This is a genomic window from Mycobacterium sp. UM_CSW, from assembly GCF_000455205.1.
Classification (GTDB): Bacteria; Actinomycetota; Actinomycetes; order Mycobacteriales; family Mycobacteriaceae; genus Mycobacterium.
Genome location: NZ_AUWQ01000002.1, coordinates 1 through 115,343, shown reverse-complemented (window position 1 = coordinate 115,343; position 115,343 = coordinate 1). Strand labels below are relative to the sequence as shown.

At 65.3% G+C, this 115,343-nt stretch carries 103 protein-coding genes, 1 tRNA gene and 5 pseudogenes; 57 read left to right on the top strand and 52 right to left on the bottom strand.

Features of this window, described 5'->3' with window-relative positions:
* The first annotated feature begins 89 nt into the window (after positions 1 to 89).
* Positions 90 to 593 (top strand): hypothetical protein, encoded by a 504-nt coding sequence (locus N415_RS01695; protein ID WP_068176492.1) that lies wholly within the window; start codon positions 90 to 92, stop codon positions 591 to 593.
* On the opposite strand, the gene N415_RS01690 is transcribed toward N415_RS01695, so the two are convergent.
* From N415_RS01690 to N415_RS01680, 3 genes are all read right to left on the bottom strand, one after another.
* Positions 587 to 1,468, bottom strand: a complete 882-nt coding sequence (locus N415_RS01690) for a sigma-70 family RNA polymerase sigma factor (protein WP_068176490.1) — start codon at positions 1,466 to 1,468, stop codon at positions 587 to 589. The two genes, N415_RS01695 and N415_RS01690, sit on opposite strands and share 7 nt — an antisense overlap.
* Positions 1,465 to 2,061 carry a carboxymuconolactone decarboxylase family protein gene (locus N415_RS01685; protein ID WP_068176484.1) on the bottom strand — a complete coding sequence of 199 codons (597 nt, stop codon included), beginning with the start codon at positions 2,059 to 2,061 and terminating at the stop codon, positions 1,465 to 1,467. Before N415_RS01685 ends, N415_RS01690 begins: the two co-directional genes overlap by 4 nt.
* Positions 2,062 to 2,124: 63 nt before the next feature.
* Positions 2,125 to 2,439: a type II toxin-antitoxin system VapB family antitoxin gene (locus tag N415_RS01680; RefSeq protein ID WP_068110252.1), complete on the bottom strand. Its 315-nt coding sequence runs from the start codon at positions 2,437 to 2,439 to the stop codon at positions 2,125 to 2,127.
* Positions 2,440 to 2,603: 164 nt separating this feature from the next.
* On the opposite strand from N415_RS01680, the gene hrcA reads away from it, so the two are divergent.
* The 9 genes from hrcA (at position 2,604) to N415_RS01635 (ending at position 12,923) form a co-directional block, all read left to right on the top strand.
* The gene (hrcA, locus tag N415_RS01675) at positions 2,604 to 3,647 is read left to right on the top strand and encodes a heat-inducible transcriptional repressor HrcA (RefSeq protein ID WP_068176481.1); all 1,044 of its coding nucleotides are present in this window, start codon (positions 2,604 to 2,606) and stop codon (positions 3,645 to 3,647) included.
* Between the two features lie 70 nt (positions 3,648 to 3,717).
* Positions 3,718 to 4,863, top strand: coding sequence for a molecular chaperone DnaJ (dnaJ, locus tag N415_RS01670; protein ID WP_068176478.1), 1,146 nt, complete (start codon positions 3,718 to 3,720; stop codon positions 4,861 to 4,863).
* Between the two features lie 103 nt (positions 4,864 to 4,966).
* On the top strand, positions 4,967 to 5,773 hold the full coding sequence (locus N415_RS01665) for a 16S rRNA (uracil(1498)-N(3))-methyltransferase (protein ID WP_068176474.1): 807 nt from the start codon (positions 4,967 to 4,969) through the stop codon (positions 5,771 to 5,773).
* A 57-nt stretch (positions 5,774 to 5,830) separates the two neighbouring features.
* Positions 5,831 to 6,877: a PhoH family protein gene (locus tag N415_RS01660; RefSeq protein ID WP_068176471.1), complete on the top strand. Its 1,047-nt coding sequence runs from the start codon at positions 5,831 to 5,833 to the stop codon at positions 6,875 to 6,877.
* Complete coding sequence (gene ybeY / locus N415_RS01655) at positions 6,874 to 7,407, top strand: rRNA maturation RNase YbeY (RefSeq protein ID WP_068176467.1); 534 nt, start codon at positions 6,874 to 6,876, stop codon at positions 7,405 to 7,407. Before N415_RS01660 ends, ybeY begins: the two co-directional genes overlap by 4 nt.
* 198 nt (positions 7,408 to 7,605) lie before the next feature.
* A complete protein-coding gene (locus N415_RS33170) occupies positions 7,606 to 10,356 on the top strand; it encodes a PE domain-containing protein (protein ID WP_068176465.1) in 2,751 nt (916 codons plus the stop codon).
* 119 nt (positions 10,357 to 10,475) lie between these two features.
* The gene (locus N415_RS01645) at positions 10,476 to 11,360 is read left to right on the top strand and encodes a cutinase family protein (RefSeq protein WP_239645421.1); all 885 of its coding nucleotides are present in this window, start codon (positions 10,476 to 10,478) and stop codon (positions 11,358 to 11,360) included.
* A gap of 61 nt (positions 11,361 to 11,421) precedes the next feature.
* Complete coding sequence (locus N415_RS01640) at positions 11,422 to 11,979, top strand: M15 family metallopeptidase (protein WP_081665018.1); 558 nt, start codon at positions 11,422 to 11,424, stop codon at positions 11,977 to 11,979.
* A gap of 137 nt (positions 11,980 to 12,116) precedes the next feature.
* Positions 12,117 to 12,923, top strand: coding sequence for an adenylate/guanylate cyclase domain-containing protein (locus N415_RS01635; protein WP_068176459.1), 807 nt, complete (start codon positions 12,117 to 12,119; stop codon positions 12,921 to 12,923).
* Between the two features lie 116 nt (positions 12,924 to 13,039).
* Here the strand turns inward: N415_RS01635 and N415_RS31275 are convergent, their stop codons facing one another.
* Both N415_RS31275 and N415_RS01625 read right to left on the bottom strand, forming a co-directional pair.
* A complete protein-coding gene (locus N415_RS31275) occupies positions 13,040 to 13,453 on the bottom strand; it encodes a hypothetical protein (RefSeq protein WP_152531204.1) in 414 nt (137 codons plus the stop codon).
* Positions 13,454 to 13,833: 380 nt separating this feature from the next.
* Positions 13,834 to 15,630 carry an amidohydrolase family protein gene (locus N415_RS01625; RefSeq protein ID WP_068176454.1) on the bottom strand — a complete coding sequence of 599 codons (1,797 nt, stop codon included), beginning with the start codon at positions 15,628 to 15,630 and terminating at the stop codon, positions 13,834 to 13,836.
* 101 nt (positions 15,631 to 15,731) lie between these two features.
* Between N415_RS01625 and N415_RS01620 the strand changes: the two genes are divergently transcribed.
* From N415_RS01620 to N415_RS01610, 3 genes are all read left to right on the top strand, one after another.
* The gene (locus N415_RS01620; RefSeq protein WP_068176451.1) at positions 15,732 to 16,787 is read left to right on the top strand and encodes an AraC family transcriptional regulator; all 1,056 of its coding nucleotides are present in this window, start codon (positions 15,732 to 15,734) and stop codon (positions 16,785 to 16,787) included.
* A 63-nt stretch (positions 16,788 to 16,850) separates the two neighbouring features.
* Entirely contained in the window at positions 16,851 to 17,903 is a 1,053-nt protein-coding gene (locus N415_RS01615; RefSeq protein WP_068176616.1) for a hypothetical protein, read from the top strand.
* A gap of 578 nt (positions 17,904 to 18,481) precedes the next feature.
* Positions 18,482 to 20,005 (top strand): PE family protein, encoded by a 1,524-nt coding sequence (locus N415_RS01610; RefSeq protein WP_081665017.1) that lies wholly within the window; start codon positions 18,482 to 18,484, stop codon positions 20,003 to 20,005.
* Positions 20,006 to 20,077: 72 nt separating this feature from the next.
* On the opposite strand, the gene N415_RS01605 is transcribed toward N415_RS01610, so the two are convergent.
* The 3 genes and pseudogenes from N415_RS01605 to N415_RS01595 form a co-directional block, all read right to left on the bottom strand.
* Positions 20,078 to 22,624, bottom strand: coding sequence for an excinuclease ABC subunit UvrA (locus N415_RS01605; RefSeq protein WP_068176447.1), 2,547 nt, complete (start codon positions 22,622 to 22,624; stop codon positions 20,078 to 20,080).
* Between the two features lie 305 nt (positions 22,625 to 22,929).
* Positions 22,930 to 23,475, bottom strand: a pseudogene (locus N415_RS01600) (type 1 glutamine amidotransferase domain-containing protein); the annotation flags it as partial.
* Between the two features lie 110 nt (positions 23,476 to 23,585).
* On the bottom strand, positions 23,586 to 24,743 hold the full coding sequence (locus tag N415_RS01595; protein WP_068176441.1) for a low temperature requirement protein A: 1,158 nt from the start codon (positions 24,741 to 24,743) through the stop codon (positions 23,586 to 23,588).
* A 638-nt stretch (positions 24,744 to 25,381) separates the two neighbouring features.
* Here N415_RS01595 and N415_RS01590 point away from each other — a divergent pair.
* The 9 genes from N415_RS01590 (at position 25,382) to N415_RS01555 (ending at position 36,054) form a co-directional block, all read left to right on the top strand.
* Positions 25,382 to 26,815 carry an NAD-dependent succinate-semialdehyde dehydrogenase gene (locus N415_RS01590; RefSeq protein ID WP_081665025.1) on the top strand — a complete coding sequence of 478 codons (1,434 nt, stop codon included), beginning with the start codon at positions 25,382 to 25,384 and terminating at the stop codon, positions 26,813 to 26,815.
* A 488-nt stretch (positions 26,816 to 27,303) separates the two neighbouring features.
* On the top strand, positions 27,304 to 29,187 hold the full coding sequence (gene dnaK / locus N415_RS01585) for a molecular chaperone DnaK (RefSeq protein ID WP_068176439.1): 1,884 nt from the start codon (positions 27,304 to 27,306) through the stop codon (positions 29,185 to 29,187).
* Between the two features lie 6 nt (positions 29,188 to 29,193).
* A complete protein-coding gene (locus tag N415_RS01580; RefSeq protein ID WP_068176436.1) occupies positions 29,194 to 29,718 on the top strand; it encodes a nucleotide exchange factor GrpE in 525 nt (174 codons plus the stop codon).
* Positions 29,719 to 29,724: 6 nt separating this feature from the next.
* Positions 29,725 to 30,639, top strand: coding sequence for a DnaJ C-terminal domain-containing protein (locus N415_RS01575; protein ID WP_068176432.1), 915 nt, complete (start codon positions 29,725 to 29,727; stop codon positions 30,637 to 30,639).
* On the top strand, positions 30,636 to 30,953 hold the full coding sequence (locus N415_RS01570; protein ID WP_068176429.1) for a chaperone modulator CbpM: 318 nt from the start codon (positions 30,636 to 30,638) through the stop codon (positions 30,951 to 30,953). Before N415_RS01575 ends, N415_RS01570 begins: the two co-directional genes overlap by 4 nt.
* Positions 30,935 to 33,559 (top strand): ATP-dependent chaperone ClpB, encoded by a 2,625-nt coding sequence (clpB, locus tag N415_RS01565; RefSeq protein WP_068176425.1) that lies wholly within the window; start codon positions 30,935 to 30,937, stop codon positions 33,557 to 33,559. Before N415_RS01570 ends, clpB begins: the two co-directional genes overlap by 19 nt.
* Before the next feature lie 13 nt (positions 33,560 to 33,572).
* Complete coding sequence (gene trxA, locus N415_RS01560) at positions 33,573 to 34,022, top strand: thioredoxin (protein WP_068176421.1); 450 nt, start codon at positions 33,573 to 33,575, stop codon at positions 34,020 to 34,022.
* Positions 34,019 to 34,285: a UBP-type zinc finger domain-containing protein gene (locus N415_RS30410; RefSeq protein ID WP_081665015.1), complete on the top strand. Its 267-nt coding sequence runs from the start codon at positions 34,019 to 34,021 to the stop codon at positions 34,283 to 34,285. The genes trxA and N415_RS30410 overlap by 4 nt, the downstream gene beginning before the upstream one ends.
* An 8-nt stretch (positions 34,286 to 34,293) precedes the next feature.
* Positions 34,294 to 36,054, top strand: coding sequence for an FAD-dependent oxidoreductase (locus N415_RS01555; protein WP_081665014.1), 1,761 nt, complete (start codon positions 34,294 to 34,296; stop codon positions 36,052 to 36,054).
* Positions 36,055 to 36,320: 266 nt separating this feature from the next.
* On the opposite strand, the gene N415_RS01550 is transcribed toward N415_RS01555, so the two are convergent.
* The 3 genes from N415_RS01550 to N415_RS01540 form a co-directional block, all read right to left on the bottom strand.
* On the bottom strand, positions 36,321 to 37,163 hold the full coding sequence (locus N415_RS01550) for an aldo/keto reductase (protein WP_068176417.1): 843 nt from the start codon (positions 37,161 to 37,163) through the stop codon (positions 36,321 to 36,323).
* Positions 37,164 to 37,677: 514 nt separating this feature from the next.
* A complete protein-coding gene (locus N415_RS01545) occupies positions 37,678 to 38,130 on the bottom strand; it encodes a DUF1931 family protein (protein ID WP_081665013.1) in 453 nt (150 codons plus the stop codon).
* 127 nt (positions 38,131 to 38,257) lie between these two features.
* Entirely contained in the window at positions 38,258 to 38,830 is a 573-nt protein-coding gene (locus N415_RS01540; protein WP_068176610.1) for an HdeD family acid-resistance protein, read from the bottom strand.
* Positions 38,831 to 39,391: 561 nt separating this feature from the next.
* Between N415_RS01540 and N415_RS01535 the strand changes: the two genes are divergently transcribed.
* The gene (locus N415_RS01535; RefSeq protein ID WP_068176608.1) at positions 39,392 to 40,771 is read left to right on the top strand and encodes a glutamate decarboxylase; all 1,380 of its coding nucleotides are present in this window, start codon (positions 39,392 to 39,394) and stop codon (positions 40,769 to 40,771) included.
* An 86-nt stretch (positions 40,772 to 40,857) separates the two neighbouring features.
* Here the strand turns inward: N415_RS01535 and N415_RS01530 are convergent, their stop codons facing one another.
* From N415_RS01530 to N415_RS01510, 6 genes and pseudogenes are all read right to left on the bottom strand, one after another.
* Positions 40,858 to 41,154: an antibiotic biosynthesis monooxygenase gene (locus tag N415_RS01530; protein WP_068176411.1), complete on the bottom strand. Its 297-nt coding sequence runs from the start codon at positions 41,152 to 41,154 to the stop codon at positions 40,858 to 40,860.
* A gap of 163 nt (positions 41,155 to 41,317) precedes the next feature.
* Entirely contained in the window at positions 41,318 to 41,875 is a 558-nt protein-coding gene (locus N415_RS01525) for a type 1 glutamine amidotransferase domain-containing protein (protein WP_068176408.1), read from the bottom strand.
* A gap of 23 nt (positions 41,876 to 41,898) precedes the next feature.
* Positions 41,899 to 42,156: a hypothetical protein gene (locus N415_RS01520; RefSeq protein WP_068176405.1), complete on the bottom strand. Its 258-nt coding sequence runs from the start codon at positions 42,154 to 42,156 to the stop codon at positions 41,899 to 41,901.
* Positions 42,157 to 42,483: 327 nt separating this feature from the next.
* Entirely contained in the window at positions 42,484 to 43,044 is a 561-nt protein-coding gene (locus N415_RS01515) for a type 1 glutamine amidotransferase domain-containing protein (protein ID WP_068176402.1), read from the bottom strand.
* Positions 43,045 to 43,106: 62 nt separating this feature from the next.
* Positions 43,107 to 43,239 (bottom strand): annotated as a pseudogene (locus N415_RS32475) (Hsp70 family protein); the annotation flags it as partial.
* 165 nt (positions 43,240 to 43,404) lie between these two features.
* Complete coding sequence (locus tag N415_RS01510) at positions 43,405 to 43,584, bottom strand: hypothetical protein (RefSeq protein ID WP_068176604.1); 180 nt, start codon at positions 43,582 to 43,584, stop codon at positions 43,405 to 43,407.
* A 286-nt stretch (positions 43,585 to 43,870) separates the two neighbouring features.
* On the opposite strand from N415_RS01510, the gene N415_RS01505 reads away from it, so the two are divergent.
* From N415_RS01505 to N415_RS01475, 7 genes are all read left to right on the top strand, one after another.
* Positions 43,871 to 44,884: an AraC family transcriptional regulator gene (locus N415_RS01505; protein WP_068176398.1), complete on the top strand. Its 1,014-nt coding sequence runs from the start codon at positions 43,871 to 43,873 to the stop codon at positions 44,882 to 44,884.
* Between the two features lie 372 nt (positions 44,885 to 45,256).
* Complete coding sequence (locus tag N415_RS01500) at positions 45,257 to 47,011, top strand: helix-turn-helix domain-containing protein (RefSeq protein ID WP_081665010.1); 1,755 nt, start codon at positions 45,257 to 45,259, stop codon at positions 47,009 to 47,011.
* Between the two features lie 231 nt (positions 47,012 to 47,242).
* On the top strand, positions 47,243 to 47,569 hold the full coding sequence (locus N415_RS01495) for an STAS domain-containing protein (RefSeq protein WP_068176392.1): 327 nt from the start codon (positions 47,243 to 47,245) through the stop codon (positions 47,567 to 47,569).
* A 393-nt stretch (positions 47,570 to 47,962) separates the two neighbouring features.
* Positions 47,963 to 48,589: a GAF and ANTAR domain-containing protein gene (locus N415_RS01490; RefSeq protein WP_068176389.1), complete on the top strand. Its 627-nt coding sequence runs from the start codon at positions 47,963 to 47,965 to the stop codon at positions 48,587 to 48,589.
* Between the two features lie 4 nt (positions 48,590 to 48,593).
* Positions 48,594 to 49,763: an AI-2E family transporter gene (locus N415_RS01485; protein WP_081665009.1), complete on the top strand. Its 1,170-nt coding sequence runs from the start codon at positions 48,594 to 48,596 to the stop codon at positions 49,761 to 49,763.
* 666 nt (positions 49,764 to 50,429) lie between these two features.
* Positions 50,430 to 50,939 carry a DUF2267 domain-containing protein gene (locus N415_RS01480; RefSeq protein WP_343203446.1) on the top strand — a complete coding sequence of 170 codons (510 nt, stop codon included), beginning with the start codon at positions 50,430 to 50,432 and terminating at the stop codon, positions 50,937 to 50,939.
* Positions 50,936 to 51,229, top strand: a complete 294-nt coding sequence (locus N415_RS01475) for a hemophore-related protein (RefSeq protein ID WP_068176385.1) — start codon at positions 50,936 to 50,938, stop codon at positions 51,227 to 51,229. Before N415_RS01480 ends, N415_RS01475 begins: the two co-directional genes overlap by 4 nt.
* Positions 51,230 to 51,286: 57 nt before the next feature.
* Here the strand turns inward: N415_RS01475 and N415_RS01470 are convergent, their stop codons facing one another.
* The 4 genes and pseudogenes from N415_RS01470 to N415_RS33360 form a co-directional block, all read right to left on the bottom strand.
* Entirely contained in the window at positions 51,287 to 51,898 is a 612-nt protein-coding gene (locus N415_RS01470) for a hypothetical protein (RefSeq protein WP_068176382.1), read from the bottom strand.
* Between the two features lie 18 nt (positions 51,899 to 51,916).
* Positions 51,917 to 53,065 (bottom strand): zinc-dependent alcohol dehydrogenase, encoded by a 1,149-nt coding sequence (locus N415_RS01465; RefSeq protein ID WP_068176379.1) that lies wholly within the window; start codon positions 53,063 to 53,065, stop codon positions 51,917 to 51,919.
* A gap of 172 nt (positions 53,066 to 53,237) precedes the next feature.
* Complete coding sequence (locus tag N415_RS01460) at positions 53,238 to 54,893, bottom strand: helix-turn-helix domain-containing protein (RefSeq protein ID WP_068176376.1); 1,656 nt, start codon at positions 54,891 to 54,893, stop codon at positions 53,238 to 53,240.
* A gap of 284 nt (positions 54,894 to 55,177) precedes the next feature.
* Positions 55,178 to 55,550 (bottom strand): annotated as a pseudogene (locus N415_RS33360) (MFS transporter); the annotation flags it as partial.
* A 248-nt stretch (positions 55,551 to 55,798) separates the two neighbouring features.
* On the opposite strand from N415_RS33360, the gene N415_RS01450 reads away from it, so the two are divergent.
* The 3 genes from N415_RS01450 (at position 55,799) to N415_RS01440 (ending at position 57,672) form a co-directional block, all read left to right on the top strand.
* On the top strand, positions 55,799 to 56,188 hold the full coding sequence (locus N415_RS01450; RefSeq protein ID WP_152531202.1) for a hypothetical protein: 390 nt from the start codon (positions 55,799 to 55,801) through the stop codon (positions 56,186 to 56,188).
* Between the two features lie 147 nt (positions 56,189 to 56,335).
* The gene (locus N415_RS01445; RefSeq protein WP_081665024.1) at positions 56,336 to 56,971 is read left to right on the top strand and encodes a DJ-1/PfpI family protein; all 636 of its coding nucleotides are present in this window, start codon (positions 56,336 to 56,338) and stop codon (positions 56,969 to 56,971) included.
* A 434-nt stretch (positions 56,972 to 57,405) separates the two neighbouring features.
* Positions 57,406 to 57,672: a UBP-type zinc finger domain-containing protein gene (locus N415_RS01440; RefSeq protein WP_068176363.1), complete on the top strand. Its 267-nt coding sequence runs from the start codon at positions 57,406 to 57,408 to the stop codon at positions 57,670 to 57,672.
* Between the two features lie 32 nt (positions 57,673 to 57,704).
* On the opposite strand, the gene N415_RS33165 is transcribed toward N415_RS01440, so the two are convergent.
* The 3 genes from N415_RS33165 to N415_RS01425 all read right to left on the bottom strand — a co-directional run bounded on the left by N415_RS33165 (position 57,705) and on the right by N415_RS01425 (position 61,993).
* Positions 57,705 to 58,619: a PE family protein gene (locus N415_RS33165; protein WP_068176360.1), complete on the bottom strand. Its 915-nt coding sequence runs from the start codon at positions 58,617 to 58,619 to the stop codon at positions 57,705 to 57,707.
* A 427-nt stretch (positions 58,620 to 59,046) separates the two neighbouring features.
* Positions 59,047 to 60,360, bottom strand: a complete 1,314-nt coding sequence (locus N415_RS01430; RefSeq protein ID WP_068176355.1) for an NtaA/DmoA family FMN-dependent monooxygenase — start codon at positions 60,358 to 60,360, stop codon at positions 59,047 to 59,049.
* A gap of 337 nt (positions 60,361 to 60,697) precedes the next feature.
* On the bottom strand, positions 60,698 to 61,993 hold the full coding sequence (locus N415_RS01425; protein ID WP_081665007.1) for a cytochrome P450: 1,296 nt from the start codon (positions 61,991 to 61,993) through the stop codon (positions 60,698 to 60,700).
* 256 nt (positions 61,994 to 62,249) lie between these two features.
* Between N415_RS01425 and N415_RS01420 the strand changes: the two genes are divergently transcribed.
* The 6 genes from N415_RS01420 to N415_RS31815 all read left to right on the top strand — a co-directional run bounded on the left by N415_RS01420 (position 62,250) and on the right by N415_RS31815 (position 67,278).
* Positions 62,250 to 63,530, top strand: coding sequence for an AarF/ABC1/UbiB kinase family protein (locus N415_RS01420; protein WP_068176351.1), 1,281 nt, complete (start codon positions 62,250 to 62,252; stop codon positions 63,528 to 63,530).
* A gap of 512 nt (positions 63,531 to 64,042) precedes the next feature.
* Positions 64,043 to 64,279 (top strand): hypothetical protein, encoded by a 237-nt coding sequence (locus tag N415_RS32150; protein ID WP_081665005.1) that lies wholly within the window; start codon positions 64,043 to 64,045, stop codon positions 64,277 to 64,279.
* Between the two features lie 73 nt (positions 64,280 to 64,352).
* Positions 64,353 to 65,153 carry a hypothetical protein gene (locus N415_RS01415; RefSeq protein WP_068176348.1) on the top strand — a complete coding sequence of 267 codons (801 nt, stop codon included), beginning with the start codon at positions 64,353 to 64,355 and terminating at the stop codon, positions 65,151 to 65,153.
* 54 nt (positions 65,154 to 65,207) lie between these two features.
* A complete protein-coding gene (locus tag N415_RS31260) occupies positions 65,208 to 65,657 on the top strand; it encodes a hypothetical protein (RefSeq protein WP_152531201.1) in 450 nt (149 codons plus the stop codon).
* Positions 65,654 to 66,583 (top strand): hypothetical protein, encoded by a 930-nt coding sequence (locus N415_RS01405; protein WP_152531200.1) that lies wholly within the window; start codon positions 65,654 to 65,656, stop codon positions 66,581 to 66,583. The genes N415_RS31260 and N415_RS01405 overlap by 4 nt, the downstream gene beginning before the upstream one ends.
* Before the next feature lie 2 nt (positions 66,584 to 66,585).
* Entirely contained in the window at positions 66,586 to 67,278 is a 693-nt protein-coding gene (locus N415_RS31815; protein WP_161630264.1) for a hypothetical protein, read from the top strand.
* On the opposite strand, the pseudogene N415_RS32455 reads toward N415_RS31815, so the two are convergent.
* From N415_RS32455 to N415_RS01395, 3 genes and pseudogenes are all read right to left on the bottom strand, one after another.
* Positions 67,193 to 67,516: pseudogene (locus N415_RS32455) on the bottom strand (tyrosine-type recombinase/integrase); the annotation flags it as partial. The gene N415_RS31815 and the pseudogene N415_RS32455 overlap by 86 nt on opposite strands.
* Before the next feature lie 526 nt (positions 67,517 to 68,042).
* Positions 68,043 to 68,597, bottom strand: coding sequence for a hypothetical protein (locus N415_RS31255; RefSeq protein WP_152531199.1), 555 nt, complete (start codon positions 68,595 to 68,597; stop codon positions 68,043 to 68,045).
* A gap of 205 nt (positions 68,598 to 68,802) precedes the next feature.
* Positions 68,803 to 68,876 (bottom strand) — tRNA-Ile (locus N415_RS01395).
* 830 nt (positions 68,877 to 69,706) lie between these two features.
* On the opposite strand from N415_RS01395, the gene N415_RS31250 reads away from it, so the two are divergent.
* On the top strand, positions 69,707 to 69,913 hold the full coding sequence (locus N415_RS31250; RefSeq protein WP_152531198.1) for a hypothetical protein: 207 nt from the start codon (positions 69,707 to 69,709) through the stop codon (positions 69,911 to 69,913).
* A 60-nt stretch (positions 69,914 to 69,973) separates the two neighbouring features.
* Here N415_RS31250 and N415_RS01390 read toward each other — a convergent pair whose 3' ends face one another.
* The 14 genes and pseudogenes from N415_RS01390 to N415_RS01325 all read right to left on the bottom strand — a co-directional run bounded on the left by N415_RS01390 (position 69,974) and on the right by N415_RS01325 (position 84,664).
* Complete coding sequence (locus N415_RS01390; protein WP_068176336.1) at positions 69,974 to 70,801, bottom strand: carboxymuconolactone decarboxylase family protein; 828 nt, start codon at positions 70,799 to 70,801, stop codon at positions 69,974 to 69,976.
* A gap of 10 nt (positions 70,802 to 70,811) precedes the next feature.
* Entirely contained in the window at positions 70,812 to 72,185 is a 1,374-nt protein-coding gene (locus N415_RS01385; RefSeq protein WP_068176333.1) for a TldD/PmbA family protein, read from the bottom strand.
* On the bottom strand, positions 72,182 to 73,699 hold the full coding sequence (locus tag N415_RS01380) for a TldD/PmbA family protein (protein WP_068176330.1): 1,518 nt from the start codon (positions 73,697 to 73,699) through the stop codon (positions 72,182 to 72,184). The genes N415_RS01385 and N415_RS01380 overlap by 4 nt, the downstream gene beginning before the upstream one ends.
* A gap of 160 nt (positions 73,700 to 73,859) precedes the next feature.
* The gene (locus N415_RS01375; RefSeq protein ID WP_068176328.1) at positions 73,860 to 74,366 is read right to left on the bottom strand and encodes a hypothetical protein; all 507 of its coding nucleotides are present in this window, start codon (positions 74,364 to 74,366) and stop codon (positions 73,860 to 73,862) included.
* A gap of 12 nt (positions 74,367 to 74,378) precedes the next feature.
* Entirely contained in the window at positions 74,379 to 75,191 is an 813-nt protein-coding gene (locus N415_RS01370) for a TIGR02206 family membrane protein (protein WP_068176325.1), read from the bottom strand.
* Between the two features lie 297 nt (positions 75,192 to 75,488).
* A complete protein-coding gene (locus tag N415_RS01365; RefSeq protein WP_068176323.1) occupies positions 75,489 to 76,238 on the bottom strand; it encodes a hypothetical protein in 750 nt (249 codons plus the stop codon).
* Between the two features lie 16 nt (positions 76,239 to 76,254).
* A complete protein-coding gene (locus N415_RS01360; RefSeq protein WP_068176319.1) occupies positions 76,255 to 77,142 on the bottom strand; it encodes a 3-hydroxyacyl-CoA dehydrogenase family protein in 888 nt (295 codons plus the stop codon).
* Positions 77,143 to 77,220: 78 nt separating this feature from the next.
* Positions 77,221 to 78,552: pseudogene (locus tag N415_RS01355) on the bottom strand (NAD(P)/FAD-dependent oxidoreductase); the annotation flags it as partial.
* Positions 78,549 to 79,448 (bottom strand): 3-hydroxyacyl-CoA dehydrogenase, encoded by a 900-nt coding sequence (locus N415_RS01350; RefSeq protein WP_068176313.1) that lies wholly within the window; start codon positions 79,446 to 79,448, stop codon positions 78,549 to 78,551. The gene N415_RS01350 and the pseudogene N415_RS01355, both read right to left, overlap by 4 nt.
* A gap of 189 nt (positions 79,449 to 79,637) precedes the next feature.
* Complete coding sequence (locus N415_RS01345; RefSeq protein ID WP_068176591.1) at positions 79,638 to 80,597, bottom strand: 3-hydroxyacyl-CoA dehydrogenase NAD-binding domain-containing protein; 960 nt, start codon at positions 80,595 to 80,597, stop codon at positions 79,638 to 79,640.
* A gap of 31 nt (positions 80,598 to 80,628) precedes the next feature.
* On the bottom strand, positions 80,629 to 81,411 hold the full coding sequence (locus N415_RS01340) for a crotonase/enoyl-CoA hydratase family protein (protein WP_068176309.1): 783 nt from the start codon (positions 81,409 to 81,411) through the stop codon (positions 80,629 to 80,631).
* Complete coding sequence (locus tag N415_RS01335) at positions 81,408 to 82,649, bottom strand: CaiB/BaiF CoA-transferase family protein (RefSeq protein WP_068176306.1); 1,242 nt, start codon at positions 82,647 to 82,649, stop codon at positions 81,408 to 81,410. The genes N415_RS01340 and N415_RS01335 overlap by 4 nt, the downstream gene beginning before the upstream one ends.
* Positions 82,650 to 82,662: 13 nt before the next feature.
* Positions 82,663 to 83,883 (bottom strand): acyl-CoA dehydrogenase family protein, encoded by a 1,221-nt coding sequence (locus N415_RS01330; protein WP_204366804.1) that lies wholly within the window; start codon positions 83,881 to 83,883, stop codon positions 82,663 to 82,665.
* A gap of 256 nt (positions 83,884 to 84,139) precedes the next feature.
* Positions 84,140 to 84,664: a QsdR family transcriptional regulator gene (locus tag N415_RS01325; protein ID WP_239645418.1), complete on the bottom strand. Its 525-nt coding sequence runs from the start codon at positions 84,662 to 84,664 to the stop codon at positions 84,140 to 84,142.
* Between the two features lie 362 nt (positions 84,665 to 85,026).
* Between N415_RS01325 and N415_RS01320 the strand changes: the two genes are divergently transcribed.
* The 12 genes from N415_RS01320 (at position 85,027) to N415_RS01265 (ending at position 96,660) form a co-directional block, all read left to right on the top strand.
* Complete coding sequence (locus N415_RS01320) at positions 85,027 to 85,791, top strand: glucose 1-dehydrogenase (protein WP_068176300.1); 765 nt, start codon at positions 85,027 to 85,029, stop codon at positions 85,789 to 85,791.
* 10 nt (positions 85,792 to 85,801) lie between these two features.
* On the top strand, positions 85,802 to 87,328 hold the full coding sequence (locus N415_RS01315; RefSeq protein WP_068176297.1) for a wax ester/triacylglycerol synthase family O-acyltransferase: 1,527 nt from the start codon (positions 85,802 to 85,804) through the stop codon (positions 87,326 to 87,328).
* A gap of 82 nt (positions 87,329 to 87,410) precedes the next feature.
* Positions 87,411 to 88,244, top strand: coding sequence for a helix-turn-helix transcriptional regulator (locus N415_RS01310; protein WP_068176294.1), 834 nt, complete (start codon positions 87,411 to 87,413; stop codon positions 88,242 to 88,244).
* Between the two features lie 15 nt (positions 88,245 to 88,259).
* Complete coding sequence (locus N415_RS01305; RefSeq protein WP_239645422.1) at positions 88,260 to 89,084, top strand: helix-turn-helix transcriptional regulator; 825 nt, start codon at positions 88,260 to 88,262, stop codon at positions 89,082 to 89,084.
* 158 nt (positions 89,085 to 89,242) lie between these two features.
* A complete protein-coding gene (locus N415_RS01300; RefSeq protein ID WP_152531197.1) occupies positions 89,243 to 89,575 on the top strand; it encodes a hypothetical protein in 333 nt (110 codons plus the stop codon).
* Positions 89,576 to 89,577: 2 nt separating this feature from the next.
* Positions 89,578 to 90,627, top strand: coding sequence for an ABC transporter permease (locus N415_RS01295; protein WP_068176286.1), 1,050 nt, complete (start codon positions 89,578 to 89,580; stop codon positions 90,625 to 90,627).
* A gap of 2 nt (positions 90,628 to 90,629) precedes the next feature.
* Positions 90,630 to 91,622, top strand: coding sequence for an ATP-binding cassette domain-containing protein (locus N415_RS01290; RefSeq protein WP_068176283.1), 993 nt, complete (start codon positions 90,630 to 90,632; stop codon positions 91,620 to 91,622).
* A 44-nt stretch (positions 91,623 to 91,666) separates the two neighbouring features.
* Positions 91,667 to 92,401 carry a hypothetical protein gene (locus N415_RS01285; protein WP_068176281.1) on the top strand — a complete coding sequence of 245 codons (735 nt, stop codon included), beginning with the start codon at positions 91,667 to 91,669 and terminating at the stop codon, positions 92,399 to 92,401.
* Positions 92,402 to 92,598: 197 nt separating this feature from the next.
* Entirely contained in the window at positions 92,599 to 93,468 is an 870-nt protein-coding gene (locus N415_RS01280) for a sugar ABC transporter permease (protein ID WP_152531206.1), read from the top strand.
* Positions 93,455 to 94,279 carry a carbohydrate ABC transporter permease gene (locus N415_RS01275; protein ID WP_068176276.1) on the top strand — a complete coding sequence of 275 codons (825 nt, stop codon included), beginning with the start codon at positions 93,455 to 93,457 and terminating at the stop codon, positions 94,277 to 94,279. The genes N415_RS01280 and N415_RS01275 overlap by 14 nt, the downstream gene beginning before the upstream one ends.
* Complete coding sequence (locus N415_RS01270) at positions 94,276 to 95,616, top strand: sugar ABC transporter substrate-binding protein (protein WP_068176273.1); 1,341 nt, start codon at positions 94,276 to 94,278, stop codon at positions 95,614 to 95,616. Before N415_RS01275 ends, N415_RS01270 begins: the two co-directional genes overlap by 4 nt.
* Positions 95,617 to 95,694: 78 nt before the next feature.
* A complete protein-coding gene (locus N415_RS01265) occupies positions 95,695 to 96,660 on the top strand; it encodes an SPFH domain-containing protein (RefSeq protein ID WP_068176270.1) in 966 nt (321 codons plus the stop codon).
* A gap of 84 nt (positions 96,661 to 96,744) precedes the next feature.
* On the opposite strand, the gene N415_RS01260 is transcribed toward N415_RS01265, so the two are convergent.
* From N415_RS01260 to ddaH, 4 genes are read right to left on the bottom strand one after another with little or no spacing between them, the layout of a single operon-like run.
* Complete coding sequence (locus tag N415_RS01260) at positions 96,745 to 97,623, bottom strand: universal stress protein (protein WP_068176267.1); 879 nt, start codon at positions 97,621 to 97,623, stop codon at positions 96,745 to 96,747.
* Positions 97,620 to 99,050: an amino acid permease gene (locus N415_RS01255; protein WP_068176265.1), complete on the bottom strand. Its 1,431-nt coding sequence runs from the start codon at positions 99,048 to 99,050 to the stop codon at positions 97,620 to 97,622. Before N415_RS01255 ends, N415_RS01260 begins: the two co-directional genes overlap by 4 nt.
* 29 nt (positions 99,051 to 99,079) lie before the next feature.
* A complete protein-coding gene (rocD, locus tag N415_RS01250) occupies positions 99,080 to 100,315 on the bottom strand; it encodes an ornithine--oxo-acid transaminase (protein WP_068176262.1) in 1,236 nt (411 codons plus the stop codon).
* A complete protein-coding gene (ddaH, locus tag N415_RS01245; protein WP_068176260.1) occupies positions 100,312 to 101,154 on the bottom strand; it encodes a dimethylargininase in 843 nt (280 codons plus the stop codon). The genes rocD and ddaH overlap by 4 nt, the downstream gene beginning before the upstream one ends.
* Before the next feature lie 111 nt (positions 101,155 to 101,265).
* On the opposite strand from ddaH, the gene N415_RS01240 reads away from it, so the two are divergent.
* Positions 101,266 to 101,712 (top strand): Lrp/AsnC family transcriptional regulator, encoded by a 447-nt coding sequence (locus tag N415_RS01240; RefSeq protein WP_067156435.1) that lies wholly within the window; start codon positions 101,266 to 101,268, stop codon positions 101,710 to 101,712.
* On the opposite strand, the gene N415_RS01235 is transcribed toward N415_RS01240, so the two are convergent.
* A complete protein-coding gene (locus N415_RS01235; RefSeq protein ID WP_068176257.1) occupies positions 101,690 to 102,637 on the bottom strand; it encodes an alpha/beta hydrolase in 948 nt (315 codons plus the stop codon). The two genes, N415_RS01240 and N415_RS01235, sit on opposite strands and share 23 nt — an antisense overlap.
* Positions 102,634 to 103,698: a saccharopine dehydrogenase NADP-binding domain-containing protein gene (locus tag N415_RS01230; RefSeq protein ID WP_068176249.1), complete on the bottom strand. Its 1,065-nt coding sequence runs from the start codon at positions 103,696 to 103,698 to the stop codon at positions 102,634 to 102,636. Before N415_RS01230 ends, N415_RS01235 begins: the two co-directional genes overlap by 4 nt.
* Positions 103,699 to 103,756: 58 nt before the next feature.
* On the opposite strand from N415_RS01230, the gene N415_RS01225 reads away from it, so the two are divergent.
* Positions 103,757 to 104,353, top strand: coding sequence for a TetR/AcrR family transcriptional regulator (locus N415_RS01225; protein ID WP_239645417.1), 597 nt, complete (start codon positions 103,757 to 103,759; stop codon positions 104,351 to 104,353).
* Positions 104,354 to 104,391: 38 nt separating this feature from the next.
* Here N415_RS01225 and N415_RS01220 read toward each other — a convergent pair whose 3' ends face one another.
* The 4 genes from N415_RS01220 to N415_RS01205 are packed head-to-tail and all read right to left on the bottom strand — an operon-like array spanning position 104,392 to position 109,595.
* Positions 104,392 to 106,212: a sulfatase-like hydrolase/transferase gene (locus tag N415_RS01220; protein ID WP_068176246.1), complete on the bottom strand. Its 1,821-nt coding sequence runs from the start codon at positions 106,210 to 106,212 to the stop codon at positions 104,392 to 104,394.
* Positions 106,205 to 106,657, bottom strand: coding sequence for an SRPBCC family protein (locus N415_RS01215; protein ID WP_068176244.1), 453 nt, complete (start codon positions 106,655 to 106,657; stop codon positions 106,205 to 106,207). Before N415_RS01215 ends, N415_RS01220 begins: the two co-directional genes overlap by 8 nt.
* Before the next feature lie 2 nt (positions 106,658 to 106,659).
* The gene (locus N415_RS01210; RefSeq protein WP_068176241.1) at positions 106,660 to 107,511 is read right to left on the bottom strand and encodes an energy-coupling factor transporter transmembrane protein EcfT; all 852 of its coding nucleotides are present in this window, start codon (positions 107,509 to 107,511) and stop codon (positions 106,660 to 106,662) included.
* The gene (locus tag N415_RS01205) at positions 107,508 to 109,595 is read right to left on the bottom strand and encodes an ATP-binding cassette domain-containing protein (RefSeq protein ID WP_068176582.1); all 2,088 of its coding nucleotides are present in this window, start codon (positions 109,593 to 109,595) and stop codon (positions 107,508 to 107,510) included. Before N415_RS01205 ends, N415_RS01210 begins: the two co-directional genes overlap by 4 nt.
* 88 nt (positions 109,596 to 109,683) lie before the next feature.
* Between N415_RS01205 and N415_RS01200 the strand changes: the two genes are divergently transcribed.
* Both N415_RS01200 and N415_RS01195 read left to right on the top strand, forming a co-directional pair.
* Entirely contained in the window at positions 109,684 to 110,181 is a 498-nt protein-coding gene (locus N415_RS01200) for a MarR family transcriptional regulator (RefSeq protein WP_068176237.1), read from the top strand.
* Between the two features lie 81 nt (positions 110,182 to 110,262).
* Positions 110,263 to 112,635, top strand: a complete 2,373-nt coding sequence (locus N415_RS01195; protein WP_068176580.1) for an ATP-binding cassette domain-containing protein — start codon at positions 110,263 to 110,265, stop codon at positions 112,633 to 112,635.
* On the opposite strand, the gene N415_RS01190 is transcribed toward N415_RS01195, so the two are convergent.
* The gene (locus tag N415_RS01190; protein ID WP_068176234.1) at positions 112,619 to 113,185 is read right to left on the bottom strand and encodes an isoprenylcysteine carboxylmethyltransferase family protein; all 567 of its coding nucleotides are present in this window, start codon (positions 113,183 to 113,185) and stop codon (positions 112,619 to 112,621) included. The genes N415_RS01195 and N415_RS01190 overlap by 17 nt on opposite strands.
* A 141-nt stretch (positions 113,186 to 113,326) precedes the next feature.
* Between N415_RS01190 and N415_RS01185 the strand changes: the two genes are divergently transcribed.
* Complete coding sequence (locus N415_RS01185; protein ID WP_068176231.1) at positions 113,327 to 115,267, top strand: acyl-CoA dehydrogenase; 1,941 nt, start codon at positions 113,327 to 113,329, stop codon at positions 115,265 to 115,267.
* Positions 115,268 to 115,343: the final 76 nt, after the last annotated feature.

Sequence of the window (115,343 nt, the reverse complement as noted above, 5' to 3'; positions counted from 1 at the left end):
GTAACGTCTCGGTGCGCAAACACGAAACAACAATCGAAAAGACGCACATTGGCACGGTCCGTCGACACGTGCCCGCCCAAGGGGGGACCATGAAAACCGTTAAATTCTTCGCCGGCGGTGCGGCAGCGCTGGCCGTCATCGGGGGAGCGGCCGCCGGCATCACGTCCGTTGCGGCGCCGGGTGAGCAGGCCTCGGTGCGGCTGATCGCGGTTGGCGCGCCGTTGCCGATGGACCCGCCCCAGGCGGTAAACGTGCCCACGGCCAATCAGTTGACCGGTCTGCTGAACAGCCTTGCCGATCCCAGCGTTTCGTTCTCCAACAAGAGCAACCTGGTCGAAGGCGGCATCAGCGGGATCGAAGCGCACGTCGCCGACAAGAAGCTGCAGAAGGCGGCCAAGAACGGCGACCTGCCGCTGACGTTCGGCGTCTCCAACATCCAACCGACCGCGGCGGGGTCCGCGACGGCCGACGTGGCGGTCTCGGGTCCCAAGCTGACGTCGCCGGTGACCCAGAACGTCACGTTCGTCAACCAGGGCGGCTGGGTGCTGTCGCGCTCCTCGGCGATGGAGTTGCTGCAGGCCGCCGGTCAGTGATCGGCGCGCACGGCGCGCAGGTCTAGTTTGGCGATCCGGTCCGGGTCGGCCAGCACATCGATGCTGGCCACCAGCCCGTCGCGCACCACGAATCCCATGATGGCCGTGGGCCGCCCGGCAACGAATATGACCGCGCCGGCGGCGCCGTTGACAATCGCCGGGCGCACCTCGCGCTCCGGTCCCGCGTAGCCGCGGGCGAGTTTGGCCACGGCTGCCGCGCCCTCGGCGCGGAATACGTTGGCGCCCTTGCCGAAATCGCCCCGCAAAACGATGCCGGGATCGAGCACCGACACCAGGCGGTCGAAATCGCCGGCGCGGCCCGCGGCGAAGAACGCGTCGACGGCCTCTCGTTGTGCGGCGACGCCGCTGTCGGGGGCCGGATCGGCCTCCTGGATGCGCCGGCGTGCCCGGCTGGCCAGCTTGCGCGTCGCCTCCGGCGTCCGCTCCACGATGGGTGCGATCTCGTCGAACGGGACGGCGAACACGTCGTGCAGCACGAAGGCCAGCCGCTCGGCCGGCGGCAGGGTGTCCAGCACGACAAACAACGCCAGCCCCACCGCGTCGGCCAGCATCGCCCGGTGCTCGGGATCGAATTCGCCCTCGGCATCGACGATCGGATCCGGCAGCTGCCCAACCGGCTCCTCCCGGCCGCGCCCGTGCCGGTCGCGCAACGTGTTCAGGCAAATGCGGGCCACCACGGTGGTGAGCCAGGCGTCCAGGTTCGCGATGTCCCCAGCGTTGGTGAGCCGCAGCCACGCCTCCTGCACGGCATCCTGGGCGTCGTCGACCGAGCCCAGCATGCGGTAGGCGAGGGCGCCCAGCCTCGGCCGCGCGGCCTCGAAGCGCGCGGACAGCGAAGCGTCCGCCGCGGTCACGCGCGACCGGTCTCGGGCAGGGCGCAGACCCGGTTACCGGAAAAGCCGGAGGACCCGATGTCGAGCGCGATGTTGAACCGGGCGCGCAGGTTCCCCAGCGTGATGACGTGAGTCAGCCCGACGAGTTGCGGCGTGTCGAAGTGGGCGCGCAGCGCCTCGAAGAGCTCGTCGCTCACCTCGACCGGGGTGCGGCTGATCGCGGTGGCGTACTCCAGGATCAGCTTGTCGAGCTCGGAGAAGCACGACGCGTTGCGGTAGTCGGCCATCCCGAGTAGCTCCTCGTCGGTGATTCCCCACTGGCGGGCGATCTGTGAGCCCAGGTCGATGCAGTACTCGCAGCCCACGGTGGTCGCCGACTTCAACTCGGCCAGCGCGCGCTGGCGAGGGCTGAGGATATCCAGCTTCGACTCGGCCTGCTCCAGCTTGCCGTAGGCGTTGAGCAAGCGCGGGATATGCGCGTACATGCGCAGCGGTTCCAGCATCCCAGCCGTCCCCAGGCCGGCCATTTGCGACAGCTTGCGCTTGGTGAAGAAGAAGGCGATCTTGGCGCCCAGCGTGGCGTCGCGGTCCGAGACTCCTTGCAGCCGAGGCATGGCGGTCCTCCTTGAATGTCGTCCTACTAGGTCGACACCGGGCGACGCCCTAACGTGACGCGGCTAGGCCTGCTGGCTCAGCGGCATATCCATGTCGAACACCCGGGCATGCAGCACCGTGCGGTTTCGCAGCGCGGCGCGCACCGCACGGTGCAGGCCGTCCTCCAGGTAAGTGATGCCACGCCAGCGCACGGCGTGGGGGAAGAGGTCGCCGTAAAAGGTGGAATCCTCCGACAGTAGGCGGTCCAGGGCCAGCACGGTCGTCGTCGTGACCAACTCGTCGAGCCGGATCTGCTGGGGCGGTATTTGGGACCAGTCCTTATACGACAGCCCGTGATCCGGGTATGGCTTTCCCTCGCGCACACCCTTGAAGATCATCGGCGGGCCTTCATCGACGTCCGCGAAGCGTCGCCTGGGCCCGACCGGTACATGCAGGACAGGCTAGCGGGGAACTCGCCGGAGTTCGCCGCCAGCCGACCGCTAATGGCGGTTGGCACCCTTTGCGACCCGTAAAATGGACGCAATCAAGGAGGTGGGAGCCGATGGGAAGCGCAGACGAGCGTCGCTTTGAGGTGCTGCGCGCCATCGTCGCCGACTTCGTCGCCACCAAGGAACCGATTGGTTCGAAGTCATTGGTGGAGCGGCACAACCTGGGCGTCTCGCCCGCCACGGTCCGCAACGACATGGCGGTGCTGGAGGCCGAGGGGTACATCACCCAGCCGCACACCAGCTCCGGGCGGGTGCCCACGGAAAAGGGCTACCGCGAATTCGTGGACCGGCTCGACGACGTCAAGCCGCTGTCGTCGGCCGAGCGGAGCGCGATCCAAAGTTTCCTGGAATCCGGCGTCGACCTCGACGACGTGCTGCGCCGCGCGGTGCGCCTGCTGGCGCAACTGACCCGCCAGGTGGCGGTGGTCCAGTACCCGACATTGTCGACGTCGACCGTGCGCCATCTGGAGGTGGTCGGGCTGACACCGGCGCGGCTGCTGATGGTGGTCATCACCGATTCCGGCCGGGTGGACCAGCGCATCGTCGAACTCGGCGACGTCATCGACGACCACCAGCTTTCCCAGCTGCGTGAGATGCTCGGCCAGGCCCTGGTGGGCAAGCGGCTTTCCGCCGCGTCGACCGCGGTCGCCGACTTGGCCGGGGAGCTGCACGGGCGCAGCGGGCTGGCCAACAACCTCAGCGACGCCGTCGGCCGTTCGGCGACGGTGCTGCTGGAGTCGCTGGTGGAGCACACCGAGGAACGCCTGCTGATGGGCGGCACCGCCAACCTGACCCGCAACGCCGCGGACTTCGGCGGCTCGTTGCGGTCCATCCTGGAGGCCCTCGAGGAGCAGGTGGTGGTGCTGCGGTTGCTGGCCGCCCAGCAGGAAGCCGGCAAGGTGACGGTGCGCATCGGCCACGAGACGGCCGCCGAGCAGATCGTCGGGGCCTCGATGGTGTCCACCGCGTACGGTCACTCCGATACCGTGTACGGCGGCATGGGTGTGCTGGGTCCCACCCGGATGGACTATCCGGGAACTATCGCCAGCGTTGCTGCGGTTGCGATGTATATCGGCGAAGTGCTGGGTGCCCGATGACCGTGCCCCCGCACCGGAGTTTGTGGACGGCCGCGTAGCCGCGGCTTAAGACGTTTCAGGAGAGTCAGGCGTGGCACGCGACTATTACGGGCTGCTCGGCGTGAGCAGGAACGCCAGCGATGCGGAGATCAAACGCGCGTACCGCAAGTTGGCGCGCGAGCTGCATCCGGACGTCAACCCCGACGAGGCCGCGCAGGCGAAGTTCAAGGAGATCAGCGTCGCCTACGAGGTGCTGAGCGACCCGGAGAAGCGACGGATCGTCGACTTGGGCGGCGATCCGCTGGAGAATGCCGCCGCGGCCGGCGGCGGTTTCGGCGGCTTCGGGAACCTGGGCGACGTGTTCGAGGCCTTCTTCGGCGGCGGCTTCAGCGCGGGCTCGGCCTCGCGCGGGCCCATCGGGCGGGTCCGGCCCGGCTCGGACTCGCTGCTGCGGATGCGGCTGGACCTTGAAGAATGCGCGACCGGGGTGACCAAGCAGGTCACCGTCGACACCGCGGTCCTGTGCGATCGGTGCCAGGGCAAGGGCACCAACGGCGACTCGGTGCCCGTCCCCTGCGACACCTGCGGTGGCCGCGGCGAGGTGCAAACCGTGCAGCGTTCGCTGCTGGGCCAGATGGTGACGTCACGGCCGTGTCCCACCTGCCGCGGTGTCGGGGTGGTGATTCCCGACCCGTGCCACCAGTGCATGGGCGACGGCCGGGTGCGGGCCCGCCGGGAGATCAGCGTCAAGATCCCGGCCGGCGTCGGCGAGGGCATGCGCGTCCGGCTCGCCGCGCAGGGCGAGGTTGGGCCCGGGGGAGGGCCGGCCGGTGACCTCTATGTCGAGGTCCATGAGCAGGCCCACGACATCTTCGTCCGCGACGGCGACGACCTGCACTGCACGGTCTCGGTGCCGATGGTCGACGCGGCACTGGGCGTCACCATCACCATCGACGCGATCCTGGACGGCACCAGCGAGATCACCATCCCGCCGGGGACGCAGCCCGGCACGGTCATCACGCTGCGCGGGCACGGGATGCCGCACCTGCGCTCGGGCGCCCGGGGCAACCTGAACGTCCACGTCGAAGTGGTGGTGCCGGCCCGCCTGGACCACCGCGACACCGAACTATTGCGGGAGTTCAAGGACCGCCGCAGCCGCGATGTGGCCGAGGTCCGCTCGACGCACGCCGGCGGCGGGCTGTTCAGCCGGCTCCGCGAGACGTTTACCGGGCGCTAGTTCGCCTTCGTCTCATTTCGTCGAACGTGGGGTCTATGTACGAATTCAGGCCAGATTTCGTACCTAGCGCCCACGCTCGGTGGCGGCTGGCGTAGGAGAACCCATGGTGGCAACGCTGTTTTACGTTGACGCACTGCCCGACGCCGGCGAGTTGGCCGCCGTCGAGGGCGACGAGGGCTTCCACGCCGCCACCGTGCGGCGAATTCGTCCCGGCGAAGAACTGGTGCTCGGCGACGGCGCCGGAACCCTCGGCCGGTGCGTGGTGGAGCAATCGGGCCGCGATGGGCTGCGGGCCCGGGTCCTGGAGCGCTGGACCGTGGAGCCGCCGCGTCCCGCGGTGACGGTGGTGCAGGCGTTGCCCAAGTCCGACCGTTCCGAGCTGGCGATCGAGTTGGCCACCGAAGCCGGCGCCGACGCGTTCCTGGCCTGGCAGGCGGCCCGCTGCGTGGCGAGCTGGGAGGGCGCCCGGGTCGACAAGGGCCTGCGCCGGTGGCGCGCCGTCGCCCGTTCGGCGGCCCGGCAGTCCCGTCGGGCGCACATCCCGCCCGTCGACGGCCTGATGTCCACCGCGGCGCTGACGCAGCGGGTTCGCGACGAGGTGGCGGCCGGGTCCGCGGTGCTGGCCCTGCACGAGTCGGCGGTTGATCGGCTTGCGGATAACACTGTGGCCCAAGCGGATTCGATTTTTCTGCTGGTCGGGCCCGAAGGAGGCATCGCGCCCGACGAGATCGCCGCGCTGACCGACGCGGGCGCGGCGGCGGTCCGGCTCGGCCCGCAGGTGCTGCGGACGTCGAGCGCGGCCGCGGTGGCACTCGGGGCGCTGGGCGTGCTCACCCCGCGATGGGATCAACATGCGGATACACAATCGCCGGCGAACGAACCGTTGGGACACAGTCCTGACCGGCGGTAGACTGCAAGCCAGGATTTCACCACGTCAGGACCCCAGAAGGCAGGCATCGGAAACCACGTGACGCCCCGCGAGACCAGCGCTGCTGACGCAGCATCGACCTCCCAGGTTCGCAGCAGCATCAACGTTCCGCCCGATCTCGTCGTGGGCCTGCTCGGTTCGGCAGACGAAAACCTGCGCGCCCTGGAACGCATCCTCAGCGCCGATCTGCACGTGCGGGGCAATGCCGTCACCATCTCCGGCGAGCCGGCCGACGTCGCGCTGGCCGAGCGGGCGGTCTCCGAGCTGGTGGCCATCGTGGCCAGCGGCCAGCCGATGACCCCGGAGGTGGTGCGCCACAGCGTGGCGATGCTCGTCGGCACCGGCAACGAATCACCCGCCGAGGTGCTCACCCTGGACATCCTGTCGCGCCGCGGCAACACGATCCGGCCCAAGACGCTCAACCAGAAGCGCTACGTCGACGCCATCGACGTCAACACGATCGTGTTCGGAGTCGGCCCCGCCGGCACCGGCAAGACGTATCTGGCGATGGCCAAGGCCGTGCACGCGCTGCAGACCAAGCAGGTCAGCCGGATCATCCTGACCCGCCCGGCGGTGGAAGCCGGTGAGCGCCTTGGCTTTTTGCCCGGGACGCTGAGCGAAAAGATCGACCCCTATCTGCGCCCGCTTTACGACGCCCTGTACGACATGATGGACGCCGAGCTGATCCCAAAGCTGATGTCCGCCGGGGTAATTGAGGTCGCACCGCTGGCGTACATGCGTGGCCGCACGTTGAATGATGCCTTCATCGTGCTCGACGAGGCGCAGAACACCACCGCCGAACAGATGAAGATGTTCCTCACCCGACTCGGTTTCGGGTCGAAGGTCGTCGTCACCGGGGACATGACCCAGATCGACCTACCCGGTGGCGCGCGGTCGGGCCTGCGGTCGGCGGTCGAGATCCTCGAGAGCGTCGACGACATCTACATCGCGGAGCTGACGAGCGTGGATGTGGTGCGCCACCGGCTGGTTTCGGAGATCGTCGACGCCTACGCCCGATACGAGGAGCCCGGTTCGGGGATGAACCGGGCGGCCCGGCGCGCCTCGGGTAGTCGCAGCCGCCGATGAGCATCGAAGTCTCCAACGAGTCGGGCATCGACGTCTCCGAAGCGGAATTGGTAAGCGTCGCGAAGTTCGTCATCGCCCGGATGGACGTCAACCCGAGCGCCGAGCTGTCCATGGTGCTGCTGGACACCGCCGCGATGGCCGACCTGCACATGCGCTGGATGGACCTGCCCGGGCCGACCGATGTGATGAGCTTCCCGATGGACGAACTCGAACCGGGCGGCCGGCCCGACGCGCCCGAGCCCGGGCCGTCGATGCTGGGCGACATTGTGCTGTGCCCGGAATTCGCCGCCGAACAGGCGGCCGCGGCGGGCCACAGCCTGGGACATGAGTTGGCGCTGTTGACAATTCACGGCGTGCTGCATCTGCTCGGCTACGACCATGGCGAGCCGGACGAGGAAAAAGAGATGTTCGCCTTACAAGACCGGTTGCTCGAAGAATGGGTCGCCGAACAGGTCGAGGCCTACCAGCAGGATCGCCAACAAGAACGCGACCGCCGGTTGCTCGACAAATCAAGGTATTTCGACAATTGAGCCCGCCATCCACGAAAATGGAATACGCCGGGTTCTGACGCACCTCCAAGATCCCTTGCGGTGCAAGTGATCTAGCATCGTGGGCGAATTGCTTAGCGTAAACACTGGAATATCCGGACGAAATGGGCGTACGCTCTCGACACAATTTCATGTGCGTCCGCTTCACCGATATGTCGACGATCTGGCGGAAGGAATACGATGTCGTATTTGGTGGCGGCCCCGGAGTTTCTGGCTTCGGCGGCAACGGATCTGTCCGACATCGGCTCGGCGCTGACCGCCGCGAATGCCGCGGCGTCGCCAACCACGGGGGTGGCGGCAGCCGCCGCCGACGAGGTTTCGGCGGCGATCGCGTCGCTGTTTTCCGGGCATGGACAAGCCTTTCAGGCGCTTAGCGCTCAGGCGGCGGCATTTCATTCCGAGTTCGTGCGGGCATTGGACGCCGCCGGGGCCGCCTATGCCGGCGCCGAGGCGGCGAGCGCCGTGCCGTTGCAGAGCGTGCAGCAAGACCTGCTCGGTGCCATCAACGCGCCCTTCCTGTTGCTGTCCGGCCGACCGCTGATCGGCAACGGCGCACCCGGCGCGGTTGGAACCGGTCAACCCGGCGGGAACGGCGGCTGGCTGATCGGTAACGGCGGCGCCGGCGGGTCCGGAATCAACTCGGCGGCCGGCGCCGGCGGCACCGGCGGCGCGGGCGGCGCGGGTGGGCTGTTCGGCGCCGGCGGCGGCGACGGCGGGGTCGGCGGATCGTCCATCAACTCGGCCGGCGGGTCCGGCGGGCCCGGCGGCAGCGGCGGCTCGTTGTTCGGTCCCGGCGGGGGCGGCGGCGACGGCGGCTCCAGCTCGTTCAACGCCGGCGGTCCCGGCGGGTCCGGCGGGGCGGGCGGCGCGGTCTCGGGCACCGGCGGGTCTGGTGGGGCCGGCGGATCCAGCGTTAACGGTGCCGGTGGCGGCGGCGGAGTCGGCGCCACTGCGGGCTGGGTGGGCTCCGGCGGTGCCGGTGGCGCCGGCGGCACGTCGGGAGCAACCGCCGGAACCCATTCCGGCGGCCAGGGCGGGGCCGGTGGCGGCGTCGGATTCGTGGGCTCCGGCGGGGCCGGTGGGCCCGGCGGATTCGCCGCGGCGGGTCCCGGCGGAGACGGCGGCCACGGCGGGAATGGCGGATCGCTGGTGGGCAACGGCGGTCCCGGCGCGGCCGGCGCGGACGTCGCCCCGACTTCGACTTTCAGCGGCGGAAGCGGCGGGGGCGGCGGCAGTTCCTTCCTGGTCGGCGTCGGCGGCAACGGTGGCAATGGCGGCAACGCCGGCGCCGGGCTGTTGGGCGGACCCGGCACCGTGGGGGCGGGCGGGACATTGCTTGGCCGCAACGGGATCCCGGGGCTACCGATGAGCCCGAACCTGTTGGTCAACCCCGGCTTCGAAACGGCCGACCCGTCCGGGTCGGGCTACAGCGGCGTGACCATTCCGGGCTGGACGGTGAGCGGCACGCCGACGATCATCGCCTACGGCACCCCGCGCGGTTACCCGGGACCGTTCTCCATCCCCGATCTCCCCGGTTTCCTGGGCTTCCCCGGCGCCGCGCCTCCGGGCGGCGGCAGCAATTTCGCCGGCGGCGGACCCGTGGCCACGTCGACTATGAGCCAAATCGTCGACCTGAGCGCCGCAGCCGGCAAGATCAACACCGGCACAACGCCGTACACGTTGAGTGGAATGCTCGGCGGCTACCTAGGGGACGCGTCCTCGACCTCACTGAAGGTCACCTTCCTCAACAACAGCGGGGCCGTTCTGGGCACGGGCACGACCACGTCGGTCACGTCGCTGGATCGGTTGGGAATCACCGGCTTCCAGTCACGGGACGTCTCCGGGACGATCCCGGTGGGCACCACCAAGGCCGTGGTGACCGCGACCTTCGCCGACCACAACCCCGTCCTGGGCAACTACAACAACGCCTTCGCCGACAACCTGTCGTTCACCGTCGGGGATCCGAACCTCACCCAGCCGACGCTCACCGTGCCGACGTCCCACGTCGGCCACCTGGATCACGTGTTCTTGATCTACATGGAGAACCACGGCGTCGGCGACATCCTCGGCAGCCCTAACGCGCCGTACATCAACGCCCTGATCAACAGCTACGGATACGCGAACAACTACTACGCGCTGGGGCACCCCAGCGACCCCAACTACTTCCGGATCCTGGGCGGAACGGACTACGGCATTGACGTCAACCCGCCGCCGAACGTCATCTACGGAAACAACAACCTCATGGCGAAAATGGATGCTTCGGGCGTCAGCTGGGCGGGTTACGCACAGAGCATGCCCGCCCCCGGCACCATCGTCGACTCGGGTGACTACGCCGTCGACCAATTGCCGTTCGCGATGTTCAACTACGTCTACGCCAACCCCAACCCGAACTACCTGACGACGCACCTGCTCCCGCTGACGAATTTGAACCACGATCTGCAAAACCCAAGCACCGCACCGAAATTCACGTGGATAGCCGCCAACGAGTCGAACAACATGGAAGGCCCAGTCAGTACTCCGACCGGCGCGCTGAACTTCCTGGGCAGCCAGCTCACGACGCATCAATACAACATCGCCGCCGGCGACCAGTTCGTCCAGCAACAGGTGTCTACCATCATGGGTTCGAACACGTGGACCGACCCGACCCAGCACGACGCGATCATCATCACGTTCGACGAGGACTACAACAACCTGTCGCTTGGCATCGGCAACCAGGGCAACAACGTCCCGATGATCGTCATCCCGAACGCGGGCGCCGTGAACGCCGCGACCGGGGCGATGCAATCCGGCCACTTCATCGCCACCAGCCACTACGACCAGTACAGCCTGATGGCCACCATCGAAGACGCCTTGAGCCCTTCGCCAGGAGCTCTGGGACCGTTGACCTTCAACGACATGTACGCCCAACCCATGAACGAATTCTGGAAGTAACGGCCTATACCGACCGACCGAGAAGTTCTGGCCTCCTGCAGGAGTGTCAGACTGCCGAAGACTGGGCACTCCACCTCTGAGCGCTGGTCCGCATCTCAGAAACACGTGGAAGGTGCATGATGCCGCACATAGTGATGACCGTATCGGGAACCGGTGTCGACATGTGGAACACCACGCCACCGCAACCCGCCGGAGTAGCTTCCGCCCTGGCGGCTGCATTTCCGGACCTGTTCTACTGGCAGCCCGTCGGTAACTATCCGGCCAGCGTGTTCCCCATGGGTCCGAGCGTGGACGCCGGCGTCGCCGAGCTGAATAGGCTTTGCACACAAATCAATCCGCCACCCGGAGCGCCGTCCTATCCCGACAGCTCCATCATCCTGCTTGGGTACTCACAGGGCGCAATCGTCGTCTGCCAATTCCTGCACACGATCGCGTGGCTTAATCCGCAGATCGCGAACCGCATTGTCGCGGTGGGTGTTTGGGGGAACCCTCTCAGGTTGCCGGGATTCGCCTCAGGCAACCAGTTCGCTGGGTGGCCGATGCCAGCGGACGTCGATGGTGTTGTCACTGGCGGCGTTGCGGGTCCGGCCTGCATGATGCCGGCGGACGTCGCACCACACCTGCTCACGCCGGTCAGGCATTTCTGGGGCGACTTCGTCAACACCATCGGTATCGGTAACGATATTTACGCGGACGCACCCGTCGGCCCCAACCCATGGACGGCTGAGGCCGGTCCGGGAGTCATCGAGACGCAAATCTACAACATCGTCCAAAACGCAAACAGTCCAAACATTTTCGCGATCCTGCGCGACGCGTTAAAACTGGTGAACCCGACCACATCGGTCGAAGAAATCATCTCCATAACCGAAGCGATCTACAACGGCGGAATGTTCTTGGCAGCCGGTCCGAATGCGTCCCACTACACCTACGACACCACACCGATCTATAACTTCATAGCCTTGGCAGGCCAAGAGACGCAGCCGTTTTCCACCAGCCAGGTTTGACGAGGTGCTCCCCCGAACTTCGCTTCGGTAGAGTTTGGGGAAACCAGCCACGAGAGGGAGCATGCGATCAGTTGCGTTGGCCGCCGCCATTGCCGGGCTGTTCGGCTTCTTCGCGCCGTCTGATCCACCGGCACCGCCCACAAGGCTTGCCGATCACACCATCCCATTGGCTCCTCCCGCCGACCCCGGCGATGGTTCCCTGCCAAACGGGGGCCAACTGACGCCGTTCGACGTCCAATATTCGGCAATCGCGCGCCTCGACCCAGCGTTGTTGAAAGCAATCCAGGGCGCCGCCACCGCGGCCGCTGCGGACGGCGTGACCATGACCATCACCTCGGGCTGGCGGTCCCCGGAGTTTCAGCAGCGACTGCTGGACAACGCCGTGCAGACCTATGGCAGCCTCGCCGCGGCGCGCCAATACGTGCAGACCCCGGAGATGTCCAAGCACGTCACCGGCGAGGCCGTCGACGTCGGCGGTGCCGGGGCCGATCAATGGCTCATCGCCAACGGGTCCCGCTTCGGGCTGTGCCGGATTTATGCGAACGAGCTGTGGCACTTCGAACTGGCGACGGACGCGGCGGGTAACTGCCCGGCGCTGCTTCCCAACGCGGCCGGCTAGTTCGGATCTAGCAGCGATGCTGTGGGCCTATATGACCTCCCACAGGTCGCGGGATCGGCGATATTGCCTCGTACTGTTCGCCACCCGGCTCCCTTCGAAAATCGGCAGCAGGACCGCGGGCGGTGCGAAAATGAGGGATGCCGCACGAGCGCACGCCACCTCGCCCCGAAGATGCGCAGACCGACGCGGAGGAATGGGCGCGCTTCTTCGAGTATTTCGGGCACGCCAGGGTGCGTCGAGGCATACGAATGCTCTCCAGGCTCCCCTCTGCCCCGCGGTGTGAGGCCTGCGGCAGCCCGTATACGGGATTCGGCGGCTGGCTGATGCGACGCGCGGGCAAGAGCCCGTCGCGCAAGAACCCGCGCTGGTGCCAGGCCTGTTTCGAGAAGTCGCCAACAGGTGGCGTCACGCTGACGATCGGAGTTCTCTTCGCCGACGTCCGCAACTCGACCGCGCTGACCGAGGCCTTGCCACCCGGTGAAGTGGTCGCGGCCCTCAATCGCTTCTACTCAAAGCTGACGCAGGTGATCGTTCGGCACGGCATCGTCGACAAACTCATCGGCGATGCCGTGATGGGCCTCTACTTCGCGCCACTTTCGTCCGACGGGCGCTACGTCGATTCAATGGTCAGCGACGCTCGCGCGATACTGCGCGCACAGGGGTACGGCACGCCGGGCGGTCCGCAGCTGGAGGTGGGCATCGGTCTTGATGTCGGCCCGGCGTATGTCGGGATCGTCGGCGAAGGCGAGATCCGCGACTTCACCGCGATTGGCGACGTCGTGAACACCGCGTCACGGCTGCAAAGCGTTGCAGCGGGCGGAGAGATCGTCATGTCCGACGCTGTAGCGCGCATCGCGTCCGTCGAAGGGGGCGAGGTCGTCACACTCGACCTGAAGGGCAAGGCTGAACCCGTGACAGCCCGCCGAATCACCGTCGCGGGCTAAACGGACACCTCCTCGGTCGCCACCGTGATGCCACGGCGAAATCCGGCGCGGCGGGGTACGCGCTGTGCGCCAGGGGATTTCGAAGTCGCGTCGGCCTCGCTATCGCGAGCCGGTGACTACGCCGCCTTGGCGATTTTCCAGCCGGTGCCGTTGTTCACCAGTGTGTAGTTGGTCGCGACGTTGGTCTGGAAGTCGCCGCATACCGCGGTCGCTTCGGTCGCATTTCCTTTGATGTCATCGACCCTGATGTCGTTGCGACCGTATTGCTTAGGAACGAAGACGCTCTTGTAGTAATCGCACTGCTTAACGGGATCACCCTCGAAAAAATGCAGGACCTGTTCACTGAGAAACTCGCGAGTCATAAGGTCACATCGCGGTTCCAACATCCAGCTTTTGATGGTGTCAGCAATGGCGGATTGGTCGGCTGCACTCAGTTCAGTCGGGTCCGCCATCGTTGCCGGGGCCGCACTCAGGGCGGTTCCCGAGATCGCTACTACGGTGGCTGCGCTAGTGAGTACTGGTCGAAGCATGATGTGAAACCTCTATCCACGCAAAGCGCCGTTGATTGCTAGGAAGCTAAGGCGCGAACTCTGACAGCCTCCAGTGCCAAAAGTCCCTGGTCAACAACGAATGGTTCCGCTCGGGCACGTCGCTGTCAACAAAAGGCGCGACCAACGGATATGAGTCCTTTTCGGCACGTGCCGCGACCAGCAGGAATGATTGGTTAAATCGGCCCGAATCGCCTGCGCGGCAGTGCTTTTCCTCGGTGCCGGTACGGTTTGCTAGAAGCGCCCCAGCAGCCGGGGTGGGGATCCGCATGGGGCCTTTGCCAGCGACGTCTACGAGGCGGCGGGCAGATATGGCGCCGCCGGCCTGCCACAGCCACGGGTGGTCTCCTGCAACCCGGCAGTTAGACGGCAGAGGAAACCGGCTCGGCGGCAGCCCAGGTGGTGGCGGGTGTGGCGGTGTTGGCGCGCAGGAAGCTGCCGGTGCGCCGCTCGCCGAGCACCTCGGTGGGCTGCCCGTTGAGGAACACCGCACGGCCGGAGACGAGCACGGCGCTGACGGTGTCGTCGTTGCGGTTGACCATCCGCGACAGCCCGCCATACTGCTCGACCTTCTCCTCGGCGTAACCGTCCAGTGAGTCGTCGAGGTGTGCGGGGTCGACGATCACCAGGTCGGCACGGTCGCCCATCCGCAGATGGCCGGCGTCGATCTGATACCAGTCGGCCAGTTCGCCGGTGAGCCGGTGTACGGCCTGCTCGATGGTCATGAAGGGCGTGCCCCCCTTGTCGGCGTCGTGGACGTGGCGCAATAGCCGCAGCCCGAAGTTGTAGAACGCCATGTTGCGCAGGTGTGCACCCGCGTCGGAGAAGCCCATCTGGACGCCCGGGTCGCGGGCCAGCTTCTTGAGCACCTCGGGGCGGTGGTTGGAGATCGTGGTGCGCCACCGCAGTGCGGTGCCGTGCTCGACGACCAGGTCGAGGAAGGCGTCGACGGGATGTAGCCCGCCGCGGTCAATCCCGACCTGTCCGAACGACTTTCCGATCACGGCCGGATCGGGGCACTCGGTGATCTCGGCGTCGAAGAAGTCGCGGTGCCAGACGCGCAGCCCGTACTTGCTGTCGTAGTCCTTGCGGAACCAGCGACGGTAGTCCTCGTCGCGCAGCAGGTTGTCGCGGTCGGCCACCTGTTCCTTCAGGTGCATCGCCTCAGCGCCCGAACCGAACTCCTCGAAGATCACGAGGTCGATGCCGTCGGCGTAAACCTCGAACGGCACCGGCAGGTGCTGCCAGCGGAAGTTGCCGCCCAGCTTGCTGACGAGGCGTGCCGCCGGACCCATGACCGGGATCAGCCACGGGTTGGCCTTGATGTCTGCGGCGGACAACAGACTGGTTTTTAGCGGCTTGCGGACGATGCCGACTGACTGCGCCGCCTGCGAGACGATATTGAGCGGATTCTGAATGTCCGGACCGGCCTGCAAGATTCGTCCGCTGCGTCGCAGCATCGACTTCAGCCGGCGCAGTTCCCGCGGCTTCGCATACGTCGAGGGCAGGGTGCGCGAGCGGCAGGCGTCGCCGTCGAGCTTGTCGAAAAGCAGTTGCTGCGAAGACATCCCGACGAATCCTGCCTTGAGCGCCTCGGCGAGCATCTGCTCCATCCGGGCCTGCTCGGCCTCGGTCGGGCGTACCTCTTTGCGGGTGGCGCGGTCCAGGCCCATGGTCGCGGCCCGCATGTCCGAATGCCCGATGAACGCCGCCACATTCGGCCCCAACGGCCGCGCCTCTAGCGCGGCGATGTACTCCTCGCAGTTGCTCCACGTCTTGTGCTGGTCGACAGCGCCGATGACGTGCTCGCGCGGGATGGCCTCCACCCGGGCGAACAGGTCTCCGGCGTCTTGGCCGTCGACGTGGATGGTTGACAGCGAGCAGGAGCCCACCATCACCGTCGTCACGCCGTGGCGCAGCGACTCCGACAAGGACGGGGCGCCCAGCACCTCCACGTCGTAGTGGGTGTGAATGTCGACCATTCCGGGCAGCACCCACTTGCCCTCGGCTTCGATCACCTGCGGGCAGTCCGTGTCGTCGAGCGGCTGCGCGCTGATGGCCACCACATGACCGTCACGGATGCCGATGTTGCGGATCGCCGACGGCGCGCCGGTGCCGTCGAACCAGCGGCCGTTGCGGATCACGGTGTCGAAGCTCATGGGTGGTCCTTTCCTGGGGTGTGCCTCGTTGGCTCCCAGGATGCGTCCGCGACACCGTCGGAGTCTTGACAATTGTTGACAGTTATTTGACATTTGTTGACATGTCGGTGGTCCGCGGAACGTCACTGTCGGGCTATCCGCGCCTGGTCGCCGAACTGGGCGGAGATCCGGCCGAGCTATTGCGCGCCGCCGGCATCCGACCTCAAGATGTCGGCGAACATGAAGTCTTTCTGCCTTACCGCAGTCTCATCGTGGCCGTCGAGACCGCGGCAGCAGCCACCTCGACCCCGGATTTCGGGCGGCGGCTCGCGCTGCGTCAGGGCATCGAAATCCTGGGCCCGCTGGGCGTGGCCGCGCGCACCGCGGCGACCGTCGGCGACGCCTTCGCGATTGTCGAAACCTTCCTGGCGGCCTACAGCCCCGCCATCTCCGCGCGCATCACCCCGAGCGCCAGCGCCGGAAAGTCGTTCTACGCCTTCGAGGTTCTGATCGAGCGCCCGCCGCCACACCCCCAGACCACCGAACTGTCGCTCGGAGTCTCACTGGGGGTGTTGCGATTTCTGCTCGGTGCACAGTACGCCCCCTTGTCGGTGCATCTGCCGCACGAGCCGCTCACCGCGACCGCCGAGTACCTGACGTACTTCGGCTGCCGGCCGCGCTTCACGCAACCAACGGCCGGCTTCACCTTCCGCACAGCCGATCTCGCGCGCCCGCTGAACCAGGACGCGCTCGCCCACCAGGCCGTCGTGCAGTACCTATCTGGTATCACCACACACCAACCCGGCATGACCCAGTCGGTACGCGCCATGGTCCGCCAACTCCTGCCCACCGGCACCGCCAGCCTCAATTTGGTTGCCGCGCAGTTCGATCTGCATCCCAGGGCGCTGCACCGTCGGCTGTCCGCGGAGAAAACCACCTTCGGTGAACTCATCGACGGCGTGCGCCGCGAAACCGCCGAACACTACCTGCGCGACACCGACATCAGCCTGTCGCACCTGACCCGCGAACTCGGCTATGCCGAGCAGAGCGTGCTCAGCCGGTCGTGCCGCCGGTGGTTCGGCTGCGGTCCCAGCAGCTACCGCAACGCGAGCCGCTATGCCGCAGCCACCCAACCTCAACCCCGTCGAGGTGATCGAAGAGGTGACGGCGCAGGCTGACGACGTGGCCGGGAGTTGCTTGCTGCAGCGTTTCGCGGCCTGGGATGCGGGTAGGTGGTCCAGATGGCAGGCGCACGATCGTCAATCTTGCTTATCGCCGATCCGGGAGCACCCGCCGCGATCGCGGAACGTCTGTCTAGTTCCCTACCAGCCGCACTCACTAACTTCGCTTCGGCAAGCGACAAGTGGGAGGTGTGCGTGCGGCGTCATGCCTACCCAATCGACGAACACGCCGAGGTCTCCGACGTCGTTGACACGATCGACCCGGGCGGCGAACAAGAAGACATTGTCATTTACCTGACGGACTTGCCGAGACGTCATGGGACGACGCCGGTAATAGCCGACATCAGCGTGCCTGGCCGACTCGGAGTCATTTCCATTCCCGGCGTCGGTGGTGTGTTTGTCGATCGCCGGGTGACGAACTTGGCGCGGACCATCGTGGCCGAGGTGACGGAGCAGTCGGACGAGCACAATCCGTCGGTGAAGAGGCTGACGCGGATGCAGGGAGACGATGTTGTCCGCTACTTCGCGCCGACGGCTCTGTCGCGTCTGCGGCTGCTGGCGGGGATGGTTCACGCGAATCGTCCGTGGCGACTGGTCACTGGCATGTCCAAGGTGATGATGGCGGCGTTCGCCACGGGGGCGGTAAGCCTTGCATATCCGACGATCTGGCAGCTGTCCGCGACTATGGGCCCCTGGCGATTAACCACCGCAACGATCTTGGCGACGGCAGCGATGATCTCCTGGCTCATCATCGAACACGAACTGTGGGAACGCCCTCATTCAGCCGACGGACGCGAACGCGCGGTGTTGTACAACGCTTCAACTGTCGTCACTCTGCTATTCGGCGTCATGATTTTCCACGCTGGGTTGTTTCTCCTGTTGCTTGTGACCGCATGGTGGACGCTTCCTCCGGACATGGTGGCTAAAAGCATCGGCCATCCCGTCAGCCTCTCGGCCCTACTCTTGATGGCCTGGCTGGTAGCGGCGGTCGCCACGTTGGGCGGTGCCCTGGGCTCGGGGATGGAGGACGACGACACCGTAAAGGCGGCGGCATATGGGGTCCGACAACGCCAGCGATTCGACCAACAGGACTCACGCACACAGGACGACTGAGTCGTCGTCTTGCTCAGCGCCATTGGCCCGGCCCGGCGTCCCGGAAGACACGGTTGACCGAGTCGCCAACAGGAGGTCGCCGCGAAGACGGTGACCAGACCTCGGGTAAGTGCCCGCCTCAACCCGCCGCGTTCGCCGCGGCCTTCAACTCGATGTCACACCTGCTTGGCTGCCGCGCCATGCAGCCTGCATACTGCACCGCCACGGCGGCGAGGGGCCGCGGCCGACGCAACACCCACAAGGCGGCTCCCCCGCGACCGGCATTTGATCCGGACATGACGCCGACCGGCAACACGGTCGCCATGTTCCACATCAGAACGCCAGCCCGTTGGGCGCGGCACCGGTCGCATCGTCGAGGACGCGCCGCCAGGCACTCAGACTAGCATACTCGATAGTCGGCTATTACTGCTTCTAGCATCCCCAAAGGATCAACACACGCCTAATAGGTAGAGATATAGTTATGAAAATCATGCTTTTCACTACTATATGGCCGTATCGGGTTTACAGTTCGCGTATGTAAGTAACCACCGAACGGGCCAGGGGAAGGGTCCGCAGGGGATGAGCCTCGGGAGGTAACGGTGTCGTTTCTGATCGCAGCGCCGCAGATAATCAAAGATGCCGCAACGGATTTGGCGAATATTCGTTTGGCGATCGGTTCAGCCAACAACGCGGCCGCGGCTGCGACAATGGGTGTACTGCCTGCGGCCGCCGACGAGATATCCGATCGGATCGCAGCTCTGTTCTCCCAATATGCGGCAGGGTTTCAGCAGCTCAGCTCGCAGGCCGAGGCATTTCACGAGCAGTTTGTGCAGGCTTTGACCGCGGGCGCTAACACGTATGCGGCGGCCGAGGCCAACGTCGTCCCGACCCTGGCGACTGCGCTGAACACGCCCGCGCAGGCATTGTCGGCGGGGAATGGTGAAGCGCTGGCTGCAAGTTTGGGCGCCGGACTGCCCGCGCTGGAGGCCGGCCTTAGCGGCGGGCTTTCCGGGCTGAGCGCCCAGGTGAATACGGCGTTGTCGGGCAGCTTCGGTGGTGGCCTATCCGCGCTTCCTGGGCTGGTGCTAAATGGAATACCTGCGCCTACCCAGGCATCGTTGGTGGCTGCCACACATACGCCAGTCAACGTGTTGGAGCAATTCGCGCAGGCCCAGATCGGCTTTAACACAACATTAGTCAACGGTGAGTTCGGCTTAAACACCTCCCTGGTCGCCAACGAGATGGGCATAGAGCAGGCTGTCTTCGGCACCAATAACGCGTTGAACGGCGCGGTCAACAACGTTTTCAACTTCTGCAACATGATGGTGGGCACCGGTGAGCAGACCGTCAACAGTCTGCTGGGTGCGCAGGTACCTGCGAACATCAACCTGACTTCCAGCCTGTTGGCTGGTGGCCCAACCCTGGCTGGTGGTAGCGGCGAGGTCGGTGGCCTGTTGGGTGCCCTCGATCAGGGAATGATGTTCGAGCTCAATATGGGCGGCTTGGTCACCGGCGCCATGACTGGCAATGGGGCGATGCAGGCGGCGTTCAGTACGGTGATCAACGGGACGCCGTTGCAGGCGATGGTGAGCGGGCTTCCGGTGTCGGCGGCGGCGTGGTCGGCGACCTCGCCGGTCGGTATGTTCCAGCAATTTGTGCAGGCCCAGATCGGCTTCACCAACAACCTGGTCCACAGCGAGTTGGCATTCAACCAGTCCCTGGTCACCAGCGAGATGGGCTTGGAGCAGGCCGTCTTTGGCACCAACCATGCGCTCAACGGCGTGGTCAACGACGTCTACAACTTCTGGAATCTGATGCTGGGTACCGGTGAGCAGACTGCCAACAGTCTCGTGGGTGCGCAGGTCCCGGCGGACTTCACCGCCAGCCTTTTGGTCGGTGACTCCTACCAAGTCATCGGGGGCGGTCAGGTCGGCGGTCTGCTGGGCGCGCTGGATCAGAAGGTGTTGTTCGACCTCAACGTGCTGGGCTTGCCAGGTCTCACACCGCCGCCGCCACCACCGCCGCCGCACCACTGCCCGCCTCCGTGTCCGCCTCCGCCTCCGTGTCCACCTCCGCCTCCATGTCCGCCCCCGCCTCCGTGTCCGGCCCCGCCCTGTGATTGAGGCGGGCCGCACGGACTCAATGGGATGGCGGCTTTCCCGCCTCGGGTAGTTCCACAACAATGACTTGGCTTTTCAGCGAAGAGCAAACGGCGCCAACCGTTTCGCCAGATACGGCGCCGTGCGGCTGTTTTTCGCACGTGCCACCTTCGTAGGCGGCCCCGCCGCAACGACTCGACCGCCGTCGCTGCCGGCTCCCGGTCCCAGATCGATCACCCAGTCCGCGTCCGCGACCATCCGCATGTCATGTTCGGCCACCACCACCGTATTGCCCGCGTCGACCAGGCGGTGCAGTTGGCGATCGAGCAGATCCACATCGGCGGGATGAAGCCCGGTGGTCGGCTCGTCGAGGACATAGAGGGTATGCCCTCGGCGCGGCCTTTGGAGTTCGGAGGCGAGCTTGATCCGCTGGGCCTCGCCGCCTGACAGTTCAGTCGCCGGCTGTCCGAGACGGAGATACCCCAGCCCGACCTCCCGCAACGTGGTCAGGCTTCGGGCCGCCTTCGTAACGTCGGCGAGAAAGTCTGAGGCCTCATCGACGGTCATCGCGAGCACGTCGGCGATCGTGCGATCGCGGTAGCGCACCTCGAGTGTCTCGTCGGAGTAACGCGCTCCTTCACACGCCGGGCAGGTGGCGTATGTGCCTGGCAGAAATAGCAATTCGACCGAGACAAAGCCCTCTCCCTGACAGGTGGGGCAGCGCCCTTCGGGCACATTGAACGAGAACCGGCCCGCTGCCCAACCGCGGCGACGCGCCTTCGAAGTGGCGGCGAATTCGTGGCGCACGGCGTCGAACAAGCCGGTGTACGTCGCCAGCGTCGAGCGCGGCGTGCGTCCGATCGGGCGCTGGTCAACGGATACCAGCCGATTGATCTTCTCGACACCTTCCGCCGTCACGCCGAGGCTGGCGTCGTGATCGAGATCGACGATCTCGGTGTCACTTTCGTCGCCGTCGGCGTCGGCCGGCTCGACGGCACGTCCGGTGCCGAGATGGCTGTTCACGACGTCGCCGAGAACCTTGACGACCAGCGTTGACTTGCCCGAGCCGGACACTCCGGTGACCGCGGTATACACACCGAGTGGCAGGTCCACGTCGAGGTCTCGCAAGTTGTGGAAGCAGATTCCGCGCAGCCGCAGCCGTCCGGACGGTGAGCGGGATTGACGAGTCGGCGGCCTGGCCCCGTCGAAAAGGTACTTGCGAGTGACCGATTCCTCGGTGTCGGCGAGACCCGGCACCGGCCCGCTATAGAGCACATTCCCGCCCAGCTCTCCCGCGCCCGGTCCGACGTCGACGATCCAGTCGGCGCGACGTACCACGTCCATGTCGTGCTCGACCACGAATAGCGAATTGCCCGCGCGCCGCAGGCGATCGAGCACGTCGAGTAGCGGTTCGGCGTCCGCGGGGTGCAGTCCGGCCGACGGCTCGTCGAGCACATAGAGCACCCCGAACAAGCCGGCACGCAGCTGGGTGGCCAGCCGCAACCGCTGCAATTCGCCGGGTGACACCGTAGGAGTGCGACGACTCAGCGTGAGGTAGCCGAGGCCGAGATCGATGAGTACCTGCAGGCGCGCGACAAGGTCGGCGGCGATCATCGTGGCCACTTCCGTCAACTCACCGGATTCCGTTGACTCGTACGCCGGTGCGGCGTCGGTCCGGGAGGCCGTGGGGCGCAACGCGTCAGCAAGGTCGGCCAACGGCATTCCCGCGTAGTCGGCGATGGTACGCCTGGCGAATGTCACCTTCAGCGCTTCGGGTCGCAGCCCGGAACCCTCGCATACCGGGCATTCGACGGTGTCGACGAATTGCAGCACGCGGCGGCGCATCATCGCGCTGTGTGAGTTGGCCAGCGTATGGCGGACGTGGCGTTCGGCGCTGGAGAACGTGCCGTTGTAGTAGTAATCGGCCTGGACAGGGTGCTGGCTCGGATCGATTTCGACTGTGGGCTGCTCATCGGTGAACAGGATCCAATCGCGTTGGCGCTTAGGAAGTTTGCGCCACGGCTTGTCGATGTCGTACCCCAGAGTGACCAGGATGTCCCGCAGGTTTTGGCCCTGCCACGCGCCCGGCCATGCGGCGACGGCGCCTTCGCGGATGGTCAGCGACGGGTCTGGTACCAGTGTCTCTTCGGTCACCCGATGGATTCGTCCCAACCCGTGACACTCGGGACACGCCCCAACGGCGGTGTTCGGGGAGAAAGCGTCGGAGTCCAGTCGTTCGCTGGCCCCCGGCGGGTAAGTTCCGGCGCGGGAGAACAGCATCCTCAGCAGGTTCGACAGGGTGGTGACGGTGCCGACGGTCGACCGCGACGTCGCCGAACCCCGTCGCTGCTGCAATGCGACGGCGGGAGGTAGCCCCGTGATGTCATCTACCTTCGGCGCGCCCGCTGGCAGTAGCAGGCGACGCGCGTACGGGGCGACCGACTCGAAGTAGCGGCGCTGAGCCTCGGCATAGATGGTCCCGAAAGCCAACGACGATTTGCCGGACCCGGAGATCCCGGTGAACGCGACCAGGGCGTCACGCGGCGCTACGACGTCGACACCCCGTAGATTGTGGACCCGCGTCCCGTAAACGCGCACGCACGAGTCGATTTCGTCCGCGCGTCGATCGGCCATTCCTGTCATCGTGCTGAGACGAATACCCGCGCTGCAGCCGCGCAAGCATGAAAGTTTGCTGCCTCGATTTCGCAGCGCGATCTACGGGCACCGACGGAATGGAACCTCATCCGCCGGCCAAGACTAGGGTGCTTCTAGTTCTTGATGGAGATCCGTCTACGTAGGGGTGACGCCAGTGCCGCCGCGGCCGCGCTGGTCAGTGCCGCCGCCGAGGGCTTCGGTGACCAGCGCAAGGCGGACACGGCCCAGCCGATCGGCTTGTCGAGCTGTGGATCCGAGCCGTTAAGGTTCGTGACCGTCTGCGATTGATCGGTCGACTCGGCGAAGATGTCGAGGGTCGCCGGGAGGAACGCCCTCATGTCCTGGGGTCCCCGACTGGTAAGGAGGTTGCGGTCACGCACGACCTCGCGGTCAAGCCAGGTGGCGCCGGCGTTCACCAAGTCGTCGCGGATGCCCGGCCACGAGGTCAGGGTGCGCCCAGTGAGCAATCCTGCCGACGCAAGCACCCACGGGCCGTGACACAACGTGGCAATTGGCTTGCCAGCGTGGTCGAACGCACGGACAAAATCCCGGGCAGCCGCCGACTGCCGCAGCAGATCGGGGTTGATGAAGCCGCCCGGAAGCAGCAGTCCGTCGTAGGCGCCAGGGTCGGCGTCCGTGACGACCTTGTCCACGCCAACCCGGCTGGCCGGCATATGCAAATTCACTCCGCGGATGCGGCCGCGGCGCAGCGACACGATATCCACCTTGGCGCCGGCCAATTGCAATGCACGCAAAGGAATTACCAGCTCCACCTTCTCGAAGCCGTCGGCTGCCAACGCTGCGATTTTTCGCCCCGAAAGGCGTCGTGCCTGTGACATCTTGCTCTCCTGTCGGTTATGGCGCTCGAAGCGCCGGTTTACCTTGCTCGTGTCGGCTGGCTGCTCAACCGACGCGTGGACGCGCCCGCTCGCGTGAGCGGCGCAATCCCTCAACGCGCCTGTCCTGCAACGGCCGGACCGACTCGCGGGCGCCGCCACAATTCCCAGACCAACCGGCACACGCCGATGCCGGCGAGCAGGCCGAGCGCCGCGAGGGCGGGCATGTGCAACAACGCAGGCAGGGTCGCCGCCGCGGCTACTCCGGTGACGGTGCGGTCGACCGGGGCCTGCCGGTGGTCACGCCATCGGTAGGCGACATCAGCGAAGTAGAACAGTCCCATGCCGCCGGCCAGTGCAATCGCCGACAGCAACGGCAGGGGGACGGTGGCGTGCTCGATAGCGGCGTGCGCTCCGACGGCGAACAGCATGATGCCGGCGACCAGGGGTAGATGCAGGTAGCTGTAGGCATCACGGGCAAGATGAGCCCGTTCTATACCGGTGGCCTGCTCCAGCCGCTGCCGCGCTCCGGACGTCAAACCGAAGTAGGTCCACCAAAACGTGGCCATGACGGCCACACCCAGCACCAGAGCAGCGATGACCTCCCATCGGCCGAGATCCCTTGCGGCTCCACCTAATCCGACTACCACCTCACCGAGCGCGATGATGATGATCGAGCCGTGGCGCGATACGAAGTAGGACGGTGAGACGCGGAATCCGCCGAGGCCGAGCGCGGCCGGTGCGCCGTAGTCGATCACCGCCGCGGCTACCCACAGCAGTTCGCGGCCCGGTGAGTCCACGAAGGCGGCGGCCACGATGCAGGCGGGCGCCGCGACGAACGCCGGCGCTATTCGACGGGTGCCCTCCCGCAACGCGGGATCCTCGTGCGAAGAAAGGGCGACGAACTTCACCACGTGGATCGACCGAACCACCAGCAGGCCGATCGCGAAGACCAGCGCACCCGACCCGAACGCCGCCGGAAGCGCCGCTGCGGCGACGAGCATCGCGGCCATCGCAGCGATGACCACCGCTTGGTGCCACACGTTGGTCGTGTCGAACGTGTTGATGAGCCACGTGTAACCCGCCCAGGCCCACCACACCGCAAGCAGCGCCAGGGCGGCCCGGCCGAAACCCGTCGGTGAGAGGTCGTGCAGGACAAGCAGCGTGACCTGCGACATGGCGAAAGTAAATACGAGATCAAAGAACAGCTCGAGGTTGCCCTCGGAGCGTGGGCCCCCGTTCTGGATCGAGTTCTCGTCGTCGTCAGCCATGGCGTCACTCCCCCTCCCTGAACAACGCGCCACGCGCAAGCATCGAAATCGCTGGGCGTACGCCCAGACTGCGAGCCGCCCCGTACACACGGCTCAGCGCTGTCACAGTGAGTAACCCGAGAAATCCGGGTCAATCCTCTACTCAACGACTTCGGACCCTGCTCCGCCCGTCGGATGAGTGCGCATATGAGGACGCACTCGCGGGGGAGCTTGAGGTGGGCGGCGTGATTGCGTCCCGAAGCAGCCCAGTTCTGCTCGAACCGCTGGTGCCAGCAGATTGACGGCCTGGACATAGCCCGCAGCCCATGTCACCCGACTGCGGCGCGCGGGGTGACCGACCAGGTGAAAGGTCGCGTGCCTGGCGCGCTCGGCCGTGGTACTGACGGGGTGAATGCGCACTGCGAAATAGGTATGCCCGGGTTGAAGATTCGCGCACCCCGGATTGCCACACTTCGAAGATGTCGGCTGCCATGGGGCGTGGGGCGTCTGCGCACGCACCGACGGGCCCTGGCGTTCAGTACATATGAGCACGGCTTATTCGGTGTCGAACGCACCTTTAAGTCCACGCGTAGGGAACGCGGCGTCAGTTGCACGACCTGACGAGCCGCCTGCAAGTGACGCAAGCGATGGAGGAGACCATGGACTCACATTCGGTCACAACCGAACACCGTTCGCCCATTGCGACTGTGAACCCGGCCAACGGGGAGGTGCTACGCGAGTTCAACCCGATGAGCGACGAACAGGTCGATCACGCGGTCTACGACGCCCACCAGGCCTTCCTGTCCTGGCGCGAGCGTCCCGTCAGCGAGCGGGTGGCCGCGCTCGCCCGCGCCGCCGACCTGATGCTGGAACGCATCGATGAGCTGAGCGGCCTGGTGACCTTAGAAATGGGCAAGCTCCGTCACGAAGCGCGCGGCGAGGTGAATCTGAGCGCCGAGATCTTTCGCTACTACGCAGAAAACGCCGCGAAACTACTTGCACCCGAACCACTCAACGCGGACGCGGGGAGCGCGGAGATACGCTACGAGCCACTGGGCGTACTGCTCGGCGTCATGCCGTGGAATTTTCCGATATACCAGGCTGCCCGCTTCGCGGCGCCCAACATCGCCGCCGGCAACACCATCGTGCTGAAACACGCGAGCCAGTGCCCGCAATGCTCGATCGCGATCGAGAAACTGCTGACCGACGCGGGCCTGCCGCGCGGCGTTTACGTGAACCTGCTGGTGCCCGGCCGCACGGTGCAAAGGATCATTCCGAATCCCTTGGTGCGCGGAGTCTCGCTCACCGGGAGCGACGCCGCCGGCCAATCGGTCGCCGAGAGTGCGGGACACGAGGTGAAGAAGACCGTGCTCGAACTCGGCGGCAGCGATCCGTTCATCGTGCTCGACGATGACGACTTCGAGCGCACGCTGGACTTCGCGGTGACCGCCCGCGTCACAAACTGCGGCCAGAGCTGCGTCGCCGCAAAGCGATTCATCGTCCTGGGCGACCTCTACGACCGCTTCCTGCAGGCTATGCGGGAACGGATGGTCGCGCTGAAGCCGGGAGACCCGACCGACGAGGCCACCACCCTTGCCCCGCTCAGCTCCGAGCAGGCCGCACAACGCCTGATCGATCAGATACAACAGGCCGTCGCGGGCGGCGCCACCCTGATGCTCGGCGGCGGCCGCATCGACCGCCCCGGCGCCTACGTCCAGCCGACCATCCTGACCGACATCACACCAGCCAATCCGGTGTTCGATGCGGAGTTGTTCGGTCCGGCGGCGCAGGTGTACCGAGTCGAAACCGACTCTGAGGCAATCGACCTCGCCAACGCTACACAGTTCGCACTCGGTGGTTCGGTGTGGAGCGGGGACGAGCAGCGGGCTCGGAACGTGGCCGCGCGGTTGGAGACCGGCATGGTCTGGATCAACTACCCCACCAGCTCAGAACCGCAGTTGCCCTTCGGAGGTGTCAAACGCTCCGGTTATGGACGTGAGCTCGGTCCACTGGGCATCAAAGAATTCCTCAACCCGAAGCTGGTGCGGGTGGTCGACCGCGGCGCCCAACCGACAGCCGGATTCTTCGGCTAGGGGCGTCCAGGCGCCGTCCGTCGGAACGCGCGTTACCAGGTTGCCGCCGACGTCGACCGCGACAGTCGACAGGGAAGAATTCTGGTCGGCGTTGGCCTGCCCGCAGCAACCACTCGCTGTGGGTCGTCAAGAGGAACCGATGCCTCAGTGAGCGTCACTGCGCACCCGATTCGCGGTTCCGGAAGTGTTCGCCTCACGACCGGTTACCGGCAGCGTGTTCCCCTTGTGGTGCTGCCAGGACGAATCGCGACCGGAATTTTGGGCTGTCCAGGCCCCCGCGACATCAGCTGCGGATTGCCAGACTCCTGGAGTGGGAGTGAATTACGACGCGCGTTTCGGCGCATGCGATACGACTAGCCGTTGCCGGCGCCCCTGAAAATCTTTCGACCAGGGAGAAGCACGGCTTTGATGTGTGTCGCCGCCGACGTTGAAGGTAGCCCGACTGCGCGCTGCAGAACCTCACTAGCGACAACCGAAGGGGACTGACGATGGCAACAGCGGTAGGCATCGATCTCGGGACCACCAACTCGGTGATCGCCGCCTGGCAGGGCGGCGAACCGGTTGTGATCCCCAACGCCGAAGGGGCGCGCACCACACCCTCGGTGGTGGCGTTCACGGAAAGCGGCGAGCGCTTGGTCGGGCAACTGGCCAGGCGTCAGTCGATCATGAACCCAAAGGGCACGATCTATTCGGCGAAGCGATTCATCGGCCGCCGCTTCGATGAGATATCGGAGGAAGCCAAGGCCGTCAGCTTCGACGTCGTCGAGGGTGAGGGTGGCGCCGCTCGTTTCGAAGTGCGCGGCAAGCAGTATGCGCCGGAGGAGATCAGCGCACAGGTGCTGCGCAAACTCGTCGACGATGCCAGCAAGTTCCTCGGTGAGCGGGTCAAGGAGGCGGTGATCACCGTCCCGGCGTATTTCAACGACGCTCAGCGCAACGCCACCAAGGATGCCGGCCGGATCGCCGGCCTCGACGTGCTGCGCATCATCAACGAGCCCACGGCCGCGGCACTGGCCTATGGGCTGGACAAGAAGGGGCACGAGACGGTGCTCGTTTTCGACTTGGGCGGCGGCACCTTCGACGTCAGCCTCCTCGACGTGGGCGATGGGGTGGTAGAGGTCCGCGCCACCGCCGGTGATTCGCACTTGGGCGGCGATGACTTCGACCGTCGGCTCGTCGACTACCTCGCCGAAGAGTTCCAGCGTGAGAACAACATCGATCTGCGGAAAGACCCGCAGGCGCTGCAGCGGCTGTTCGAGGCGGCCGAGAAGGCTAAGGTCGAACTCTCGTCGGTGGCGCAGACCCAGGTGAATCTGCCCTTCATCACCGCCGACGCCAGCGGACCGAAGCATTTGACCACCACGATCATGCGATCGAAGTTCGAGGACCTCACCGCGGACCTGGTTGAGCGAACGATGGGCCCGGTCAAGCAGGCGATGAGCGACGCCAAAGTGAGCGCGAACGACATCGACGAGGTCATCCTGGTGGGCGGTTCCACCCGGATCCCCGCAGTACAGGCATTGGTCCGCCGGCTCACTGGCGGCAAGGACCCCAACATGAGCGTGAACCCCGACGAGGTAGTTGCGCTCGGCGCCGCGATCCAGGCCGGTGTGCTCAAGGGCGAGGTCTCCGACGTCCTGCTGCTCGACGTCACCCCATTGTCGCTGGGCGTGGAGACCGCTGGCGGGCTGATGACCAAGATCATTGAGCGCAACACCACCATCCCGGCACGCCGCAGCGAGGTGTTCACCACCGCCGCGGATAACCAGCCGGCCGTGGATATCGTTGTGCTGCAAGGTGAACGCGAGATGGCCAGGGACAACCGGGTGCTCGGTCGATTCAAGTTGGAGAACATCCGACCGGCCCCGCGCGGTGAGCCGCAGATCGAGGTCATCTTCGATATCGACGCCAACGGCATCCTGCACGTCACAGCACGCGATAAGGACACCGGTGCCGAGCAGGGCATCACCATCAGCGAGCAGTCGAACCTCGACAAGAGCGAGGTCGAGCGGATGCTCGCCGAGGCCGAGGCCAACCGTCGCGAGGACGAGCAACTGCGTGCCGCCGTCGAGGCGCGCAACGCGCTCGACTCGGCGGCTTACCAGGTGGAGCGCCGGCTTGCCGAACTGGGCGATTCGGCGGCGCCGCACGAGCGCGCACGGGCCGAGATGCTAGTCGCCGACGCGCGCCAAGCCATCAAGGATGATGCACCGATGGACCGGGTGCAGTCCTTGACGTCCGAACTGCAGCAAGTGCTTTACGGGCTGCAACCCATGCCGTCCGGTGGCGGCAACGGGCAGCCGACAGGCGACGGCCAGGGCTCTCCGGTGGGTGACGACGATGTGGTCGACGCCGAGTTCGATCGGGGCTGAGCCGTAATGGTCAGCCCCGCAGAACATTCCAAGACCGAAGAGGACGGTGGCCGGGTCGACGACAGTCCGCCAGAAGCGGTTGTGTCTCAATCCGATTTAGACAAGGAGCGCGCCCAACTCGAGGACCGCTGGCGTCGCGCGGTCGCCGATCTGGACAATCTGCGTAAGCGGTATGCCCGTGAATTGGACCGCGAACGAGCGGCGGAGCGATCCCGGGTGGCCGGCGCGTGGCTGCCCGTCGTGGACAACCTGGAGCTGGCGATCAGTCATGCCGGCGACCGATCTGACGCCGTCCTCGACGGCCTGCGGAGCATTCTCGAGCATGCGGTACAGATTCTGGGGCAGCTCGGCTATCCGCGCGATGCGGAGGCAGGGGTGCCCTTCGACCCCGAGCGTCACGAGGTGGTCAGTGTGGTGGACCAGCCGGACAGCACGCCCGGGACGGTTGTCGAAGTACTTCGACCGGGCTACGGCGAAGGTTCGAGGCAACTGCGGCCCGCGGCCGTGGTGGTCAGCCGACGCGGGGAGTGACGCTCCGTGGCCCGCGACTACTACGAAGTGCTCGGGGTGTCGCGGGACGCGACTGCCGATCAGCTTCAAGGGGCGTTCCGCAGACTGGCCCGTAAGTATCATCCCGACGTCAACAAGGATCCGGCGGCCGAAGAGCGGTTCAAGGAGGTCAACGAGGCCTATCACGTCCTGTCGGACCCTGAAACCCGCAAGCGCTACGACCGATTCGGCGAAGACTTCCGGAACGTGCCCGAGGACTGGGAAGAGCGGGTAAGCGCCGGTGCGGGTGGCTTCCGTGGCGGACGACCCTCCGGCGCGCGGGTGCGTTACGGCCAGGGCTTCGGTGGCGCCGGCGGCATCAACATCGAAGACCTTTTCGGCGACATGTTCGGCGGCAGTGGCGGATTCGGGCCAATCCCGGGCGCCGACCAGGAAGCGGTGCTGGAGCTGACCGTCGAGGAGGCCTATCGGGGCGGCAAACGGCAGATCTCACTAGATGGCCGCAATTATGAGGTGAACATCCCCGCCGGTGTCGTCGACGGTCAGCGGATACGGCTGGCGGGAGAGGGCGGCCGAGGTAACGGCGATGGGCCGGCCGGAGATCTGTACCTGCGGGTGCGCATCAAGCCCCATCCCCGATTCCGGCTCGACGGACGCGACGTCACCGTCGATCTGCCGGTGTCGCCGTGGGAGGCGGTGCTGGGGGCCACGGTCGCTATCCGAACTCCCGGCGGCGAAGCGAAAGTCAAGGTGCCGCAGGGGTCGTCGACCGGCCGGCGGTTGCGGCTGCGCGGCGAAGGCATGCCCAACCCGCGCGGTGCCGCCGGCGACCTCTATGCGGAGATCAAGGTGATGGTGCCGCCGAAACCCACTGCGCGGGAACGTGAGCTGTTCGAGCAATTGGCAGCGGAGTCCACGTTCGACCCGAGGAGGGGACGATGAGCACCTCCCGCTACGTCCTGGCGCGGCGGCCCGGAATGCGGCTCGACATCTTCGCGACACGCTGCGCCTTGCATCCCGACATGGTGCGCCGGCTCGTGGCGCTCGGCCTCCTCCCGTGCCAGCAGGATGCCCGCGGCGATCTCTGGTTCGACGCGTCTGCGCTGGCGACGGTCGCCCGCATCCAGCGGTTGAGGACCGGTCTGGGACTGAACTACGCGGCGATCGGGCTCGTGCTCGATCTGCTGGACCACATCGAAGAGCTCGAAACCGCTTCTCGCCGAAGGAGGACCCCACCGTGGACGTCAACAAGCTGACGCAGAAGTCACAGGAGGCGTTAGCCGAAGCGCAGAGCATTGCGACCCGAATGGGCCACGTCGAGGTTGACGGCGAACACCTGTTGATGGCGCTGATCGACCAACCCGAAGGTCTCGTACCGCGGCTTTTGGCTCAGACGGGCGCCGACACGGCGGCCCTGCGCGAGGACCTGGAACGTGAGCTGAATCGTCGGCCGAAGGTGAGCGGCCCGGGTGCCGCGCCGGGGCAGGTATCGGTCACCCGGCGCCTGGCGACCCTGTTGGACGCCGCGGAGCGAGAAGCCAAGCGGCTCAAGGATGAATACGTGTCGGTCGAGCACCTCGTCATCGCTCTCGCCGAGGAGGGTTCGGCGAGTGCCGCCGGCAGGATTCTGACTTCCCATGGTGTTACGCGGGAATCGTTCCTCGGCGCACTCACCAAGGTCCGCGGCAACCAGCGGGTCACGTCGGCCTCGCCGGAGGGGGCCTATGAGGCGCTGCAGAAGTACGGCCGCGACCTGGTCGCCGAGGGCCGCGCCGGCAAGCTGGACCCGGTGATCGGCCGAGACACCGAGATTCGCAGGGTGATTCAGATCCTCAGCCGCAAGACGAAGAACAATCCGGTGCTCATCGGCGACCCGGGAGTCGGCAAGACCGCGATCGTGGAAGGCCTGGCGCAGCGGATCGTTCGCGCCGACGTCCCGGAAGGCCTGCGGGACAAAACCATTTTCTCCCTCGACATGGGCTCGTTGGTGGCGGGTGCAAAGTACCGCGGTGAATTCGAGGAACGACTGCAGGCGGTCCTGTCAGAGGTGAAGGCGGGCGAGGGTCGAATCTTGCTGTTCGTTGACGAGTTGCACACGGTCGTCGGCGCGGGGGCGACGGAAGGCTCCCTAGACGCCGGCAACATGCTCAAGCCGATGCTTGCCCGCGGGGAGCTACACATGATTGGTGCGACCACGCTCGACGAGTACCGCAAACACATCGAGAAGGACGCCGCACTGGAGCGCCGGTTCCAGACCGTGCTGGTCGACGAACCTGACGTGGAGGACACGATCTCAATCCTGCGCGGCCTGCGCGAACGGCTCGAGGTGTTCCACGGCGTGAAGATCCAAGATGCCGCCCTGGTGGCGGCCGCGACGTTGTCGCATCGCTACATCACCGACCGCTTCCTGCCCGACAAGGCGATCGACCTGGTTGACGAGGCATGTGCGCGGCTTCGGACCGAAATCGACTCCATGCCAGCGGAGTTGGATGAGATCACCCGTCGGGTCACCCGGCTCGAGATCGAGGAGGCGGCGCTGGCGAAGGAGACCGACGCGGCCAGCAAGTCCCGTCTCGAGGAACTTCGCAAAGAATTGGCCGATCTGCGAGCGGAGGCCGATGCCCGCCACGCGCAATGGGACGCCGAACGGCAGGCGATCCGGCGGGTACAGGAACTGCGTGGGCAACTCGAGCAGCTCCGGCACGAGGCGGAGGAAGCCGAACGCAACTATGACCTCAACCGAGCGGCCGAGTTGCGCTACGGCCAGATCACCGAGCTGGAACGCAAACTGCAAGCGGCCGAGGAACAGCTGGCATCCAAGCAGGGCGAAAAGCGGCTGCTGCGCGAGGCCGTCACCGAGGACGAGATCGCCGAAATCGTGGCGGCATGGACCGGCATCCCGGTCGCGCGACTGCAGGAGGGCGAGCGCGAAAAGCTGCTGCGGCTCGACGAAATACTGCACGAGCGGGTGATCGGCCAGGACGAGGCGGTCCAGCTGGTCGCCGATGCCGTGATTCGGGCCCGCTCCGGAATCCGGGATCCGCGCCGCCCGATCGGCTCGTTCATCTTCCTCGGACCCACCGGGGTCGGCAAGACCGAACTCGCGAAGACGCTCGCCGCGGCATTGTTTGACAGCGAGGACAACATGGTCCGGCTTGACATGAGCGAGTACCAGGAGCGGCACACGGTGAGCCGGTTGGTCGGTGCGCCACCCGGGTACGTCGGCTACGAGGAGGGCGGCCAGCTCACCGAAGCGGTACGTCGCAAGCCCTACTCGGTGGTGCTGCTCGACGAGATCGAAAAGGCGCACGCCGATGTGTTCAACACCCTGCTGCAGGTGCTCGACGATGGCCGCCTCACCGATGCACAGGGGCGTCAGGTCGACTTCCGCAACACGGTGGTCATCATGACCTCCAACATCGGATCGCACTACCTGCTCGATGGGGTGACCGCGGACGGCGAGATCAAGCCCGACGCGCGCGACCGCGTGATGGCCGAGTTGCGCGGACACTTCCGGCCCGAGTTCCTCAACCGCGTCGACGACATCGTGTTGTTTACCCCGCTGTCGATGCCGCAACTCGAACGAATCGTCGAGCTGCAGCTAGCCGAGCTGCGGGATCGGTTGGCGGAGAGGCAAATCGAGCTCGACATCACACCGGACGCTCGCCGGATGATCGCCGAACACGGCTACGACCCGGTGTACGGGGCGCGTCCGCTGCGCCGCTACATCGCCCACGAGGTGGAGACCAAGATCGGCCGGGCGTTGCTACGCGGCGACATCGCGGGCGGTGGCAAGATCCGCGTCACCGTGGACAACGGCGAACTCGCCGTGGCGTATTCGGAACCGGCCCTAGCGGCTTGACGGAGGAGGCGCCATGGAAACAGACATCGTGACGTGCCCGCACTGCGGAAAACGCAATCGCGTACCCGCGGCGGCTGCTGGGAAGCCTCGGTGCGCCAACTGTCACCAGTGGCTGCCGTGGATCGCTGCGGCCGGTGACCAGGACTTCGCCGAAGTTGCCGAAAAGTCCTCGGTTCCAGTACTGGTCGACCTGTGGGCAACCTGGTGTGGGCCGTGCCGCATGGTGAGTCCGGCGCTGGAGCAGCTCGCCAGCGAACGCGCCGGAGAACTCAAGCTGGTCAAGGTCGATGTGGACAAGGCACCGATGATTTCGCAGCGGTTCACGGTGCGGGCGGTACCGACACTGCTGCTACTTGACCACGGACAAGTACTAGGACGGCAATCTGGTGCCGCTCCCGTTGCGGCGCTGCGAAATTGGCTTGACCACACACTGTCAACGACAACCAAGGAGGCGCAATCATGACGTCGACATTCATCGACCCCGATCTGGCGGCTATTCGCCGGGTCACCCCCAGAACTCCCGATGGCTGCGAGGAATGTTTGCGTTTGCATACCCCGTGGGTGCATCTTCGGCTGTGTCTGAGCTGCGGGCACGTCGGGTGTTGCGATTCGTCTCCGATGCGCCACGCCCGTCAACACGCCCACACGGTGGGCCATCCCATCGTCCAATCTTTCGAGCCCGGTGAATCGTGGCGTTGGTGTTATGTCCACGAAAACTTTGTCTGAGGTGACTGATGTCTGAAGTAACGTCCGTGGAATCGCCGGTCCCGGCCACGCAGGAGGAGTGGGAGGAGACCCCGGACATGTTCGGTGCATACCCACGGTTGAACGAGGACCAGATCGCGACACTGCTTCCCGGCGGCAGCAAGCGACGGGTCGGGGTGGACGAAGTCCTGATTCGCGAGGGGGAGCGATCCGACGAGTTGTTTGTGATCTTGTCGGGCAAAGTCGCAATCGTCACCGATGACGAGTCCGGCGAGAGGCGAGTGCTGCGCGTGCACGGAGCCGGTAGGTTCCTGGGAGAGCTCGGTGACCTGGAAGGCCAGCCAGCGTTCTACACGGCTGTCGTTGTCGTCGAGGGCGAGGTGTTGGCGGTGCCCACCAATCGCGTGCGTTCCCTGGTCGCCCACGACCAAGTTCTGAGCGACCTGATTTTGCGTGCATATCTCGTGCGTCGTTCCCTGTTGATCGGGCAGCGCGTCGGGCTCCGGATTATCGGGTCCTGCTTCTCGCCCGACACCGCCCGTTTACGAGAGTTCGCCGCCCGCAACCGATTACCGCACCGATGGCTGGATCTGGAACGTGACCCCAACGCCGAGCGGTTGCTGCACCGTTTCGGCATTCCTCCCGAGGACACGCCGGTGGTGATCTGGGGAACCAGGGTGCTGAGCAATCCCAGCAATGCTGAGCTTGCCCGGGTGGTCGGCCTCACAGTGCCAGACGTCATCAGTGACGAACGCGACGTGATCGTAGTCGGCGCCGGTCCGGCCGGCCTGGGTGCTGCGGTGTACGGCGCGTCAGACGGGTTGCGGACTGTGGCGATAGAGCGGATCGCCGTCGGCGGCCAGGCCGGGACGTCGTCGCGCATTGAGAACTATCTGGGCTTCCCGGCGGGAATATCCGGGTCTGATCTCGCCGAACGTGCATTCTTGCAGGCCGATAAGTTCGGCGCACGAGTCTCGGTGTCCGGGGAGGCCACCCGGCTGGAGTACGACGGCGGACAGCTCCAGATCACGTTCGCCGACGACACCGTGGCCGTCGGCCGCTCCGCGGTGCTGGCGACCGGGGCACGTTATCGCCGCCTGGCCGTCCCGGGGATCGATGCATTCCATGGCGACGGCGTGTACTACGCCGCAACCTATCAGGAAGCGCTGCTGTGCGGTGACGGCCCGGTCGTCATCGTCGGGGCCGGTAACTCCGCCGGGCAGGCGACCGTGTTCCTGGCGGCTCAGGTGTCGCGGGTATATCTGCTGGTGCGCGGGGACGACCTGGGCAAGAGCATGTCGCGCTACCTCGTCGACCAGATAGTTCAGCATCCGCGGGTGACGGTCCGTCTCCACACCGAAGTCCGCGAAGTCCACGGCGACAAAGCGTTGAATTGCATTGTGGCCGAGAATAATCAGACCGGTGAACGGGAATCTATCAATGCGCGCGCACTTTTCGTGTTCATCGGGGCGGACCCGAACACCGAGTGGTTGGCCGGCACGGTCGGGCTCGACGACCACGGTTTCATCGAAACCGGGCAGGCCGCAGCGAATCACATTGCCGGCGCGGACGGGCTCGCCACCGTCCGCCACCCGGTCTACTTGGAAACCAGCGTGCCCGGCGTCTTCGCCGCCGGAGACGTGCGCAGCGGGTCGGTGAAGCGAGTGGCATCAGCCGTCGGCGAAGGGGCTATGGCAATCCGGCAAATCCATGAGTACTTCGGGACCTCGTCGGGGGCGGTCGCACCGAGGGGCCGGACACCATTCGGCAATACTCAACCGACGACCTGACTCGGACTGACCGACTGACACGGCGCGAAGCCGTGTCGACTGCCCGCCAACCGGGATGACGGGCCGAGCACAGCGAGTCACCGGAGGCTGCACGAGACCCGTCGGTATTCCAGCACCGTGCGCAACTCACACGACACGTCGTCGGTGATGCGGGCGGCCAACGCGGGGGTCGGACGGCACCGGCGCGGCGACAGCCTGCTGGTCGTCGATGTGGAGCGTGCATGCGAATATGCGGTGTTGGGAGGTGCGCATCGAATGCCGGCCGTTCAAAGAACTTCGAGCGGGTGCGGCCGGGTAGGCGGCGGGAACGCCCGGTCGACTGCATGCAGGTCGTCGCGGGTGAGCTCGATCTCGCGGGCGGCGGCATTTTGCCGAACGTGGATAGGTGTTCCGGCGCGTGGTATAGCGTTGACACCGTCGTGTTGAAGCACCCAGGCTAGCGCGATCTGTGCGGGAGTTGCGTTGTGTTGCAGCGCGATCGGTTTCAGCGCCGGGTGCTCCAGCAGCTGGCCCTGCTCGATCGGCGAGTAGGCGATGGGCGTGATCCCATGTTCGGCCAGCCACGGTAACAGGGCGTACTCCGGGCCTCGGCGGGCCAGGTTGTAGAGGATCTGATTGGCCTGCACCTCATCACCGCCCGGGACGCCCCAAAGTTCGATCATGTCGTCGAGGTCGAAATTGCTTACACCCCAGTGGCGTATCATCCCGTTCTGCTTCAATTCGGCGAAGCCTTCGATTGTCTCGGCCAGCGGGATGCGGCCCCGCCAGTGCAGGAGGTAGAGATCGATATAGTCAACGCCGAGCCTGGCCAGGCTTGCCTCGCACGCGCGAATGGTGCCCACCCGGGTCGCATGATGTGGGAGCACCTTGTCGACGACGAATACTTCGCTGCGCCGTCCGGTCATCGCCTCACCGACCAAGGTTTCCGCCCCGCCGTTGCCGTACATCTCCGCGGTGTCGATCACCGTCATTCCCAAGTCAACGCCGAGCCGGATCGAGTCCACCTCCTGGGCCCACCTCTCTGGATTTTCGCCAAGATGCCAGGTGCCCTGCCCGAGGGCGGCGATCTTCTCGCCTGAGCGCAAGGACACTGACCGAACTGGGTTCATTGATCAAACCGCCCTTTCGCAAAGGTGCGGACCGAACGGGGACACCCCCGCTCAGCCGGACAGACCTATTCTGCTTGCGGCATCACGTACCGCACTTCGACCTGAGAGGGCACAACTGCGGGACCGGTCTGCCTCTTCTAGGTCCAGACGTCACCGCCGGTGGGCGTTCACCGCGCAAACTGCGCAGAGTGAAATCTCGGCGACCGACTGGCCGGCGACGTCGCTCCCGGTCAGCGAGACTCGGCGCACCAACGGATTCGGAATGATCCTTTGAACCCCGCCGCGGCAAGGTCGTCGCGGGGCCATCACCGCAGTCGCGAGGCAACGAAAAAACTCGGACCCAAAGGCGCAAACCACCAAGCACAGCAAGATCGAGGTGTCGGAGTCGAGCAGCAATTAAAGGTTCCATGACCGCGTTTTGAACGCAACACTCCGTCACACCAAGCGTTTTCGTCACACCAAACGTTGTAGTGCCGCTTTGACCGAGGCCGGCTCGACTCAGCACCGATTTACCTCAGAAGGTCAGCCTGAAGAAGTCGCAGGCCCGATCCCAGTGCTGTGTCGACGGGTTTTCTAAATTCGGATCAATCAGGCGGAACGACCGCGCCAGGGCGATGCCCAACCCGCCGAACAGCTCCAGCAGCATTTGTTCGGTGTCCTCGCTAAACGTCACGTCCGCCGGTGGACGCCGGACCACTTGGCGCAATAGGTCCCGGACCTCCTCAGCCTCATCGAGCTTGGCGAACTCGCGCATCCGTTCTTGAACGCCTTTGGTGATCGGGAGGTCTTGGGGCACGATGACGTCGCGGCCGTTCCACTTGGCCGCGTCGCGTCCGGCGACGGCGATGCTATCGATCTGCTCGTCGACAAACTCGTGGAACCGTCGCAGGTCGTTCTTATCGACCTTGATGCCCGCGGCCGAGTGAAAGAAGCGTTCGAACAGCGGAATTCCCATTGGATGGGTCATTCCCTTACCTCCTTGCCGATGTCCCAACCGCCTCGCGAGGCAGGTTGATGGTTCCCCGTCGTCCTGCAACGGGCCGCAAAGTATCTGGCGTCCAACTCTTGGAAAGATTGCGTACCGCTGCGTTGGCTCACAACGCAGTGCCGGTCGCGGGCCTCACGGGAACGGGGCCCTTTTCCGCGTCCCCGCGCATGCGCACCGCCGATATGATCTCGAACACCCCAATGACAATCAGGCAGACCCCCACCGCGAGGGCCAACGTGACGATCGACGGGAACGGTGCCGCAAGCACGATTATCCCGGCGAGCAAGCTAAGAATGCCGAAGAAGACCTGCCACCCGCGCGCCGGCAGCCCAGGATGGCTGACAGCGGCGACCGTCGTCGCCACGCCACGGAAGATGAAGCCGATGGCGATCCAAATCGCCAACAACAGCACCGCATACGCCTGGCCGAAGTGTCGAAAGGTCAGTATCGCAACGATCAACGCCGCACCGCCGGCGATGAAATGAAGAATCCGACTCCCCGCAGATACCGGCAACGTGAAGGCGGCGAACACCTGGGCACAGCCGATTGCGAGTAGATACACCCCGAATAGCACGGATGCGACCAGTATGGAGATGCCGGGCCACACCAAAATCAGCACGCCGAGCATGACTGATATCAGCCCCGACGCCAGCGCTGCTTTCCATCCGTGCGGCAACAAATCTGTCGTGTCGATCTCAGGCGTTTCCGCCTGTCCCACGTTAACCACTTCTGCACCTCGTTCGTCGTCTGGTTAGGCTGGCAACGCGGCTCCGCCAGAACGTGCCGCACGTCGGCCAATCGGTCACCATGCTCTCCATTGGGCGTGACGGTGTCGGCTCCGGAGTCGTAAGGCCTGCGAACCTCTACGCCGCCCCCTAAATCGTCTGACAATCCCCAGCGTTATCGCGTCCACCCAGCAGGTCGAACGTTGCACGCACGAGTCGTGCTGGGAGTACTACGGATATCACCTCGGGCCAGATGCGTCCGTAGGGTTACGAACGCCGGTCGCGACATCGATTACACGGTCACGACATCGAAGCTTTTCGAGCACTTCGATGTGTCGAGGACACGCTTGGACCCGGTGGGGCATAAATACCCGGGCGACTCGGTCCTCCAAGGTCGATGCGGGCCACGCCAAGCATCAGCTGGGATTAGCTCCATAAGCGGGGGTTTCGACCGCGACGATCAGAGTAGCGGCGCCGCAACCCTTCACATGGCGCGGACGACGCAGGAGGCAGCGATGACGCAACCGCGTCACTACCACGGTGGGGCCATCATGCCCGCCTACACCGGACGCTTTGAGATAAACCATATTCCGGCGCTGCGCCTTCCGGCAGCTACGCAGGATCCACGGGTCGCGTACCGGTTTGTGCACGACGAGCTGATGCTCGATGGAAGTTCGCGGCTGAACCTGGCGACCTTCGTCACCACTTGGATGGAACCCGAGGCCGAGCAACTCATGGCCGAGACGTTCGACAAGAATCTGATCGACAAGGACGAGTACCCGGCGACCGCTGCGATCGAGCAACGCTGCGTGAACATCGTCGCCGACCTGTTCCACGCGCCAGGGTTGTCGTCCGACGACCCGGGGAGCGCGACCGGGGTGTCAACGGTTGGATCCTCTGAGGCAGTGATGCTCGGGGGCCTTGCACTGAAGTGGCGCTGGCGCGCTGCCCGCAAAGCCGCCAACCAGGATGCTTCCCGCCCGAACCTGATACTAGGCAACAATGTTCAGGTCGTGTGGGAGAAGTTCTGCCGCTATTTCGACGTCGAAGCGCGCTATCTGCCGATCGAGAGGGGCCGCTACGTCGTCACCCCCGAGCAGGTGCGGGACGCCGCCGACGAGAACACCATCGGAGCGGTCGCGGTCCTGGGCACGACCTTCACCGGCGAGTTGGACCCGGTCGCCGAAATCGTGAGCGCGCTCGACGATCTCGCTGGCACCGGCGGACCCGACGTCCCGGTGCACGTGGATGCGGCGGTCGGCGGATTCGTCGTGCCCTTTTTGCACGCCCACCTGGAGTGGGATTTCCGGCTCGACCGGGTGGTCTCAATCAACGTCAGCGGCCACAAGTACGGACTCACCTACCCGGGCATCGGCTTTGTGGTGTGGCGCGGCCGCGAATATCTGCCCGAGGACCTCGTATTCCGGGTTAACTATCTGGGCGGCGAGATGCCGACGTTCACGCTGAACTTCTCGCGTCCCGGTAACGAAGTAGTCGGGCAGTACTACAACTTCTTGCGCCTCGGTCGGCGCGGGTACACCAGCATCATGTCGACGCTGCGCGACACCGCAGTGTGGCTCGGCAAGCAGATCGAGGCCATCCACGGGCTACGACTAGTCAGCGATGGCTCGGCGGTACCGGTGCTGACATTCGAAGTGGTCGAAGACGCCGGCTTCACGGCATCACAAATCTCCCACGAGCTACGAGCCTTCGGCTGGCAAGTGCCTGCCTATACAATGCCAGCCAACGCGGAAGACGTTGCGGTGTTGCGTGTCGTGGTTCGCGAAGGCTTCAACGCCGACCTGGCTGCGCACTTTCGCCATCGCCTGGAAGCCGTGTGCACGAGCCTGTCTGAGCAGGGCGGGCGCGCACAATCAACTCCCCCTAAGTACTGATTCCATGCCGAGTCCGCGGAACTCGCCGATTTCATCGGTGTGGTCACCGCAATTCTCTGTTGCCTTAGGGCGACCAGAGCGTGGCCTCAGAGTTTGTTGGCGAGAACGTCCAATTTGCTGATGTCGGGTGGCGAGGCGAACAGTTCGTCGGCCTTCTCCGCGAGAGCCTTTCCAACTGCGCCCCCCAGATGTGCCTCTAGTGCCGCCTCGTCGGGGAAAGCGTCAATAATGCCGAATATCGACGGACTGAACCGAACCGCGAACCATGGTTTCGTGCCTGGTTCTTGCTCGACGAGCGGCAGCGCCGAGAGGAGAAATTTCTCGACTGCGTCCTCCTTGCCCGGCTTGGCCTCGAGCCGCACCAGCAATGCTTTTGTCGCCATGCTTTGTCCCTTTCGGTTCTAGGTTCAACGAAAATCGGAGAGCGGTGCCGCCACTGTGCCCAACGGCCGCCGTCCCAGCCTCGTTCCGACGGCCGGCGCGCGAACTGAAGGTGTGAATCGACACCGATCCAGTTCGCGCGCCGGAAGGCTGTGAGACTACACGTCAGACAGGCTGTTTCGCCTTTGCGAACTGGACTACGATCGCGCCGCAGAAAGCCGGCAGGTCGTTGGGTGACCTACTGGAGATGAACTGACGATCGACCACGACTTCCTCGTCGACGACGTCCGCTCCGGCCCGCCGGAGGTCCGTTCGGATGCTAGGCCATGACGTCATCCTCACCCCCTGAATGACGTCCGCCTCGGCGAGAGTCCACGGACCGTGGCAGATCACTGCGATCGGTTTGCCAGTGTCCGCGAATGCCTTGACGAAGGCAACCGCGTCGGCGTTCATACGCAGTTTGTCAGGGTTGACGGTTCCGCCCGGCATCAGCAGCGCGTCGTAGTCATCGGCGGACACGTCGCCGACCAAGCGATCGACCGGAAAGCTTCCGGCCGGCTCCATGTCGAACTGCCGGGCTTGAATCTCGCCCGGATGCAACGAGATGACCTCGGTCATGGCTCCCGCACCGTGTAGCGCCCCGCGGGGCTGTTCCAGCTCGATTCGCTCGACCCCGTCGGCGGCCAATATGCCGACGCGCTGACCTCTAAGCTCGTGTGTCATCGGATTCTCCAGTGCTCGTCGGACTAGGCAGCCTCGACGACGACCGTGCCGTCGTCTGAGATGGTCACGACCACGTCCATTTCATCGGAATCATCGATGATCGTCAGCAGCTCTATCACGGCAGTGCGGAGTTCGGGTGCGTCCATGTTCTGAACGGTTTCGCGGTTGTCCGGGTTGCCTCCGGGCGCCTGTGAGCCTGCGGAGTCGTTTTCGGTGGTGCCTTGGTTTTCGGTGCCGGTTTGGGTACCGGTGGTGTGTTGGTTTTCTGTGTCTTGAGCCATGACTCAACGGTATTCACTGGTTCGTCGGCAGTAGACGACCCGGCAGGTCGATTCTTGGGCCCCGACTTTGTCATGAGGAGTCACTGCGACCATGGACGTGATGCACCGGCGTTGTGCCGGCTAGGGCACTTTCGCGGAGCTGCAAGGCCGCTTCCCCGTCGCTGCAACCACGACACGCTGCCCTGCGGCCGCAAGTGTGATGGTGTTGTTCTCGGATCCGAGTCAGCCCGTCCAACGCTCTGGTGCTCGTCCTGGGACGGTGGTCGGTCGTCGCGAACTTCGCAGTGCCAGTGGACGTTTTGCGATTTCCAACGGCCGTAGGGCAAGTCATGAAGTCCCAGCCGGAGTTTTGGCGAACGCCTTCACGATGGCGACGCAGAACGCCGGCAGATCGTCCGGCGAGCGACTCGAGATGAGGTTTCCGTCGACGACGACTTCCTCATCGACCACGTTAGCGCCCGCGTTTCGCAGGTCGGTCCGGACGCTGGGATACGACGTGAGGGTTCGTCCTGCGACGACGCCTGCCTCGATGAGCGTCAATGGGCCGCGACAGATTACCCCGACCGGTTTGCCCGACTCAACGAAGCCCCGCACGAATGCGACTGCACGTTCGTCGGTGCGCAGCTTGTCGGGATTCACCGTCCCGCCCGGCAGCAGCAGGCCGCCGTAGTCGTCGATCGATGCGCCGGCGACAGCCCGATCGACAGTGAACGTGCCCGCTGGATCGAGGTCGTTGTTGCGCATCTGAATCCACCCATTACGCAAAGACAACAGTTCGGTCTGCCCACCGGCCCGGTGCACCGCCGCGGACGGATGCACAAGCTCGACCCGTTCCACGCCATCGGCTGCCAGAATTGCAATCGTTTTGCCTTGCAACATGTTCGGCATGACTTTGACTCCTCACACCGCTGCCAATTGTGGTCTGAGTACTACGACGTTGCGACAGAATGTGCGGTCACGTTGAGGATGCTGTTGGCGTCGATGTCGAACGTCACCTCGATATGGGGTTCACCGCGCGGCATCGGCAGGATGTTGCCAAACTTTGAAACGGCCCAATAGCCGCTTTTTGCTGGCCATTTCGCGCACCGGCTGGTTAGGCCGGACCGTCGAGATCCTGTTGCGCGGATTGTTGGCCTCCGACACCGGAACCGTCAAAGTCAGCATGCCATGGTCGATTTGAGCGGTCACCTTGCTCGGATCGACCTGCCCATTCAAACCGCCGGGTCCGGTTGACCGTATCAGCCGTGATCACGCTGTCGACGCAAGGTGGCTCTCAGTTCGCCGACGCACCTGCATGAACTGATCGGCCAGCCACACCAACGCGGCGCCATTGGGATTCACCCCGGGGATGATTTCGAGCATCTGGTAAGCGTCGGCGACGCACTTCGCGAGAAAGTCGCGCTCGCTGTCCTCGTCGGCTGTTGTCATATCGGGCTCCTGCGGGGTTGTCCGGTCCGAGATGAACACTCGGGCTTCGACCAACCATGCCCGACAGGGCAACCGGAGTAATCGGCACTGAAGCACAGGATGCCGGGCCCTGAATAGGCCTGACGACACAGATGAGATGCCGCACCATCTCTCGGCTCGGCGCATCACATCCCGTAACTGCATGGCCTCCGATGCACTGAAACCGCTGCGATCGGCTACCCGATATCATGCGGTTATACCTGAAGCGATGACGACACCATTCGCAGACTCCAGTCTGGGAGCGACAATGACCGAGTTACCCTTCGACCTGGCGCCTGAGGTCCGCACAACGGACATCGATGAGGCGGCCAGTGCTTTGGGCCGCGTCTACGTCACCGCCGAGCTGGTCCCGAACAAGACCAACTCGGTCGGCATGCACATGAATGCGGCGCAACTCCCGCTGATCACCGCGGGCTATCTTGGCTTCGGCGCCGACGTCACCGTCCGGGCAAACGACGTAACCGCCTATTACATTGACGCCCCATTGTCAGGCAGTGCGGTGAACCGGTGGCGTGACGGCGAGCTCGTCAAGACGACGACCGGGTCAGTCGCGGTGTTCACACCCGGCACGCCGTGCGTGCTTGACTGGTCCGGCGACTGCGGCCAGATCTGTCTTAAGGTTTCTGAACCGCAGATGCGCCGGCAGCTGGAAGCCATGCTCAACCGCCCTGTGCGCAAACGAATTACGTTTGCCCGGCAGTTCGACCTGAGCACCACCGCCGCCCACGATTGGTACCACTTAGTCTCGCTCTTGGCACGTGAAGTTGGTCGAACGGACGGGCTTCTCAACCACCGGCTCGCCGCGGCGAACTTGCAGCTTCTGCTGATCCAGGGCCTGCTACAGATCCAACCCCACAATTACACCGAGGCTTTGGCTGAAAGTGAAGGGGCCGCAAGCGCCAATGTCGCGAAGCGCGCGATCGATCTGTTGCACGCACACCCCGAAACAATGTGGAGCACTGCCCAACTGGCACGACAGACTGGGGTCAGCGCACGAGCCCTGCAGCGGGCATTCGAGCGGTCCGACCAGCCCTCGCCGATGGCGTACCTGCGTCGGCTGCGACTGCATCGGGTGTACACAGAACTCGCCGCTAGCTCACCCGACTCGGTGACGGTAACGATGGTCGCGGGGCGTTGGGGGTTCGTGCACCTTGGCAGATTCGCCGGTCAATATCAGCAGCTATTCGGCGAAACTCCCGCGGAAACACTGCGACACCGGGTGGCCGACGCTCTTCCCACACAGCCTCAGCCGCCTCTTTAGCAGCGGAGGGCACGTGCAAACCCGCCGGTGATACCCCTCCCGGCCCGTCCCGGCCAAGCTGTATCGAGCGCCTAGCGCCGAAGCAGAGCAGTTCGGGCCTGGATCTGTCCCGGGGTAAGGGCAGTTCCTTGTGTCGCCGGACGACACGATCCCATCCTCGCACCGCCATCCCGCCAGATTCTTCGCCCTCCCAGGCCCAAATGGGGGGTGGCAGTTAGCATCGGGGGGCCGAATCGATGCGTGGGATCACATCAGATCGATTGCGCAGCAACAACTATCAGAATTGACCGTCCGTCGTCCCCTCCTGTTTCAAGTCGGTGCCATCCCGGGTAGAGCGAGGATGTCAGGTTGCGGCAATCGGTGAGGTGGGGCATGACTGTGGACACGCCAGGACGGAAGGTGGGCATCGCTCACCGTGCCGAGCCGCCCAGCTTGCACAGCGTTTTCAATCTCTCTCCATTGTTGTTCGACGGTCGCCGGGCCGACGCGGTACTGGAATTGGCCGCGGAGGCGGTGCGATCCCTGGGCAAGTGCTCCTCTGAAGGCGCCTATCGGGTGGTCGACGGATCCTTGGTCGATAACAGCGATCCTGACCGCCCGCTGGACAGCGGCCTCGATGCGGCTGTCACCGCGAGCGTGGGCGTCGATCACGAGATCGTGCTCCCCGACTCAAACTGGCGATATGCGATGACGCTGCGCACCACCAATACCGTCACGGGTGTCCTGGTTGTCCGCGCCGATAATCCTGCCTCCTGCCACGAATTGGTATTGCTCAAAATGCTCGCGCAGCAGGCGGCCACCGCAATGGCAAGTGCCGACACCATCGAACGGGAACGACGCCAGCACGTTCAGCTCAGGGAGCTGACTGACAGACACGAGGAAACGATCCACCGGTTGTCACGCAGCGTGGCCGAACTCGAGCGACGGGAGCACATCCACAAGGCTCTGACCAACCTGTCCGGATCAGCGGATGCGGCCAGCATTGCGGACGCATTGCACGACCTAACCTCGTTGACAGTGTCAGTCGAGGACACGTTTGGAAACTTGCGAGCATGGTCGCCCGCGCCGATTCCCACCGCATATCGGGCGGTCGGCGGGGGCAACCGCGAAGACGTGATTCGCAACGCAGGGTCGCGCGGGCACCACAGCGACTGCGGGAACCGGATATTCAGCCTTATCCGCGCAAGGGCAGAATTACTCGGAGTTGTCGTGCTGCATGATCCGCAGCGCCGGGCTGATCGGCTCGATATCTTCGCGCTGGAATACGCGGCGGCGGTGTTGGCAGTGGAGTTCTCTCATCAGCGCTCAATCGCAGAAACGGAGTCGCGACTGAGTCGGGATCTGGTCGACGATCTGCTCACCGGAACTGATAATGCGACGGCATATGCCCGGGGTGAGGCACTTGGTTACAACCTGCACAGGCCGCATCGGGTGACGGTCCTGCAGTGGAGCGCCGAAATCGACGGAGCTCTCATCGCTCGGTCGGCCACTCGGTGGGCCACCTCCGCCGGTTTGCACCCGCTCTGCGCGCGCCGCCCGTCGATGACAATCCTGCTGACCGAGGATTTGCCCCAACCGCAGTCTCTGTATCGTGCGATCTCCGCGGCAGTCGGGCACGGGCGCGGATGGATCGCGATTGGATCGGTCGCGACAAGTCCCTCCGAGCTACCGCGGTCCTTCGCTGAGGCCCGGCGAACCTTGCGGATGCAGAAAGCTTCGGTAGGCCGGCACGGTTTCCGTCGTTTTGACGACCTAGGCGTGTGCCGAATCCTGGATCCGAGTGACAACGGCCCCGAGGTTGGTGAATTCTTAGCGGAATGGCTGGGCCCCCTCATGGCATATGACCAGGAGAAAAACGCCGAACTGGTGAACACCCTGGCGCGCTATCTGGATTCCGGGGGAAATTACGATCAAACGGCGCGCGCGCTCAATATTCACCGCAGCACCCTGCGTTACCGCCTCGGACGCATCCGTGACGTTTCCGGCCGCGACCTACAGAACGTGGAGACGCGCCTCAACCTTCACCTCGCAACGAAGGTTTCGGAGATGATCGGGGAAACGCAGCCAATCATGCGCGCTGCCAGCACCGGCGAGCGAAGACCATCAGATGAAGGAATGCCAAAGTAGGGATTGCCGGTCGACTCAATGGGCTCTTTGCATCGCTGATCGTCGACGCCGTTGCCTTGGTTGCGATGCGACTGTTCGGCAATAGGGCGTCGCAGTTTGGACAGCGCCGTGGCGCTCGGCGGATATCGAGACACGACATTGCTTGCTTGACTCTCTAGAAGTACTAGGGAGGTGGAGTCAGTTAGCGAGAGTCATACAGCAGGTCAACCGGGTGGGTCGTTCTCTTGCACCGTGCAACGACTTCGCGCTGGCACCAGCATCATCTACGCGTCAGGTTCCCTGGACGGCGAAACCCGCGCGGTGTTGTGCCGCGCCGTCGCCGACGAGTTGACGCAAGGGTCGGCGCAGCTGGTGTTGGAGCTCTCAAGCGCGACGTCCATCGATGACACCGCTGTCGAGGCTTTGGTCGACGCTACCGGTTTGGCGGCAGAGTCCGACACTTCTATCTGCCTGGTTACCTCGCCGACCGGTCCCATCGCGAGAGCTCTCGCAGCCGCCGATCTGCTCGAGCGGTTCGAAATCTTTGCGACGGTCGACGAAGCGCAACGTCACCCTTAGCGGTTCGACCCGCGAAGCGTGTGTGACGGGGGTTCACCGAACATTGACGGTACGGATGCAGCCTAGGCAACGCCTCGCTCCCCCGAGACTTGAACACCAGTGACTCTGCGAGGTCTACGGCGCATCCGATTTATTGATCTGGTGGGTCGACGCCTGAACCCCAATCAGTTGGCATAGTCGTACGGCAGTGACGTAATACCCATCGGGAAAATTTGGGGGAGCAATGGGTACAACGAAACCGGCTATGCGGCAGTTTTTCCGGCCGAGTCACCACCGTTCTCCCGAAATGGCTTTGCCGTGGTCGTGATAGGGCACATCGCGGATCCCGAGGAACCCCGGCACGGGCGCCGCGGCAAAGCGGTTCAATCGACGATCGCGAGACTCGCCGCTGCGATGGTCGGCACAGCGGGCATCGAGGACGCCCTCAGCAAGCTGACCAGTGCCTCATTGGCATTGATACCGGGTGCCGACTGCGCAAAGATTTCAACGATCGAAAACGGCCATCTGCGATCGATCACAGCCACATCGCAACTGACCTCATCGCTGGACAGCGCTCAGCAAGCGGCCGGCCAGGGTCCATGCCTCGAGACGATCAGCGCAAAGAAAGCCATTCGCTGCGACGATCTACGCACCGATACCCGGTGGCCGCGGTTTACGCCTCGCGCGACGACCGCCGGGGTGTACAGCGTCTTGTCCACTCCGATAGACATTCCTGGGGAGACCGGGGCAACGCTTACGCTTTTCGGGTTCCGAGCCGAAGCCTTCGGGCCCGACGCCGAGGCAGTTGGCGCCATGCTCGCCAACCATGCCGCCATCGCACTTATGCACGTCAAGCAGGAGCGCCAGTTCAAAGCCGCGCTTGCCACTCGTAACGTCATCGGGCAAGCCAAAGGCATGATCATGGAACGCTTCGGCATCGACGCCGCTCGCGCCTTTGCGATGCTGAGAGCGATCTCGCAACAGACCAATACCCCGCTGCGGGAATTGGCCACCCGGCTTGTCGACGGCGCGAAGCGATGATGCGATGAGCAACGCGACGGAGCTGAACGCGGCTGCAGTAAGTAGCTTCACCCGGGGGTCCCGCGACACAGACGGAGGGCCCATCGCTGATGCTGAAGACGTTGCGGCGCAGCTCAGTACACCAGAGCAGCCCGTGGGGCCTCCCGGGCGCCGATTCGACTGGCACTCACCGTTCTTCGTCGGCCTGACCGCCTCGGCCGGTGTCGCGGTGACATACGGCGCGGTACGCGGTCTTGCGGCGGTGTCGTCGGTGCTTCTCTTGATTGGCGTGGCTTTCTTTATAGCCTTGGGGCTCGAGCCGGCCGTGTCGTGGCTGGTCGGGAAGAAGGTGCCGCGCTGGGCGGCGGTCGCCGTGGTGCTATTCGCAGTGATCGCGGTGGTGGCCGGATCGCTGGCCGCTGCCATTCCCCCGCTCGTCCAGCAGGCGCGGGAGTTCACCGACCAGGCACCCCATTACATCCAGCACATCGGTGACCATTCGTCCTGGATCGGCCGGCTCAATGACCGGTTCCACCTGCAACAACGAATTACCGAGACAGTCCACGGCTCCGGAGGGGCGGTCGTCGGGCAGGCCCTCAAGGCGGGCGAGGCCGTCTTCGGGGCAGTAGCCGACGTTGTCGTCGTCGTCGTGCTGACGGTCTACTTTCTGGTCGATTTCCCCCGGATCCGTGCGACCCTATACCGCTTCGTGCCGCACTCCCGCCGGCCTCGCGCGATCCTCATCGGGGATCAGATGTTCGCGAAAGTGAGCGCATATGTGTTCGGCAACATTGTCATATCGGCCATCGCCGGGGTGGCCACCTTCGTTTGGCTCGTCATCTTCGATGTGCCCTACCCGCTGCTGCTCGGCATATTCGTAGCTTTGCTCGACCTCATCCCGTTCGGGTCGAGCGTCGCCGGTGTCATCGTGGCCGCGGTCGCACTCACCGTCTCCATTCCGGTAGCCATCGCAACTCTTTTGTTCTACACGCTGTTTCGCTTCGTTGAGGACTATCTGTTGGTACCCAAGATCATCGGGCGCGCGGTCAACGTGCCGGCGGTCGCCACGTTGTTGGCCGTACTCGTCGGCGGGGCGCTGCTCGGAATAGTTGGTGCGCTCGTTGCCATCCCGATAGCGGCAGCCATTCAACTGGCCGCTCGGGAACTACTCTTCCCCACGCTCGACAAACTGTGAGCGAGGCCTTCGAAGCGGAGGGCGACACGACGGTTACTCGAGATGTCGACGCCACTTGCGGGCGCGTCTGGGATGTTCTGGCCGACGGTTGGACCTATTCCAGCTGGGTGGTAGGAAACAGCCGAACGCGCGCCGTGAGTAGGAGATGGCCTTCGCCCGGCACCCGCATCTTGCACTCCATCGGAGCTTGGCCGGCGGTGATCAACGACGAGACCCTCGTGGAATCCTGTCCTCGCGCGCGGAACTGGTCTTGTTCGCCCGGGTGCGGCCGGCAACGGAGGCGCGCATCACATTACGGTTGAGCGGCGCTGCCACGGGCTGTCGGGTGGCAATGTCGGAAGTAGCAGTGTCGGGCCCTTTGAGCTGGTTGCCCGAGACCGTGCAGGCGACGGCATTCGCGCCGCGCGACTTCATGGTGGGAGATGGCCGTCGCAACCGCACCCGCCCCGCGGGAAGGGAAAGGACGATAACGCTCGTCCCGCGAGACTAAGCCGAAACAGTCTGGGAGCGTTGCGATTTGATGGAACCGACGCTGAGTGCAGCCAGCGCGACCAACTCGCCGCAGAGCGATGCCTGACCAGAACTCCATCGAATGCCACTGTGCCAGAGTGAGATTAAACCAGAGAGCGCATCCTGGTGCGAAGCGCCCGGGAACCTTGCGTGGCAATGAGCTTGGCCCTGCACTGCCACATGAGCTCACCCACCGGGGTGATTCCTAGCGCCGGAATCCGACTCCCCAGACCGATGCGATGGCGTTCGACCCCTCGGCACGATATGGGGAAGCTGAAACCCCATGGAGGCAAAATGCGATATGAAGAATTCATTTCGTCAGTGGCCGAGCGGAGCGGCCTGTTCCAAGGAGACGCGGTGGCACTCACCCGCGCCACCTTGACCACGCTCGCGGAGCGCATCAGCGGTGGCGAGGCCCGTGATCTGGCCGCTCAACTGCCCTCACCGCTGCAAGATGCCTTGCTTCCGACGGAAGAAGAGGCCGAAGCGTTCAGCTTCGATGAGTTTGTCAACCGAGTGGCCGAACGAAGCGGGCGTGACACGGAGGCCGCCGAGGCTGCCGTCGACGCGGTCCTGGCGACAATTCGCGACGCGGTGACACCCGGTGAGTTCGATGACGTCTTAAGCCAGCTGCCCTCGGAGTTTCAGCGGCTGGGCACGCGATGACCGGCGCGGACGGTGCCGTGTCCACAAACCCCGAACCCCAGCCCGATCAGGACTGGATTGTTAACACGAAGTGCAGTTTCCCGCAGTTCGTTGCGGCGCTGAACGCGGAAGATATCCGGGCCGCCCAGCAGTTCGCCATAACGCCGGCGGCGCAGTCGTGGGTGGGCTCGTACCTGGCATCGTCCCCGGATCAACGACGGCAAATGCTGCGCCGTGCGCAGAGCATTCCAGACGCTCGGCAGTACATCGACACGATGTTGCGAGTCGCCAGCACCTGTAAAAATTTTTAGCCGCAACATTATTGGAGCTCCCCCGGCCGACGCTGGGGGAGCTCCAACAACTGTCTGCTACCGTCCGCCGCCGCGGCCGCCATTGTTACCTACGGCCTTTACGGCTTTTCTCGCCAGCGAGGCGATCCCCTGGCCGCCCAGGATCCACGGGCCGGCAACGATGAACGGATCCATCCAGATGTGGACCAGGTCGGACCGCTTGCGGCCCAACCTCGACTGGATACCGTGATGTGTCAGTTCGCTTTTGATCCCCGTCTCCGTAATTGGATTATCGGGACGCGTGGTGAGAAATGAACGGACGTGATGCTCGGCCGTGTCCACTCGATCCGCATAGAGCAGAATCAGCCAGTGCGCCGCACGGCCTTCGCTGAATTTGTAGGCGTACCTACGCAACATGCCGGAGACCCCGCTGGGCGGCTGTGCCGTGCCGAACACAGGTGTGAGGAACCGGTGTTCCACAGACCGCTCCCGCGGCCACTTTTCGGGTTGCCGCTCCGGGAAGTCCCAGTGCGTTTCGGTGGGTAAGTCTTGCCGCAGCTTCGGATTTGAGGGCCGGTCCTTCGGGTCGAGGTCAGCCCCCCAGCCCGGAATCTGTGCCCGCAACTCGTCGCTGCTCGGCGTCGGCGGATGTGCTTCGGTGTAGGCCGGTAGTCGTTCTGTCTGAGTCATGCCCCTGCTCCTGTCTGTTCAGTTAGCCTGCGGAAGAACGACCGGCTTGATGCAGTCGTCAAGTTTGGATGAAAAGATGTGATACCCCTCTGCGATGTGCTCGAGCGGGATCCGGTGTGTCACAACATCACTCGGCTTCAGATAGCCGTTCTTGATGTGGGAGAACAGCCGGGGCCACTGCCGTTTGACCGGACATTGGTTGGTGTGAATGGTCAGGCCCTTGTTCATGGCGTCACCGAACTTGATGGCGCTGAACATCGGGCCGTAGGCGCCCATGACTGAGATCGTCCCACCCTTTCGGACCGAATCGATGGCCCAGTTCAAGGCGACCGGGGAGCCGCCCTGCAACTTGAACTTCGCCGCCGAGACGTGTTGCAGCAAGTTTCCGTCGGCCTCTGCCCCCACAGCGTCGATGGCCACATCCGCTCCGAGAAAGTCGGTCGCCTTCTTCATCTCGACCACGATGTCGTCGTAGTCGGCGAAGTTGTACGTCTCGGCGTGAGCGAAGCTGCGAGCCTTTTCCAGCCGGTACTCGAGGTGGTCGATCACGATCACGCGGGCGGCCCCCATCAACCACGACGATTTCGCGGCGAACAGGCCCACCGGTCCGGCGCCGAAGACGACGACGGTATCGCCCTCGACAATGTCCCCGAGTTGTGCCCCGAAGTATCCGGTGGCCAGCGCGTCGGTGCACAGCAGCGCGTCCGTGTCGTCCATCCAGTCGGGAATCGGGGAAGGGCCGACGTCGGCGAACGGGACCCGCACGTACTCGGCCTGCCCGCCGTCGTATCCCCCGCATGTGTGCGAGTAACCGTAGATTCCGCCCACCGCGGTGGCGTTCGGATTGACATTGTGGCAGTTCGAATACAGCCCCCGGGCACAGAAATAGCACGACCCGCAGAAGATGTTGAACGGCACCATCACCCGGTCACCGCGCTTAACGGTCTCGACAGAGGAGCCCACTTCCTCAACCACGCCAATGAACTCGTGTCCGAACGTGTGGCCGACCCGGGTGTCGGGCATCAGTCCGTGATACAGGTGCAGATCGGAACCGCAGATCGCGGCCAGCTGCACCTTGACAATCGCGTCATTGGGATGCTCGATCGCCGGGATCGCCTTCTCTTCGACCCTGACCTTGTAGGGACCGCGGTAGGTCATCGCGCGCATAAAACTCCTCCTGGAAGTGGGTGGTGATCCGCCCTGGATTACCCGCGCCACGCGACCGAAAACTGGCCCCAGAGGACTGAAAACGAGCGGCGCATTCACCCTTGCGGAACGGCAGGCGCCACCGGACGATGCACCCCGCTCACTGAATAGTTAAGCCACGCAATGGCTTCGATCACATACTCGAGGTAAGGAAGCGCCACACTCGCGTAGCGGCATGCAGGTTGAAGCGAGTATCGACGTCGCGAAGGTCGAGACCCGTCAGGTCCGCGATGCGGCCGAGACGATACCGCAACGTGCTCCGGTGAATGTGCAAAGCAGCAGCCGATTCGTCGTAATTACCACCGCACTCGACATAGTGGCTCAAGGTATGCAGCAGATCGGAGTTTTTGTCGGCGTCGTAATCGATCAGTGGCCCCAGCCATTGGCGGACGTAGTCGTCAACGACGCCGGCGGTGTGTGCGGCGTCGACCAAGTGGTAGAAACCCAGGTCGTAATAGTCACACGCGCCCTGAGGGTGGGCGGAATTCAGCCGGACATTGAGGGCGCGACGGGCTCTTAGGAAAGAATGCGGGAAATCCGCCGGCGCATCACAGCGCGATCCGATGCCAATCGAACATGCCACGTTGCCAAGCTGTTTGCTGACCTCCCGGTGCAGCGCATCGGTCGCCGGATGACTGTCGACGAGTAGGACGACAAGACCGCCCTGGCGGCCCGCCAGGTACGTCATCTTCAGGTTCTCTGCGGCACGGCCCGCGGCGACGATGCTGGCGATGCCGGCGCCGCGCCCGCTGTGAATCACCACAACATAGTGCGGACGGCGCAAGTCATGAACCAGCGCCTCGGCGCGCGCATAGGCCCCATGCTCGTTGGTACCCGCCAGCAGATCGTCGACCAGGTCACGGCGCAAGGTCAGTTGGAGCTCGGCGAGGTTGCGTTGATGGGATAACTCCAGTCCGAGCACATTGCTGCAGTACCTGAGCGAGAACAACGCATCTTCGTCGACCGCGCCGTCGGGGTCAACGAGCGCGACAACGCCTAGCATCTCCGCCTGCGGCTGGATCAGCACGCACACCCGATCCGCGGAGCGCACTGGACCAGCCTCTGTAGAGAGCGAACGCAGGAACCGGTCGCGCTGGCGAGCATTTTGCTTCGGGTGCTCCAGGGGCCGTCCCGGGCCAGCCCATGCGTACAGGTTGCCGAACCTGTCTTCGACGCAGACGGGACGTCCCGTCAGCCGATGAAGTGCGCCGGCGATGCCTTGCACGCCCTCGCCGGCGGCCAACGCGGCCTCCAGCAGCTCATGCGCTTGCGTCCGGGCCTCGAGCCGATGCACCGCTTTGGCGAGAATCTCATTCGCCTCCGCGAGTTGGCTGGCTCGCCCGACTTCCAGCTGATGCAGCCCGGCGCATGCCAGCGCGGTACCCGCCCTGAGTGCGAGCAGCTGCAGCAGCAGCAGGTCATCGGGTGTGGGCTCGACAGTGGCGCCGATCACAAGGCACCCGTGTATGGCATCCCGATGAGTTAGCGGAAATGCCCACCCCCAATCTCCGCCCGCGAGCTCGATCTTGCCCTCCCAGCTCAACCCTTGAAGTAAGAGTGTCAGCTCCGGGCGCTCGGTTTGCGAGGGTGGGCATAGCGTCATTTCCTCGTCGATAGTGCAGTAGCTCGCCTCGATTCGGCACGAGCACAGGGCCGCGGCCCCTTCAGTGGCAACCGCGAGGATGTCCTCAGGAACAAACGAATCGAAGGTAATTCGGGTTAGTGCCGCCAAGCCTCCCGGGGCGCCCGATGGCTCGAAGTTGTCTGTAATCGTCGAATTGGCGTTCATCACCGATATGCGACCCGTGAAGGCCTTCTCACAGATGTCCCGATTGAATTAACACCGGGGTGGCGGCGAAAAGGGATCCAGGCGAGGGCCGCGCACACCTCCCGGCGCCAGTAAGCCACCGGGGCCGCCCTTTTTTCGAACGACTCGAGGCCCATTGCGGCGAAGCAGTTGGTCGCGAAGGTACCCGCGCTTCTGCTGCCTAAACCTCATATTTTGTGGCGTTTCGCCCAGACATTTTGCGTCCTGACGAACCGGAGGCCCCTGGTAGCTACCGGCACCGCGCTGGCGTGATTGAAGGCCTGGTTGCGGCCGTTTTGACGGGTGAACCTTGCTTGCCCAACGACGCCAAGGGTCATGCCGATAATCGCGGGTGCGATCGTTGCCCCGGAGATGCACATCACCGCCTGCGCCCCGGCGATCACCCAGAAGTGCTGCGACGTCAGGATGACCGCCGCGCCCACGACGGCACCAAGACCAACAACGATGAAGCACGCGCTTGTGGCTGGTGGCGTCGACCAGCGCACCCGCCGGAGTGACAGCAAGCATGCCGACCACAGCGCCCAAAGTGATGACCGCGCCTATGGTGCCGGTGCGCCAGCCTCGGCTCTGCAGTAGCACGCCCAGGAAGGGACCCATGCCGGCCTCCATGTCGGCCACCGGGGTCACTCCCCTAGACCTGCGGGTGCGGGATGGCCCCCAGGCGAGAGGGGCCGACCGAATTACGCTGTGCGCGCAATGTTTCGTTTACTCCCAGACGACGGTGTCGTCACCGTGAGCAGGAACTAGTGGGCATAGCCGATCGTTGCTGTATGGGCCGCCAATCTCTTCGACGGCGTGCGATGGACGAAGGACGACAAATGCGATGCGTAACCTGCGGAGACGAAATCCTCCCAGAGCGAACCGAATTGGGATTCACCTACTGCACCAAGCGAGCGTGTGTTCGGGCCAATGCCACGGGCCTGCTGGTGGCGGAGATTGCTCAGCATAAGACGAATGCCGAGTATGTCATCCTCCGGGGCGAAGCCGGGCAAAGAGCCCTTCGGGACATGAGAGAGGGCAGGTACCAACGTGATCCCGTTGTGGTGAAGCGCGAACGCCAGCACGCGCGATTCGATGTTCCGAAAGGCGAGTTCCGCAAGCCAAAGGTGCAGAAGTACCCGCCGAACAGGATTAAGTTCGTACAAGCGCTGCAGAGCCAGGGTTTCGGGGTGGAGGAAATTCTCGAAAGGGGTGCCTACATGGGACTGACACGCAGTGAAGTCGTGCGGTACATGACCGCCAGAAGGGGAAAGTAATCCGCGGTGATCCCGCGGTCCTGTCACAGCGGGGCAAATAACCGCCGACATCTTCGCTCCGACCGGAGGATGATATCGAGGTCCGCAACGGCCATGCTTGTCGATGGAAAGTCACCGTTTACACCCCGTTGCCGAGTGGAGTCCGACATGGCACAACGCCTCCAAGGTTCGAGGATCGCACTGCTTGCGGCGGACGGCGTCGGCCAGACCGAATTGGACGCGTCGGGGGATGCGGTGCGACAAGCGGGTGCGCTGACTCAGTTGCTGTCAGTGCGAACGGGGCAGATCGAATCGCTCAATGAAGACCTCGGCCCAGGCCGCGTGTACACCGTCGACCGGGCAGTGGCCGACGCGTCGGCCGACGAGTACGAGGCGTTGCTGCTGCTGCCCGGGATGGTGAGATCCCACCAGCTTTCCAGCAACGACAGCGTGGTCTCGTTCGTGGGTGACTTCATTAGTTTGGGGAAACCGGTCGGCGTTGTCTGCCATCGCACTTGGACCCTCCTTGAAGCGGGTGTGGCCCACGGCCGAACCCTGCCTTCCTATCTGACGATCCGGTCCTTGCGACAGACCGGCGCCTCCATACTGGACGCCGAGCGGGTCTCGCCCCACGCGCTGCGCGCGTTCTACAGCACCATTGTCGAAGAATTCGCTCGGCTTTCCAAGCAGTTAGCTCCCGTGTCTCGCGGAGAGAGCGAAGACCCCAGCGCTTGGCTGGCTGTGTTTGAGGCGCGGAGGCGTCGCGAGGTTGACACCGCCGCGACGAGGGTGGCCAGCTCGTAAGCAGTGGTCACCCGCCACGTTCCGCCTGTGCGGCAACATCATTCGAGTCCGAAAGGCGTTCTCGTCGAAACGAGTTGTGCCGCGGTCTGACCCGTTCGCTCAGCACCTGGGAAAGGCTGTCCGCAAGGGCTGGCACGTCCTCGGCGAGAGCACGCGCACCCCTGGACAGCTGCCGAACCAGTGCGCCGACGAACGCTTCAACGCCGCGTCCCGATCCGAATGGTCGTGCTGGCGTACGGAATTGGGGCCAACAATTTCCACCCGGTGGGCGCACGCGCTGTCGACGCAACCTTGGCAGAGTGGGTTCCGGAGCTCACGAGGCGCGATAGGACATCCACCGGTCCGGGATTCGGGCGATTGATTGGGGTCGCAGCGGTGTTACGAAATTGACTCGACAGATCTTTCCCCAAAACACGAATCAAGGAGGCACGCAAATGACTTCGACGCATACGGATCCCGATCTGGTTGCCATCAAACCCGTGAGCCCGCGTACCCACAAGGGCTGCCAAGAGTGCCTGAGGCTCGGCACGCAGTGGGTGCATTTGCGGCTATGCCTCACCTGTGGATACGTCGGCTGCTGCGATTCGTCACCGATGCGGCACGCCAACGCGCACTTCCTTGCCACTGACCACCCGATCGTGCAGTCCATGGAGTCCGGAGAAACGTGGCGATGGTGCTTCGTCCACGAGAACTATCTTTAACCGCCGCCGACGTCGCAGGGGCAATCATCTGGCTAGAACGGGAACGGTGGGAGCGGCGGCAGCGGCGGCAAGATGGAGCCGAAGAGGAAGTAGAACTGGTCATAAAAGAATTGCCAGGTCTCGTTCCAGGCGACATTCAAGAAGTTGTTCAGCCCCTGGGCGAAACTGATCGATCCACCAAGCCAGTCAACGATATTGAACAGACCGCTCTGCACCATCGGCTCAATCCAGTGATAGAAGTACTGAATCTGCGGTGCCACGATCCAGCCGACATAGGGTATCCACCCCGCCGCGTAGGAGGCCACATCGAAGCCGTACGCGACCCACGGCTCGATGACGTTGTAGAGGGTCTTGATCCCGTCGCCGAATGCGGCCGGCACTGCCGCCGCGCCGCCAGTCAAGCCGGCGGGTTGCAGCAGTGCGCTGGCAGCGGTCAAGGCACGGGCGGCGCCGGTGGGCAACAGCTGAAGGGCGTTGGTACTGGCGCTCATTGCGGCCGCGATGCGACTCCCGAGCGCATTTAAGCCGCCCGTGGGAATCATGCTTTGGAATCGGCTTACGGCGTCGGACACGGCGCTCTGGGCCGCGGTTGCGGCGCCAGCGGTGACCGGTTGCCCGAGCAGCTGCTGGAAGGGTGCATTGGCCGCGCCGACCAAGCTCTGCGCGGCGCCCCCCTCGGCGGCCGCGTACTGGCTGGCGCTGGAGCTCATGGCCAGCACGAACTTTTCGTGGAACGCTTCCAACTGCGCGCTGATCTGCTGGTATGCCTGGCCATGCGTGGAAAACAGCGCGGCGATTTGCGCGGACACCTCATCGGCCGCTGCGGCAAGAATCCCCGTCGTCGGGACGGCCGCCGCGGCATTAGCGGCGTTGATCGTCGAACCGATGCCGGCGATGTCCGAAGCCGCTGCTACCAGTGCCTCCGGCGCCGTTAGTATGAACGACATCCTGCACCTCCCCAGATTCCAAACGGCGAGGTTGCGGCCCGATTGCCTGATGGTAGCTCTGTCCCGCTGCAATGCGTGGGGCCGCCAAAAATACATAAGTCATTCACAGGTGGCGATTGAACGCGTGTTGGCCGCTGGCCTGCCGCGACTGTGCGCGTGTGGCAACGACCGTTAACGACGAATCTAAGACGAGCTGGTCGTCACAGACGCATCATTAACGCCCAGGTGCTGGCCAATGTGTTCATCGATGGCAAGCTGACCAAGCGGCTGGTCGGCGGGCACAACAAGGCGGCCCTGCTCCGCGAGCTCGCCAATGTTGAATAAGCCCGACGAGACGACACCACCGGAGAATCCGTGAGCCTGCACGATCTGAACCTGCGGGCCAGGTCCGCTTCGTCGTCGATCGCGACGAGTATTAAGGAAGACGCTATTTCGCCGGCCGTTCAAGCCCAAGGTGATCGCGCAGTGTGGGCCCGGCGTACTCGGTGCGGAATCGGCCGCGGCGCTGCAGGATGGGAACGACATGATCGACGAACGTCGTAAGTTCGTGCGGCAGTGTCGATCCCATGATGGTGAACCCGTCGACTGCGCCTGCGTCCTGCCACGCGGTCACATGGTTGGCCAGCTGCTCCGGCGTGCCGATGAAATGCGTCTGTCCCGCCAGTCCGCCAGTCACCTGCTTGGCGATCTCCCTCAACGAGGCCTCGGGCCGCGCGCGCGAGGCCGCAAAGAGCTGCTCGGCGCGGCTTGACGGCGCCGACCGCTCGGCCCAGAGTTCGGCGGGCAGCGGAGCATCGGGATCGAAGCCGTCCGGGTCAAGCCCCGCTGTGTAAAGAGTGTTCTGCCAACGAAACTCGGGGTTCTCCAGGTCTTCGAGGCGCTGTGCGCGTGCTCGAGCTTCGGCTTCGGTGCCGCCCAGTGTGATCATCAATGCGGGCAGCACCAGCACCTGATCGGGCTTTCGGCCCAGGGCCGCGGCCTGTTCGTGAAGGTTGGCTCGGAAAGCGACCGCCGCCTCAAGTGAGGGCGGTCCGGAGAAGACCACTTCGGCGTATCGCGCGGCAAGCCCGACACCTGCGGCAGATTGTCCCGCTTGAACGAGTACCGGATGCCCCTGCGGGCTGCGCGGAAATGGCTGGACCCCCTCGACGTCGTAGTACTTGCCGTGGAAGCGCGGCGCATGCAACTTGGCGCGGTCTGCCCACACGCCGCGGTCGCGGTCGCCGATGACCGCGTCGTCCTCCCAGCTGTCCCAGACCTGGGTGACGGCGTCGACGAACTCGTGGGCCTGCGCGTAGCGGTCGGCGTGCTCGGGATGGAATCGCTCGCCGAAGGCGGCGGCGGCCAGCGGGGTGACGGTGGTGACGATGTTCCAGCCGGCGCGGCCGCCGCTGAGGTGATCCAGCGTCGCGAAGCGGCGAGCCAGCTCCCACGGCTTGCTGTAGGTCGTCGAGCCGGTCCCGATCAGCCCGATGTGATCGGTGACTGCTGCCTGCGCCGAAAGCACCGCTATCGGGTCGAACTGCGTCTGAGGCAGGTACGTGGCGCGATATTCGGCGATGGCGATGTTGTCGGCCAAGAAGATCGAGTCCATCAGACCGCGTTCCGCGATGCGCGCGATATCCGTGTAATAGGACAGGCCCAGGACATTGCGTACATCGCCGTCGACGACACGCCACGCGGCCTCGTGATAGCCGTTCGGCCAGATGAAAGCGTTGAAGTGCAGAGACGGCGAGCTCACAGGTTCGACTCCTTCGTGCGAGTGAATGCTTGCGAGGGAGGCGTCGTGGCGATATCAGTTCGTCAAGGCATGGTCACAGCCCTCGGCATTCTGGTGAGGCAACGCGGCCGGAGGTTGAAATAGTCCTTCGCCGACCACGCACGTCGACGTCCTCAACCCGGACTTGCTCGCGTTCATCGCCTCCTAACCCGGCAGGGTGGCGTGGGCAAGCGCGTACAGGACGAATAGCTGTTATGTCTGAATCACACCCTGTGGGTGCCGCTGCCGCCACCGGTCGCGACGGAACTGTGAGCGAGCGAAGGGGTTTCGAGACTCGTGATCGCGAGCGGCGTCGCGCCTACGCGGCCAGGTGCAGGCGCGTGAGCCCGCGCAGCACCGGACTCTCCCGGTACACCGGCCGGTCATCCACGAGCGAGAGCCCTGGAAACCGCTGCGTCAGCGCGTCGAACGCGAGCCGCGCCTCGAGCCGCGCGAGCGGCGCCCCGAGGCAGAAGTGCGTGCCGAACCCGAACGCGAGGTGCGGGTTTGGGTCGCGCGCGAGGTCGAGCTGGTCGGGGTCCTCGAACCGGTCGGGGTCGTGGTTCGCCGAGCCGATGCTCACCAGAACGAGCGAACCCTCCGGGATGACATGGTCATCGATCGCGACGTCTTCAAGCGCGACACGCAGCGTCGCCTGCACGGGCCCGTCGTAGCGGAGCAGCTCTTCGATCGCGGTCGGGAGCAGCGCGGGCTCGTTGCAGAGCCGCTGCCACTGATCGGGCTCGCGCAACAGGGCGAGCGTGCCGTTGCCGATCAGGTTGGTCGTCGTCTCGTGGCCGGCGAGCAGCAGCAGATTGCCGGTCGCGAGCAGCTCGGCGTCGGTGAGCGCGTCGCGCTCTTCCTGGGCCGCGATCATCGCGCTGATCAGGTCCTCGCGCGGGGCGCGGCGGCGGGCAGCGATGATGTCGGCGAGGTAGTCGAAGATCTGGCGCGCCGCCTCGGCGCCGGTCGCACGCCCCTCCGCGCTCGGCGACGCGAAGCCGTTGATCATCGCGCTGGACCACTGACGGAACAGACGGTGGTCCTCCGCCGGGACGCCGAGCAGCTCAGCGATCACAATCGCCGGGAGCGGCTCGGCGAGGTCGTGGATCAGGTCGAAGGTGCCCTTGGCCTGTGCTTCGTCGGCCAGCTCGCCGACGATCGCCTCGATGTGGCCGCGCAGCGCGGCGATGCGCTTGGGCGTGAAGGCCTTGTTGACGAGCTTGCGGACGCGCGTGTGGTCTGGCGCGTCCATGGTCAGCATCGAGCGCATGCCGGTCGCGTTCTGGCGCAGGAACTCCGGCATGCGGTCGAGGTTGTCGCGCATGAGCGGCGCGCGCAGCCGTTCGACCGAAAAGCGCGGGTCGCGCAACGCCGAGTGGACGTCGCGGTAGCGCGTGAGCATCCACGCGCCGGGTCCGGCGTAGTTCGGGACCGGCACCTCGAGCACGGGCCGCACGGTGCGGATCACGGAGTAAATCGGGTAGGGGTTCTCGAGCGAGCCGGCACTGCGCAGCGGCAGGAACAGGTCGAAGTCAGCGGAGCCGTTAGGAGAAGGAAGAGGTGACGACCGGTCGCGAGAGGGCGCCGAGCGCTGCCAGACACGAGACGTCATGGCGGGGTCCTCTGGGCGAGCGCAGCGTTGAGAATGACCGACTGACCAGCCACAATAACACCGTGTCCACGATCGCCTCAAGCGCGCGCGACGCGTTCTACGAGGCCCGCCAGTCCGCCTTGGCCGCGCGTCGCCCGGAAGCTCTGGGCCTCCCGCGAGGCAGGGATCGCGAAGGGCACCCCCTATTTCGACTTCGATAGCAAAGGCGCGCTGCAGCTTCGTGATCCGACACTTTCGAGTCGTCCGAGTCCTGCGCGTGGCGCTTGCGGTCGTGCGCGTCCTGCCCCGCTACCTGCTGCTCCTGGCGCGCGATCGCACCGCGCTGTGGCCTACGAACGACGCCGACTGGCAGCGCGCGCACCGCGCGGCGGCCCGTGAGATCAAACGCGTCGCGCTCACGCTGGCCGGCGCCTTCACGAAGGCCGCCCAGATCCAGGGCGCACGGGCCGACTTCTTGCCGGCGCCCTTCATTGAGGAACTGAGCCAGTTCCACGACGCAGTGCCGCCGCGCCCCTTCGAGACGCTGCGGCCGCTCGTCGAGCGCGACCTCGGCCGCCCGCTCGACGAGGTCTTCGCGACGATCGACCGCCGGGCCCTCGCCGCCGCTTCGTTGGCGCAGGTGCACCGCGCGACGCTGCGCGACGGCAGCCAGGTCGTCCTGAAGATCCGCTATCCCGAGATCCCGAGAATCATTCCGCTCGACCTCGGCATGCTGCGCTTCGTTGTCGGAATCGTCATGCTCGTGCAGCGGCGCATCGACCTGCGAGCGCTCGTCACCGAGACGACGCGCTTCATCGAGTTCGAGCTCGACTTCCGGCGCGAGGCACGCTCGACCGAGCGGCTCGCCAAGAACCTCGCTGACGTCCCCTTCGTGGTCGTCCCCCGCGTCCATCCGGAGCTGTGCGGCGACAACGTGATCGTGCTCGAGTACCTGCAAGGGATCCAGGTCGCGCGCACGAAAGAGCTTGTCGCGGCGGGCCACAAGCTCGCGGAGATCGCGCGCAGGGTCGGCGCACTCTACGGCACGATGATCTTCGAGCAGGGCTTCTTCCACGGCGATCCGCACCCCGGGAACCTGCTGATCCTGCCCGACGGCCGGATCGGCCTCCTCGACTTCGGCTTGGCCAAGGAGCTGCCACCAGGATTCGCGCGGCTCGTCGCGACGATGATGGTGTCTTCGATGATCGGTGACTCGCGATCCGCGTTCGCCGCGGCCGAGCAACTCGGCTTCGACGTCGCCTCGATGAAACCCGACAACCTGCGCACGCTGATGCTGATGACGATCGGCGACAGCGACACCGAGGCCGGCTTCTTCGAGATCCTGGGCGAAACGAGCCTGCGCAAGATCCCGGAGGACTTCGCGCTCGTCGGGCGCACGCTGATGCTGCTGAACGGGCTCTCGCACCGGCTCGCTCCCGGGCGCCGGCTGATCCAGGCCGAGCTGCTGAAGCACCTCGCCGCGGGCGCGGCCCGCACGGACAGCGACGAGCCGGTCCCATTGGTCAGCCCGGATAATTCGGCCCGCAAGCCCGCGTAATCCTGAGGTACGGCGGTATCCGTGGCCACGGCGTTGGTCGCTGTTCGGGTAATGAAATGCCCGCGTGTGCAACTAAAGTGCGCGACCGTACCCACGGTGAGCACGCCGCGCTTAACTCCCTCATTCCAGGAGTGTCAAGGATCAACCGAAGTAACTGTCACGCATCAGCCGAAACACTGTCGCCCATCAGCCGAAGACGAACTGTCACGCATCAACCGAGGTCATACATCCGCGACGTAGGGCGGGCGGGGCTCGAACCCGCGACCAACGGATTATGAGTCCCTAGGTCTGGCGCTATAGCAAACTCTGCTGGGTCCGAAAATCGTCCGGCAGCAGCTCTAATCCCCTAGTTTTCCAGCGCTTCTGTTTCAGAATCGGGCATTGCAGCGGCTGATTGCTCATCGCGGCAAATCAACAGGTTGCAGGAAGGTTGACGACAAACCACCGACAAGGCCTCTTGTTCCGCCAGGCAAGAGCGCAGATTTGTCAGTGCCTCGTGGGACCCTCGAGTCATGAGTGAAGAGCAATGGGACGGCCATCGCATGTGCGACGCCAATTCCGGAAATACCGCCTTTCGCGTACGCGGCGCTCGCGTATGTGACGCCAACAGCGGCCAGACCGAATACCGCATCAGGGACGACGGTCGGGTCGTAGATGCCAACAGCGGCAACCTGGTGTTCCGAGTTCGCGACGACGGGCGGGTTGTTGACGCGAACAGTGGTGAACTTCGATACAGGCTACGGAGCTGACCTCATAAATTCGCCTTCCACGCTAGGGCGCAACTTGCGCAATTGGCCCGGTGATCGCTGCTAGATTTTGGCGATGGTCCAGCGAGTCGCAATACGCATCGACGTCGGCGCTGCTGTTCCGCTGGAGCTAGTTGCCCAGCTCATCAGGGACACCAGCACGGTTTGCAACACAGCTCTGTCTCTCGACAGGCAGTCGGAACTCAACCGCGTGACGCGCTTGCTGCCCCTTGACCAAGATGCGCGAATCGAACTAGCTGAATACCTAAGAACTCGCAGGTATCAACCGCTTGGCGAGTACCCCGACGACAAGCTCTATCCGTACCCGCGCCGTATACGCGACATCCTCGAACGCCTACTCCTGTCGAGCGCTACATTTGGCCCGCCGAACCTTTGGCCTCCCGCCGAAGTCCAAGCCGCTTATTTGCTTAACTCCATGCCGGATTCCGAGCCGCTGGTGCCGACAGTGGAACGGATCTCATACACAAATCCTCTGGAGATCATCCTGACCGGGGTCACGTGGGGCGCCGGCATTTCTGTGGGCGGCGGGTCGCTCTGGTGGCTATTGAAGTACCTGCGGGACTTCGGTCCCAAGCGCGAGAAGGACAGGGCCGATGCGCAAAAGACGCGTGCAGAGGCCACCAAACTTGAAGCTGAGGCCGAAGAGGCACGAGCGCAAGCGCATCAGATTCGCACCGAGGCAGAGTGCAAGGCGAAAGTCACCAGGGCGCTGCTCCGGCGGGTACGGGACGGTCAAGCGGTCCTTGCCCCTGGACAGATCGCTGAGATTGTCGACGACCGGGCAGTCGGTGCGATCCTTGAGCTAACCCAGCGACCCCTGGATATCGAGGACCAATCCGACCACGAAGCAGGTTAGCCGGACGATCGAAAGTTGCTAGGCCTGTCGGACGTGTGAGTTAGTGTGCGGTTCATGGACACCGCTGCCGAAAAGCCGAGCGTGGTACTCAGACCATCTGGCCCTACGGCATTCGACCCGCGGACCCGGCAGGCGGCGCATGAACTTCTGGCAGAACTAGCGAGCGATGACCTTAACGTCACGCTTCAGCTGCCCGACCCTGGGCAGTTCTCCTTACAGAACTCGCTAGAGGCAATCGGCATCTTCATCGCGGGCGCGGCATCGAAGAAGGTTCTCGACCTAACCTTGGCAAGTGCCTTAGCCAGCACGACACGGTGGCTGCGCAATCGGTTCGCCAAGGACAAGAACGCAGGCGCGATGTACATAACCATCTACGGCCCGGATGGTAAGCCTCTCAAGAACGTGCTTGGACGAAGTGCCGATCACATAAAGGACGTGACGCCGCCAGACAGACGCGGTGACTCGACCAACCAACATCCCGAGTCCGGAGATGGAATCCGATGAGTGACAACGCTCCTGAGGAGTCACGTGCGGCATTGCTAGTGACGACTCCGCCAGATCCCGCGACCCAAGGCAATACACTGTTCAATGTCGTTAGTGACCTATCTGAGGTGGACTACGAACGGTACAGAGCCGCATACATAGCCCTAGACGGCATCCTCGTCGAGAACCTGTTCACATACTACGAGGAATCTTTCAAAGCGCTCGCAGAGATGTGGAGGGACACAAGCAAGAAGTTCGCCACCGGGCCAATAAAAATCGATGGGCACTCGACAGACATGGTGTCCTTGGGAGCCCGGTTCCGGGGTGCAGTCCTGTCACTGGTTTCGATGCTCTGTTACCACCAGGAGCGAACTTACGAAGAGATTTGCGCGAAGTACGAGAAGGACGGACCAGAGCATCAGGCTGCGAAGGGCATCTTTGGCTCGCTGTACGACGATTACTTCGGCTACCGCTATCTGTACAAGCTGCGCAACGTGATGATCCACGGCACAATCCGCGCCGTCTCAATTTCCCTTGAGGCATACGCTAATAAGGGGAACCCCTTCGCCTTCATCGATCTGACCATGGACCGAGACTCGTTGATCAAGTCAGACAAGATCAACGCAACTCTCAAAGCCGAATTGGCCAGCAAGCCTGGCGATCCCAGTATCATGCAGATGGCGATGGAGTTCCACAAGGCGCTGCGGAAGGCCAATAGACAGCTACTAACAATCCTTCACCCAGACCTAACCGACGTTTGCAACACCGTTCTTGAGTTCGACAGCCTCTTTGAAGGCCAGGATGGCGTGCGTGGCCTGATTAGCCAGAAGAGCCCAGAACTACGCGCCCCGTTTACAACTGGTTTCACTCCGTGGGCGGGCGACGTTATCATGTTTGCCCGCAGCTACACCACGGAAGACTGGAAGAACCCCGACGATGAGGGATAACCATGTCGTGGCTTGATTTCATCGTTCAAATGTCGCAAGCGTGGGCATGGCCCACAGTCACGGCTGGTGCACTGGTCTTCCTGCGAAAGCCGATCAAGCTGGCCGCAACTGGAATCGTGGCGCGCGTTGGCGATATCCGACGGCTGAAGGGACCCGGTTTCGACCTCGAATTCGAAAGAGAAGCCAAGCAGTTGGCGGAGGCAACGGAGGAGCGAAAGGCCTTGCCCTCAACGACGACTGGCGAAGGGTCGCCGTTACCGCCGGAATCTACGGATGAGAAATTTGCGAAGTACCAAGAACTCGTTGCACTGGATCCAGCCGCTGCGGTCCTGGCATCGTTCGCGGATCTAGAGTCATTGATGAGACAAGAATTTGAGCGTTATTTCCCAGACCACGGCCGCTTTACGCCTTTCCGGCAGATGCTCAAATTGTTCGCGAGCGAAGGTTTCATCCTTGGCCCCCTGGTCGGAATGCTCGCAGAACTAGGAGACTTGCGAAATCGTGTGGCTCACGAAGGTACGCGTATCGACGCAAACTCCGCAGATTACTATGTCCGAGCCGTCCTGAACGCGATTGATGGCCTCCGATCCCAGAACTTCTTCCAAGAACCTAGTGCGCCGTCCCCTGTACCCGGGATAAAGCCGATAGAGCCACCACCCTCGTCGCCGCCGTTGCAACCGGACGAGCGAACTTAGGCGCTGCGGTGTCCTCCTCTCTGATGTAGTCCGCGTAGGTGGTCAGCGTCAGTACGAAACTGGAGTGCCCCAGCCACTTGGATACCTGCATGTAGTGCTCCCCCGCGCTCAAGGCCAGCGTGGCGAAGGTACGGCGCAGATCGTGAAAACGTACCGCTCCTAGGCCTAAGGCCTTGCAGGCTGGCTGAAAATAGTTGTGGTACAGGTTGTCCACCACAATCGGGCGCGCCCAATCGAAATCCTCTACGTCCACTACGGCTTTGCCGGTCAGCCCGGCGACTGTCACGGCTACGGACCCAACGGCTTAACGGTTGAGTCGGAGTACAGCTGGGCAGGCGGCCTCGTACCTAGCCAGCTTGAAAACGCATCTCCGCTTGAGGGCGGCAGGTACCGGGGCACTGCACCCCGCGCCGGAAACCGCATCGGCGTATCCAGGGACCCTAGGGGCTAGCGCACCCGGTGGAACCGCGAACACGTTAACTCTTTGGGCGTCAAATCCTTCCCCCAAAGGACAAGGAACGTCGCTTACAACTAAATAGAGTTGGGCAGCGCGGCGGGCGCGGTAATGCTTTACTGCCCTTTCACGTTACCGAGTCCGCTTGCAGCGCCTATCTGTTAGCGCCGTAGGACTCTGCCGCACTACAGGCGCTAACAGGCAGATCGGCCCCGTAGGTGACCGGCACTTACGGGGTCGACTGCTGTTGGCGATAAATGGAATCGCTGGCCTACACGATGCTTCCAGTTTCACCGCTTCGGCGTAGTCGTCAGGTTGTGCTCTTCCGCTCGGCGGAGTCGCCAGCTCGACGTTTCAGCTTGGTGTTGCATTGCTCGCATACGAACGTCAGTTGGTCGCGGGGCACTACCTGTACGTGCTGACAGTGGTGACACCGCACCTTCGAAGACTCACCCTCAGGTTTCGGTGGGGCTACGGTTGGCTTCTGCGGAGCTGCTGGCCTAGCGGCGCTTTTGACCGGCTGCGGTTCCCATAGGCGGTTTGCGGCTTTGCACTGCCAGCATTCGTACTCAGGCTGTGTGGCCGGAATGTTCTGGACCGCGTTGCACCGTGGGCACTTCACCGCCCGCATACCGGGTGGTGCCTGCGGCAGGCCGGGCTTCGAAAAGATCGCCATAGGCAGGGCGACGATGAACAGCAGCGCACCGAAGACAAACCACCCGACCGGGCTGCCGAGATGCCTCCTTTGAGCAATAGCCGCTGTGATGGCGCCGAAGATCAGGACGAAGAAAATGAAGGTGTACGGGTCGTTCATATGTCGGTGCCCCTTCATCCTCTCGTCTTTTTGCACCGGCAATGTTGCCACCAGCGGACCTTGCCGGGGAAGACATCGCACAGAACGACCTTGTGGGGTCGCCGGTGCTGCCCCGGGCCAAACAGTTGCCGACGTAGCGCCGTGTCGTTTTAAGTCACGCGACTGACGACAAACCACCGACAAGACGGCCTTTCGGGCGACACGGGTGCCGGTGAAGCGGGGCCAAAACAGGCCCTCTAGCTGCACAAACAGGTTGTGGGGCGGGCGGGGCTCGAACCCGCGACCAACGGATTATGAGTCCGCGGCTCTAACCAACTGAGCTACCGCCCCCGGCATGGTTGAGGTGCGAGCATTACCCTAGCGCTACTCCCCGCCGCCTAGCCGCGGTGTGGGGTTCACTCGCCGACCCACGGCCCCGGCCGCAGGCGTCGCCGGCGAACCGCCGTCGGGACCCGCCAATTGTTGCGGAGTGTTTCGGCGCGCTCACACTGGGCCGGTTGGCAAGGTGAGCTGCGGCCTGTTTGCACACGGAAAGCCGTGAGCGCGGGCCGGTCGCGCGGCAGCAAAGGTGCTTAGCGCGACTGCGAATCGCGACGGTGCGCGCCGCCTGATCATCGGCGCCGAACATTGGGCGCCCTTCCTGGGCGGAAAGGAACCATAAGTGAAGCCCAAACACCTTGTGTTTCAGCGGCTCTGGCTGTTTGAATTGCGGATCAGGCGGCCTGTTCGCGGCCGAGGCAATTTACCAATCGAGTTGTAAGAACGGCTCAAACGCGCGGTTTTTGTGGTGCTAACGCGAACTTTACGCGCTGTCGCAGTCGCAAAGTCCTGACGATGCTGCGGCACCTTCGCGCAGGTCGTAGGTGGTTCTACTCCGCTCGGACTTGCATCGGCCACGGGTAATCCCTGAATTCGACTCGATGACGGGATCCCTTGCTGCTTCGATTGCAGCCCAACGACTTACGTTCGAATGTCACATCCAAATCCACCGTCGAGCAAGCTAACAGCTATTCACGTCACGGCCAACCGATTGAAACAAAAGAGTATTTTTCATTTACTTCCCCGTTACCTTGCTGGGCGCTTGGTAATGCATCCCGGGCGCACACTCCGACTAATGCGCGCATTACCAACAGTCAAAGAAGCCTGAGAGGAAATAGCGAATGAGTAGAACTACGGCCGACTGTCCTCGACGCCTCGGCGCGCGAGCCGCCTTCGCGGCGCTCGCCATCGCGGCCATGGCTGCCGCACCGGTGGTGGCGATCACCGAGGCAACGCACCCGGCCAAGGCCACGATCAGCGCCGACCCCAACGACATCGACTACTACAACGTGGGCGAAGCCGGCGCTGGCGGCGGAGGCGGCGGCTAGACCGCAGCTCCACCCACCGAGGTGCCGTGCACGCCGCGGGGCCTCGGTCGCACGTCGCCGTCAGGCGAAGACCGTCTGCCCGTCCGCGTCGAGCAGGTAACGCTCGGTGCCCTGCTCGACCCGCGGGGTGTCGGCGCCCAGCGACACGGCGACTTTATTGCTGGCGTTGCGCATGACGTCGAAGGTGAGCTCGACGGCCTCGGCCTCGGAAAACCCGGAGCGCACCTCGGCGGCAACGTCGGCGACGAGGTGCGCAGGCGTCCAAATTAACCCATCGGTATAACGCAGCGCTGCTTTAGCGCGCGGGGCCAGCACCGGCGAGTCCTCATAGCGCTCGATGTTCCCGTACAGCTCCTCCGTGCCACCGGCGTCGAGTGCGGTGCTCTCACGCAACGATTTGCACAGCCGGCAGTTGTGCTGCGCCGCGCCGCGGAGCCGGACCAGCTCGGCGGTGACCGGGTCCAGCGCGCGCATGCGCGCCACCGCGGGCAGAAACTCGTTGAACACCACGTCCGAGGGCTCGGTGGTGTGGTCCCAGTCGACCGGCCCGCTCACCCAGCCGAGGTGCTCGGAGCCGACGCCCAGCGCCTCCAGGCCGGCCCGCACCCGCGGAACGAAGTCGGCGATGTACATCTGCGTCACCACGCTGAAGGTGCTGTCCCCCAGCTGCTTCCACAACCGGGACCGCTGCTCGCTGGTGATCGCCGAGACGTCGGCGCTGAACTGCTCGGCGAACTCGGCGACGACGGCCTCCGCCTCCGACGCCGGCTCGGAAACCTCGACCGCCGAGGGTAGTGGCGGCAGCGACATCGTCTGCGCGCACACCCGCCGCACTAGGCCCGCAAGACGCCCATCACCTGGAGATAACGACACCAACTGCGTCAGCATTTGTCACACGCTACTGCGCCTGGCTCACCGACGACATATAGAAATCGGGTATCCGCAGCGACGGCATGGCCGCCCGGGTGGCCCAGTCGCCCCACTCCCGCGGCAGCGTTTTTTCGCTCACGCCCGCCTCGGTGGCCCGCCGCAGCAGGTCGAGTGGGCTCTCGTTGAACCGGAAGTTGTTGACCGCCGCTGTCACCTCGCCGTCCTCGATCAGGTAAACGCCGTCGCGCGTCAGCCCGGTGAGCAGCAGCGTGGTCGGGTCGACCTCCCGGATGTACCACAGGGTCGTCAGCAGCAGGCCGCGCTCGGTGGCCGCGATCAGGTCGGCTTGCTCGGCCGAGCCGCCGGTCATCACCAAGTTGTCGGCGGCGACCGCCACCTTGGCGTCGAATTTCTCGGCCGTGGCCCGCGGATAGGCCAGCGCATTGATGACCCCGTTGCGGATCCAGTCGACCTGGCCGATCTCCATGCCGTTGTCGAAGACCGACAACGTCTCCGAGGAGGCGCTGACCGCGACGAAGGGCGTGCACGCCAGCCCCGGCGCCATCGGGTCGGAGAACATCGTCAGCGGCAGATCGGTCAACCGCTCCCCCACCCGCGTCCCGCCACCCGGCGCCGACAGCGCGGTGCGACCTTCCTCCGCGCCGCGGCCGGCCATCGACCAGGCCAGGTAGATCATCATGTCGGCCACCGTCGACGGCGGCATGATCGTCTCGTAGCGGCCCGCGGGCAGGGCGACGCTGCGCTTGGCCCAGCCCAGCCTCATCGACAATTGCTCGAGCAGCGAATCGGTGGGCACGTCAACGAAATCCGCGGTTCCGACGCCCGCCCAGGCGCTGGCGTCGCCGCGTTTGGCGTTGATCTCCACCGCGCCGGTCGGCTGGCTGAAGCGCCGGCGCAGCCCGGTCGACGACGCGAGGAACGTCGTCGAAACGCTATGGTGCGCAAAGCCGTACAACCGGTCGGCACCGCGGAAGCCCCGGCTCAGCGAGTCGGCGACGTCGGCGAACACCAGCGGCCCGGTGCCCGGCACGGGCGCGTCCCAATCGGCGGGCACCCCCGCATCGGCCAGCAGCGGCGCCGCGTCACCGGCCTCCGGCGCCGAGCGGGCCGCCTCCTGGGACGCCGCCACCAGCCCCGGAATCACCCGCGGATCCACCTCGGCGGAGACCACCGTGCCGATGTGTGCGCTGTCGCCTTGCCGCACCACCGAAATCACGGCGATGCTGCGGTTGACCGAAACCCCGTTGGTGGTCATGGAATTGCCCGCCCAGCGCAGCGTGGCCTCGATCTTGTCGGTGACCAGCACCATGGTCTCGCTGGCGCCGCCCAGCTTGGCCGCCTCGTCGAGCACGAGGTTGACGACGTGCTGCGGGGTGATCATCGGGCGCCCTCGCTGACCGTGTTGAGCACGTTGACACCGCGGAACAGCGCCGACGGACAGCCATGGCTGACCGGGGCGACCTGTCCCGGCTGCGCCTTGCCGCAGTTGAACGCGCCGCCCAGCCGCCACGTCGACGCGTCGCCCACGGCTTCCATGGAGTTCCAGAAATCGGTGGTCGTCGCCTGGTAGGCGACGTCGCGCAGCTGCCCGTCCAGGCGGCCGTCGCGGATCCGGAAGAACCGCTGCCCGGTGAACTGAAAGTTGTAGCGCTGCATGTCGATCGACCACGACTTGTCGCCGACGATGTAGATGCCGTTCTCGACGCGGCCGATCAGATCGGCGGTGCTGACGTCCTCGGCGGCGGGCTGCAGCGATACATTGGCCATCCGCTGGATCGGCACGTGATGCGGCGAGTCGGCATACGAGCACCCATTGGAGCGCGGCTGCCCCAGCCGCGGGGCGAACACCCGGTCGAGCTGGTAGCCCACGAAGATGCCGTCGCGCACCAGATCCCAGCTCTGCGCGGCCACTCCCTCGTCGTCGTACCCGACGCTGGCCAGGCCGTGTTCGACGGTGCGGTCGGCGGTCACGTTCATCACCGGCGAGCCGTAGCGCATGGTGCCGAGCTTGTCGGGGGTGGCGAACGACGTTCCCGCGTAGGCGGCCTCGTAGCCAATCGCACGGTCGTATTCGGTTGCGTGGCCGATGGATTCGTGGATGGTCAGCCACAGGTTGGTCGGGTCGATCACCAAATCCGTCGGCCCGGCCACCACGCTGGGCGACTTGACCTTCTCCGCGAGCAACGACGGCAGCTGGGCGAGCTCGTCGGTCCAGTTCCATATCTCGTCGTCGGCCAGCGCCTCCCAGCCGCGGCCCATCGGCGGGGCGAGCGTGCGCATCGAGTCAAAACTGCCGGCCGCGGGGTCGACGGTCACCGCCTCCAGCGACGGCAGCACCCGCACCCGCTGCTGGGTGATCGACGATCCGAAGGTGTCGGCGTAGTACGTCTGCTCCTTGACGGCGGTCAGGCCCGCCGACACGTGGTCGACGCCGTCGGAGCCCAGCAGGCGCCCGGAGTACTCCTCGAGCACGGCGATCTTCTCCGGGCCGGGCACCTCGAACGGGTCGATCCGGTAACTCGACACCCAGGTGGCGTCGGCGTACACGGGCTCCGCCGCGAGCTCGACGCGCTCGTTGTTCAGCATCGCCAGCGTGGTGGCCACGTGCACGGCGCGGCGCGCGGTCTCGGCCGCGACGGCGGGCGCCAGCTCCGCGTGCGAGGCGAATCCCCAGGTGCCGTCGACGATCACCCGTACCGCCAGGCCCACCTCGCGGCTCACCACGGCCGTCTCCAGCTCGCCGTCGCGCAGCTGGATGATCTCGCTGCTCAGGCGGTGAATCCGCAGGTCGGCATAGCTGGCCCCGGCCGCCTTGGCCGCCGACAGCGCGGCGTCGGCCAGCTCGTGGCGCGGCAGGCCCAGGAAGTCGGGATCGATCCCCCGGTTCGGTGTCACCGCGCCTTACCCCTATCGACGCAGACGATCACTCCGCGCGGCCGCAGCCACCCCCCACGGTACCCAAAGCAGTGTTCAGCACCCCGCACGCGGCAAACACTACAGACCGAGCACATGGTGATGCCTGGTCGTGTCGAGGTGAGCTCGAGGTGGCCATCGGTCAGCGGGACGAGGGCAGCCACAAGCCACGGGATAGGTCTCGATCGAGCAGGCGCGCGCTCACGTCGCCGTCATGGAAGAGCGTCGGGTCGAAAGCATCACCGAAGTGCTTGGCCAACAACGACGAGAACAGCAGGGCGGCAGACTGGGGCCGGTGATTCATGACCAATTGACTGGTCTGGCCGGCGTCGTTGAAGTACACGACCACGAAGTTGTAGATCTCGACTCCACCCGGGTGGTAAACCTCGCTGCCGCGGATGCGGGAGCGGTAGTCCTCCAACCAGAGATCGCCGCGCATGCCGTAAAACCGGAAGTCCTGGAACGTGTACAAACTTCGCGCGAAGCTGAGCATCTTTCCGATCTGTTGCGCGCCGCGCAGTTCACCGTTGAACACGGCGCCTTGCAGAATGACGTCGTCGGCGAGGTTGTCCAGCCAGTGGGGGTAGTAGTCCAGATGCGGCGCCTGATTGTCGAGCTTGTGGGTGGTCTCGTTCGGTGCGGCTGTCACGGCAATCGTCTCCTAAATTGAGGTTGATGAGCTTGCAGTTGTTTGGATGCCTGCCCGTCGCACGCCATCGCGGACAGTCCGGGCACGGGTGAAGGGAGTCGCCCCGAAAGCGGTGCCCGGCTTCAGCTCCCAGGGCCATGTCATGAGCGCCCAGACGGCGCCGACGATGACAACCTCTATCAGCACGTAGAAGGGCCAAGGTCCCAAAACGTTCAGCAGCGACGCGTTGACGGGTTTCCGGTTGAGGAAGCCGTAGTCACTTCCCGCGATTGTATTGAAGACGAAGGTGAACGCCCCCCACGTCAGGGTGGTAATGACCGCGAAGCGGTAGTTGCGCCAGCCCGGCCTTATCCCACACCCCCACGTCAGATAGATGGCAGCCCATACGACGAGCAGATGCAGCGCAAAGAAGGTGAGGAAGCCGTGGCCAGGAAAGTCTGGCGCGCTGAGATCCGGCGTGATCAACGCCTGCGAGCTCAGCGGAAGACCCCAGTAGTAGACCAGTGAGGACGCCCATTTCCGCTGCGACCACAAGGCGTAGGCTGCCGTCAGCTCAGCGAGGTCGCACAGTTGCAGCGGCACCGAATGGTCAATGCTTGGCTGGACCAGCTTGTACAGCAAAGCCACGCTGAATACCGCCAGGGTTGCCGCGCCCAGGACGCGGCCAAGGCGCCGAGAGTGCGCGTTGTGATGCCGGCGTCCGAGCCAAACCAGCGCCGCAGCCCCGATCGCGAAGACCGCGAGCACAATCCAGTGTGACGGGCCGTAGGCGGAGAATTGCCCGATCGGTGCCAAAGCCACGGGCGGCGTAGGTGTGATGGTCATCGCTGGTAACTCCTCAATTGTTGTGCCGCCATTTGCGCTGTCTTCAATGTGAAGTAGTGCTGACGCAGGACGTGTCCGTTGTGACTGACCGCCCATACTTGGGGGCGAATCTGGATGATGGCGGTCATCGCTCTAGCTCTTCTCGCTCGTTGTTCGGCCGGGGCCCTGTATCAACGATCGCCGCTGCCGACATGAGCTGGGGATACCGCCTTTACCCCCGGTACTGCCAGGGACACCATCGGGCTCAATGGGCGCGGAATGGCGTCCGCGCGAAAGGTGACGCCCGCGGTTGCGGCGCTAGGCGCTCGCGCGAAAATCTAGCGTCGGTGCTTCACCAGTGCGCTCCGGCTGGCCGGAGTCGGTGCGCCGCCATTGGTAACCGGCTTGGTCTTCATAATCGATGGTGACGCGCAGCGTGAAGTCCGGCTTTGTGGTTCTGTAGACCATTACGGCGTGCTGATTTGGTGACAGTGTGCGCTGCCACGCCGTCGCGAAGTGTCCAACCAATGCGTCCAGCAATGCTTGTTTGAAAGTCGGCGGAAGATCACTTCGCTGCTCCGATGCACTATTGAAAGTTGACAGCGCCGCCAGGATGGATCGATCTAACGCCTGCTCGACCCGCATAGCGTTGTTGGCCTGCTCGCAACCGTCGGCCACTTCAAACCCTTTGGTATCTATGGCTTTAACCTCGACGGCGAGGATCGTCGTCACCGCATTGCTTGTATTGTCGATTCTTACGGTCCACCATGTATCACCGAACATCAGCGTTCTCATACAGGACGGAAAGACCTTTCGGGCCTGAGCCGCAACTCGTTTCCCCCGGACGCGGCGGAGCGCCTCGATCTGCGCCTTGTGGCGTCTGCGTTCTTCAGCAGCCTTCCTGGGCTCCCGGACCACAGCCACATAAAGCGCGATGAGCACGCCAACCGTCGTCGCAACCGCCGCGACCGCCTGAATTTCCTGAAGCCAGAGCGGCAGTTGATTGACCACATCTGACGTGCCCTGCGCGGTGATGCGCTCCACGAACGCGACGGGCCCGTTGGTCATTGGGGGCTCCCCTACGTTAGGAGTCGATCGGCCGGGCCCGCTGTGGATAATCGTCGTAGAACCCGGCGCCGGACTTGACCCCAAACCGACCCGCCTGCAGATAACTTCGTAAGAGCCGACGCGGGCCCTCCGGATACTCCGGGTGCTCAGCGCAATAATGCTCTTCGATGTCCAAGACCACGTCCAGGCCCACCTGATCCATCATGCGAAACGGGCCAGCGGACGAGCCGGTGTTAATTTCGAACATCCGGTCGACTTCCTGCGGTGTGGACACGCCTTCGGCGACGACCTCGAGAGACTCCCGCTTGACCGCGGCCCATATCCGGTTGAAGATGAATCCGGTGCTCTCCCTTCGTGCTTCAAACGGGTACAGACCAAACTTGGGCAGTGTGGTCATCACGAAGTCAATGATGCGGGGGTCGGTCTTGCCGCAAGACATCACGTCGACGGCATTTTGTTTGGGCGGCATGTAGAAGTGGATGTTCAGCACACGTTCGGGATGGTGCACCTTGTCCAAAAACATGCGGCTCGCGTACGAGGAGGAGTTGCTCGCGAGGATGGCGTCGGTGGCCGACAACTCGTCGAGCTGTCCGAACATTTGCTTCTTCAGCTCCAGGCGCTCGGGGATCGCCTCGATGACCAACCATGCATCGCGCACCGCGTCGGCGAGGTCGGCTTCGGCCGAAATCGAGCCAGGCACAACGCCAGTGAGCTGGTCGACGAGCGCCGGAACGCTCTTCGATACGTAATCGACCGCGGCCTGTCGTTGCGCTTCGGCGAGGTCATAGATCTTCACCGCTACACCACGTGCGGCGAATATCAGCGCGATTCGCCGTCCCAGCGTACCAGCGCCGACGACGGCCACCGGCCGGCTCGAGTAGTCGGTTGGAACCATGGAAGTCATTTCTTGCTCCTGTGTGGGTTATGCGGCGTTGATTGCCGATTCGGGTTGGGTGGGATGTTCGACGGGTCGTCGTCCGATGGCTTGGCGTTCCGTGATCGTGAGTTGGCCCCGGTTAGTGGTCAGGAAGGTCGAGGTCCACGAAATCAGCGTGGTGAGCTTGCTTTTGAACCCGACGAGGTAGACCAGGTGCAGTAGCAGCCACGCCAACCAGGCCGCGAAGCCGCTGATTTCCAGTCGGCCAATCTTGGCGACTGCCGAGAACCGGGAAATAGTTGCCATCGACCCCTTGTCGACGTAGTGAAACGGGTCACGGATGGCGTGGTGGAACGGTGCGCTCACGTTGCGGTTCGCGACCTTCAGGTCGGCCTTGATGGAGCGTGCCGCGTACTTCGCGCCCTGAATGGCACCCTGGGCCATGCCGGGTACCCCCGGCACCGCGGCCATATCGCCGATGACGAACACGTTGGGGTGCCCCGGGATCATCAAGTCGGACAACACGTTTACCCGACCTGACCGGTCGACCTCCAGCCCCGCTTGTTCGGCGATCTGGGCGCCCAACGGACTTGCCGCCACTCCGGCGGACCAGACCTTGCACACCGATTCGATACGGCGGGTGGTGCCGTCCGAATCCTTGATCGTCAATCCAACGCGATCGACGTCGACCACCGTTGCGCCCAGCTGTATCTCGACGCCCAATTTCTGCAGGCGCGCCTGGGCCTTGGCGCCCAAATTGGCACCCATCGGGGACAGTACCGTTGGCCCGGCATCGAGCAGGATCACCCGTGCCTGTGTGGAGTCGATATGGCGGAACTCGCCTTTGAGGGTCTGCTTGGCAAGATCGGCGATCTGGCCGGCCATCTCCACCCCGGTAGGACCCGCGCCGACGACGGTGAACGTGAGCAGCTTCTCCCGCCACGCCGGATCGCCGGAGCGTTCAGCCAACTCGAACGCGCCGAGGATTCGCCCGCGGACCTCGAGCGCATCGTCGATGGTCTTCATGCCGGGCGCGAACTCCGCGAAACGGTCGTTGCCGAAATAGGATTGGCCGGCGCCGGCCGCGACGATCAGGCTGTCGTACTCGGTCTGGTAGCGCTGCCCGAGCAGCTCGGCGACCACGTAGCGTTCACGCAGATTGATTTCCACGACGTCGCCGAGGAGCACCTCCGCGTTGCGCTGCTCGCGAAGGATCCGTCGGGTGGCGGTGGCGATCTCGCCCTCGGACAGGATGCCCGTCGCCACTTGGTAGAGCAGCGGCTGAAACAGGTGGTGCTGCGTCCGGGCAATCACCGTGACATCGACCGGCGCACGCTTGAGCGCCTTCGTTGCCGCCAACCCGCCGAAACCCGAACCGATTACGACGACGCGATGCCGGCGCCCAGGCCCCTCTCCAACGACAGAGACGATGCTCACGGTCGCCTCCCGTCGGGCAGTTCGGCATAGGCGATACCGGTGAGGTTGCCTTGCAATGCCCGGATGGGTCGGTTGCCGGATCCGTCCAGCGTGGCCGCCCACACATTGCCGCCCAGGTCGGTGACAAACATCCGGTTGTGACCTGGGTCCAGCGCGATGCCGATGCCTTCCATCAGGTGGGTCACGACTATTTCCGGTTCGCCGTTGCCGATGGTGTCTAGTTGGGCCCGATTGACGGTATTGCCGTACGGCGGGTCGCCGCGGTCGGTCCAATACAGCGTGCGTGTCGTGTGGTCGATTTCGAGGTCGATCGGCTCGGGCAGGTCTTTGAACACCACCTCGATGTCGCTGCGGTTGGACGCCGTCTCGCCGGCGGGAAGGTCGATTCCGGCGCGCAGAATCCTGCCGAGCCCCGCATCGCTGGGGCCCTTCTGCGTCCAGTAGAGATGCCCGCGGACGTGGTCGACGGCGACGCCGACGCACCAGTTGGTCTCGTCGCGCCGGTCCTCGTCGCCCCGCCCGGACTGCACCAGCGTTTCCACCTGGGACCCGTTCAGATCGCAGCGCATCACCCGCATGCCTTCCCGGTCGGACCAGTACAGCTTTCGACTTGCGGTGTCGAAATGAAGCTGCTTTGGGGTATAGGTTCCGCCGCTGGGAACAATCGTGATGCGGTTGTTTCCGTCGAGGTCCGCTCGCTCGATCGAGCCGTCGTCGCGCGCCGGAACGCCCATGTTGGTCCAATAGATATGGCCGCCTTGGATATCGACGGCAATACCATCGGGTACGGCGCATCCGGTGACGAGGAACGTCTTGTCGGAGCCGTCGGGATTGATCGAGAACAGTCGTCCGCCACCGCTGGCTTCAAGGACGAACAGTTTCGGGGTGACAATCATGTCTTATCCTTCCAATCTGAAAAATCATGCGTGCCAGAATATTTGGCATTACTGGTTGAAATATGTTGTCGGCGCGGCGTCAGCCACGTAGCGCCAGCGCGTAACCCACAAGCGCGAGGATGATCGACATCAGTGCCAGGGGCCCGTACACCAGGCTCAGCATCGCTTTCTCCTTGCATCCCAGGGTGTTCAAGCGGTAGTCGCCGGAGCCGAACCGTAATCGGCGCGCACGGCCAGCAGCCCGAACAGCATTTCGTCGCGCTGTGCAGCAAGCTCGTCGATCGATTGGCCGTCCGCCTCCTCGAGAACGCCGTCGACGATCTTTTGCTGGAGCTCCAGGGTCAGCTCCGGGTTACCCAAACCTGGCCACCCGGCGGCCATGCGCGGCATCAGGTGGTCCATGAAGTGCTGGATGCCGCCCTGACCGCCCCCGAGGTGCCACAGCAGGTTGGGTCCCATGACGCCCCAGCGCAGCCCGGGGCCCCACGACACCGCGTCGTCGGCGTCGGCGACGTCGAGCACTCCCTGACCGATCAGGTAAACCACTTCCCGATACAGCGCCGACTGGAGGCGGTTGGCCACGTGACCGGGCAGCTCCTTCTTCAGGTGAATGGGCTTCTTGCCGATGGAGGCGTAGAACACCATCGCGTCGTGGATCGTCTCCGGAGCGGTCCTCGTCCCGCCGACGACCTCCACAAGCGGGATCACATGCGGAGGGTTGAAGGGGTGCCCGATGACGGTCCGCTCCGGATGCAGGCACTCGGCCTGCATAACGCTCATCGTGATGCCCGACGAACTCGAGGCGATGATTGCCTCCGGCGGTGTGGCGGCGTCGATGTCAGCGAACAGCTTGACTTTCAGTTCCGGGCGCTCCGGCGCGTTTTCCTGAACGAAGTCGGCGTCCGCGAGGGCCGCCGGCAGGTCGGAGGTGAACTTCAGGCGGTCCGGTGAGGCACCCGGCGCCAGTCCCAGTGTCTTGACGCCCGCCCATGCACTCTCGACGTAAGACCGCAGCGCCGCCTCGGCGCCCGGCGCGGGATCGGTGGCGGTGACATCGAAGCCGCGGGCGAGGTAGTGGGTCGCCCAACTCGCGCCGATGGTGCCGGTACCGACGATTGCTATGCGCCGCACTGGCTTTTGTGTGCTCATGATCGTTGCTCCTTTTGGTTCGGTTTTGTCGTCAGCGCCCGCGCCAGACGGGTGCACGTTTTTCGGCGAATGCCAGCGCTCCTTCGTGGGCGTCTTCGGTGTCAAGCAGCCCGTGCGCGTCTTTGTCTTGCCGGGTGAACGCCTCGGCGTCATCGAGACCCTGCGTTTCGCGCAGCACCTTCTTGACTCTTGCCAGCGCGAGCGGCGCGTTGACCGCGATGCGCTGGGCGAGCTGTTGCGCCCCTGCCAATGCGGCCCCGGATTCGGTCAGCTCGCTGACGAGCCCGTACGCCTTCGCTTCGACGGCCCAGATCGGCTCGCCGGTGAGCAACACCTTGACGGCGACGTGGTACGGGATGCGCTGCGGAAGACGGATGACGCCGCCCTCGCCGGCGATGAGTCCCCGTTTCACTTCGGGCAAACCGAATTTGGCATCCCGCGCCGCGACGATCAGATCGCACGACAGGGCCATCTCAAAGCCACCGCCGAGCGCCCATCCTTCGACCGCAGCGATCAACGGCTTTTGCACGATCGCCCGGGTGAGCCCGCCGAATCCTCGACCGGGAAGGATCGGGGTCTGTCCGTTGGCGAACGCCTTCAGATCCATTCCCGCGCTGAACGTGCCACCGGCGCCGGTGAGAATACCCACCGAAAGCGACGGATCGGAATCCAGCAGATCCAACGCGGACGCCAGTTCGATCGCGACTTGCCGGCTGATGGCGTTGCGCTGCGCCGGGCGATTGATGGTGATCGTCAGAACGGTGTCCTGGCGCTCGGTGAGCACCAGCTCCGTCGATAGTTCGGTTGTGGTCATTTCGCTGTCTCCTGTTCTGCGGCAAAGGGAACCGCTCCGTGGGCTTCTAACTGGATGATTTCGTCGACAGTGAAGCCGAGCTGCACGAGAATTTCCGCGTTGTGCTCCCCGTGCTCCGGTGCACGCCGCGCCGGAACCCGCGCCATTCCGCGAAGGGTGAGTGGGTTGTTGACGGTGTACTCCAGGTCCGCCGCACCCTCGATCGGCACGACGATCCCTGCGGCACGCAGCTGCGGATCCCGGGCCGCCTCCTCGGGCGTCTGGATGATGCCGTAGGGAATGCGAGCCTTGTCGAGGACCTCTTTCCAATGCGCCAGGGGTTGGGCGCGGAATTCGGTTTCGAGCAGAGTCGCCAATTCACCGGCGTGGGTGCTGACGGCCTCGCCGTCGCTGAAGCGGGGATCGGACAATAGGTCCGACCGCCCGATGGCGCTGGCCAATACCGAAAAAGCCGATCGCTTGGCCGCCAACATGATCCAGCGACCGTCACCGCACTCGTACGGATTCGTCAAAGCGTTGACCGGCTTGTTACGGTCATTCAGTTCGTACGGCTTACCGCCGGCCAACGCCGCCGACACCAGCGTTCCCGTCGCCCACACACCCGTGGCGAGCAGCGAGGTGCCGACGTTCGCACCGCGCCCCGTGCGTTCGCGGTGATACAGCGCGGTGGTGATCGCACCGTAGATCGCGACGGCGGTGGTGTAATCGCCACTGCCCCAAGGCGGTGACGTCGGCGGTGCGCCGGCGTCGCGGGTCGAGGCCAGCAGCCCGCTGCGCGACCAGAAGGCGGTCAGGTCGAATCCGGGCAGTCTGGCGTCCGGGCCCGCATCGCCGAATCCCGTGATGTCGGCGTAGATGATCCGCGGGTTCCAGGACGACACCTCCTCATAGCCCAGGTGCAGCCCCTCGCGGGTGCCATGCGGGAAGTTGGTGATCAACACGTCGGCCCATTCGACGAGGCGCTTGAGGATCTTCGTGCCGCCCTCGGACTTGAGGTTGATCGACATCCCTCGCTTGTTGCGATTCGCCAAGTGCCAGCTGTAGTTGCCGAGCGCCGCCGGGCTCGGTGGGACCGAGCTCAGCAGCCGCTGCGGATCGCCCATCCCCGGCGCCTCGACCTTGATGACGTCGGCGCCGAAGTCCGACAGCATCGTCGCTGCCGCTGGCGCGGCGATAAAGCTGGCGAGCTCAACGACCTTCAGGCCGGAAAACACGAGTTGCGTTGATTGCGTTGTCATGGTTGTCGTCTCCTTAAACGAACGCGCTCAGGCCGGTGACGGACTTTGCGACGATCAGCGTCTGCATCTCGCGGGTGCCCTCGTAGGAGTACAGGGCCTCGGAGTCGGCCACGAAGCGGCCGATGTTGTAGTCGAGCACAATGCCGTTGCCGCCGAACAATTCCCGCGCCCAGTGCACGGTCTCGCGCATCCGCGAGCAGCAGTAGGCCTTGGCGAGCGCCGACTGCTCGTCGCGGTAGACACCCTCGTGTTGCAGCTGGGCGAGGCGCACCATCATCCCCGCGCACGCCGTGGCGTTGCCGAGCATCTTCACGAGCAGGTCCTGAACCAGCTGGAATTTTCCGATCGGCTTGCCGAACTGCGTCCGCTCCTTCGCGTACTGCAGCGCGAGCTCGTAGGCGGCGAACTGGACGCCGACCGCCTGCCATGCCACCCCGCTGCGCGTCCGGCGCAGGATCTCCGCGGTGTCGCGGAACGAGTTCGCGTTCTGCAGCCGGTTGGCTTCGGGAACCCGGCACTCGTCGAGCACGATGTCGGCGTTCTGCACGATGCGCAGCGCGAACTTGTTCTCGATCTTGGTCGCGGTGAACCCGGGGGTGCCCTTCTCGGCGACGAAGCCCAGCACGCGGTTGGTCTCGACGTCGCGAGCCCACACGACGACCACGTCGGCGAAGGTGGCGTTGCCGATCCAGCGCTTGGCGCCGTTGAGCACCCACTCGTCACCGTCGCGACGCGCGGTGGTCTCCATGCCACCCGCCACATCCGAGCCGCCGTGCGGCTCGGTCAACGCGAAGGCGCCGATCTTCTCGAACCGGCTCATCGCGGGCAGCCAGCGGCGCTTCTGCTCTCCGGACCCGCAGGTGAGGATGCTGCCCATCGCAAGCCCGCTATGCACGCCGAAGAACACCGAGAGCGATGGATCGGCGTGCGCCATCTCCATCGCGGTGATGCCCGTCATCAGGTTGCTCGGTGCGGGCTCCAACGAGTCGGGATCGGCCCAATCCAGCAGACCCAGCGTCGCGAATCCCTTGACGAGCTCGAACGGGAACTCGGCCCGTGCCCAGTAGCCGTCGACGATCGGCGTGGCTTCGGCGCGGAAGAATTCGCGTATGCGGTGGACCTTCTCCCGCTCCGCGTCCGACAGCAGCTCTTCGTAGTTGTAGAAGTCGGCCGGCAGCTGCCCCGGCTCCAGATACGGCTGGTGCGTTGACGGCAACGTGACTTTGACGGTCATGGTGTCCTCTCTTTTCGGTGGTGGGCAAGTTCTCACCCTTGCGGCCGCTTGCTGATTCGCCGGTTGGTCGATCGGCCAGGCCATGCATTCACCATCAGCCCGTCGTGGGCGAGGTCGGGATACCGCGCTTATCCCCGGTACTGGCAGGGACAGGCTCAGCGGTGGCGGCGAACGCCGGGGCGTTGCGGAGCAGCCCGGCGCCTATTCGGCGCGGTAGCCGACGCTGAATTTGTCAAATGCGTTGTACGCGTGGGCTTTAACCGTGACCGGAATCGGAATCTGCGCGTCCGAGGAGTGCCCCGACGGCCAACTCCGCCATCGCGATGTCGGCTCGCTCGCCGGTAATGAACTCGGCGTAGAGGAAAGATTCGACGATCCGGACGATGAGGTAGGCCAGGTCGCGCGGCGGAAGCGGCGAACGCAGGTTGTCCCCTGCGACCTCGTCATTCAATAGCGTCTCGATGGCGCCCACCAGACGCGCCTGAACGGTACCCGCGCCCGTCGTGAGAATTCGCAGCGCACGTTCCGGCTCTCGCCGGACGAACTCCCGAAGGAAGTCGGCTTGGTCGACCATGGCAGCGAAGCCACCGATCGCGCCGGTGATGCGCTGCGCGCCAGTGCCGTCGGAAGCCTCGACGGCGGTGGAGAGGGCCGGTTCCGCCAGGGACCACAGAATCTCCCCGAGCAGGTCGTCGCGACCGCCGACCCAACGAAACAGGGTCGCGCGGTTTACACCGAGGTCGGCCGCAAGTTCCTGCATCTCGATGCGGCGCCCGGCCATGAACCACCGCCGGGCCACCCGGAACGCGTCTAACGCGTCAGGCTTGCGCTCCTCGGCCAACATGCGGGATAGGGGTGTTTCGGCGATCGTGGACCTCCTCGGACCTGTGCATCATACTACCGGACGTTGCAGATTAGCTAGATGTGCGGCGGGACGGGACGGTGTGCGCCATGACATCCGCCGACCACTGAATTAGCCGATATCAAAACGGGTTACGAGTATCGGCGACCTCTGAACCCCGAAATGATGATACTCGCGCCGCCATGGTGCTGTGAGATCAGTCTCTTATCAGTCGCATCTATGCAACATTTAGTCGATCCGTTGCATACTGTGGGGGAACGCCTCAGTAAAGGAGTATTGCTATGCCCGTGCTTGATCGGTTTCGTATCGACGACCGCGTCGCCGTCGTCACCGGCGCGTCCAGTGGGCTCGGAGTCGCGTTCGCGCAGGCGCTGGCCGAAGCGGGCGCCGACGTGGTGCTCGGCGCCCGGCGCGTCGACCGCTTGGAGGAGACCCGTGCGCTGGTCGAGGCCGCGGGCCGAAAAGCCGTCGCGGTCCGAACTGATGTGACCGACCCCGGCGACTGCCACGCGCTGGTGCGCGCCGCGATGGACGAATTCGGGCGGGTGGACATCCTGGTGAACAATGCCGGGATCGGAACGGCCGTGCCGGCCACTCGCGAGACCCCCGAGCAGTTCCGGTCGGTCATCGATCTCAATCTCAACGGCTGTTACTGGATGGCGCAGGAATGTGGCCGCGTGATGCAGCCGGGAAGCTCGATCATCAACGTCAGCAGCGTGCTGGGCTTGACCACCGCCGGTCTGCCGCAGGCCGCCTACGCGTCCTCCAAGGCGGGGTTGATCGGGTTGACCCGAGACCTTGCCCAGCAATGGACCGGGCGCCGGGGCATCCGCGTAAACGCAATCGCGCCAGGCTACTTCGCATCCGAGATGACTGACCAATTTGAGCCCGAGTACTTCGACTCCATGATCGTGCCGCGCACACTGTGCCGGCGTCTGGGTGAGCCCGAAGAACTCAGCGCCGCACTGTTATTCCTTGCCAGCGACGCCAGCAGCTACGTCACCGGAATCACGCTGCCCGTCGAAGGCGGAATGCTGACCAACTAGGGAGCCATTCGTGAAGCAACTCAGCGGCCTGGACGCGACGTTTCTGTACCTGGAGACGCCGACAACGTTCGGGCACGTCACGGGCCTGATGATCTTCGAGCGGCCCAGTGCGGACTTCGACCCGTACCAGGCCGTCTACGCCAAGTTCGCCTCGATGGTCGGCGAGCTCGAGCCGCTCCGCCGCCTCGTCGAGGTGCCCTTCGGGCTCGACCATCCGTACTGGGTGGCCGACCCCGATCTGGACCTCGATTTCCATATCAGGGAGATCCATTTGGCCAAGCCCGGCATGGTCGACCAGCTGGCCGACCAGGTGTCCCGCATCGTTGGTCGGCCCATGGACCGGACCCGTCCTCTATGGGAGGTCTACGTTATCGACGGCCTCCACAGCGGACGGTGGGCGCTGCTCACCAAGTACCACCACGCCACCATCGATGGGGCTGCCGGACAACTGATGCTGCAGATCATGACCGATCCCGACCCCGAAGCCCCACCGCCGGGCGAGAGCCCCGCGTGGGACGCCGAACCTCTTCCGGGCACCGTGGACCTGTTGCGGCGCACGGCAACCCGGCTGGCACTAAATCCCGTCCGAGCGTTGCGGGTTGAAGCGCGGCTGGTACGCAAGGTTGCCGACGTGGCGGGCGTCAACAGCATCAGCGGCGCGGCCGGCCGCACCGGGGCGGCGGCCAAGGCAATCGCCCGAGTCGGCGGCCGCGACGGGCCGCGCATTACCTTACCTACCACTCAGGCACCGCCGACCCCATGGAACAAGACGATCACGGGTCAGCGCCGATTCGCCATGCGCACAACGTCTTTGGAAAATGTGAAGGCGCTCAAGAACGCGACAGGCGGCACGGTCAACGACATCGTGATGGCCATCTGCGCGGGCGGGCTTCGCCAGTATCTGCTGTCTCATGACGCGCTGCCCGATCGTCCGCTGCGGGCTATGGTGCCGGTGTCGACCCGCACCGGCGACGAGGACGACCCGTGGACCAACCGCGTTTCGGCCCTCGTCGCCGAGTTGCCCACCGATTGCGGCGACCCGCTGGAACGCGTCGCCCGGTGTAGCCAGGCGATGCGAAACGCCAAGCGCACACTCGATATGGTGCCGGCCGACGAACTCGTCGACCTCACCCAGTTCTCCGCACCGGTGCTCGCGACTTCGGCGGTGCGACTCGCGTCGCGGCTGCGGTTGGCTAACCGGGTTGCGCAGCCGTTCAACCTGGTGATCTCGAATGTTCCCGGGCCGCGCCAGCCCTTGTATTTCGCGGGCGCGCAACTGTGCCATCAGTTCCCGGTGTCGATCGTCACCGACGGCCAAGGCCTGAACATCACGGTGGTGAGTTACCTCGACCGACTCGACTTCGGCTTTATCGTCGACCGCGACCTGGTGCCCGACGTGTGGGATCTCGCCGACATGCACATCGACGAGATCGCCCGGCTGTTCGAAGCCAGCGGAGCCAAATGGCTGCAACCCCCGCCGCCGCCCCACCCTCGGCGCGGGCCTGTCAGACGCGCCCAGGCCGATGACATCTGCTGAACAGCAAACACCGGTGCAGCTTGCTGCCGCCCACATCCGCATAATGCGGAACACTTCGGCACCTAGGGTTTAAGCTCGAACGATGGCCACGGAGGCCAATGCGCTGGGAGATTTCCTGCGCGCGCGTCGCCAGCAAATACGGCCCGAGGATGTCGGGCTGGTTCCCGGCGCGCGGCGGCGCGTCGCGGGTTTGCGCCGCGAGGAGCTGGCAATGTTGGCGGGCATTAGCGCCGAGTACTACCTGCGCCTGGAGGTAGGTCGCGACAAGCACCCATCGCCTCAGGTTGTTGACGCGCTAGCGCGCGCCCTACGGCTGGACGCCAAAGCCACGCAGTATCTGCAGCAACTGGGGGGTGCACCCCCCGGGGGTCATACCTCCGATCCGGAAGCGCGAGCCTACGCCCTAGCCGAATTGATCGACGACTTTCCGATGCCGGCATTCCTAGCCAACAGGTACCAAGATGTATTGGCGGCAAATACGCTCGCCCGAGCCCTGTCACCGGGGTTCACACCGGGAGAAAACTTCCTGCGCTGGCGCCTACTCGATCCCGCCGCCCGAGAGCTCTACGTTGACTGGGACGACGCGACCGAGATGGCAGTGAATGGACTACGGGAACTCGCCGGCCCCTGTCCCAACGATGCCCGCCTGCAGGCGTTTGTCGCCGAATTGTCCTCAGCGAGCCCACGTTTCCGCGAACTCTGGTCCCGCGCGGACGTGGGTTACCGTTTGGGAATCCACCACCTCCGGCATCCCCTGGTCGGCGAGCTATATCTGCACCGCCACCGGCTCAACGCCCCGTATCCCGGTGGGGACCACGTGATCATGTATCGCGCCGAGCCGGGCAGCGACTCCGCCCGCGCGCTAGAAAAACTGCGATCCCTCACCGCGTCCACGAGTGCTCCCCCGGATGGATAGGCGCGGACATTGGCGGTGAAGGGTAATGCGCTCGGCGACTACCTGCGTGCGCGGCGCCAGCAGGTGCACCCGGCGGAAGTCGGGCTGGTTCCTGGCACGCGCCGGCGCGTTGCGGGGCTGCGCCGCGAGGAGCTGGCGATGCTGGCGGGCATCAGCGCCGAGTACTACCTGCGGCTAGAGGTTGGCCGCGACAAACATCCGTCGCCCCAGGTTGTCGATGCGCTAGCGCAGGCCCTGCGACTGGACATCAAGGCCACGCGGTATCTGCACCAGCTGGCCAATCCCATCATCAGCCATTGGGATCATTCCGTTCTGGACGCGGCGGCCGAGGGGCTGGACGAAGTGATCGATCAGATGCCGTTCCCGGCAATCGTGGCCAGCAGATACCAAGATGTGCTGGCCGCCAATGCGATCGCGCGGGTGCTGTCGCCGGGATTTGCACCTGGACAAAACTTCCTGCGCTGGCGCCTGTTAGACCCGGCGGCGCGGGAGCTCTACGTCGATTGGGAGGACGCGGTCGACGCAGCGGTCGGTGGTTTACGGGAACTCGCCGGAGCGGTTCCCGACGACCCCCGCATGCAGACATTGATCGCCGAATTATCCTCCGCCAGTCCCTATTTCCGCGAAGCTTGGGCGCGCGCGAACGTGGGTTACCGGTTGGGAGTCATGCACCTGCGCCATCCGCTGGTCGGGGACCTCTACTTGTCTCGGAACCAGCTCATCGTCCCGCATGTCCCGAACGCCGCTGGGCAGCATCTGCTCATCTATCACGCCGAATCCGGTAGCGACTCCGCCAGAGCGCTCGAGAAACTCCGATCGCTGGCGGACCCGGCTGGCTAGGCTCTCGTCGGCTAAGCCAGGGGCGGCTGGGAATCTTTTGGGGACCATCTCAACGCAATCCTGTCCCTGTCACTACTGGGGATAAGTACGGCATCCCCACCTTGTGGTCCGCGCAGTCATCGTTGATGCAACACCAAGACCACGACGATGAGGATGCCATGACCGCGACAGCCATGCCCGGCGCCGACCGGCTGCATCGGGCGGTGGCCGTCAGTTCGGGCTTCGTTCGACTAACCGCGACGAAGGCCCTCAAGCATTCCCTCACGGATATCGCTGATGCCCTGGCGTTTCTGACACGCATCACTGCGCGGGGCACAGCGCAGCTCCACACTCAGTGGCTCCAGGTCCTACCAACGACCACCGCTGCTGTGGCCGGCGTTGGGTTGCTCATCGCCTTATATGCCGCGGGTGTCTCCGAACGGCCAAAGCGCTCCGTCGTCGCCGCGCAAGCGTACGAGACCTTCGGACAATTTGAGAAAGGTTGGCGCTGAACATGCCATTCACCGCATTACGCGACATGCGTTGGCGCGTTTGGCGATTCGTAATCGCGATCGTCGTCACCGGCCTGGTATTCGCAATGACCCTCGTCCTCACCGGGCTCGCCAACGGGTTCCGCGTAGAGGATGAGCGCACCGTCGATTCCCTCGGAGTCGACATGTTCCTGATCAAATCCGGTGCGACCGGCCCATTCCTGGGCTCGGCACCGTTCCCGGCGGCTGAACTGCAAGTGGTCGCCGCCACCCCGGGCGTGGTGGCCGCGGCGCCCCTGGCGTACAAGGGGGCGACGTTCAAAAGCGGCGACTCGACGCACCCCGGGGCCATGTTCGGCGCACCGGCGGGCGGCCCGGGTATGCCCGCGATGTCCGAGGGCAGGGCACCGTCAAGCCCCGACGAGCTGGCAGTGACGAGCACCATTGGACGCCGAATCGGCGATCAGCTCGAGGTCGGATCGCGCAAGCTGCTGATCGTCGGCATCGTGAACGATTCCACCTCGCTGGCAAAGACACCGAACCTCTTTGTGACGACCGAGGGTATACAACAGTCGGAGTTCGGCGGTCAGCCCCTCATCTCATCGATCGGGATCCGTGGCACATTGTCGCAAGTTCCCGACGGCTACCGGGTGGTCAACCGCAACGTTGCGGTGGACGACCTGATGCGGCCGACCAGAATAGCGGTCCAGGCGATCAGGATCGTCGCCATTCTGCTGTGGATCGTTGCGGCGTTGATCGTGGGCGGCGTGGTCTATTTGTCCGCGCTGGAGCGCATGCGAGACTTCGCGGTCTTCAAGGCGATCGGCGTCTCGACGCGATCGGTCCTGGCCGGCCTGGTGTTGCAGGCGATCGTCGTGGCGATCCTTGCTGCCGCCTTCGGCGCCGGACTTTCACGCCTGCTCGCACCGCTGTTCCCGATGAACGTCATCGAGCCAGCCGCGGCCTACCCGCTCCTCGCGGTGATCGCAGTCGGGGTGGGTCTGCTCGCCAGCGCCACGGCGGTCCGTCGGGCCGCCACCGTCGATCCCGCTCTCGCATTTGGAGGTCCGTAATCATGACCGGTGTACGCGTTCAGAACCTAGTCGTCGAATACTCCAGCGGCGGTAATGCCATCCGCCCGATCGACGGCCTCAACCTCGAACTCGAAGCCGGCTCGTTGACGATCCTGCTCGGCCCTAGTGGCTGCGGAAAGACTACGTTGCTGTCGTCCCTGGGCGCGCTCCTGACACCCACGTCGGGGTCAATCACCGTCGGCGACGTGGACGTGACCTCGCTCAACCGCCGAGCAATGTCGCGATACCGGCGCCACAAGGTCGGCATCGTGTTCCAGGCGTTCAACCTGGTGCCAAGCCTGACGGCGCTGGAGAATGTCCTTGTGCCGCTCCGCGCAGCCAGGGTTTCGCGCCGCGCCGCACGTGAGCGCGCCGAGGAGCTGCTGACCCGTGTTGGCTTGCAGGACAGGATGACCCATCGTCCCGGTGACCTGAGCGGCGGCCAACAACAACGCGTCGCCGTGGCGCGCGCGATCGCCCTCGATCCGCCGCTGATCCTGGCCGACGAACCGACCGCACATCTTGATTACCTTCAGGTCGAGGAGATGCTCAAGCTCATCCGCAGCCTCGCGTCCGGTGATCGTATGGTCGTCGTCGCCACCCACGACCCGCGCTTGCTACCGCTGGCCGACCGTGTGATCGAGATGGTGCCGACGACCACGTTGATCAACCGCGCACACGAAACGATTCAGCTCAAAGCGGGGACGATCTTGTTCAATCAAGGCGCGCTGGCTGATCTGATCTACACGGTCTCCGAGGGAGAACTCGAGATCATTCGCCAACGACCCAGCGGCGGACAAGAACTGCTACGGGTGGCCAGGGCCGGCGACTACTTCGGCGAGGTCGGTCCGGTATTCGGCCTGCCGCGGTCGGCGACCGTGCGCGCCCGCACCAACGCCGCGGTCATCGGCTACAGCGTTCCGGCGTTCCGGCAACGTTTCGGCGCCGCGGCCGGACCGGGGCTCAGCGAGGGGCGCGAGCTGGCCCTGGATTAAGCGTCTAGGAAATATCTGGCCTTTTCGGCCGCTACGATCGAACGGTGTCCGCCGAGGCAGGAATCGACTTGCTTGAGGCCGTGCTCGCGGCACACGGCGGGCTTGATCGCTGGCGCCAATTCAGCTCGATGGAGGCGACTATCGTCAGCGGCGGCAAGCTATGGGAGATCAAGGGCCAGCCGCAGGATCCGTCGCCGCGAAGAATGACGGTTGCGCTACAACGCGAATGGGCTTCCGTGCAACCGTTCGGCGCTCCAGACCAGAAGACCGACTTCACACCGCAACGGGTCGCCATCGAAAAGCTTGACGGTCGCGTAGTCGCCGAACGAATCAACCCGCGCGAATCTTTCGCCGGCCACGAGCTCACAACGCCGTGGGATCCGTTGCAACGCGCCTACTTCAACGGGTACGCCCTGTGGACGTATTTGACCACTCCGTTCTTCATGACGCTGGACGGATTCACCGTCGCCGAAATCGATCCGATCGAGGACCACGGCGAGCGCTGGTTTGGACTGCAGGCGCGATTCCCAAACCAGTTCGCCAGCCACAGCCTCGTGCAGGAGTTCTACTTCGGCAGTGACTATCTGCTCCGCCGTCACGACTACCGCGTCGACGTCGCAGGTGGGTTCTCTGCGATTCAATACGTCTACGACATCGTGGAGGCCGAGGGGATCAAGCTGCCGTCGAAGCGACGGGCATACCGCTGCGATGCGGACGGCCGACTTTTGCCCGACGAGCTCATGGTTTCCATCGACGTAAGCGACGTCGAGCTGAACTGACAAGCGACCGACGGTCAGGGGTCGCCTCGTCGCCGCAAAGGTGATCGGTTGCCCAGAAACCCGATCTGACCTGGTTAGAGCCGACCTGGCGGGCACCTACCTCGCAGCCGGACCAATTCCCCTTTTGCGTGTCGCGGCTCCGCCGTATCGACTGCGCCGGGCGGCCCGCTTTAATTACCTTCATGGCCAGCGCCGTGCTGAGGAAACAGCCGCGATCCACCGCGCTGGGCTACGCCCTGCTGGCACCCAGCCTGTTCGGCGTGCTCGCCTTTTTGCTGCTGCCGATCCTCGTGGTGATCTGGCTCAGCCTCTACCGGTGGGACCTGCTGGGCCCGCTGCGCTATGTGGGGCTGGCCAACTGGCGGTCGGTGCTGACCGATTCCGGCTTCGCCAACTCGCTGGTCGTCACCGCCGTCTTCGTCGCGATCGTGGTTCCCGCGCAGACCATCCTCGGGCTGCTGGCCGCCTCCATGCTCGCCCGCCGACTCCCCGGGACCGGGCTGTTCCGCACCGTGTACGTGCTGCCCTGGATCTGCGCGCCGCTAGCGATCGCGGTGCTGTGGCGCTGGATCCTGGCCCCCACCGACGGGGCCGTCAGCGCGGTACTGGGCCACAGCATCGGGTGGCTCTCCGACCCCAGCTTCGCGCTGCCGCTGGTGTCGGCCGTCGTGGTGTGGACCAACGTCGGGTACGTCTCGCTGTCGTTCCTGGCGGGCCTGTTGGCCATTCCCGACGACATCCACGCGGCCGCGCGCACCGACGGCGCCAACGCGTGGCAACGGTTCTGGCGCATCACCCTGCCCATGCTGCGCCCGACGATGTTTTTCGTCCTGGTGACCGGGATCGTCAGCACCGCACAGGTTTTCGACATGGTGTACGCCCTGACCGGCGGGGGCCCGGGCAACAGCACCGACCTGGTCGCGCATCGCATCTACGCCGAGGCGTTCGGGGCGGCGGCGATCGGTCGGGCATCAGTGATGGCGGTGGTGCTGTTCGTCATCCTGATCGGGGTCACGGTCGTGCAGCACCTCTACTTCCGGCGGCGGATCAGCTATGACCTCGTCTAGCCGCCTCATCAACGTCGCCATCTACGCCGGGCTGACGGTGGGCGCGCTGATCACGTTGGCGCCGTTCGCACTTGGGTTGCTGACCTCCTTCACCTCGGCGCACCAGTTCGCCACCGGCACGCCGCTGCAACTGCCGCGGCCGCCCACGCTGGCCAACTACTCCGACCTGGGCGGCGCCGGGTTCGGCCGGGCGGCGGCGGTGACCGCGCTGATGACGGCCGTGATCCTGCTGGGCCAGCTGACGTTTTCGGTGCTGGCCGGATACGCGTTCGCGCGCCTGCATTTCCCCGGGCGCGACGCGCTGTTCTGGGTCTACATCGCCACGCTGATGGTGCCGGCAACGGTCACAGTGGTGCCGATGTATCTGATGATGGCGCAGCTGGGCCTGCGGAACACGTTCTGGGCGTTGGTGCTGCCGTTCATGTTCGGCTCGCCGTACGCGATTTTCCTGCTGCGCGAGCACTTTCGCATCATCCCGAACGACTTGATCAACGCCGCGCGCCTCGACGGGGCCAACACCCTGGACGTGATCGTGCACGTAGTGATCCCCGCCAGCCGTCCGGTGCTGGCCGCGTTGACGTTGATCACGGTGGTCTCGCAATGGAACAACTTCATGTGGCCGCTGGTGATCACCAGCGGACACAAGTGGCGGGTGCTTACCGTGGCGACGGCAGATCTGCAGTCGCGGTTCAACTCCCAGTGGACGTTGGTGATGGCGGCGACGACGCTGGCGATCGTCCCGCTGATCACGCTGTTCGTCGGCTTCCAACGCCACATCGTCGCGTCGATCGTCGTCTCGGGGCTCAAATGACCAGGCCCCGCTCATCGACACTCGTCGCCGGGGCCCTGGCGTTGGTGGCGGCGCTGCTGGCTGCGATGGCCGTGCTGTTGGACTATTCCGCCGAACCCCACGGCGGCAAGATCGTCATCAAGGTGCGCGTCTGGGCTGACCAGATCGCCGCGGCATATCAGCAGTCATTCGCGGAGTTCAACCGCACGCATCGCGATATCGAGGTCCGCACCAACATCGTTGCGTATTCGACGTACTTCAACACGCTGCGCACCGACGTCGCGGGCGGCAGCGCCGACGACATCTTCTGGGTGTCCAACGCGTACCTCGCCGCCTACGCCGACGACGGCCGGTTGCTCGACGTCGGCCAGATGCTGGGCCCGGATGCCAAGGCCGACTGGGATCCGGCGGTGGTGGAGCAGTTCACCCGCGGCGGGGTGCTGTGGGGTGTGCCGCAGCTGACCGACGGCGGGATCGCGCTGTATTACAACGCGGACCTGCTCGCGGCGGCCGGAGTCGATCCCGCCCAACTCGACGACTTGCGGTGGAGCGCCACCGGCGACAGCGACACGCTGCGCCCCCTGCTGTCCCGGCTGACCCTCGACACCGACGGAAATGCCGCGGGCACAGCGCGTTTCGACGCCGGACGGGTCCGGCAGTGGGGATACAACGCGGCCAACGACCCCCAGGGCATCTACCTGAACTACATCGGTTCGGCGGGTGGGGTGTTCCAGCGCGGCGACGAGTTCGCCTTCGACAACCCAGCGGCGGTGTCGGCCTTCCGGTATCTGGTCCGTCTCATCAACGATGATCACGTCGCGCCGCCGGCCTCCGACACCAACGACAACGGCGACTTCTCCCGCAATCAGTTCCTGGCCGGCAAGATGGCGCTCTTCCAGTCCGGCACCTACAACCTGAAACCGGTCGCCCGCGATGCGCGCTTCCGCTGGGGTGTGGCGATGATGCCGGCGGGCCCCGTCGGCCGCGTGAGCGTCACCAACGGCATTGCCGCGGCGGGCAATTCGGCGACCAAGCACCCGGATGCGGTGCGCCAGGTGCTGGCCTGGATGGGTAGCCGCGAGGGCAACGCCTACCTGGGCCGCGACGGCGCCGCCATTCCCGCGGTGCTGTCGGCTCAGCCGGTCTACTTCGACCACTGGGCCGCCGAGGGCATCGACGTCCGGCCGTTCTTCTCCGTGCTGAAGGGTCCGCGCATTCCCGCGCCGGGCGGTGCCGGCTTCGCCGCGGGGTACACAGCCCTGCAGAGCTATTTCGACGAAATGTTCTTGGGTCGAGGCGATGTCGCCGCGACCCTGCGGAAGGCTCAGGCCGCGGCCAACGCCGCCGCGCAGCGCTGACCGCCAGTCCCGCGAAAGCATTCACAGGCCCGGCGACGGGCGGTACGCTGACGCGACCTGCAACAAGGAGAGGATGTCATGCCCGGGTGGTGGATTATTGCGATCCTGTTTTTCCTGGTGGCGGCCGTGGCCTTCGTCGCGAGCCTGTTCCTCGGCGCGGGATCGAGGACGACCTGGTGGGGCATCACCGCGGCGGCTGCGTTGTTCGCCGTGGTCTTCACCCTTATCAGCGCCTATGACCGGGTGGACACGCGCAACGTCGGCATCATCACCGAGTTCGGCAAGCCGGTGGGCGTGCACGGCGCCGGGATCGTGTGGCATGCGCCGTGGCGCAAGGTGAGTGAGCTGTCGGAGGCGATCCAGTTGCAGGCGTTCGAGTCGAACAGCTTCGACGATGCCAGCCAGGGCAGGGGCGCCAACAACAACCCAGCGGCGATCAATGTGCGGCTGGCCAACAACTCCAACGCCTACGTGGACGAGAACCTGAACTGGCGGCTGCGCGAGGGCGCGGCCCCGAAGCTGTTCCAGGATTACGGCGGCGCCAACGTGTTCCAGACGATCAAGGAGCAGTTGGTGGACCGGCAGGCGCAGGTGGCGTTGTCGAAAGTGTTCGCCACGTTCAACCCGCAGGTCATGTTGGCGGCGGCGGCGAACGCGCCGGGCGCGTCGGCGCAGATGACCGCGCCGGCCCAGGGCGCGGACTTGCCGGCGATGGCCGCGCAGGTCAAGAAGGATCTGCAGGACGCGGTGGGCACCGAGATCGAGATCCTCGACGTGCGGATCCCGCGGATCTTCTACGACCAGCCCACCCAGCAACGCATCGACGCCTACAACCAGAAGGTTCAGGAAACGATCAACGCCCAACAGGATGTCAAGACCGCGGAGCAGAACCGGTTGGCCGCCGAGCAGCGCGCCAACCAGCCCCCACCGGATCTGCGGATCGCGATCTTCAACTGCCTCAACGATCAGGTGAAGAACGGCCGCGACCCGGCCGGGTGCTGGGGGCAGATCGGTGGCCAGCCGCTGGTGCAGGTGCCGCGCTAGAGCCGAGTCTCCGTGAGCGTCACGCTGGCGTGACGGTCGACCGCGAGCGTCACGCTGGCGTGACGCTCGGCTAGCCATGCGCCGCTAGCCGGGCAGCACCAGCACCGGCACCGGGCTCTCGCGGATGATCTTGGCGCTGCGGGAGCCGAGGAACACCCGGCGGATTTCGTCGCGCGGTCGGGTCCCGAGCGCCAGGATGTCGCCGTCGTGCCAGTCCGCCTTGCCCAGCGCCTCGTTCCAGTCGTGGCCGGTAACCACTTGCAGCGCAACGTCTTCGCCGACCACCCCGTCGGTCTTCAGGCTCGCCAAGATCTCGCGCGCCTGCGCCGCCCACGCCTCGAGGATCTCGTCCTCGACGCCCAATCCGACCTCGGGCGGATACATCGTCTTGCCGCGAACGGCGAACGTCATCACCCGCAGCGGCACCCCGAACCGCTGCGCGGTCTCCGCACAGCGCCGCACCACCTCGACCCCGTCGGGGGTGGCGGCGTAGGCGCACGTGATCCGCGTCAATCCCCCTGTGTGCGCGCGATATCCGCGGGGACTGATGGCCACCGGCACCGGTGACGCGTGCAGCAGCCAGTCGGCGGTGGTACCGACGACGACCAGGCCCGGCCCCCCGCTGGGCAGCGACCCCAGCACGACGACTTCGCCGCCGACCTCCTCGACCACCTCGATCAGTCCCGACGACACCGAGCGGTGTGCGCGATGCAGGTAGGTGACGTCGATCCCGTCGCACAGATCGTGCAGGAACCGCGCGGCCTCCTCCGCCGAGTCCGTCGCCAAATGCTCGGCCCACTGCTCGTATTCGGCGTCGACGCGGGCCAGTGACGGCGTCAGCCACGGCTTGGGCACGATGGTCGCCACGATGAGCGACGTCCCGAGCGTCCGGGCAACGCGGACGGCCAAGTGCAGCCCCGACAGGCCGACTTCACCCGCCCGGTACCCGGCGACCACGGTCACGGTGTTTCCTCGTTGAGGGCACTGTGGTGGCGGCCCCAGACGAAGTAAAAGATCAGCGCCACCGCGATCCATCCGGAGAACGCGATCCAGGTATACCAGTGCAGGCTGACCAGGATGTAGCCGCAGGCCAGCACCGAAAGTGCCGGCGTGACAGGGTAACCCGGCACCTTGAACGCCCGCGGTAGATCGGGTTGGCGCACGCGCAGGATGATCACCCCGACGGAGACGACGATGAATGCCGTCAGGGTGCCGATGGACACCATGTCCGCCAGCTTGTCGAGGGGCACGAAGGCCGCCAGGATCCCCGCCGCGGTCGCAACGATCGCCGTGTTGGTCACCGGGGTCATGGTCCGCGGATTCACGGTGGCGAACCGCGACGGAAGCAGCCCGTCGCGGCCCATCGCGAACAGGATGCGCGTCTGGCCGTACATGGAGACGAGCGTGACGGAGAAGATCGAGATGACGGCGCCGGCCGCGAGAATCGTGCTGGCCCACCGGCCGTGTGTGACGTTGTCGAGGATCGTGGCCAGGCCCGCCTCCTGCTGGGCGGCGAAGTCCCGCCACGGCTGGGTGCCGAGCGCGGCCAGCGCGACGAGGAGGTAGACGGTGGTGACGATCGTCAGGGCCGCGACGATGGCGCGCGGCATGGTCTTCTGCGGATCCTTGACCTCGTCGCCGGCCGTCGACACCGCGTCAAGGCCGATGTACGAGAAGAAGATGGTGCCGGCCGCCGAACCGATCCCGGCGACACCGAACGGGGCGAAGTCCTTGAGCCGGTCGCCGTCGAAGGCGGTGAACGCGAGGACCACGAACATGACCAGCACCCCGAGCTTGGTCAGCACCATGATCGCGTTGACCCGCGCCGACTCGCTGGCACCCCGGATCAACAGCAGCGCACACATCACGATCAGGATGATCGCCGGCACGTTCACATAGCCCGGCTGGGAGTCCCAGGGCGCCGCCGACAACGCATGCGGCAGCTGGAATCCGAACACGTTGCTCAGCAGCTTGTTGAGGTAGCCGCTCCAGGTGACCGATACCGCTGCGGTGGACACGCCGTATTCCAGCAACAGGCACGCCGCCACTCCCATCGCGACCACCTCGCCCAGGGTGGTGTACGCGTAGGAGTACGACGACCCCGAAACCGGCACCGCCGCGGCCAATTCCGCGTAGCACAGGGCCGCGAGCCCGGCCGCGATGCCCGCTATGAGAAACGAGACGATCACGCCGGGGCCGGCCTCGGGCACCGCCTGGGACATGACGAAGAAGATGCCGGTGCCGATCGTGGAGCCGACCCCGAACATGGTGAGCTGGAACGTGCCGATGCTGCGCTTGAGGTGATCCGCGGCCCCGCGCGCGGCGTGGGCGCCGACGACGGGACGGCGCCGCAGCATTTGGTCCGTCAGGCTGATCGAGCTGGATGGCACGTGCGCCCCCTGTTGCGTGGATCAGCTGATTATGCGCGAGCCTCCCGCAACGCCGCAGCGAACTGGTCAATCGCCCAGTCGATCTCCTGGCGGGTGATCACCAGCGGCGGCGCGAATCGCAGCGTCGAGCCGTGGGTGTCCTTCACCAGGACGCCGCGCCGTGCCAGCCGCAGGCTCATTTCCTTGCCGGTGCCCAGCGTGGGTTCGATGTCGACGCCGGCCCACAGCCCGACGCCGCGCACCGCGATCACACCGTCACCGATCAGCCCCCGCAGCCGGCGGTGCAGGTGCGCACCCAATTGGGCCGACCGGGCCTGGAATTCGCCGCGCGCCAGCATCGAGACGACCGTGGTGCCGATCGCGGCCGCGAGTGGGTTGCCGCCGAAGGTTGAGCCGTGTTCACCGGGGCGCAGCACGCCGAGGATGTCGCGGTCGGCGACGACCGCGGACAGGGGCACCACGCCGCCGCCGAGCGCCTTGCCGAGCAGGTAGATGTCCGGCACGACGCCCCACCGGTCACAGGCGAAGGTGTAGCCGGTGCGCGCCAGCCCCGACTGGATCTCGTCGGCGATCATCAGCACGTTGTGCTCGCTGCACAGCGCGCGGACGGTGGGCAGGTAGTCGTCGGGCGGGACGACGATGCCCGCCTCGCCCTGGATGGGCTCGAGCAGCACGGCCACCGTGTCATCGTCGATCGCCCGGGCCAGCGCCGCGGCGTCGCCGAACGGCACCGAGCGGAATCCCGGGGTGAAGGGCCCGAACCCGTCGCGCGCCGTCGGGTCGGACGAGAAGCTGACGATGCTGATCGTGCGGCCGTGGAAGTTGTTGTCCGCCACGATGATATTGGCTCGTCCCGTGGCGACGCCCTTGACTTCGGCGCCCCATTTGCGGGCGACCTTCAGCCCGCTCTCCACGGCTTCGGCGCCCGAGTTCATCGGCAGCACCATGTCCTTGCCGCAGAGTCCGGCGAGCGCGGCGCAGAACGGCCCGAGCGTGTCGGAGTGGAACGCGCGGCTCACCAGCGTGACGGTGTCCAGTTGCGCGTGGGCGGTCTCGGTGATCTCGGGGTGGCGGTGACCGAAGTTGACCGCCGAATAGGCGGCCAGGAAATCCAGATAGCGACGGCCGTCGACATCGGTGATCCATGCGCCCTCGGCACTTGCCGCAACGACGGGCAGCGGCGAATAATTGTGCGCCGCATACCTTTCGACCAGCCCGATCGCCGCGTCTGTTCCGTGCGCGGTCCGGGCGTCGAGGATCGTCATGGGAATACCTCCAATGTGCAGCACTTGACGGAGCCGCCGCCCTTGTGCAATTCGGACAAATCCACCCCGACCGGCTCGAAGCCCGCCTCCCGCAGTTGGGTGGCGAAACCAGTCGCTGCCGAGGGCAGCACGACGTTCCGGCCGTCGGAGACGACGTTGAGTCCGAGCACGTAGGCGTCGGCACTTCCCACGACGATCGCGTCGGGAAACAGTGTGTGCAGCTGATCTTGCGCCGCCGCGCTGAACGCCGGTGGATAGAACCCGATCGTGTCGTCGTCGAGGACGGCCAGCGCGGTGTCGAGATGGTAGAAGCGCGGGTCCACCAGCTCCAGCGAGACGACCGGAAGGCCCAGGGCCGCGGCGATCTCCGGGTGCGCGCGCCGGTCGGTGCGAAACCCGTAGCCCGCCAACACCGTATCGCCGACCATCAGCAGGTCGCCCTGTCCCTCGTTGACGTGGCGGGTGGCCACCGGCCGATAACCCAGCGACGACATCCAGTCGGAATAGGCGCGGGACTCGCCGGCGCGCTCGGCGAACCGAAACCTGGCGACCACGGCGATGCCGCGGGCGATGAACCCGCCGTTGGCGGCGTAGACCATGTCCGGGAGACCGGGCACGGGTTCGATCACGTCCACGTGGTGGCCCAGCCGCAGGTACGTCTGGCGCAGGGCGTCCCACTGCGCCAGGGCGAGGTGGACGTCGACGGGCGTGCCGACGTCCATCCAGGGGTTGATCGCGTATTCCACGGCGAAGAAGTCGGGCCGGGTCATCGCGTAGCGGCAGGTCCGGGACTCGCGCCGTGTCGCGGACGAGGGTGCGGCGAGGTACGAATCCGTCATAAATCAACGGTATTTGCGGCGCTCAAAACAAGCAAACGACGTTTCTTGCGTGTCTATAATCGATTTATTGCGCCAAACCGCGTGTCACGGCGATTCGTTAAGGGGCGACGGATGGACCGCCTGGATGAGACGGACGAACGGATCCTCGCCGAGCTGACCAGGAATGCGCGGGCCACCTTCGCGGAGATCGGCCAGACGGTGAATCTTTCGGCCCCGGCGGTCAAGCGCCGCGTCGACCGGATGCTCGACGACGGGGCGATCAGGGGCTTCACGACGGTCGTCGACCCCAACGCGCTCGGCTGGAAGACGGAGGCCTATGTGCAGGTGTTCTGCCACGGCACGATCGAGCCCGATCGGCTGCGGGCGGCGTGGGTGGACATGCCCGAGGTGGTCAGCGCAGCGACGGTCACCGGCACGTCGGATGCGATCCTGCACGTGTTGGCCCGCGACATGCGGCACCTGGAGGCGGCCCTGGAACGCATCCGCTCGAGCGCGGACATCGAACGCAGTGAAAGCATCGTCGTGCTGTCGAACCTCATCGACCGAATGCGGACGTAGCGGTCCGGCCTTCGTCGGCGGACATTCCGGCATGCCGGCGCAAGAAAGACACCTCGACCCGCAGCACGTTCTCGTGATCGAGCCCGCCGGCGTAGACATCGTAATGTCCACCGCGACTTCGGTAGAGCTCTCCGTACGGCGCCTTGGTGGCCACCGTCAATGCCGGTCCGACGGGAGCCATGGTGTCGTGTTCGGCCACGACCATCAGCAACGGGCACCGAGCCTTACGCGCGCGGCGCACCGGCCGGTGGACCGTCACGTCGAGCAGCGACCGAGCGGTGATCTTGTTGGGCCAGGACTCGTCGGCGGGGTGGAGCCGGGTGTATCCGATCATTGCGTCGTCCGTGGAAATGACGCCAAATTGCCCGGACGGCACGCTGATTGGCAGGTAGCGCGGCCCACGGCGGAGTACCGATCCGGCCAGATCGGCTACCGCGTGAGCAGTCAGCCGCAGCCCCCGCGTCGGCGGGACGTTGGCCAGTCCCGCCAACCCGTCCACCAGCGGGCACTGCGCGATGGCGCCGGCCAGGTCGAATTCGCCGGCGGCCAGCTCGACGATGTGCATGCCGGCAAACGAAGTGCCCCACACGAAGATTCGCGCGCTATCGAACTCATCCTGCGCGCGCGTCCAGCCCAGCACGGTGCGGTAGTCCTCGAGCTGGCGACGGATCGACAGGAACTCCCGCGGCTGACCCGTCGAACGCCCCCAGTGCCGGTAATCAAACACGACCGCCGCGAATCCATTGCAGGCGAACCGCTCCGCGAACGGCGCCAAGCCTGCCGCCTTGATACCGCCGATGCCATGCGCCATCACTACGACCGGGAACGGACCGGGCCCCTCGGGCAGATAAGCCCAGGCGTCAAGCTGCTCGCCGGCGCCGGCCGAGATCCGTAGCTCGCGGCGCTGCACGGCGCGGCCGATCATCGGGTCACCCCCTCCGGTGTGATGATCCCTGCACCCGCGTCCCGGGCCAACTCGGTGCCGAACAACGCGCCCGGTGTGAACGCGCCGGCCCGTGCGGCGCCGTTGGTGAGCCGTACGGCGGTGTGCGCGGCCACTTTCGCGGTGAACCCGTAGCCCTCGCCGGTGCGCAGCCAGGCCTCGCGGTGCGTGCCGTCGGGCCACTCCAGCCGTGCGTACGCCCAGGACACGTCGCCGGGCTTCACCGGTGGACTCAGCCGCATTCGGCTGACGAGCCGCTGCAACCCGGACCGGATCGGGCGCACCGCCAGTAGTGCCGACGCCGCCGGCAGCAGCGTCCGCACCATTCGTCCGCTTGGGACCTCGCTGGAGTACGCGAGCACATCGCCCGCGCCGGACGCCCGGTGTGCCGCCTCCAATTCGCCCGTCGGCACCGCGAGCGCATCCACTGCGGGCAAGTCGGGCAACGGAATCCGCGCATGGTCGGCCCCGAGCCGTCGACGCACCAGTTGCCCGTCCCGGTAGCGCCGCCCGCCGTCGGCGACACCATCGATCACGCTGGCCAGAACGGCCGATCCCATCCCGTCCACGGCTGGCAGCGCGGCGACCGTGGCGCGCTCCGCGGGCCGATCGCCGCGCAGCTCGATGACCAGCGCCTCAGTGGCCAGCACCCCGAAGCCGACGCCGGTGACCAACGTGACTCCTCGGGTTCGCGCGTCGCCATCCAGATCCAGGAGCTCCCGCACCGGCTCCAACTCATTGGCCAGATCCACGTAGTGACTTCCGGCGGCCATGCTCGCGCGCGCCACGGGCATGGCGGTCACGCTAAACGGGCCAATGGTGTTCACCACCACCGCCGGCTTTTCGGCGCCGATCAGCTCGATCAACTCGGTGAGCCCAGCGGCCACCTGGGTGCGCACCGGCCCGCCCACTGAGTCGGCGAAAACGGTCAACCTGCTGTGATCACGGCCGACCAGAACTACATCGGCCCCGCTGGCGACGAGTTCACGAGCGATTGCGCGACCGCCCTTGCCGGTCGCGCCGACAACCCAAATTGTTTGCATTGATTTATAGTGCACTGTGTATCGTTAATCTGTCAACCGCTATGGTGCTGGAGTTCACATGTCGGTCCTTCGAGGTCGCCCGCGCGACACCACCCTGGACACCGCAATCGCGAATGCGGCTGAGGCGGTGCTGCTTTCGCATGGGTACGCGGCCGTCAACATCGATCGTGTCGCAAAGGTTGCCGGAACCACCCGGGCCGCCATCTACCGCCGGGCAAAGACGCGGGGCGAGCTCGTAGTCGGGTTACTGGTCAGCCGCTTCGGGGTCGACCCGGCCCCCGACAGCGGAAACCTGAAGGAGGATCTGCGGCTCGTTCAGGAGCTTCAGCGCGAGTTCTTCAACGACCCGGTTATTCGGATCGCGCTGCCCGGTCTGCTCGCCGACGCGCACGCCGACTCCGATCTGAGCGACGTGGTGTTCGAGCGGTTCATGGCGCCGCGGCGCGACTCGGTGGCCGCGATGCTGGGCCGGGCAGCCGAGCGCGGCGAGATACCGCTACCGGCGCAGCCCAGCGTCGTTTCCGACCTTTTGACTGGCCCGTTGTTGCTTCGGGCCGTGATTCCAGCCATCGGGCCGATCGACGACATTCTGCTCGACGCCACCGTCGAGGCCGCGCTGAACGCATGCAAAGACGGGCGCGCTGCGCGAGCCTAACCGCACTGCGAAATGCCGGTCGATTTTTCGCAGTGGTGTTAGGCTCGCACGGCCTGAATCAGGCGCCTCAGCCTCGACGGTGACGACGTCGGTGGCCGCCGAGATACATAGGGCCACGGGCGGTTTCGCTCCGGCACGGAGGCGGCCCGGACATGCTTGAGCTGCGTGCGCAGGTGCTGGCGCAGGTCATGCAAATCGGGATCCCCCCAGCGGTTGTCGGCTTCGATCGGGTCGGCGGTCAGGTCGTACAGCTCCCACTGGTCGTCCACCGGCGATGCCCGGTACGCCTCGCCGCCGAGGCCGTTGGCCGCGAGGTGGCGCACCCCGGGTTCGGTCCAGGTGGCCGGGTCGTCGAAGGTGCGGACCAGCTTCCACAGGTGCCCGGCGCCCCCGGTCGCCGTCGCGTCGTCGACGCGCACCACCAGTCCCTCAAAATTGGAGGCGGTGTGGGCAGGCACCCGAATCCGCAGCGGCGCAGGCGGATTGACGGTCCGCTTCAGGCGGCGCGCGAGCCCCGAGGCGCCGCTGTCGCCCTCGAGCATGTTGTCGCGGGTCATCAGGTAGACGGCCCGCGCGTCATCGGCGGGCGCCCCGTCGACGACCGGCATGAGGTCGCGGCCGGGCAGCTCGTGGACTTCCGAGAACGACTCGGCGAGCGCGGACGCGGCGGCGGCCACGTCGATGCCGGCGGCCGAAAGCAGCGTCGGCACAAGGTCGACGTGCGACGTCGGCGCGGTCACCACGCGCGGCCCGGTCGGCCGCTCACCGATGCGGGCGATCACGAACGGAACGCGAGTCGCCTCGTCGTACAGGTTGAACCATTTCTGGTGCAGCCCTCCGTGGGCGCCCAGCAGGTCCCCGTGGTCTGCGGTGCGCACCAGCACCGCGTTGGCCGAACCCCCCTCGGTCACCGCCCGCCTGACGCGGTCGATGGGCCCGTCCACCTCGGCGTGCAGGCGGTAATAGAGGTCGCGGTAGCGCTGGGCGCTGCGCTCGTAGATTCGGCTGATCGCCGGTGCCGGGCCGTAGCCGGAGTAATACGCCTCGCGGAAGGCGATTTGAGCGGCCGGCTTCGTCGAAAGGTCCTCGTCGGCGGTGGGCGCCGCGGGCACCGGCGGCGGGTCCAGCGGTGACGGCTTGACCGGACCCCGGCGCGACCAGGTGGGGAACAGCACGATGTCGTGGGGGTTGACGAAGCTGGCGACCAACAGGAACGGGCGCAGCGCGTCGGGGTCGCCGGCGCGGCGGCGGGCGTAGCGGTCGGTGAGCCAGGCGACGACGCGGTCGGCGATCAACGGGTCCCGGCGAATGCCCGCGTTGGCCAGCAGCGCGCCGTGCGGTTCGGGACCCACCCATCCCGAAAAGCCAAACGCTCCAAGCGGATCGGCGTCCAGATAGCGCTGGACGGCCGCGGCATCGACGACGCCGTCGTCGTCGTTGGTCAGCAGTGAACGCCCGGTCGAGGGATCGACAACGTCGGCGTGCGAGATGTGCCACTTGCCGTCGTAGTGGGTGTCGTAACCCGCCGCCCGAAACCAGTTGCCCAGGGTGGGCACCTCGCCCTGGCGGAGCCACCGCATGCGGGAATCGTCGGCCGTCTTGCCAATACCGTCGGTCTGGGTGACCCCGTGCAGGTCGGGGTAGTGCCCGGTGAAAATCGTCGGGCGGCTGGGCACGCAGGCCAGCGATCCGGTGTAGTGCCGGCCAAAGCTGACGCCATGATCGTCGAACCACTTGCGCCCGCTCAGTATTCGGTCGCGCCAGGCCAACACCTCGCGCGCCTCATACGGCGGGACGGCGCGCTCCTCGTCAGTCGTCAGAATGATGACATCGGGACGGCCGTCGGGGCGATCAGACACGGGCGTTCTCCAATCGATTCGCGAGCCCGGCCAGCATCACGTCGGACTGTCGCGCGAGGAACCGACACAGGACACTTTCGGCGAGTTTCTGGACTGGGCGGGCGCCAATTTCGACCGTGCTCGTCAGCGTCACGACAGTCGAGCCCGAGGGGGCCGGGTCGAGCGTCCAGCGGTTGGTCATCCTGCGCACGCGGCTGGGCAGGCCCTCGACGTCGTAGGCCAGGGCGCGCGGCGGGTCGAACTCGGTGATGCGTTCGACGAGGGCATCCCGTTTGACCTGGACTCGCCGGGCGGTGCCGACGCCCGCCCCGTCGGCTCCGGAGAACAGGATGCAGGAGTGGTCGACGTTGCCGGCCCACGAACTGATCGCGCCGAAGTCCGCAAGCACGTCCCAGATCTGTTGGGGGCGGGCCGCGATGCTACGACTGCGGCGAACGTCGGCCATGCCTAGGGCATCGTGTGGAACATCGTCTCGAGCACCACCGCCAGGGCACTGACCGCGATGGTGATCGCGATGGTCACCCAGTCGGCCAGCTTGGGCCGCGCCGGATTGGCCGAGAGCTGACCGGCGCCGCCGCGGGCGGTGATCGCGTCGCCCATCTCGTCGGCGCGCCGCAGGGTGACGGTGGTGGCGGCGGCCAGCAGGTCGATCAGCTCCAGGGCGTGGCGGCGGCGACGGGCCTTGCGGCTCCGCGGTATTCGTTTGGGTCGCAGCCGGCGGGCCGCGTAGAGCACTTGGAATTCGTCGATCAGCATCGGGAAGGCGCGCAGCGCCAGGGCCAGGGCCGCCGCCCATTCGTCGACCGGGATCCGCAGCAGCTTTAAAGGTCGGCCCAAAGTGGCCAGCGCGGGCCCGATGTCGGCGACATTGGTGGTCCACGACACCATCGCGCCGAGCGCGAGCAGCACGATCGACAGCGCGGTGATCCGCAGGAAGTGCAAGCCTCCCCCGAGTCCGATATCAAGGCCGCCGATCGAGAACTTCGGGGTGCCGCCGCCGAGCACGGCGGTGATGCCGCCCAGGGCGATGACGATCCACAGCCACCGCGGGACCGACGGCACCGCACCGCGCGGAATGCGCGCGATCCGGGCCGCCGCCAGGACCAGCGCCGCCACCAACCCGATCGTCACCCAGCCCGGGTAGAACGTCAGCAGCGCCGAAACACCAAAGACGACGAGCAGTTTGGTGCCCGCCCACAGTTCGTGGATGGTGGACGTTCCGGGCACCGGGACGAGCAGCACGACGGGACGCGGGGTGCGTCGGGTCGAGCCGCGCGCCGGGGCGGAGGTTGCGGTCATGCCATCCCCCCCGCCGTGGCGGACACGGGCTCCAAGGTGCCGTTGCGCAGGTGCAGGGTGCGTGGGCACAGCTCCTCCAGTCCCACAAAGTCGTGCGAGATGACGACGACCGTCAGGTCCTGCTCGCGGCGCAGGTCTTCCAGCAGCCGCAGCAGGCCGCGCTGGCTGGCGGCGTCCAACCCGGCCAGCGGCTCGTCGAGGATCAGGGCCCGCGGCGAACGGGCCAGCAATCCGGCCAGCACCACCCGGCGCATCTGACCGCCGCTGAGCTGGTCGATGGGCCGCTTGGCCAGAGCGGGATCGAGTCCGACGACGGCCAGCGCCTCGGCGACGCGATCAGTCTCTCGCGGCGAAAAGCCCGCTGCCGAGGCCACTTCCAGTTCGACGCGGCTGCGCATCAGCTGCAGCCGGGCCGCCTGGAACGACAACGCCACCGCGCCGACCTGCTCGTGGGTGGGCCGGCCATCCATGAGGCAGGCACCGGTCGTCGGCACCGTGAGCCCGGCCATGATCCAGGCCAGCGTCGACTTGCCCGAGCCGTTGCCGCCGTGGATCAGCACCCCGTCTCCCTGCTCCACGGTGAAACTGACGTCGCGCAATGCGGTTTTGGCCCACGGGGTGCCGCTGCCGTATTCGTGGCCGACGCCGACAAGTTCGATCACCGGCGCCTGCGTGCGGTGGTTCAGCGGGGTGGCCCCATGGGTTCCGGCCGGCGCGGGCACCGTCTCGACCATGACCGCGTTATCCGGGGAATCGCTGAGATCGATTGTGCGGTCGGCGGAATCGGCCTCGTTGTTGTAATGCGTGATGTGCACCAGGGCGGTGCGGTGGCGCTTGGTCAGACCGGACAGCACGCGCAGCAACGTATCCCGTCCCTGCTGGTCGACCATGGTGGTCACCTCGTCGGCGATGAGCAATGCCGGCTCCCGGGCCATCGCCGCGGCGAGCGCGAGGCGTTGCAGCTCGCCCCCGGAGAGGCTTCCCGTCTCGCGTTGCGCGAGCCCGTCGAGGCCGACCTCGCTCAGCAGCCGGTCCACGTCGATCTTGGTGCCCGGCGGCAGACCCCACACGACGTCGTCGGCGACCCGCGTGCCGAGCACCTGGCTTTCGGGGTGCTGCAGCACGACCGCGGTGCCGCCAGTCTTGCCCAGACCCACCGCGCCCGGGCGCTCCACGGTCCCCGACGTCGGTTCGCGGCCGGCCAAAATCAGCATCAGCGTGGTCTTCCCGGAGCCGTTGGGTCCGGTGATCGCGACGTGTTCGCCGACCCGGAGATCCATGCTGAGCTCGCGCAGCGCGTCCTGGCGGGCACCGGGGTAACGGAAGCGCACCTTGTCCAGCCGCACCGGCACCGGCCCGACGGGGCCCTGCTCGGCGCCGCTTCCCTCCGACGCGTCCAGCTGGTGCACATCGGGGATGCCGCGCATCCGATCCAGCAGACGCGACAGCGCCCACCAGCCGATCAGCGACACGACCAGGATCCCGATGAGGTAATAGATCAGCACCAGCAACTGCCAATGCTGCACGCCGAGAGCGAAATACCGCTTCAGGTCCTCGCCAACGCCGTGCATGTGTACGCGGGTCAGGAAGGCCGCGACGCCATTCACGTCCGCGGTGATGACGTCGAAGATCAGGTGCCGCAGTCGGCTCATCACGGTCAGGCCGATGACGTCGGCGGCGCCGAACGCCAGGCCGGCGACCAATGACCAGACGATCACCGTCGGCAAGCCACGGCGCTTGCGCTTGATGATTCCGGTCAGACCGCCGATGTAGACGCAATGGATGACGGTCATGAGGCCGCCCAGCCCGGCGATCAGGAAGGCGATCATCCCGGCCGCGACCGTCGCGGCCATCAGGACGCGGAACCGGTAGCGGTAGGCCAGCAGCCCGGTGGGCACGGTGCCCAGCAACGCCAGTCCCGCGGCGAACGGGACGACCACCGAGAGGATGGCGATGACCGCGCACAGCGCGCCCATGACGGCGGCCTGCGCCAATTCGACCGGTCGCAGCGGTCCACCCCGGTGGCGTGATCGGGATGGTCGGGGGACGGTCACCTCACCGATTCTGCCAGGCCGCGGCGGCATGTTCCCGCGCCACACCCCGCAAGCTGGGTTTTTGCGGCGACGCGTGTGGCGCTCGTCTCGCTTAGCAAAGCTATGCAACCATGGATGTATGAACGCATCCGCCGCCAACCACAATGATGTCGTTGACGCCGCAAACACCGAGCCCCAGTCCGGCCTTGGGGCCGACCTCCTCGCCGTGGTCGCCCGGCTCAACCGGCTGGCCACCCAGCGCATCCAGATGCCGCTGCCCGCGGCGCAGGCCCGGCTGCTGGCCACCATCGAGGCGCACGGGGAGGCTCGGATCGGCGACCTGGCGGGCGTCGACCACTGTTCTCAACCGACGATGACCACCCAGGTGCGCCGCCTGGAGGACGCCGGCCTGGTGACGCGGACCGTCGACCCCGGCGACGCCCGGGCGGTACGCATCCGCATCACGGCCGACGGGATACGCACGCTCGACGCCGTTCGGGCCGACCGGGCCGCCGCGATCGAACCGCAGTTGGCCCTGCTCGAGCCGGCCGACCGCGAGGTGCTCACGCAGGCGGTCGAGGTCCTGCGGCGGCTGCTCGAGAACGCGTCGGCGACGCCGCGCCGCCACACGCTGTGACGGAGCAGTCTGGTGGCTGCACAGCCGTGGGCGGGTAGACACTGAAAGTTCCGACTAACCAGTGATGGAAAGGTGGCGGTGATGCGGCCCGAGGCTTCCGCCCTCCCGGCCCCCCCGTTGACCGTATGGGTCGGACCGACGAGGTACGTCTTCGCGCCCGGTCGCGACGTGCTGGTGGGCTACGGCCCGGGAGTCGACATCCGATTGGGGTCACCCGGCCACCCGGCGCCGCCCCACCCCGACGTGGTGCTGCGATTCACCGGCCGCCACTGGGTGGCCATCGACAACAGCCCCCGCGGGATGTTCGTCAACGGCTCGCGGGTGCCGACCGTCGACATCCACTCCGGCCAGGCGATCACGATCGGCGATCCGCAGCGAGGCCCGCGGCTGGTTTTCCAGATCGATCCCCCCGCTCCGCCCCGGCGGCCCCCGGCTCCGCCGCCACGCCCGGGCCCTCCCGCGCCCCCGCCGCCTGTCACCCGGAACCGCCCCAACGACCCCAACTTGTGGGCGCCGACCGAGCGCGGCACCCAGCCGATCCGGATCCCGCCACCCCAGCCGCCCGCGGCCGAGCCGCCCCGCCCGCCTGCGCCGTCTGAACCGCCGCCGCCCTCCGTCGCGGAGGCCCCGGAAGTCGTCGACGCCCCAGAGGCCGCAGCAGACGAACCGTCAAACGCTCCGGGTCTGATCGAGCGGATGACCACGCGGAAGCTGCCGACCGCGGGCCCCTCCTTCCGCACCCAAGAGGGCAACACGACGTATCGGCTGCCGCTGCGATCCGGTGCGCGCACCAGCGGGGTCACGGCGTACCAGCTCGAACTCACGGTCGACGGGCACGAGGTGCTCACGGACATCTCGTTCACGGCGGCTGTGGGGACGCTGACCGCGATCGTGGGGCCTTCGACGGCGCGCAACTCGGCGCTGCTCGAACTGCTGGCCGGCACAAGGGATCTCAGCTCCGGAACAATTACGGTCGACGGCCACGACGTGCACGCCGAGCCCGAGTCGATGCGCTCGCGCATCGGAATCGTGCGCGGCGACGAGTGCCTGCATCCGCGGCTCACGGTCGAACAGGCCCTGGGCTACGCCGCCGAACTGCGCCTGCCGCCGGACACCGCTGCCGAGCACCGCCGGCGGGTGGTCGACCAGGTGCTCGAGGAGCTCGAGCTGGCGCCCCACCGCGCGACGCGGATCAGCAAACTGCCGCCCGAGCTGCGACGGTGCGCCTCGCTGGCGGTCGAACTGGTCACCCGGCCGACGCTGCTGGTGGTCGACGATCCCGGCGCCGGGCTCGATGGGCCGCAGCAAGACCACGTGATGGCGATCCTGCGCCGACAGGCCGACATCGGCTGTGTCGTGGTGGTCGCGATGCCGTCGCACTCGTCGCTGAACAACCTCAACCTCTGCGACCAGGTGCTGGTCCTGACCGCGCGGGGCGCCCCGGCTTTCCTCGGGACCCCGTTGCAGGTCGAGTCCGCGATGGGCAGCACCGACTGGGCCAGAGTCCTCGAGCAGGTCGGCGCCGATCCGGACGGCGCGCACCGCGAGTTTCGGGTGCGGCAACCAGCGCCGACCGCTCCCACGCCGCCGGAGGTCGCCGCGCCGTGGCCGCTGCCCGAAAAGCTCTCCGCCAAGCGGCAAGTCCGGCTGCTCGCCCGTCGTCAGCTCCGCCTGCTCTTCGCCGACCACCTCTACTTCCTGTTCCTGGCGATCCTGCCCTTCGTGTTGGCGGCGCTGGCCCTATTGATCCCCGGCGATTCCGGGCTGGAGCGGCCCAACCCGAGCAGCTCCAACCCGCACGAAGCCATCGAAATCCTGGCCGCGCTCAACATCGCCGCGGTGATCGTGGGCACCGCACTGACCATCCGCACGCTGGTCGAAGAGCGCCGCCCCTTCCGCCGCGAGCAGGCCCTCGGGCTTTCGGCCCCGGCCTACCTGGGCGCCAAGATCGTCGTCTTCGGCCTGGCCGCGCTCCTCCTGTCGGGCATCGTCTTCGCGATCGTCATCGTCGTGAAAGGCGGGCCGGTGCACGGCCCGGTGCTGTTGGGCTTCTCCGGCGGGGCCACGGCCGAGCTCTTTTTGAGCGTCGGCGCGACGGCAGTCGTGTCGGCGGTCGTCGGGCTGGCGCTGTCCGCGATGGGCAGCCGGCTGCGCGAGGTGCTGCCGCTGCTGGTGCTGGTGATCCTGGCGTCGCTGCTGTTCAACGGGAGCCTGGTGCAGCTGGTGAGCAAGTGGGGCTTTCAGCAGGTTTCGTGGTTCGTCCCGGCCCAGTGGGGCTTCGCGGCGTCGGCGTCGGTCGCCGATCTGCGCAGGGTCGACGCGCTCGCCGCCGACGCCCTGATGTGGACGCACTATTCGGGCTGGTGGATCTTCGACATGGGGATGCTCTTGGGCTTCGGCGCCGGCGCGGCCGGCTTTGCCCTCTACCGGCTGCGGGCTAGACGTACCGCCTGACGTGGCGGCAGTAGTCGGCGTATTCGTCGCCGTATCGCTGCCGCATGAACCCCTCCTCGCGCAACACTTGCCGGTGGAACAGCGCGGTGCCGGCGAGCAGGTAGATCAACGGAACCCAGTTGGGGAATACCAGGAGCTGGCCGACGAGGAAAACGAAGAACCCGACATATATCGGATTGCGGCTGACCGCGAATATGCCCGTCGTCACCAGTCTGCCGGGATGGTCGGTGTCGATGCCGACCCGGAAGCTGTTGCCGAACGACACCAGGCTGAGCACCAGGATCAGGACCCCAACCAGGCAGAAAGCCACTCCCAGCCAGGCGAGAAGCGTCGAATGGAAAAACCGCTGACGGCTGGCCAGGGGCCAACCGAAGGCGGCGGCGAACACCGTGTAGAAGTAGAACAGCGCGACGGGCGGGATCAGGAAGTCGGTCTTGTCGAGCTTCCCGAAATGCATTGCTCGAGTGCCGGTTCTGCGCAGCAGCACCACTCTGCCGATCACTGTGCCGATCAGGAGCACGACCATGGCAGCGGCCAGATACTGCGGCATGGCTTGATGATGACACCCCCAGCGCCGCGCCGAGCGCGCACTCAGCGCGAAAATCCGGCCCGAGACCCGCAACCAGTGCACGTTGGACGATTGTTATTCAAGGTCTGTTTCAAGGCCTGAGCAGCGGGTTACCGTCCTTTCATGGCACCAGACACGAAGAGCACCGCCGAACATTTGCGCAACGCCTTGGACGGGCGGTGGCGCGACGTGAAGAACCGGATGCGGGCCACGATGACCGAGGAGCTGTTCCGCCCGCATTACACGCCGAACACGGTGATCGCCCGCACCAAGGTGGCCGAGCAAATGCGGATCATGGCCGCGTTCGGGGCCGCCGCCGACAACTTCCGCAAGGAGCACGGTGGCACCGGCGACGTCGGCGCGGCGATCACGATGATCGAGATGCTCGCGATGTCGGACCTGTCGCTGATGGTCAAGGCCGGGGTCCAGTGGGGGCTGTTCGGCGGTGCCGTCGAGAACCTGGGCACCGAGCGCCACCACGAGGCGTACGTGAAGCAGATCATCAGCCTCGAGCTGCGCGGTTGCTTCGCGATGACCGAGACCGGGCACGGCAGCGACGTCCAGTCGGTGGAGACCACCGCGACCTACGACGCCGAGGCCGAGGAGTTCGTCATCGACTCCCCCACCCCGACGGCCCGCAAGGATTACATCGGCGGAGCCGCCCAAACCGCCACTATGGCAGCGGTTTTCGCGCAATTGATCACCACCGAGGACGGAAAGCCGGTCAACCACGGCGTGCACTGCGTTCTGGTCCCGATCCGCGACGCCGACGGCAACGACCTGCCCGGGGTGACGACGTCGGACTGCGAGTACAAGGGCGGCCTGCCCGGTGTGGACAACGGCCGCATCGTCTTCGATCACGTCCGCGTCCCGCGGGTGAACCTGCTGAACAAATACGGCGACGTGGCGCCGGACGGCACCTACAGTTCGCCGATCGACAACCCGAACCGCCGGTTCTTCACCATGCTGGGCACGCTGGTTCGCGGCCGGATCACGGTGGGCGGCAGCGCGGGCGCCGCGGCGCGCGTCGCGCTGGACATCGCGACTCGATATGCGTTGCAGCGCAGGCAATTCAAGGCCCCGGATGACGACACCGAAGTGCTGATCATGGACTACCTGGTGCATCAGCGCCGGCTGTTTCCGTTGATCGCGAGGTCATACGCGCTGCAGTTCGCCCAGAACGAGCTGGTCAGCAAGTGCCACGACATCCAGACCGCGGACGCCCCCGACGCCGACGAGCAGCGCGAGCTGGAAGCGCGGGCCGCGGGGCTCAAGGCGGCCAACACCTGGCATGCGTCCCGGGCCATCCAGGAGGCGCGGGAGGCCTGCGGCGGCGCGGGTTACATGGCCGAGAACCGCCTTATCGGGCTGCGCGGCGACACCGACGTGTTCACCACGTTCGAGGGCGACAACCATGTGCTGACCCAACTGGTGGCCAAGGAGCTGCTGACGGCGTACGCCGACGACATCCGCAGCATGAGCCCGGTCGAATGGGTGCGCTTCGCCGCCAACACCGTCGGTGAGCGGGTGCGGAAACGCACTGCGGCCGAGGCGATTATGCAGACGATCATCGACGCCCGCCAAGACAGCGAAGAGGAAGGCAGCCTGTTCAACCGCGGCACCCAGGTCACCATGTTCGAGGAACGCGAGGACTACCTTTTGTCTTCGGTGGCACGCCGGCTGCAAGGCAAATCCAAGGAGATGTCGGAATTCGACGCGTTCAACGCCGTGCAGGATCACGTGCTGCACGCTGCGAGCGCGCACATCGACCGGATTGTGCTGGAGGCGTTCGTCGCCGGGATCGACTCATGCGAGGACGAGGACGCCCGCGAGCTACTCGAAATGGTCTGCGATTTGTACGCATTGTCGGTGATCGAGGACGACAAGGCCTGGTATATCGAGCATGGCTACCTGTCGACCGGGCGGGCCAAGGCCGTCACCCGCGGCATCAACGACCGATGCCGCAAGCTGCGCCCCTACGCCGAGACGCTGGTGGACGGGTTCGGCATCCCCGAGCCGCTGCGGTACGCGGAAATGCTGCACCCGGAGAACCTGCCGGACTGAGCCTTTCGGCGGCATGGGTTTGGGCGCCGACTGTGGGCCTTATGTACGAAATTCGCACGGTGGTTTCACGCGGTCG

Excerpts from the sequence above, each read along its gene's own strand:
- N415_RS01480 (WP_343203446.1), top strand. The coding sequence starts at position 50,430 with ATGAGCTTGGCCCTGCACTGCCACATGAGCTCACCCACCGGGGTGATT.
- N415_RS01350 (WP_068176313.1), bottom strand. The coding sequence starts at position 79,448 with ATGATTGTCACCCCGAAACTGTTCGTCCTTGAAGCCAGCGGTGGCGGA.
- N415_RS01295 (WP_068176286.1), top strand. The coding sequence starts at position 89,578 with ATGCCATTCACCGCATTACGCGACATGCGTTGGCGCGTTTGGCGATTC.
- N415_RS01225 (WP_239645417.1), top strand. The coding sequence starts at position 103,757 with ATGTCGGTCCTTCGAGGTCGCCCGCGCGACACCACCCTGGACACCGCA.
- N415_RS01205 (WP_068176582.1), bottom strand. The coding sequence starts at position 109,595 with ATGCCGCCGCGGCCTGGCAGAATCGGTGAGGTGACCGTCCCCCGACCA.
- N415_RS01230 (WP_068176249.1), bottom strand. The coding sequence starts at position 103,698 with ATGCAAACAATTTGGGTTGTCGGCGCGACCGGCAAGGGCGGTCGCGCA.
- N415_RS01460 (WP_068176376.1), bottom strand. The coding sequence starts at position 54,893 with ATGAACGCCAATTCGACGATTACAGACAACTTCGAGCCATCGGGCGCC.
- N415_RS01235 (WP_068176257.1), bottom strand. The coding sequence starts at position 102,637 with ATGATCGGCCGCGCCGTGCAGCGCCGCGAGCTACGGATCTCGGCCGGC.
- N415_RS01270 (WP_068176273.1), top strand. The coding sequence starts at position 94,276 with ATGACCAGGCCCCGCTCATCGACACTCGTCGCCGGGGCCCTGGCGTTG.
- N415_RS01580 (WP_068176436.1), top strand. The coding sequence starts at position 29,194 with ATGGTCAGCCCCGCAGAACATTCCAAGACCGAAGAGGACGGTGGCCGG.
- N415_RS01360 (WP_068176319.1), bottom strand. The coding sequence starts at position 77,142 with ATGACTTCCATGGTTCCAACCGACTACTCGAGCCGGCCGGTGGCCGTC.
- N415_RS33170 (WP_068176465.1), top strand. The coding sequence starts at position 7,606 with ATGTCGTATTTGGTGGCGGCCCCGGAGTTTCTGGCTTCGGCGGCAACG.
- N415_RS01405 (WP_152531200.1), top strand. The coding sequence starts at position 65,654 with ATGAGTGACAACGCTCCTGAGGAGTCACGTGCGGCATTGCTAGTGACG.
- N415_RS01505 (WP_068176398.1), top strand. The coding sequence starts at position 43,871 with ATGACCGAGTTACCCTTCGACCTGGCGCCTGAGGTCCGCACAACGGAC.
- N415_RS01625 (WP_068176454.1), bottom strand. The coding sequence starts at position 15,630 with ATGAGCTTCGACACCGTGATCCGCAACGGCCGCTGGTTCGACGGCACC.
- N415_RS01275 (WP_068176276.1), top strand. The coding sequence starts at position 93,455 with ATGACCTCGTCTAGCCGCCTCATCAACGTCGCCATCTACGCCGGGCTG.
- N415_RS01570 (WP_068176429.1), top strand. The coding sequence starts at position 30,636 with ATGAGCACCTCCCGCTACGTCCTGGCGCGGCGGCCCGGAATGCGGCTC.
- N415_RS01185 (WP_068176231.1), top strand. The coding sequence starts at position 113,327 with ATGGCACCAGACACGAAGAGCACCGCCGAACATTTGCGCAACGCCTTG.
- N415_RS31260 (WP_152531201.1), top strand. The coding sequence starts at position 65,208 with ATGGACACCGCTGCCGAAAAGCCGAGCGTGGTACTCAGACCATCTGGC.
- N415_RS01590 (WP_081665025.1), top strand. The coding sequence starts at position 25,382 with ATGGACTCACATTCGGTCACAACCGAACACCGTTCGCCCATTGCGACT.
- N415_RS01210 (WP_068176241.1), bottom strand. The coding sequence starts at position 107,511 with ATGACCGCAACCTCCGCCCCGGCGCGCGGCTCGACCCGACGCACCCCG.
- N415_RS01500 (WP_081665010.1), top strand. The coding sequence starts at position 45,257 with ATGACTGTGGACACGCCAGGACGGAAGGTGGGCATCGCTCACCGTGCC.
- N415_RS01635 (WP_068176459.1), top strand. The coding sequence starts at position 12,117 with ATGCCGCACGAGCGCACGCCACCTCGCCCCGAAGATGCGCAGACCGAC.
- N415_RS01620 (WP_068176451.1), top strand. The coding sequence starts at position 15,732 with ATGTCGGTGGTCCGCGGAACGTCACTGTCGGGCTATCCGCGCCTGGTC.
- N415_RS01640 (WP_081665018.1), top strand. The coding sequence starts at position 11,422 with ATGCGATCAGTTGCGTTGGCCGCCGCCATTGCCGGGCTGTTCGGCTTC.
- hrcA (WP_068176481.1), top strand. The coding sequence starts at position 2,604 with ATGGGAAGCGCAGACGAGCGTCGCTTTGAGGTGCTGCGCGCCATCGTC.
- N415_RS01340 (WP_068176309.1), bottom strand. The coding sequence starts at position 81,411 with ATGACCACAACCGAACTATCGACGGAGCTGGTGCTCACCGAGCGCCAG.
- N415_RS01605 (WP_068176447.1), bottom strand. The coding sequence starts at position 22,624 with ATGACAGGAATGGCCGATCGACGCGCGGACGAAATCGACTCGTGCGTG.
- N415_RS01440 (WP_068176363.1), top strand. The coding sequence starts at position 57,406 with ATGACTTCGACGCATACGGATCCCGATCTGGTTGCCATCAAACCCGTG.
- N415_RS01535 (WP_068176608.1), top strand. The coding sequence starts at position 39,392 with ATGACGCAACCGCGTCACTACCACGGTGGGGCCATCATGCCCGCCTAC.
- N415_RS01370 (WP_068176325.1), bottom strand. The coding sequence starts at position 75,191 with ATGACCATCACACCTACGCCGCCCGTGGCTTTGGCACCGATCGGGCAA.
- N415_RS01385 (WP_068176333.1), bottom strand. The coding sequence starts at position 72,185 with ATGATCACCCCGCAGCACGTCGTCAACCTCGTGCTCGACGAGGCGGCC.
- N415_RS01290 (WP_068176283.1), top strand. The coding sequence starts at position 90,630 with ATGACCGGTGTACGCGTTCAGAACCTAGTCGTCGAATACTCCAGCGGC.
- dnaK (WP_068176439.1), top strand. The coding sequence starts at position 27,304 with ATGGCAACAGCGGTAGGCATCGATCTCGGGACCACCAACTCGGTGATC.
- N415_RS01685 (WP_068176484.1), bottom strand. The coding sequence starts at position 2,061 with ATGCCTCGGCTGCAAGGAGTCTCGGACCGCGACGCCACGCTGGGCGCC.
- N415_RS01300 (WP_152531197.1), top strand. The coding sequence starts at position 89,243 with ATGACCGCGACAGCCATGCCCGGCGCCGACCGGCTGCATCGGGCGGTG.
- N415_RS33165 (WP_068176360.1), bottom strand. The coding sequence starts at position 58,619 with ATGTCGTTCATACTAACGGCGCCGGAGGCACTGGTAGCAGCGGCTTCG.
- N415_RS01240 (WP_067156435.1), top strand. The coding sequence starts at position 101,266 with ATGGACCGCCTGGATGAGACGGACGAACGGATCCTCGCCGAGCTGACC.
- N415_RS01645 (WP_239645421.1), top strand. The coding sequence starts at position 10,476 with ATGCCGCACATAGTGATGACCGTATCGGGAACCGGTGTCGACATGTGG.
- N415_RS01325 (WP_239645418.1), bottom strand. The coding sequence starts at position 84,664 with ATGGCCGGGCGCCGCATCGAGATGCAGGAACTTGCGGCCGACCTCGGT.
- N415_RS01615 (WP_068176616.1), top strand. The coding sequence starts at position 16,851 with ATGGCAGGCGCACGATCGTCAATCTTGCTTATCGCCGATCCGGGAGCA.
- N415_RS01265 (WP_068176270.1), top strand. The coding sequence starts at position 95,695 with ATGCCCGGGTGGTGGATTATTGCGATCCTGTTTTTCCTGGTGGCGGCC.
- N415_RS31275 (WP_152531204.1), bottom strand. The coding sequence starts at position 13,453 with ATGCTTCGACCAGTACTCACTAGCGCAGCCACCGTAGTAGCGATCTCG.
- N415_RS01530 (WP_068176411.1), bottom strand. The coding sequence starts at position 41,154 with ATGGCGACAAAAGCATTGCTGGTGCGGCTCGAGGCCAAGCCGGGCAAG.
- trxA (WP_068176421.1), top strand. The coding sequence starts at position 33,573 with ATGGAAACAGACATCGTGACGTGCCCGCACTGCGGAAAACGCAATCGC.
- N415_RS01595 (WP_068176441.1), bottom strand. The coding sequence starts at position 24,743 with ATGGCTGACGACGACGAGAACTCGATCCAGAACGGGGGCCCACGCTCC.
- rocD (WP_068176262.1), bottom strand. The coding sequence starts at position 100,315 with ATGACGATCCTCGACGCCCGGACCGCGCACGGAACAGACGCGGCGATC.
- N415_RS01485 (WP_081665009.1), top strand. The coding sequence starts at position 48,594 with ATGAGCAACGCGACGGAGCTGAACGCGGCTGCAGTAAGTAGCTTCACC.
- N415_RS01695 (WP_068176492.1), top strand. The coding sequence starts at position 90 with ATGAAAACCGTTAAATTCTTCGCCGGCGGTGCGGCAGCGCTGGCCGTC.
- N415_RS32150 (WP_081665005.1), top strand. The coding sequence starts at position 64,043 with ATGAGTGAAGAGCAATGGGACGGCCATCGCATGTGCGACGCCAATTCC.
- N415_RS01470 (WP_068176382.1), bottom strand. The coding sequence starts at position 51,898 with ATGACTCAGACAGAACGACTACCGGCCTACACCGAAGCACATCCGCCG.
- ybeY (WP_068176467.1), top strand. The coding sequence starts at position 6,874 with ATGAGCATCGAAGTCTCCAACGAGTCGGGCATCGACGTCTCCGAAGCG.
- N415_RS01365 (WP_068176323.1), bottom strand. The coding sequence starts at position 76,238 with ATGACCAACGGGCCCGTCGCGTTCGTGGAGCGCATCACCGCGCAGGGC.
- N415_RS01425 (WP_081665007.1), bottom strand. The coding sequence starts at position 61,993 with ATGACGTCTCGTGTCTGGCAGCGCTCGGCGCCCTCTCGCGACCGGTCG.
- N415_RS01515 (WP_068176402.1), bottom strand. The coding sequence starts at position 43,044 with ATGCCGAACATGTTGCAAGGCAAAACGATTGCAATTCTGGCAGCCGAT.
- N415_RS01550 (WP_068176417.1), bottom strand. The coding sequence starts at position 37,163 with ATGAACCCAGTTCGGTCAGTGTCCTTGCGCTCAGGCGAGAAGATCGCC.
- N415_RS01555 (WP_081665014.1), top strand. The coding sequence starts at position 34,294 with ATGTCTGAAGTAACGTCCGTGGAATCGCCGGTCCCGGCCACGCAGGAG.
- N415_RS01415 (WP_068176348.1), top strand. The coding sequence starts at position 64,353 with ATGGTCCAGCGAGTCGCAATACGCATCGACGTCGGCGCTGCTGTTCCG.
- N415_RS01475 (WP_068176385.1), top strand. The coding sequence starts at position 50,936 with ATGACCGGCGCGGACGGTGCCGTGTCCACAAACCCCGAACCCCAGCCC.
- N415_RS31250 (WP_152531198.1), top strand. The coding sequence starts at position 69,707 with ATGAGTAGAACTACGGCCGACTGTCCTCGACGCCTCGGCGCGCGAGCC.
- N415_RS01195 (WP_068176580.1), top strand. The coding sequence starts at position 110,263 with ATGCGGCCCGAGGCTTCCGCCCTCCCGGCCCCCCCGTTGACCGTATGG.
- N415_RS01190 (WP_068176234.1), bottom strand. The coding sequence starts at position 113,185 with ATGCCGCAGTATCTGGCCGCTGCCATGGTCGTGCTCCTGATCGGCACA.
- N415_RS01545 (WP_081665013.1), bottom strand. The coding sequence starts at position 38,130 with ATGACCCATCCAATGGGAATTCCGCTGTTCGAACGCTTCTTTCACTCG.
- N415_RS01345 (WP_068176591.1), bottom strand. The coding sequence starts at position 80,597 with ATGAGCACACAAAAGCCAGTGCGGCGCATAGCAATCGTCGGTACCGGC.
- N415_RS01215 (WP_068176244.1), bottom strand. The coding sequence starts at position 106,657 with ATGGCCGACGTTCGCCGCAGTCGTAGCATCGCGGCCCGCCCCCAACAG.
- N415_RS01310 (WP_068176294.1), top strand. The coding sequence starts at position 87,411 with ATGGCCACGGAGGCCAATGCGCTGGGAGATTTCCTGCGCGCGCGTCGC.
- N415_RS01320 (WP_068176300.1), top strand. The coding sequence starts at position 85,027 with ATGCCCGTGCTTGATCGGTTTCGTATCGACGACCGCGTCGCCGTCGTC.
- N415_RS01335 (WP_068176306.1), bottom strand. The coding sequence starts at position 82,649 with ATGACAACGCAATCAACGCAACTCGTGTTTTCCGGCCTGAAGGTCGTT.
- N415_RS01445 (WP_081665024.1), top strand. The coding sequence starts at position 56,336 with ATGGCACAACGCCTCCAAGGTTCGAGGATCGCACTGCTTGCGGCGGAC.
- N415_RS30410 (WP_081665015.1), top strand. The coding sequence starts at position 34,019 with ATGACGTCGACATTCATCGACCCCGATCTGGCGGCTATTCGCCGGGTC.
- N415_RS01465 (WP_068176379.1), bottom strand. The coding sequence starts at position 53,065 with ATGCGCGCGATGACCTACCGCGGTCCCTACAAGGTCAGGGTCGAAGAG.
- N415_RS01525 (WP_068176408.1), bottom strand. The coding sequence starts at position 41,875 with ATGACACACGAGCTTAGAGGTCAGCGCGTCGGCATATTGGCCGCCGAC.
- ddaH (WP_068176260.1), bottom strand. The coding sequence starts at position 101,154 with ATGACGGATTCGTACCTCGCCGCACCCTCGTCCGCGACACGGCGCGAG.
- N415_RS01390 (WP_068176336.1), bottom strand. The coding sequence starts at position 70,801 with ATGCTGACGCAGTTGGTGTCGTTATCTCCAGGTGATGGGCGTCTTGCG.
- N415_RS01330 (WP_204366804.1), bottom strand. The coding sequence starts at position 83,883 with ATGACCGTCAAAGTCACGTTGCCGTCAACGCACCAGCCGTATCTGGAG.
- N415_RS01520 (WP_068176405.1), bottom strand. The coding sequence starts at position 42,156 with ATGGCTCAAGACACAGAAAACCAACACACCACCGGTACCCAAACCGGC.
- N415_RS01490 (WP_068176389.1), top strand. The coding sequence starts at position 47,963 with ATGGTCGGCACAGCGGGCATCGAGGACGCCCTCAGCAAGCTGACCAGT.
- N415_RS01200 (WP_068176237.1), top strand. The coding sequence starts at position 109,684 with ATGAACGCATCCGCCGCCAACCACAATGATGTCGTTGACGCCGCAAAC.
- N415_RS31815 (WP_161630264.1), top strand. The coding sequence starts at position 66,586 with ATGTCGTGGCTTGATTTCATCGTTCAAATGTCGCAAGCGTGGGCATGG.
- N415_RS01510 (WP_068176604.1), bottom strand. The coding sequence starts at position 43,584 with ATGACAACAGCCGACGAGGACAGCGAGCGCGACTTTCTCGCGAAGTGC.
- N415_RS01680 (WP_068110252.1), bottom strand. The coding sequence starts at position 2,439 with ATGATCTTCAAGGGTGTGCGCGAGGGAAAGCCATACCCGGATCACGGG.
- N415_RS01665 (WP_068176474.1), top strand. The coding sequence starts at position 4,967 with ATGGTGGCAACGCTGTTTTACGTTGACGCACTGCCCGACGCCGGCGAG.